Here is an 85,771-nt window from a genome sequence, read left to right as displayed (position 1 = left end):
GGGGGGGGCCCCCGCCCCCACGGGGGGGGGGGCCCGCGGGGGCGGGGGGGGGGCCGCCCCCCCCCCCCCGGGCCCCCCCCCACCGCCGTACCCGGCTGCCGTACCCACCGTCACGACGGCTGCCGGGACGGCCGTCCGGGGTGGTTCAGACGCCGTGCAGCCCGGTCTCCAGGCCGTCGAGGGCGTGCGCGCACACGCAGTCGCGGGTGGCAGGCAGGCTCTCCAGCGCCTTGAACAGCACGGTGCGCAGCCGTTCGACGTTGCGCCCGAACACCTCCAGCACCTCGGCGTGGGTCACGCCCTCACCGGTCTCCACCCCGGCGTCGAGGTCCGTCACCAGCGCCAGCGAGGTGTAGCAGACGCCGAGTTCGCGCGCGAGGACGGCCTCCGGATGCCCCGTCATGCCGACCACCGACCAGCCGTTCGCCGTGAACCACCGCGACTCCGCGCGGGTCGAGAACCGCGGCCCCTCCACCACCACCAGCGTGCCGCCGTCGACGGGCTCCCACGCGTGGTCGCGGGCCGCGCCCAGCGCCGCCGCCCGGCCGTCCGGGCAGTACGGGTCGGCCATCGAGACGTGCACGACCTCGGGCACGGAGCCGTCGGGCAGCGGCAGCCCGTCGTAGTAGGTCTGCACCCGGCCCGCGGTGCGGTCGACGAACTGGTCCGGCACCAGCAGGGTGCCCGGCCCGTACTCGGCCCGCAGCCCGCCCACCGCGCACGGGCCGAGCACCTGCCGCACCCCCAGCGCGTGCAGCGCCCACAGGTTGGCCCGGTAGTTGATGCGGTGCGGCGGCAGCGTGTGGCCGCGGCCGTGTCTCGGGAGGAAGGCGACGCTGCGCCCGGCGACCTCGCCGAGGAAGACGGAGTCGCTGGGCGGCCCGTACGGCGTCTCCACGGTGAGTTCGGTGACGTCGTCGAGCAGCGCGTACAGGCCGGAGCCGCCGATCACGCCGATCTCGGCCCGCGGCGGGGCGCCGGCGGTGCGGGGCGTCGAGGGGGCGTCAGGCATGGCCTCTCCTAGGGGTTTCGTGCGGTGCGGCGTCCTGAAGGCCGGTGCGCCGTCGCCACCCTACGAGAGCGGCGGCCGGGTGTACCGTCCGTGCGCGCTTACGGTCCGCGGACGTCGCCGCGTACAGTGACAGCCCCGACGGACAGGAGTGACGGCGATGGAGGCACAGGCGGTGCTGCGGCCGGCCGGCCACCGCGCGCTGGTGTGGCGCGAGCGGCCCGCGACGGCGGGTGCGGCGGTGCTGGTGCTGCACGGCGGCCAGGAGCACGGTCTGCGCGGCCCGGGCCCGCTGAACCTGCCCGGCCTGCGGATGCGGCCGTTCGCCCGGGCCGTGGAACGGGTCACCGCCGGACACGAGGTCGCCGTGGGCGTGGTCCGGTACCGCTGCCGCGGCTGGAACGGCGACCGGGCGGACGCCGCCCGCGACGCGGCCGCCGCGCTGCAGGAGCTCGCCGAGGAGCTCGGTCCGGTGCCGACCGTGCTGGTCGGCCACTCGATGGGCGGCCGGGCCGCGCTGGCCGCGGGCGGGCACCCGTGCGTGGCGGGCGTGGTGGCGCTGGCCCCCTGGTGCCCCGGCGGCGAACCGTACGCCCACCTCGCCGGCCGCCGGGTGCTGGTGCTGCACGGCGACGGCGACCGGGTGACCGCCCCGGACGACACCGTCCGCTTCGCCGCACTGGCCAGGTCGGCGGGCGCCCGCACCGCCGGGTACCTCGTCGCCGGGAGCGGCCACGCGATGCTGCGGCGCGCCGCCGCGTGGCACCGCGCGACGGCCGCGCTCACCGCGGGGCTGCTGGGCCTGCGCGGCCTGCCGCACGACGTGTCCGCGGCGCTCGCGCTCGACGGGCCGGACGCCGAGGGCCTGCGGCTCCCCCTCTGAACGCCCCCGCCCGGGGCCCGGGCCGACCCGCCGTCACCGGGCGTCCGGCGGGGCGGCCGCCGCTGTCGGCGGGCTGTGGTTGACTGCCGGCGTGGCTCAGGAGCTGGACATCATCGCTTTCGCATCGGCGGCCGACTTCGACGCGTGGCTCGGCGGGCATCACGCCGCCTCGCCGGGCATCTGGCTGAAGCTCCGCCGGAAGACCCCCGGGGTGGTCTCCCTCGACTACGCGCAGGCGCTCGACGTGGCCCTGTGCCACGGCTGGATCGACGGGCAGAAGGCCCGGTCCGAGGAGGACGGGTGGTGGCTGCAGCGCTTCACCCCGCGCTCCGCGCGGAGCCGGTGGTCCCGGATCAACCGGGACAAGGCGCTGGCCCTGATCGAGCAGGGCCGGATGCGGCCCGCCGGGCTCGCCGAGGTGGAGCGCGCCCGGGCGGACGGCCGGTGGGAGGCCGCGTACGACAGCGCGCGGACGGCCGCGGTGCCGGACGACCTCGCCGCGGCGCTGCAGGCCGAGCCCGCCGCGGCGGCGGCCTTCGCCACGATCGACCGGCAGAACCGCTACGCGATCCTGTACCGCGTGCAGGAGGCGAAGCGGCCGGAGACCCGGGCCCGCCGGATCGCGACGTACGTGGCCATGCTCGCCGAGGGCCGGACGATCCACCCGTAGGCCCGCACGGCGACGGCCCTCCCGGCGCCGCGCCGGAGGCGGACGGGCCGGGAGGGCCGCGGACGTCCGGGCCGGCCGGCGGGGGCCGGCCCGGACGTCGTGATCACCGGACGCCGTGATCAGACGAGGTCGAACCGGTCCAGGTCCGCCACCTTGGCCCACGCCGCGACGAAGTCCTGCACGAACTTCTCCTTCGCGTCGTCGCTCGCGTAGACCTCGGCGACCGCGCGCAGCTCGGAGTTCGAGCCGAACACCAGGTCGGCGCGGGTGCCGGTCCACCGGACCTCGCCGGTGGCGGCGTCGCGGGCCTCGAAGGTGTTCGCGTCGCCGGACGTCGCCGTCCACACCGTGCCCAGGTCGAGCAGGTTGACGAAGAAGTCGTTGGACAGCACGCCGGGGGTCTCGGTGAGGACGCCGAGCGAGGACTGCTGGTGGTTCGCGCCGAGGACCCGGAGGCCGCCGACGAGCACCGTCAGTTCGGGGGCGCTCAGGTTCAGCAGGTTCGCCCGGTCGATCAGCAGGTACTCGGCCGGCAGCCGGCTGCCCTTCCCGAGGTAGTTGCGGAACCCGTCCGCGGTCGGCTCCAGCGCGGCGAACGACTCCACGTCGGTCTGCTCCTGCGAGGCGTCGACGCGGCCCGGCGTGAACGGGACCTCGACGACGGAGCCGCCGTCCTTCGCGGCCTTCTCCACCGCCGCGGCACCGGCGAGCACGATCAGGTCGGCGAGCGAGACCTGCACGCCGCCGGCGTGGGCGGTGTTGAAGGACTCCTGGATGCCCTCCAGGGTGCTCAGCACCGTGGCGAGCCGGTCGGGGTCGTTGGCCGCCCACCCGCTCTGCGGCTGGAGGCGGATGCGCGCGCCGTTGGCGCCGCCGCGCTTGTCGCTGCCGCGGAAGGACGAGGCCGACGCCCACGCGGTGGAGACGAGGTCGGAGACCGACAGGCCCGAGGCGAGCACCTGCTCCTTGAGGGCGGCGACGTCGGCGGCGCCGACGAGCGCGTGCGTGACCTCGGGCAGCGGGTCCTGCCAGAGCAGGGTCTCGGACGGGACCTCCGGGCCGAGGTAGCGCACGACCGGGCCCATGTCACGGTGCGTCAGCTTGAACCAGGCGCGGGCGAAGGCGTCCGCGAACGCGGCCTGGTCCTCGTGGAAGCGCCGCGAGATCTGCTCGTAGGCCGGGTCGAACCGGAGCGAGAGGTCGGTCGTGAGCATGGTCGGGGCGTGGCTCTTCGACGCGTCGTGGGCGTCGGGCACGGTGCCGGCGCCTGCGCCGTCCTTCGGCCGCCACTGGTGGGCGCCCGCGGGGCTCCTGAACAGCTCCCACTCGTAGCCGAAGAGGATGTCGAAGAAGGTGTTGTCCCAGGTGGTCGGGGTGTTCGTCCAGATGCCCTCAAGGCCGCTGGTGATCGTGTCGCCGCCCTTGCCGGTGCCGAAGGAGCTGGCCCAGCCGAAGCCCTGCTGCTCGATCGGCGCGGCCTCCGGGTCGGCACCGACGCTCTCCGCGGGGCCCGCGCCGTGGGTCTTGCCGAAGGTGTGGCCGCCGGCGATCAGGGCGACGGTCTCCTCGTCGTTCATCGCCATCCGGCGGAACGTCTCACGGATGTCGCGGGCCGCGGAGATCGGGTCCGGGTTGCCGTTGGGGCCCTCGGGGTTGACGTAGATGAGGCCCATCTGGACGGCGCCGAGGGGCTCCTCCAGCTCGCGGTCGCCGGTGTAGCGCCGGTCGTCGAGCCAGGTGGTCTCGGGGCCCCAGTAGACGTCCTCGTCGGGCTCCCACACGTCCGCGCGGCCGCCGCCGAAGCCGAAGGTCTCGAAGCCCATCGACTCCAGGGCGACGTTGCCGGCGAGGATCATGAGGTCGGCCCAGGAGATGTTCCGGCCGTACTTCTTCTTCACCGGCCAGAGCAGGCGGCGGGCCTTGTCGAGGTTGCCGTTGTCCGGCCAGCTGTTGAGGGGGGCGAAGCGCTGCTGGCCCGCGCCGGCGCCGCCACGGCCGTCGCTGATCCGGTAGGTGCCGGCGCTGTGCCAGGCCATCCGGACCATGAACGGGCCGTAGTGCCCGAAGTCGGCCGGCCACCAGTCCTGCGAGGTCGTCAGCACCTCGGCGATGTCCTGCTTCACGGCCGGCAGGTCGAGGCCGAGGAACGCCTCGGCGTAGTCGAACTCCTCGCCGAGGGGGTTGGCCACGGCGGGGTTCTTGGCCAGGATCTTCAGGTTGAGCCGCTCCGGCCACCACTGGCGGTTCCCGCCGCCCTGGGTCGGGTGCGAGGCACGTCCGTGCGCGACCGGGCAGCCACCCCCGCCCTCCGTCTTCGCGTCGACGACGATTGCGTCATGGTTGTCAGACATGGGAATCCCTCCGGACCTGGCGGACGACGGTACTGAAAATCTGCGGGCGGTGGACGAGCGGGGGAAGCCGACCGGACCGGCGGCCTCGACCCCGCCCGTCCGGGAGCCGCGGCCACGGCCGTGACTGTGGCCGTGACTGTCGGGGACGGTCGGGCAGGGGATCCGCGGGCGGCGCGGCCGACACGGACGGCGGCACGGCACGCGGCACGGGCCGGGCCGACGGCCCGCCCGGTTTCCCCGCGGTGGCCGTCACGTCACCCACTCCTGCCGTACCGGGCTCTTCTGCCCCTTGCCATCACTGGAACCGATCCTACAATGGACAGAGTCCAAGTCAAGAAGCGCATCAGCCCCGTAGCAGGTCGGATCGAGAAAACCGCTGGTAAAGTCCGGACATCCCCCATCAGCCTGAATAGGTGAACCGATATGAGTGACCTGCTGGAGCGACTGCGCGGACGCGGCTGGCGGATGACCTCCCAGCGGCGTGTCGTTGCGGAGGTCCTCGACGGCGACCACGTGCACTTCACCGCCGACGAGGTGCACGCCCGAGCGGCCCGGCGGCTGCCCGAGATCTCCCGGGCGACCGTCTACAACACGCTCGGCGAGCTGGTCTCCCTCGGCGAGGTCATAGAGGTCTCCACCGACGGCCGCGCCAAGCGCTACGACCCCAACGCGCACCACCCGCACCAGCACCTGGTGTGCTCCCGCTGCGGCACCATCCGCGACGTCCACCCGACCGGCGACCCGCTGGCCGACCTCCCCCCGGAGGAGCGGTTCGGGTTCACGGTGGCGAACGTCGAGGTCACCTACCGCGGGCTCTGTCCGTCCTGCGCCTAGCCCCCGACGCCCGGACGGCCGCGCACGGAGCCCCGGAACGCACCCGCCCCGCACGGAGGAACGGAAGAGAGCCGCGGCCGGTGCTACTTCGCCGCCTGCGAGATCCGGACCATGTTGCCCGAGGGGTCGCGGAACGCGCAGTCCCGAGGCCCCCAGGCCTGGTCGATCGGCTCCTGGAGCACCTCGGCGCCGGAGGCCCGGACCTTCTCGAAGGTGCCGTCGAGGTCGTCCGTACGGAAGACCATCGTCGGCAGGACCCCCTTGGTCAGCAGCGCCTGGAGGGCGTCGCCGTCGGCCTGCGACCGGCCGGCGTGCGGCTCGGAGATCACGATCTCCAGGCCCGGCTGGACCGCACTGCCGAGGGTGACCCAGCGGTACTCGCCCGAGGCCACGTCGTTGCGGACCTCCAGGCCGAGCGCGTCGCGGTAGAAGGCGAGCGAGTCGTCGACGTCGTTGACGGTGATGTTGCAGTACTGAAGAGCGATGTCCATGGGAGCAACGCTAGGCGGTGGCCGGGCCGCCTGCTTCTCCGTTCCTGCTCGCCGGCGAACCGGCCCTGCTCGGCCGGGTGCGCAGCTTCGCCACGCACGCCGGCATCGCCAGCACGGCGGAGTGCTCGCGGGCCCGGTAGGCGCTCGGCGTCTCGCCCACCACCTCGCTGAAGCGCGAGCTGAACGAGCCGAGCGAGGTGCAGCCGACCGTCATGCAGGCGTCGGTCACGCTCATCCCGGCCCGCAGCAGGGCCATCGCCCGCTCGATCCGACGCGTCATGAGGTAGCTGTACGGCGTCTCGCCGTAGGCCGCGCGGAACTGCCGCGAGAAGTGCGCGGGGGACATCAGCGCGTGGCGGGCCATGGTCGGCACGTCGAGCGGGCGGGCGTACTCACGGTCGATGAGGTCACGCGCCCGTCGCAGGTGGCCGAGGTTGGCGAGGTCCTCCGGAGTCATGCGTCCAGCCTACGGTCCCCCTCCGACAGCCGGCCCCGGCCCGCCGCGCCGGCCGCGCCGCCGGGCGGCGGGGGCCGTCCTGCGGTGCGGCCGGCGGGCCCGCCGGGGGTGTCAGTCCGCGGCGTGCACCAGCGCGCCGCCGGTGTACGTCCGGAGCACCCGGGCCTCGCAGATCTCCTCCGGCGGGGCGGCGAAGATGTCGCGGTCGAGCACCACCAGGTCGGCGAGGTGCCCGGGGCGCAGACTGCCGGTGTCGTCCTGGCCGCCGACGTGCGCCGAGCCCGCCGTGTACGCGGCGACGGCGCTGGCCAGGTCGAGGCGCTGCTCGGGCAGGAAGATCCGGCCGTCGGTGGCCCCGGGGCCCGTCCGGTTGACGGCGACGTGCAGGCCGGCGATCGGGTCGGGGCTGCTGACGGGCCAGTCGCTGCCCGCCGCGAGCGTGGCACCGGCCCGCAGCAGCGAGCCGAACGGGTACTGCCAGGCGGCCCGTTCGGGACCGAGGAAGGGGATGGTCAGCTCGTCCATCTGCGGCTCGTGGGCGGCCCACAGCGGCTGGATGTTGGCGATCGCCCCGAGGGCGGCGAAGCGCCGCACGTCGTCGGGGTGGACCAGCTGGAGGTGCGCCAGGTGGTGCCGGGTGGCGCGGCGGCCGTTGGCGGTGCGGGCGGCCTCGACGGCGTCCAGCGCCTCGCGCACCGCGCGGTCGCCCAGGGCGTGGAAGTGCACCTGGAAGTCGAGCGCGTCCAGCGCGGTGACGTGGGACCGCAGCGCGACCGGATCGACGAAGCTCAGGCCGGAGTTGGCGGTGGCGCAGCCGCAGCCGTCCAGGTACGGGCTGCCGAGGGCCGCGGTGAAGTTCTCGGCGATGCCGTCCTGCATGATCTTGACGGAGTCCGCGCGGAAGCGGCCGTGCCGCAGCGCCGCCCGCCGGGCGGCCAGCTCCGGGATCTGCTCCGCACCCCGCTCGCGGTCCCACCAGAGCGCGCCGGTGACCCGGGCGGTGAGGGAGCCGTCCCGGGCGGCGGTGAGGTAGGCGTCCGAGGGGTCCGGCTGGCCGTTGAACACGCCGAGCAGGGCGTCCTGCCAGCCGGTGATGCCGAGCGAGTGGAGCAGCGCCTGGGCCCGCAGCAGCCCGGCCAGCCGTTCGGCCGGGCCGGTCGGCGGGACGAGCCGGGCGACGAGTCCGGTGGCGCCCTCCTGGAGGACGCCGCTGGGGGTGCCGTCGGGCTCGCGTTCGATCCGGCCGTCGGCCGGGTCCGGGCTGTGCCGGGTGAGGCCGGCGAGTTCGAGCGCGCGGGTGTTGGTCCAGGCGCCGTGGTGGTCGCGGTTCAGCAGGTGGACGGGCCGGTCCGGCACCACGGAGTCGAGCAGCTGCCGGGTCGGCAGGCCGCCGTCGAAGCTCTCCATCGACCAGCCGCCGCCGGTGATCCACTCCCGCTCGGGGTGGGCGTCCGCGTACTCGCGGATGCGCCGGAGGTATTCGTCGACGCCGGTGGTGCCGGTGAGGTCGCACTGGGCGAGCTCCACGCCGCCGTAGACGGCGTGGATGTGCGAGTCCTGGAAGCCCGGGAGCAGCAACTTGCCGCTCAGGTCGACCACTTCGGTCCGGGGGCCGATCAACTCCCTGACCTCGTCGTGGCCGACGGCGGTGATCCGCTCCCCCGTCACGGCGAGACTGCTCGCCCGGGTGCGGGCGGCATCCGTGGTGTGGACGGGGCCGCGGGTGAAGACGAGATCGGCCTGATGCATGGACATGCTCCAACAGGGTCGGCGGTCCCCGGGGACCGCGGGAAAGGGAAGGGAGGTGCCAACTGGCCTTGGGGGCCTGGCGGTTCGGACTGCCCGCGAGGATGGCCCGTACGTGCTGCGCGCGGGCCGTGGAGCGCCGCGTCAGACGGCGTCGGCCGGCAGGCCCTCACCGGCCGGGAGGTCGCCGCCGGCCCGGGCGGTGCCGCCGCCGGCCGTTCCGGACCCGGTGGTGAAGTACGGGGAGCGGCGGTGCCAGCGGGCCCAGGCGGCGGCCAGCAGACCGGAGCCGATCATCAGCACCGGGACGAGGAGTTCGAACCATCCGTTGTCCGCCGCGAGTTCGAAGTGGTCGGCCGATTCGTAGAAGGCCCGGACGAGGTACCCGCCGACGGCGAGCAGGACGAGCGCGCCGAGCAGCGGGGCGACGACCGCCCGCAGCGCCTCGACGGGCGAGGTGCGCAGCAGGTGGCGGAAGCGGACGGCGGCGGCGACGGCGGTGAGCGCGTAGTAGAGGGCGACGACGATGCCGATCGAGTTGACCGTGGCGGAGATGAGGGAGGTGACGGTGGGGATGACCAGCGAGAGCAGGGCGAGGGCGACGGCGGCACCGGTGATCAGCAGCGTGCCCGCGGCGGGGGTGCGGTGGCGGGGGTGCAGGCGGGTCCAGACGGGTCCGAGGGTGCCGTCGCGGCCCATCGCGTACGTGCCGCGCGCGGTGGGCACGACGGAGGCCTGCAGCGAGGCCGCGGCGGAGAACGTCAGCGCGACCAGCGGCAGTGCGGCGAGCGGCTGGTCGGCGAGCCGGTCGCCGAAGTACGTCAGGCCCTGCGCGCCGTTGCCGACCAGCTCGTCGAGGGGGAGCACGCGCTGGAAGGCCGTGCCGGCGAGGACGAAGAGCAGCATCATCACGGTGAGGGCGATGAAACCGCCGCGCGAGGCGTCACGCGGGTCGCGGACCTCCTCGCCCACGCTGAAGACCGACTCGAATCCCCAGTAGCAGAACACCGCGAGCACCATGCCCTGGGCGAAGGCGTGGAACGAGGGGATCGCGAACGGGTCGAACCAGCCGGCCGAGAAGGGCTGGTCGCCGGCGACGAGGCCGTACCCGCAGAAGCCGAGCAGCACGGCGTACTCGAAGATCAGCAGGTACTTCTGCAGCCGGGCGGCGAGGTCGATCCCGCGCACCGCGACCAGCGCCGAGACGATCAGCACGACCATGCCGACGGCAGTGCACTGGAGCGTGGAGTCCGGGCTCAGGGACACCCCCGCGACCCGGTGCACGGAGGCGGAGCCGAACAGCTGGATCACCGCCGATCCGGTCACCGCCGTGGTGTAGGCCATGAACACGATCGTGCCGAGGATGCCGACCCAGCCGGAGAGGAAGCCCAGCCAGGGGCTGAGGGCCGCACCCACCCACCGGTAGCTGCTGCCGGCGTCGGGGTCGACGCGGTTGAGCCGGCCGTAGCCGCCCGCGATGGCGAGGACGGGCAGGAAGGCCAGCATCATGATCGCGGGCAGGTGGAGGCCGACGACGCCCGCCATCAGGCCGAGCCCGATGCCGATGCTGCTGGTGGCCGCCGTGCTCGACGCGGCGAGCGCCACGGCGCCGCCGATGCCGAGCGACCTCCGCATCGCGGGCGCGGCGCTGCCGGTGGTCCGGGATCCCGGGGCCGGGTCCGTGTCCTTGTGCATGGTTGCCAATGGGTCACCGCCGTGTTCGCGTGGGGGGGATCGGCCGGAAGGCCGGGTGGCGAGCCATGCAACCGGGAAGCCCTTCACACGTCAATGGCGTTGTCATAAGGTGCCCCCATGGCCGAGCGAGTGATTCCCGAGCCGCAGCGACGGCGGAGACGACCGACCAAACAGGGCACGGTCCTCTCCGAACAGGTCATCGTCGACACCGCCCTGCGGCTGGTCGGCCTGCACGGCGCGGAGGCGCTCACGGTACGGCGGCTGGGCGCCGCACTCGGCGCCGATCCGAGCGCGGTCTACCGGTACTTCCGCAACACCGACGACCTGCTGCTCGCCCTCACCGACGAACTGGTCGGCCACGCCCAGCGCGGCTGGCGGCCGACCGGCGACTGGCGGGCCGACCTGCGCGACATCGGCCTGCGCATCCACGCCGCCTACCAGGCACACCCCCAGGCCGCCATGCTGGCGGCCCACCGGACCACCGGACGCGACCACGAGACCCGGGCCGTCGAGGCGATCCTCGGCGTGCTGCGCACCGCCGGCTTCCCGGACCCCGAGGCGGTGCGGATCTACCACGCCCTGGTCGACCAGGGCCTCGCCTTCGCGGCCCTCGACGCGGCCGCCGCAGCCATGCCCGCGCCCGCCCGGGCCGCCGACCGGGACGTCTGGCGGGCCCGCTACGCCCACCTCGACCCGCAGACCCACCCCAACATCGCGGCCACCGCCCCCCTCCTCGCCGCCGACATGCGGCGGAGCGGCTACCCGTTCGCCCTGGACCTGCTGCTGGAGGCGATCGCCGCCCGCCTTCCCGACCGGGGTGCGGAGCAGGAGCACCCGCAGGGGTGAGCCCGGCGCGGCCGGGCGGAGCCCGCGGGTGAACACGCGGCGGCGGCACACAACAGCGGCGCGCACAACGGCGGCACGGGACCGGAACCCCCGGGGACGGGCTGCGCCGGTCCCGCGCCGCGGCAGGCGGTGCGGTGTGCTCAGCCCTCGGCGGGGAGCTCGTAGACGTGGTCCGGGGTGATGATCGAGGTGATCGCCCGGGCGAAGAGGGTGCTCGGCTCGAAGCCGTCGTGCAGGATGTCGGTGTTGATCAGGATCACCATGGTGGCGTCCTGCTCCGGCAGGTACACCGTCACGCTCTCGTAGCCCGGCAGCGAGCCGTTGTGCCCGATCCAGCCGTGGGTTTCGAAGAGGCCCAGGCCGTACCCGGCGCCGTCGTAGCCGGGTACGGTGATGAACTTCTCCCGCTCCGCCTGGGTCTCCGGGGTGAGCAGGGTGCCGGTGGCCACCACCTTCGCCCAGCGGTGCAGGTCGCGCAGGTCGGAGATCACCGCCCCGGCCGCCCAGCCCCAGCTCGGGTTCCAGTCCGTGGTGTCGGCGACCGCGCCGGACAGCGTCTGGTTCGTGTACCCGTGCGCGTGCGGCTCCGGGAACTCCGCGCCCTTCGGGAGGAAGGTCCGGTGCAGGTGCGCCGGCCCGGTGACCCGCTCGCGGAGGAAGTCGGCGAGCGGCACACCGCTCAGCTTCTCCACGAGCAGACCGAGCAGGATGTAGTTGGTGTTGGAGTACTGGAACTGCGCGCCCGGGGCGAAGACGTTCGGGTGGCGGAAGGCGTACGCCAGCAGCTCCTGCGGCGTGAACGGCCGGGTCGGGTCGCTCAGCAGGGCCTGCACGAAGTCCGGGTCGGCGCTGTACGAGAACAGACCGCTCCGCATCTCGGCGAGCTGCCGGACGGTGATGTGCTCGCCGTCGGGCACACCGTCGAGGTAGTCGGAGATCGGGTCGTCCAGCCCGACCAGGCCGTCGTCGACCAGCTCCAGGACGGCGGTGGCGGTGAAGGTCTTGGTCTCGCTGCCGATCCGCATGTTGAGGCCGGGCGTCATCGGCGCGCCCGTCGCCGTGTCGGCCACCCCGGTCGCCCGGATGTAGCTGCCCCGGCCGGGCATCCACAGGCCGACGATCACCCCCGGGGTGCCGGTCTCCTGACGGGTGCCCTCGATCGCCTCGTCGAGGCGGGCCACGAGCGCGGGGTCCAGGCCGTGGGGCGGACAGTCGTCGGCGTACGGGTCGGCCGAGGCGGCGGCCGCCGGACGCGGCGGGACGGCCTGCGCCGGGGGCGCGATCAGGGTGAGCGGCACCAGGGTCGAGATGGCGAGCAGGGCGGTGGCGAGTCGGCGGGCAGGCGCACGGCGCATGACGGGATGTCTCCTCCAGCAGTGGGCGGACCTCGGGAGGCCCAGATCACCACCCGCCACCGCCCCTGGCCCCGCGCACCCGGCGCACGCACCGCGAGTCCATCCGTACGGACCACCGCGGTCAGCCCTTCCCGTCGGCGTCCGTGGCCGGGGCCGGCACGTCAGCCCTTCCCGTCGGCCGTGTCGGCGCCGCCCGTCGTCGGCACCGGCGGCGCTGCCGCGCGGCGCTCCCGGCGCAGCCAGAGGGTCAGGAGCAGGCACGGCAGCAGGAGTCCGCAGGCGGTGAGGACGATGAACTCCGGGAAGCCGGTGATGTGGGCGACCAGCCATTCGAAGTTCTGCCCGAAGAAGCCGACCACGAAGGACAGCGGGAGGAACACGGTCGCGATGATCGTCAGCCGCTCCATCGTGGCGGTCTGCCGGAGGTTGATCCTGCTCTGCTCGACGGAGATGACCGCGATGTTCGCCTCCAGCACGGTGGTCAGGAGGTCGCGCTGGGCGGCGACCTCCTCGTCGACCAGCAGGAGGTGGTCGTGCACGTCGCGGAAGTACGGCAGGAGCCCGTTCGGTGCCCTGCCGGGCTGGAGCCGCCGCCCGAGCACTCCCAGCAACGGGTGCACGGCGCGGTAGAAGTCGGTGGCCTCGCGGCGGAGGAAGTAGATCCGCTCGGTCGGGGCGACCGCCCCGGAGAACACCGTGGCCTCGATCTGCTCGATGTCGCGTTCGAGTTCGGCGACGACGGGCGCGTACCCGTCGACGACCTGGTCGAGGATCGCCCAGAGTGTCGAGGTGCTGCCGGTGCGCAGCAGTTCGGGCCGGTGTTCGAGTCGGCTGCGGGCGTCGGCCAGTTCGCTGGCGACACCCTGGCGGACGGTGATCACGAAGTGTTCGGCGAGGAAGATGCTGATCTCGCCGGTGTCGACCTCCTCGCGCTCGTCGTCGTAACGCGCGGTGCGCAGGATGACCAGCTCCGTGCCGTCCTCGTACTGCTCGGCCTTCGGCCGCAGGTGGAAGGCCTGGGCGTCCTCGACGGCGAGTTCGTGGAGACCGAAGCTCTCGCGCACCTTGTCGAGCTCCCCGGCACTCGGTTCGAACATGCCCAGCCACACGAATCCGTCCTGGGTGCAGCGTGCGGCCGCCTCCTCCAGCGGCATCGTGCCCTGGTGCTGCCGGTGCCCGTCGCGGTAGTGCGCGCAGTCGACGATCATGGCCTTCCTCCTCGCGTCCACCCCCGCTGCCGTCCGTCGCCCTTCGGCGGTGCGTGACGCCGTGCACGCCCCCCAGCACCACATGCTCCTCCGGTTCGGCCCGGACCGCGCAGGCCCGGCCGGCACCGTCCTCGCGCCCGGTGGAGAAGTCGCCGCCGTCGCGTCCGGGAGCCGCACCGCTCGTCGCGGCGGGGCCGTATCCCCGGTCGGCCGGTTCGGCGACACCGTCCGCCGACCGGCGGCACCCACCGTTGCGCCGTCGTTGCGCCGCCGGCCGTCGCCCCGTCCGGGGCCGCCGGCGGACCGGCCTGACGCGGACCGGCCTGACGCGGACCGGCCTGACGGGGTGTCGCACCGCGGGCGCCACGCCACCGGCCCGGTCAGGCGTCGCACCGTGCCCGTGCGGTGCCGGCCGGCCGGCTGCCGGGGTCGCCGGGGTCGCCGGAAGGAGTGACCCGCCGCCCGCCCGCACGGGCCGCACCCGCTCACGCAGTGAGGCTAATCACTGGCTCACGGTATCGGTCCGCACCACCGGGTAGGTGTACGTTCCTGCGACCAGCGGGTGAAGCACTCCCGCCGCTTTCGCAGATGCCCGGTCAGCAGCGCCTCCGACGAGAGAGACACCAGACATGTCTGCACAGGTCCCGACCCACCACCCACCTCAGCGCATCGGCGTGGTCGCCGAGTCGACCGCCGGGGAGACCCGCGTCGCGGCGACGCCCGCGACGGTGCGGCAGCTGCTCGGCCTCGGTTACGAGGTCGTCGTCGAGCCGGAGGCCGGCACGGCCTCCGGATTCACCGACGGGGCCTACACCGAGGCCGGTGCGAGCATCGGCGACGCCTGGGCGGCCGAGGTGGTCCTCAAGGTCAACGCACCGTCGGACGACGAGATCGCCCGGCTGCGCGCGGACGCCACCGTCGTCGGCCTGCTCGCGCCGGCGCAGCGGCCCGAGCTGGTGCAGGCGCTGGCCTCGCGCGGTGTCACGGCGCTCGCGCTGGACGCCGTGCCGCGGATCTCGCGGGCCCAGTCGATGGACGTGCTCAGCTCGATGGCGAACATCGCGGGGTACCGGGCGGTGATCGAGGCGGCCCACGTGTTCGGGCGATTCTTCACCGGCCAGGTCACCGCCGCGGGCAAGGTGCCGCCGGCGAAGGTCTTCGTGGCGGGCGTCGGCGTGGCCGGACTCGCCGCCATCGGCGCGGCGTCCAGCCTGGGCGCGATCGTCCGTGCCACCGACCCGCGGCCGGAGGTCGCGGACCAGGTGCGTTCGCTGGGCGGCGAGTACCTGGCCGTGGACGTCGCGCAGGAGGCGAGCACCGACGGTTACGCCAAGGCGACCTCCGCCGACTACGACCGCGCCGCGGCCGCGCTCTACCACGAGCAGGCCAAGGACGTGGACATCATCGTGACGACCGCGCTGATCCCCGGCCGGCCCGCCCCGCGGCTGGTCACGGCGGAGGACGTGGCGGCGATGAAGCCGGGCAGCGTCATCGTCGACATGGCCGCCGCCCAGGGCGGCAACGTCGAGGGCACCGTGCCCGGCCGGGCGGTGGTCACCGACAACGGCGTCACCATCATCGGCTACACCGACCTGGCCGGCCGGCTGGCCACCCAGGCGTCGCAGCTGTTCGGCACCAACCTGGTGAACCTGCTGAAGCTGCTGACGCCCGGCAAGGACGGCCGGCTGGCCGTCGACTTCGACGACGTGGTGCAGCGGGCCGTGACGGTGGTCCGGGCCGGCGAGGTCACCTGGCCGCCGCCGCCCGTCGCCGTGTCGGCCGCCCCCGGGGCCGCGCCCGCGGTCCCGGCCGTGCCGGTGGCGCCGAAGCCGTCCCGGAGCACCCCTGCGGTGCGGTTCGGCCTGATCGGTCTGGGGATGCTGGCGGTCTTCCTGCTGATCGCCTTCGCCCCGGCCCAACTCGCCGAGAACTTCACGGTGTTCGCGCTCGCCGTGGTCATCGGCTACTACGTCATCGGCAAGGTGCACCATGCACTGCACACCCCGCTGATGTCGGTGACCAATGCGATCTCCGGGATCGTCGTGATCGGCGCCCTGCTGCAGATCGGGCACGAGAGCTGGGTCGTGACCGCGCTGTCGTTCGTGGCGGTGCTGCTGACGAGCGTGAACATCTTCGGAGGCTTCGCCGTCACCCGCCGCATGCTGAGCATGTTCTCGACTGCCCCCGAAAGGCGCTGAGCCCGATGACTTCCACGACGGCCTCCCACGCCGCGGACCTGGTCGCCGCCCTGCTGTTCATTCTCAGCCTCGCCGGGCTGTCCCAGCACCGGACCTCACGCGCCGGCGTCGTCTACGGCATCGCCGGCATGGCCCTCGCCCTGGTCGCCACCGTCGTCCTGGCGGCGCAGAGCATCACCGCCGGAGCGGTCGCCCTGATCGTCCTCGCGATGGTGCTCGGCGGCGCGGCGGGCCTGTGGCGGGCGCGGCGGGTCGAGATGACGCAGATGCCCGAACTCATCGCCGTCCTGCACAGTTTCGTCGGCCTCGCCGCCGTCCTGGTCGGCTGGAACAGCTACCTGGAGGTCGAGGCCCACGGCCCGGCACAGGCGGTGGTCGCCGGCGGCCTGCTGGGCATCCACCACGCCGAGGTCGTCATCGGCATCTTCATCGGCGGGGTCACCTTCACCGGTTCCGTCGTGGCCTTCCTCAAGCTGTCCGGCCGGATCGCCTCGCGCCCGCTGACGCTGCCCGGCAAGAACGCCCTCAACCTGGGCGCGCTGGCCGCGTTCGCGGGGCTGACGGTCTGGTTCACGGTGAGCCCGGGCCCGGGCCTGATGATCGCGGTGACCGTCCTGGCGCTGGCCCTCGGCTGGCACCTGGTCGCCTCGATCGGCGGCGGCGACATGCCCGTCGTCGTCTCCATGCTGAACAGCTACTCGGGCTGGGCCGCGGCCGCCGCCGGGTTCCTCCTCGACAACAACCTGCTCATCGTCACCGGGGCGCTGGTCGGCTCCTCCGGCGCCTACCTGTCGTACGTCATGTGCCGGGCGATGAACCGCTCCTTCGTCTCGGTCATCGCGGGCGGCTTCGGCATCGAGGCCCCGTCGGGCGGGGACGAGGAGCAGGGCGAGCACCACGAGATCCGCGCCGAGGAGACCGCGGAACTGCTCGCCCGGGCCCGGTCCGTGGTCATCACCCCCGGCTACGGGATGGCGGTGGCCCAGGCCCAGCACCCCGTGGCGGAGCTGACCCGGCGGCTGCGCGAACGCGGCGTCGACGTCCGCTTCGGCGTGCACCCGGTGGCCGGGCGCCTGCCGGGGCACATGAACGTGCTGCTGGCCGAGGCGAAGGTGCCGTACGACATCGTCCTGGAGATGGACGAGATCAACGACGACTTCGCGGAGAGCTCCGTCGTCCTCGTCATCGGCGCCAACGACACCGTCAACCCGGCGGCCATGGACGACCCGTCCAGCCCCATCGCCGGGATGCCGGTCCTGCGGGTGTGGGAGGCGGAGCACGTGATCGTCTTCAAGCGCTCGATGGCGTCCGGCTACGCGGGAGTGCAGAACCCGCTGTTCTTCCGCGAGAACAGCAGCATGCTCTTCGGGGACGCCAAGCAGAGCGTGGATGCGATCCTCCAGGCCCTCACCGGCCAGGCCCAGGACGCCCCCGCCCCCGCCCCCGCCCCCGCCGTCCGCCAGCCGACCGCGGCCGGCTAGACCGGGCACCGCCCGGCAGCGGCCCGGCCCTGTCAGCGGCCTGCGCATCAGCGGTCATCGCGTCAGCGGTCATCGCGTCAGCGCGTCATCCGCAGGTTCCAGATGGTGACTTCGGTGTCCAGCTCGCCATAGCTGCCCTGGTCGTAGTGGGTCTCGGTGATCTTGATCACGGCGATCGGCGAGTTCTCGTTGACGACGCAGACGCTGTCGCCCTCGACCACGTCGACCTGGTCGTGCGGCTGGGTCAGCAGGAGGTCCCGGCAGCCCTGCGCAGTGGGCTCTCCGGGCCCGGTCCACCGTGCGACCGTGCCCTTGACCATCATCCCGCTGCTGCCGCTGCGCCCAGCGGCCGGCCGGAAGAACACGAAGGAGGTGCTTCGTGCCGGCGGCACCTTCGTCAGGTCGATGCCCTCCAGGCCGAGCACCCACTTGCCCGTCCAACGCACCGGCGAGGCCCCCGCGGGAGACGGAGCCGGTGCCACGGCGGGACTCGTCCCGGCGAAACCCGTACCGGGCGGCGGCGCCACGTCGACGGCCGCCGAGGCGACAGGGGCGGCGGAGGGGTGTGCCGTACCGCCCGTGAACGCGGCGATCGCGCTGGCGACCCCGGCGCACGCGCTGACCACTGCGGCCACCACTCCCCAGAGCTTCACGTTCGATCTCCCGCCGGCCCCCGCCGGAACGGGTGCGTGCGGCGGCCAGGGCTGGTGGCCGGGCTGATGACCGGGCTGCTGGTCGGGCTGGTGGCTGGGCTGCGGCGGGTGATTCATGGATTCCCCCGAGTCTGCCGACGGACCGCAGCAAGCTCCGCGACCGCCGGACCAATGGACCATTGGACCAACGGCACGATAGCAACGACCGGGCCACCGGCGTGGCCTCCGCCCGGCCCCTGCTGACGGAGCGTCACCGGTCGGACGCGGGGTCAGCGGGACCGTACGGTCCGGGTGAAGGCGCTGCGGTAGGCCCTCGGCGGGACACCGCGGCGACGGACGAACTGCTCGCGCAGGACCGCCGCGCTGCCGTAGCCGACCCGGCGGGCCACCTCCTCGACCGGCAGATCGGTGGTCTCCAGCAGTTCCTCGGCGCGGCCGAGGCGCTGGTTCAGCAGCCAGGCGTGCGGGGTGCTGCCGGTCGCCGCGGTGAAGCGGCGGGCGAAGGAACGGCGGCTCATCAGCGCGCGTTCGGCCAGTTCGGCCACCGGCAGCGGCCGGTCGAGGTGCTCGCGCGCCCAGGCCAGGACGTCGGCGAGCCGTTCGTCCCGGCAGTCCTCGGCGACGGGGGCCGCGGCGTACTGGGCCTGCCCGCCGTCCCGGTGCGGTGGCAGCACCAGGTCGCGGGCGATCGCGTTGGCGACCGCCGCGCCGAACTCGCGGCGCAGCAGGTGGAGACAGAGGTCGAAGCCGGCCGCCGCACCGGCGCCCGTGACGATGTCGCCCTCGTCGACGTAGAGGGCGTCCGCCTCGACCGTGACGTCCGGGTGGCGGCCGGCGAGCAGTTCGGCGAACCGCCAGTGGGTCGTCACCCGGCGGCCGGCCAGGAGTCCGGTCCGGGCCAGGGCGAAGACGCCGACGCAGTGCGCGCCCAGCACGGCGCCGCGCGCGTGAGCGGTCGCCAGGGCGTCCAGCACCTGCCCGGGCACCGGGTCGCGGAAGCCCGCCCACGGCAGGGCGAGCACCAGGTCGGCCTCGGCCAGCCGTTCCGGGCCGTGCGCGACGGCGACGGGGACGCCGACGTCGGTGACGACCGGCCCCGGGCGGTCGCTGCACAGCGCGAACTCGAAACGCGGCAGGTCACCGCCGCGTTCGGCGAACACCTCGGCGACCACGCCGACGGCGAGCATGCCCACCCCGGGCGGGGCGTAGGCGGCGACGGTGGCGAACTTCGGCATCCCCGGAGTTTGGCACAGAACCTGCGATCAGTGGCATGTCTGCCACTCGTCGGCCCTCCCGGCCTCGGGCAGGATCCTCCGTGTGAGCAGCACGACGACCACGAACGGGGCCAGCATGAACAGCACCGCGACGACGACCGACGCGCCGGCCGGCCGCAGCGCCCGGTACCACGTCCTGACCACCGGCTACACGCTCTCGACCGGGCCCGGCGTGGCCGCGACCGTCTCCTACGTCGCGGACGGCGACCGGCGGGTGATCGTCGACCCGGGCATGGTCGCCGGACGCGACCGGATCCTCGGCCCGCTCGCCGGACTGGGGGTCTGCGCCGACGACATCACCGACGTCGTGCTCAGTCACCACCATCCGGACAACACCATGAACGTCGGCCTGTTCCAGCGGGCCCGGGTGCACGACCACAAGGCCGAGTACCTCGACGACCAGTGGCTCGACCGGGATGCCGAAGGGCTCCTGCTCACCCCGTCGCTGAGGCTCATCCGCACGCCCGGGCACAGCGCCGAGGACATCACCCTGCTCGCCGGGACGGCCGAGGGCGTGGTCGCGTTCGTCGGCGACCTCTGGTGGCGGCCGAACGGCCCGGTGCTCGACCCGGTCGCGCCCGATCCCGCACAACTGCGCGCCTCCCGGCTGCGGGTGCTGGCCGGTGCGGACGTCGTCGTTCCCGGTCACGGCGCGCCGTTCCCCGCCGAGTCGGCCCTCTACTGACGACCGGGGACGAGCCGGGGAGCAGGCAGGGACCGGACGGGGACCGGACAGGGACCGGACAGGGACGAGCCGAAAACAAGGCGGGAACGAGGCCGGGAACGAGGCCGGGACCAGGCCCGGGTTTTTCGGCCGACCTCCCGGACCGAATCCTCGGAATATACGGTCAGCCGCGGTTCCGCGGATATCACCGCGGCCCGTGACCGATGTCACTTGCCGGAGCGCGCGAAAAGGCCTCACCGACCGAAAGGTCATTCAGGTACGGTCAGCCATCGCGCTTTTTCGAAAGCGGCCGTCGAGGCAATCGGAGAATATTCCATGATCGATGACAGCGGAATGCCGACCGGCAACGGCATCGGGCGGAGAATGGTCCTGGCGTCGGCGGCCGGCGCCGCATCCGCTTTCCTGCTGCCGGGCGGAGTCGCACAGGCGGGGCAGGAAAAGCCGCGGATCATCAGATACTCCGACCATGAACCACTGGGCGGCATGCGCACCAGGTTCCTGAAGGAGGTCGTCTTCCCGGCCGTCGAGAGGGAGTCGAACGGCCGCCTGGTGATCGAGGCCCACTGGAACGGTGACATCGCCGGCTCGTTCGACGCCCTGCGCGCGGTGGGCACCCCCGGCGGCGTGGACATGGCCACCGTCGTACCGGAGTACACACCCGGCCAGCTGCCGCTGCACCAGCTCTTCAAGAGCTTCCCGCTGGGCCCGACCGGTGACACGCAGATCGACTTCTTCCGCCGCGCCTACGCGGAGGTGCCGGCCTTCCCGGCGGAACTGGAGAAGAACAACGCCGTTCACCTGTTCTTCGGGACCGGGTATCCCGTGGCGTTCTTCAGCGCCCCGCCCCTGCCCGGCCTGGACGGCCTGCGGGGCGGCACGTGGCGGTCCGCCAGCTTCTGGCACCACGACTTCCTGGTCAACTCCGGTGCGACCCCCGTGGCCGTGCCGTGGGGGCCGGGAGTCCTCGACGCCCTGAGAGCGGGGACGCTGGACGGCGTCATGGTGAACCTCGACGCCGGACACCTGCTGAACGTCCAGGACGCCGCCCCCGACGTGCTGGTCTCGAAGGAGCTGTGGCTGGGGCACGCCTACCTCCTCGCGATGAACAGGGAGGTCTGGAACGGGCTCCCGCAGAACGACCGGCAGGCCGTCCGGCGGGCCGTCCAGAAGTCCTACCGGACCGCGGGCCAGGTGATGGACAGCAGCTTCGACACCGAGGTGGAGGACCTGAGGCGAGCCGGCGCGAACGTGCGGATCCTCGGCCCTGACGAGCTGAGGCGATGGCGGACCGCCACCCGGTACCGCGAGGTGCAGGCCGCCCGGGTGGAAGATCAGCGGGCCCGGGGGATCGTGGACGCCCGCGCCGCCCTTGCGGCCGTCACATCGATCATGGACTGCTTCGCGGACTGACCGCCACGCGGCTGCCGGACGACCGGACAACCGGACGACCGGCAGCCGGTGCAGAACGGACAGGACGCCCCGGACGCCTGCACGCCCCCCCGCCCGCGTCACGCGCCCGCCGGTCACCGGGCGGGCCCGCCCAGCACGGGCCGGGCGCCGATGGCGGCGAGCAGCGCGAGCTTGCCGCCCGAGTCACTGCCGGGTTCGGCCGTGTACATGACGATGCGCAGGTCGCCTCGCTGGGTGGTCAGGATGTCGCAGTCCAGGTCGAGGCGCCCGACCTCGGGGTGGGCGATCGTCTTGAGAGCCGGCCCGTGCTCCGCGATCTCGTGGCGCTGCCACAGTTCGCGGAACACCTCGCTCTCCGCGTTCAGCCGGACGATCAGGTGGTGCAGCTGACGGTCGTCCGGGTAACGGCCGGCGCTGCGCCGCAGATCGGCGACCATGGAGGCGTCGAACGCCATGGTGCTGGTGGATCTGCGGACACGACACTCGGAGAGACCGGCGAAGTGCATCCACAGGACGTTGCGCTCCGACTCCCGCAGCGAGGACGGGTCTCCCATCAGCGCCACCCACATCGCGTTCCACAGCAGGAGGCTCCACCCGGCGTCGAAGACCGCGACGGGCCGGTCCGTGGTGCGCTCCACCAGGCGGCGGATGCTCATCGGCACCAGCCGGCTGACACGCCCGCCGCCGGAGGCATGACCGGCGAGGCGGAACAGGTGCTCCTGCTCGGCGTCGGACAGCTGGAACGCACGGGCGAGCGCGGCGCACACCTGAGCCGAGGGCGCGGAAGCCCTCCCCTGCTCCAGGCGCACGACGTAGTCCACCGACACCCCCGCCAGCACGGCCAGCTCCTCGCGCCGCAGCCCCCTGGTGCGCCGCACGGTGTTCGCCGGCAGGCCCGCCGCCTGCGGCGTCAGGCGCTCACGCCACACCCGCAGGACCGCCGCCAGCTGACCGGATGCACTCATGCCCCCATGCTCGCAGCCCCGGGCGCGCACAGCCTGGGACTCCCGTTACCAGGAAGCGTGACAGCCACCCGCGGAACGGCTTCCGCGTCACAGCCTTTTCAGGACGATCGCGGCACCGAAAAGACTCGCCGCCACCGGAACACAGATGTGCGCGAGAACGAGAATCAGATAATGGGCGGTCGAGTACACCCCGTACGGAACCGCGTACCCGGAACCCGCGTCGATCGCCCTCAGGGTGTTCTCGCCGAAGACGGAACTGAAGACACCGACAACAGCCAGGACGTACGACGCGATGCGCGCGCGCCTGACGAAAGCCGCGTTCGCATTCGGGTTCGGATCCGTTTCCAAGATTTTCCAGGCCCTTCCGTGACGGTTATCGCCGCCCGCCCGCCCGTCGGTTCGGAAAACGGCGCCGGGAGGCAGGTCATTCGATGATCTCGGAATTCTTGAGAATCAGCACGCCGTTCCGGTCGGCGAAGACGTCACAGGTCGCGGTCGCAACGATCTCCCGGCCGATCCCGACGCTCTCCAACCGGCGGAACGACGCTGCGCGACGGTCGTCGTACGGCAGGACGATGCTGACGAGATGGGCACCGTTCTCCACGTCCGACGCCTCGATCGTGGGCGTCCCGTACTCGCTCGCACCCGTCTTCAGCACCACGGCCCTGACCGTCACGGAACGGCCGTAGCACTGCTGCTCCGCGCGGGACCGATCAGCCACGAACAGGTCGTGGAGGTCCCGGATCGGAACGGTGCCCGTCAGGCCCGCCCCTGCACGAGGAGCCCCGGCGCTGCCGGGTGCGGATGCCGCTGCGCGCGCGGGTGCGGATCCGCCGACGGCCCGGGTGCCGGCACCCGCCGCCGAGCAACCCGTCAGGCCGACGAGAAGCGCCAGCGCGCCCGTGAGCATCGTGCCGTTCCTCATCGCGTCGTCCTCCGGTCGATACGGTGCAGCCGCATGCCGGCCCGGAACCGGGCCAGCCGTCCGCACGGCGGGAGCATCGCGTGCGGTCACGCCGCCACGCTGCCCGCATGCCGGATGATCGACAAGAGACTCCGCTTCCTGGTACCGCCGGTACCAGCGTGATGCGGATGAACCGCTGCGCGGCGACGGCCGCGGGAACAGCCCGGCGACGACTCCGGCACCGTCACCGGCCGACCGGCCGACCGGCCGACGGACCCGACGGACCCGACGGACCGTTTCACGATGCAGGGGAAGAGCCTGGTAACGGGGTTACCAGGAAGGAGCGTCCCTGGTCCCTGCCGACGGCGCACCCCAGACTCACAGCTCCGGACACGTCACGCGCCCGTCCTCCCGGGCCGATCGCGCGTGTCACGCGGTGTACGGCCCGCGCGCCACAGGACCGCGGACCAAGTCGACGGAGGGCTGGAGCTCGTGCTGGTCGTGCTGCTGATCACGGTGGTGGTCGTCCTGTTCGCCGGAGTGCACGGGTTCGTATGGCGCCGGCTGGTGCGGGACGTGACCACCGCCGGAAGCGCGGCACGGCGCGCGGGCTCGATCGCCGCGGTCGTCCTGCCCCTGGTCTCGCTCGGTGCACTGGGCGCGGGCCAGGCGGGCGCCCCGTTCTGGCTCCAGCGCGTGCTGGCCTGGCCCGGTTTCCTCTGGCTGGCGCTGCTGCTGTACCTGGTGCTCGCACTCGTGGTCGGCGAGGCGGTCAGGCCGCTGCTGCTGCGCGCCCGCACCCCGAGGAGGACGCCGGCCGACGCACCGGCCGAGACCGTGGCCGTGGCCGTGACCGCCGGGACGCCCTCTCCTCCCCCGCAGGACGGGCCGGGGGACGACGGCCGGGAGCGAACGGCACCGCAGACCGCCGGAGTGACCCGCCGGCTCTTCGTCTCCCGGATCGTGGGCGGAGCCGCCACCGCGGCCGCCGCCGGAACCGTCGGGTACGGCATGGCCGACGTGTTCTCCGGGCCGGGTGTCAAGCGGATCACCGTACCGCTCGCCAAGCTGCCGCGCTCCGCGCACGGTTACCGGATCGCCATCGTCAGCGACATCCACCTGGGGCCCGTCCTGGGCCGGTCGCACACCCGACGCATCGTCGACGCCGTCAACGCCACCCAGCCCGATCTGGTGGCCGTCGTCGGCGACCTGGTCGACGGGACGGTCGCCGACCTCGGCATCGCGGCGGACCCGCTCGCACGACTGCAGGCCCGGCACGGCTCGTACTTCGTGACCGGCAACCACGAGTACTACTCGGGAGTCGAGGAATGGGTGCACCGGGTGAGCGAGTTGGGCGTGCACCCGCTGCGCAACGCACGCGTGGAGATGCCCGGCTTCGACCTCGCCGGCGTCAACGACATCTCCGGCGGGGACCACGGCGACGCCCCGGACTACGACCGCGCGCTCGGTGACCGCGACACCACCCGCGCGGCGGTCCTGATGGCGCACCAGCCGGTGATGATCCACCAGGCGGTCCGGCACGGCGTGGACCTCCAGTTGTCCGGGCACACCCACGGCGGCCAGCTCTGGCCCGGAAACCTCCTCGCAGCACTCGGCAATCCGACCGTCGCCGGACTGGACCGTTACGGCGACACCCAGTTGTACGTCACCCGCGGCGCAGGCGCCTGGGGACCACCCGTCCGGGTCGGCGCACCCTCGGACATCACCGTCGTCGAGCTCGCCTCACGACAGGCGTAGACGTCGCCGGGGACGAGACCGGTACGCCGCGACAGGGCTGCCACCCGGCCCGGCCCGGTGGCACGATTCTCCCAACTGGCGGAGGAAGAAAGGGGCATGAGCCTCTGCGTAGAGGTCCTGGCCGCTACGATCGCGGCGTGACGGATCCCTCGGACTACGAACTCTCGGCATGGCGCGACCTCCAGCGGTTCAAGGGTCGCCCACTGTCGCGAGCGATGAGAAACGCCGGCGAGCACGTGGCCACCGGCGCCGCGGAACTCGGCAGGCGCGCCTCGAAGCGCCTGGAGAACCATCCCCGGGCCCGGTCGGCGGTTTCGCGGGGGCAGGACATGGTCGCGAAGGGCGCTCACAAGGTCGGCGCCGGGGCCCGCGGAGCTGCCGACGCCCTACCGGACTGGAGCGGCACTGCTTTTCAGTCCGTACGGCAGACCGTGGGACGGGTCTCGCGAGCGGGACTCTCCTCCAAGCGCGTGGTGGCGCTCCACAAGAAGCGCGGGCACGACATCGCGTCGCTGTCCGACCTGCGCCACCTCGACCTCCAGCAGATCGACGCCGTGCGTGGACGAGCGGCGAGCTGGTACTACCCGGCCGGCGCGGCGCTCTCGGGCGCGGGTGCAGGGCTGGTGATCTCCGGAGGACAGCTCGCCACCGCCGCCTCCGCCGGTGCCGCGGCAGCGCCTTCGGGAGGTGCGATCGTCGGCGCTTTCGCTGTCGATGCCGCAGTCGTCCTCGGACTCGCCTCCCGCTCCGTCGGCCAGGTCTCGCTGCTCTACGGCTACGACCCCGAAGAGCCTGCCGAGAAGCTCTTCGTGATGTCCGTCGTCAACGCCGGCACGGCGACGTCGGCCACCGCCAAGACCGCTGCGATGGCCGACATGTCGCGGCTCACCCAGGCACTCGTCCGCGGCAAGTCGTGGGACATCCTGAACGAGGCGGTGGTCGCCAAGGTCTCCGCGCAGTTCGCGAAGGCCTTCGGTTTTCGCCTCACCAAGAAGGGCCTCGGCAAGGCCGTACCCGCATTCGGGATCCTCGTCGGAGGCGCGCTCAACTGGACCACCCTGGAGGCGATCGTCGACGCCGCCGACGTGGCGTACCGGCGGCGGTTCCTCCTTGAGAAGTACCCGCACCTCGGTGACGAGGAAGCAGGCGGATCGTTTCCCGACACCGACCCGGACGACCCGGACGTCCCGGACGACGCCGACGAGGCGATCAGCCTGCTCGGCGAACTCGCCGAGGCCGGCGGCCCCGACCTCCACTGAACCGGCGCGCACCACCCGCCCGGCTCCCCGTCCCGTTCCCACCACGGCGCGCCGATCGGACGGCGGTCACCGGCCCCTGAACACAGGCCCCGGGCAGCCCGGTTCGCACCGCCGTGGAGAAGTCCGCACCCGACGGGCAGGACGGCACCGATGACGCGCCAGCTTCCGCACAGCCTCGTCGACAGCCCGAAGCGCCGGCTGAACCCCTCGGCCCGCCGGACACCTTGTCACCGTACGGACCGGCCGGTCGACGGAAGGTCACCGAGTGCGGTGGCCCGCGATCCACTCCGCCAGGGAGAGCAGGGTGGCCTCCGCACTGTTCGCCATGTGGTCCCGCAGGGCATGGAGAGCCTCGGGTGTGTCGCCCAGGACCGGGTCGGTGCGCAGCAGTCGCCAGGTCTGCTGGACGATGCTGCCGGTGCCCTGCTCGTAGAGGTGCCAGTTCCAGCGGACGATGCCCTGCGCGGCCCCGCCGACGACGAAAGCGAACGCGGAACCCGGGTCGGCCTGCACCACCTCGGAGCGGGTGAACCATTCGCGCCCGTCACGGCGGTTGCGGCCGCTGAACCATGCGCCGACCCATGGGCCGTCTCCCGGCTCGTACCGCACGGCGCTGGCGCTCGGGCTCCACGTCTCGATCAGAGACACGTCGCTGATCAGGGGATACACGGAGTCCGGCGTCAAGTCGACCCAGCACCGCCTGGTGAAGGTGAAGGGCGTCAGATCGAGGCCGGCCAGCGGACTCCGCGGGCCGGCAGCGGTGCTCCGGGACGTCGTGGTGCTCCGGGACGTCGTGGTGCTCATGGTTCTCCCGAGGGTGAGGACGGCACAGGGGTGATACGGCTCATCGTGGGGGCCGGTACGGGGAGCAGCCAGACCCTGCGGATCCGCACCCCGGCAGGGTGCGGCGCGGCTCGGTGGTGCTGCGCATACTCGGTGCCATGAACAAGCACGGGCAGCTCGCCGACTTCCTCCAGGCACGCCGGAGTCTTCTGCGTCCCGAGGACGTCGGGTTGCGGACCTACGGCGAGCGGCGCCGGGTGCCGGGGTTGCGGCGGGAGGAGCTGGCGATGCTCGCGGGCATCAGCGCGCCCTACTACGCCCGGCTTGAGCAGGGCCGGTCGCGCAACGCCTCGCGCGAGGTGCTCGATGCCATCGCGACCGCCCTGTGCCTGGACGAGTCCGAGCGGACCCATCTGCACGAGCTCGCCCGTGCACCGGAGCGGGGCAGAGCCGCACCCCGTCCCCGGCCCGAGCGCGTCACCCCGGCCACCGGCGCGTTGCTGACGGCTCTCGAAGGCACACCCGCGATCGTCATGGGCCGCCGTGGTGACGTTCTGGCCTGGAACACGCAGGGTCACGCGTTGTTCGCCGGCCACTTCGACCGGGGCAGCCCCGCCGAACCGAGCCGCCGGCCGAACATGGCGAAGCTGGTGTTCCTCGACGCCCACACCCGGGACCTCTACACCGACTGGCCCGCCAAGGCCAGGGCCGTGGTCGGCAACCTGCGCCTCACCGCCGGCCGGTATCCGGAAGATCCTCTGCTGGCCGGACTCGTCGGTGAACTGACCATGCGCAGCCCGGAGTTCGCGGCCATGTGGGCCGATCACCGGATCCTGGCCTGCGATGTCGCCGACTACGAGATGCACCACCCCACGGTCGGGATCCTGACCGTCACCCAGCAGACGCTCCAGAGTCCGCAAGGAACCGGACCGGCCGTGGTGATCGCCACGGCCGCCCCCGGATCCCCCTCCGCGACAGCCCTCAGCCTCCTTGCCCAGGCCGGCGGGCCGAGCGAGGCAGTCCAGTCCTGCAGGGGCGCCGAATCCCGTCCCGCCTGACCTGAGAAGGCCCCTCTCCTGGCCCCTTCTGCGGCCGAGGACGCCCGGGGAGCGTACGTCAACAGCCCTCGTGTCCACCTCCGTCCGCCGGGCTTCACACACCCCGGCACCCCCCTGGCTGCGGCATGCCCGCATGCCGGACAACAGAGAAGGAACCCATGCTCAAGCGAAGCAGCCTTGTCGCAACAGCCGCGGCGACGGCCGCAGCGGCCATCGCCGCGGCCCTCCCGGCCGACGCCGCCCCGGCGGCCCCGAAGCCCCTGGTCCACGTTCGGATCACCCATCACTTCGACCTGGCCGCGGGCCAGATGCCGGAGAACATCGCCCTGCTGCCCGACGGTGCGGCCGACGTGACCTTCGCCGGCAGCCGCCAGATCGCCCGGATCACCCCCGGGGGCGGCACCCGCATCCTGGCGACCCTGCCCGCGCCCGCCGACGGCGGAGTCAGGACCCCTGTCCTCGGATTCCCCCTGACCACCGGCATCGTCCAGGCTGCGGACGGAAGCACGTACGCGCTGTACGCGACCGGCACCGCCGACCTGACGGGCCTGTGGCGGCTGGCCCCCGGCAAGGCACCGGAGCGCATCGCCGCGCTGCCCCCGAACGGCCTGCCCAACGGCCTGGCGCTGGACCCGCACAGCGAGCAGCTCTACATCACCGACTCGGTGCTCGGCACCGTATGGACCGTCCCCCTTTCCGGGGGCCGGCCCACCGCCTGGTCGGCTGCGCCCGAGCTTGCTTCGACCGGCTTCCTCGGAGCCAACGGCGCGAAGGTGCACGACGGCGCGCTCTGGGTGACCAACCTCGACAAGGGCACCCTCGTGCGCATCCCGATCCGTCACGGAAACCGGGCGGGAGCGCCGCAGGTGAGGGCGTCCGGTCTGGCCGGTATCGACGACTTCGCCTTCACCGGCCGCGGCAACGAGGTGCTCGCCACCCTCAACGCCCCCAACAAGGTCGTGCTCATCCGGCCCGACGGCACCAGCACCACCGTTCTGGACACCGACGACGGACTCCAGAACCCCACCTCCGTCGCGCTGCGCGGCAAGGAGGTGTACGTCCTCAACGCCGCCTACACCACGGCCGAGGACCCCAACCTCCTGCTCGCCCGCCTGCCCGGCCAGCACCGCCAGGACCTGTCCGCGGACAGGGAGTTCACACCTGACGAGTAGGGCCGTACTGATGATGCGCCAGGTTCCGCCACCGGCCGGCGGGCCCGCGCAGCGGTGCAGCAGCAGCTGGACGGGGCGACGGCAGCGTTGCCCGGCGGACGCTCGGCGACGCGGCCGCGGACCGCTGCCTGCGTGACGGTCCGGTCGAAGGCGCAGAGTCCGGGCTGCTGCAGTGCCGGTGGGAGCTCGCCGGTACTCGGGTTCATGGCAGTGATCGCCCGCAAGGGCGTGCCGGCCCCGATCCCGGCCGGAAGCGCTGCGCGGTCGGGCGCACGCACGCACGCGTGGACGAACCACTACGGCAAGCTGCGGCGCCGCACGGAGAGCGGCGGCGAGGCCGTGGACTCCTGTCCCTGCCTCGCCGCCGCTCTCGTCACGCCCCGCATGCCCGTTCGGCGTCCGAGGAGCCGATACCGCGGGATGGCCGTGGCGTGCCGCCCGGGTCACCCGGCGTTGTGCGCCGTCCGCGGTTCGGCGTGCTCCGCGACGCCAAGTGCAGCGAGCAGTTGCTCCCGGAACTCGGCGAGGCGCGGATCCCGGTACGACCGCGGGTGATCGAGGTCGATGGTCAGGTCCAGGCTGAAGCGGCCTTCGTCGAGCACCAGAACCCTGTCGGCCAGCACGATCGCCTCGTCCACGTCGTGGGTGACGAGAAGCACCGAGGGCCGATGGCGTTCCCACAGCTCACGGAGCAGGGTGTGCATCTTGATCCTGGTCAGCGCGTCGAGGGCGCCGAACGGCTCGTCGGCCAGGAGCAGTTCGGGTTCCCGGACCAGTGAACGGGCGAGTGCTGCCCGCTGCTGCTCGCCGCCGGACAGCTCGCTGGGCCAGGCCTGCTCACGGCCGGCCAGGCCGACCTCGGCCAGGGCTGCACGACCGCGTTCGGCGGGGTCCTTGCCCTGGACACCGAGCAGGACGTTGTCGAGCACCCGGCGCCAGGGCAGCAGTCGGGAGTCCTGGAAGACGACCGAGACACGCTGCGGCGCCTGCAGTTCGCCGGAGCCGGTGATCTCGTGGTCCAGGTCGGCGATGGCCCGCAGCAGGGTGCTCTTGCCCGAGCCGCTGTGTCCGAGCAGTGCGACGAACTGCCCCGGGGGGATGTCCAGATCGATCCCGTCCAGGACGACGCGCTCACCGAAGCCCCGCGTCAGCCCGCTGATCCGGACGGCGGGTGGGGTCAGTTGTTCAACGAGTGCCGCCATGACAGCACCCTCCGTTCCAGGATGCGGACGATGGAGTCCGAGACGAAGCCGAAGATCCCGTAGATCAGCAGGCCGAGCACGATCACGTCGGTCTGGCCGTAGTTCTGCGCCTGGAACATCATGTAGCCCAGGCCGCTGGTGGAGTTGATCTGCTCCAGCACGACCAGCGAGAGCCACGAGCCGGTCACGCCCAGCCGCAGCCCGACGAAGAATCCGGGCAGTGCGCCGGGGATGACGATCTGCCGGATGAACTGCAGCCTGCTCAGTCCGAGCACCTCGGCGAGCTGGACGAAGCGCTGGTCGATGCCGGACAGCGCCGAGTACAGGTTGAGGTAGATCGGGATGTAGACCACGATCGTGATGATCGCGACCTTGAAGGTCTCCCCGATGCCGAGCCAGAGGATGAACAGCGGGATCAGACCGAGCGTCGGTATCGCCCGGTTGATCTGGACCGAGCCGTCGACGAGGGCTTCGCCGGTCCGGCTGAGCCCGGCCAGCAGTGCCAGCACGACCCCGAGGGTCAGGCCGATGGCGAATCCCTGCGTGGCGCGCCACAGCGAGTCCGCGATGTCGGTGGCCAGTGGCCCGTCCGTCCAGCGGTGGACACCGGTCTGCACAACGGTCCAGGGCGCGGGCAGGACCCGTGGGTCGAGCGCGCCGGTCAAGCTGGCGACCGACCAGACCAGCACCAGTACTGCGGGCCCCAGCAGGCGGGTGTAGGGGAGGCGCCGGCCCGGACCGAGCCGCCTGAGCCGTCGGGGGCCGGGTCCGGTCGGGGTGCTGACGGCGGCGGCCTCCGGAGAAAAGGACGGTGAAGCCGAGGCGGGCGGTGCGAGTGCCGCGGAAGCCGTGTCGGTCATGGAACTCACCTCCGGTACTCTGCCGCCACGGCGTTGGCCGCGATGGACTCGAAACGGCGGTCGAACAGCACGTCGGCCTTGAACGGCTTGACGAAACCACCCTCCGCGAGCAGGTCGGCCGTCTCCTGCTCCCAGGCGAGAGCCTCGTCCCAGGTCGGCGGGAACAGCGGCTTGTTGGTCAGCGCGGTGATGCCCTTGGCCTGCTCCAGCGTGATGTTCTGGGTCTTGACGTAGTACTCCTGGTCCCAGGTGTCCGGGTTCTCGTACACCCAGACCAGACCCTTCGCCCAGAGCGGGATGTACGCGGCGATGGCCGCCGCCTTCTTGGGGTCGGCCAGCACCGAGGACGGTGCCCACAAGAGGTTGAGCAGGTCCACGACGTCGGTGGTGATGGTGTGCGCGCCGTCCGAGCCGTACCGGGACAGGTAGGCGGGCACCTGGGAGATGCCGAGCGGGGCGATGTCCACCTGGCCGGCCTGGAGCGCGGTGAGGAACTGGTTGCTGGTCAGCGGGACGAGGGTGACCTCGGAGGTCTTCAGGCCTGCCTTCTTCAGGGCGCGCAGCAGCACGACGCCCTGGGCCTGGCCCTGGGAGAACGCCAGCTTCCTGCCCCGGAAGTCGGCGACCGACCGGATGTCGCTGTGCGGCTTGGTCGCGAACACGTAGGTGGGCTTGCGCGTCAGGGCCACGGCCACGACCCGGGCGTCGAAGCCCTGGTAGTGGGCCTGGATCGGCGGGATCCCCGCATTGTTGGCCACGTCGAGGGAGTGGGCGCGGAAGGCGTTGATCACGTCCGGGCCGGCCCCGATGTTCGGCCACGCGGAGACGGTGAAGGGGAGGTGGTCCAGGAGACCGGCAAGCTTGAGCTGGAGCTGCTGGGCGCCGGTGGACGAGGCGACGCTCAGTGCGGTGCCGGACGGCACCGCACTCGGCAGTGGTGCGGAGGCCGACAGCGCGGGCCCGTCGGCGACAGCGCTCGCGCAGGCGCTCAGCCCGAGGGCGGCGCCCGTCCCGAGCAGGGTCTGCAGGAAGAGCCGACGGTTCAGGCCAGGAGTGGGTGTCGATCTGTAGCTCGGCACGTGAGGATCCTTAGGTACGGTCGGCACACGTGACCACCGCGCGGCGGCGCGGCGGGACGCGTGCTGTGCTCGGGAGGTCGCCGACGGCCATGCATGCCCCTCGGCCTGAAGGGCGCATGACGGCAGCAGGATGTGAATGCAGGAGAAAGGCGTCGGATTTCACGGGGAAACGCCCCACAGGTGAGTCGACGCCCTGTCGGAAACTCCGGACGGCAGAGCCGGATCCGAACCTGGCTGAGCCAGGTCAGGCGGAAATACGCCGACAGCGGCGGTTACATCGCACGGCACCGATGCCGGCGCGTCGCGCCCGCTCTCCGAGATGCCGAATCGATTCCATGCCCGGACTCTAACCAGCTCGGCTTCGGCCCTGCAATGTTTGTTCCAGGCGTGAAATCAATTCCCCCCACCGGCTTCCGGGACCACGGCAGGGTCACTGCTAGCATCGCCGCATGGTCCGCCTGTCACCCAGCCTCGTCGCGCGCCGGTACGTGGACTTCCGGTACCAGGCCACGTCGATCTGTCCCGCCTCCCTGTGAAGTGCGCCCGCTGACGCGGGCGTCGTCCTGTGCACGTCGTGCCGGACTCCCACTGACACCCCGAATCCGGGAAGGCGACCACATGGACGGCCTGTTGACGCCCGCACACCATGTTCCGCGGCTGCGGCGGACCGACATTCCGGCGGCCGGTTCACGGCGTGCGTCGAGCGCGGGCACCGTGCTCAGGGCGGTACTCGATCACGGCCCGGTGGCCCGCAGCACGGTGGCCAGGCTGACCGGACTGTCCCCGGCGTCCGTCACCGTCCAGTGCACGCAGCTGATCGCCGGCGGTCTGGTCCGCGAGGCGCCGGAGGCCGCCGGCCCCAAGAGTGTGGGTCGTCCGCACGTCCCGGTCGACATCGACACCGGCCGCCACCTGGTGTGCGGGGTGCACATCGCGGTGTCGCACACCACGCTGGCGCTGCTGGACCTGCGCGGCCGGATCATCGCCGAGGACCGGCAGCCGCTTGCCGGTTCGCGCCCGTCCGAGGCCCTGCGCCGGATGGCCGACCGGCTGCCCGGTCTGCTGGCCGGGCACGGCGGCGGCCGGCCCCTTCTCGGGCTGGGTGTGGCCACCGGCGGCCGGGTGGACTCCGACTCGGGGGTGATCACCGAACATCCTCTGCTCGGCTGGCGGGACGTACCGGCACGTGAGCTGCTCGCCACCGCCACCGGGCTGCCGGTGTACGTCGACGGGCACGCCAGAGCGCTGGTACGGGCCGAGCAGCTGTTCGGGGAGGCCCGTTCGAGGGCGAGCGTGGTGCAGCTGTTCGTCGGCAATGTCGTGGACGCCGCCTTCGCCACGTCCGGAGCCGTGCACCACGGCCCGAGGTTCGCCGCCGGCACGGTCGCGCACCTGCCGGTCGAGGAGAGCCGGGAACGCTGCTCATGCGGCCGGATCGGCTGCCTGCAGGCGGCGGTGTCCGAGCAGACGATCGTCCGGCGGGCCGTGGAGCAGGGCGTCATCACGACGCCCAGCATGGCCGACCTGCTCACGGCCGCGCAGGGCGGAAATGCCGGGGCGGTGGAGATGTTCCGGGAGCGGGCGAGGCTGGTGGGACGGGCGGCAGCACTGTTGCTGGACGTCCTCGATCCGGAGGTGCTGGTGGTCGTCGAGCCGGGGGCCAGCCGGCTGCCACAGTGCCTGGCGGAACTCAGGGCGGAGGTCAAGGCGCGCTCCTGGGTGTGCGAGGACCCGGAACGGACGGTACTGACGAGCAGTTTCGCGTCAGGAGTGCTGCCGACGGCCGGGGGCGCGGTGGTGCTCGACCCTCTGTACGCCGACCCGACGGGCATGTCGCCGAGGCTCTCCGAAGTGTCGTGACGGCGGAACCGAGTTAATTCAGAGAGTTGCATTGTTGACGGGCGCCGAACACAGTGACGAGGATGGATTCATGACCGACCGGCGGCACAGAATCCAGGAAGCGCCCGCAGAGCGCTCCTGTCGAATCAGCTGTCAGGCGTGACCGGCCGCCGCCTCCGGGCCAATTCTCTGTGAATTCCATGTGATCGCGCATTGCGCGTCCGCGCGCCTCGGCGTGCCGTCTTCCGGCCTTTCCATCCCCTTCGGTCACAGGAGTCGTGATGACTGCTGATCTTTCGACGTACACACAACCGGGCGCCGCCCCGGACCGTTTCAGGCAGGTGTTCCGGCACTACCCGGCAGGCGTCGTGGTGCTCACGCTCGACGCCGGCCGGGGACCGGCCGGCTTCACCGCCACCTCGCTCACCTCACTGTCGCTCGATCCTCCGCTTGTCTCCTTCTCGGTCTCCGAGACCTCGTCCAGCTGGCCGCACGTCAGGGACTCCGACACCCTCGTGGTGAACTTCCTCGGGGCCGAACAGGAAGCGCTGGCAAGGCGGTTCGCCACCAGCGGCATCGACCGCTTCGCCGAGCCGACCCGCTGGCGGCGGCTGCCCGACGGCGACCCGGTGCTCGACGACGTGCCGGGATGGCTGCGGATCCGGGTCAAGAATGTGGTCCCCGCCGGTGACCACCGCATCGTGATCGGCCGGGTCGAGGACTCCTGGCTCTCCCCCGCTCCCAGCCCGCTGGTCTACCACGACGGCCGTTACCACTCGCTGCAGAACTCGGCAGACGGAGAGACACCATGACCGACAACAACGACCGCTCGCTCCACCTCAACGCGTTCCTGATGAACGTCGGCCATCACGAGGCGGCCTGGCGGCTGCCCGAGAGCAACGTGCTGGCTACCACGGACATCGAGCACTGGAAGAACCTGGCCAGGATCGCCGAACGCGGCAAGCTGGACTCGCTGTTCCTCGCGGACTCCCCCGTCCAGTGGGGCGACCCCGGCCGGCGGCCGAGCGGGCAGCTGGAACCGACCGTGCTGCTGACCGCCCTCGCCGGGGCGACCAGTCGTATCGGACTCATCGCCACCGCGTCGACCAGCTACAACGAGCCGTACAACCTGGCCCGCCGGTTCGCCTCCCTGGACCATGTCAGCGGCGGCCGGGCCGGCTGGAACATCGTCACCACGGCAGGTGCCGAGGCGGCCCGCAACTTCGGCCTCGACGACACTCCGCTGCACCGGGACCGCTACGAGCGGGCCGCGGAGTTCGTCGAGGTGTCCACCCGCCTCTGGGACAGCTGGGCCGACGACGCGATCGTCGGAGACCGGGAGCGCGGCGTCCACGCCGAGGCCGACCGGGTGTTCGCCGCCGACCACGTCGGCAAGTACTTCAAGGTGGCCGGAGCACTGAACGTGCCCCGCTCACCGCAGGGTTACCCGCTGCTGGTGCAGGCCGGCTCCAGCGAGAACGGCAAGGACTTCGCCGCCCGGTACGCCGAGGCGGTGTTCACCGCGCAGCAGACCTTCGAGGAGGGCCTGGCCTTCTACCAGGACCTCAAGGCGCGCGTGCGGAGTGCCGGCCGCGACCCGGGCGGGGTGCTGATCCTGCCCGGCATCGTGCCGGTGATCGGTGACACCGAGGCCGAGGCGCTGGAGCTGGAGGCCGGACTGGAGCGGCTGATCCTCCCCGAGTACGCCAAGCAGCAGCTCGCCCGGTTCCTCCGTCTCGATCCCGAACAGCTCGACCTGGACTCCGAGTTGCCGCCGAACCTGCCCGGTGAGGACGAGATCGAGGACTCCAAGAGCCGTTTCACCCTGATCGTGGAGCTGGCACGGCGCGAGAAGCTGACCGTCCGCCGGCTGATCGGGCGGCTCGGCGGCGGACGCGGACACCGGACCTTCGCCGGTACGGCGGTCCAGGTCGCGGACACCATCGAGCAGTGGTTCACCAGCGGCGCGGCGGACGGCTTCAACATCATGCCGGCGGTGCTGCCGTCCGGCCTCGAAGTGTTCGTCGACCGGGTGGTGCCGATCCTGCAGGAGCGCGGGCTGTTCCGCACCGAGTACACCGGCCGCACCCTGCGCGAGCACTACGGCCTGCCCCGGCCGGAGAACCGGCGCACTGCCGCCGCACGGGAGTTGGCGACCGCCCGGTGACAACTCCCCTGCTGCCGGCAGGGGATGCCGACACGGCCGGGCAGTCGGCCGGACCGCCCCCGACAGGGTGGGTCCGCCGACTGCTCGGCTACTGTCTGCGCCACCGCGCCGACCTGCTGACGGCATACGGCTCCGCACTGGTCGCAGCGGTCACCTCCGCCGCACTGCCGCTGATCCTGCGGCACGTCGTCGACGGCGTGGCCACCGGTCCGCCGGTCGCCCTCACCTCGTGGATCGTCCTGCTGTCCGCCCTCGGCGTGATCCGCTTCACCGCGACCTTCTTCCGCCGTTCCCGCTCGGGCCGGCTCTCCCTCGGGGTGCAGTACGACCTGCGCAACGACGCCTTCTCGGCACTGCTGCGGCTCGACGGCGGCCGCCAGGACGACCTGCGGACCGGGCAGGTGGTGAGCAGATCCGTCTCGGACCTCACGCTGATCCAGAACCTGCTGCAGTTCCTGCCCAACATCACCGGCAGCGCACTGACGTTCCTGGCGTCGCTGGTGTTCATGGCCGTACTGTCGCCTCTGCTGACACTGGTGGCACTGGCCGTCGGCCCCGCCTTGTGGCTGATCGCGCAGCGCAGTCGCAACCGGCTCTTCCCCGCCAACTGGCACGCCCAACAGGAGGCCGCAGAAGTGGCCTCCGGCGTCGAGGCGGCGGTCACCGGCGTACGGGTGGTGAAGGGCTTCGGTCAGGAGGAGCGCGAACTGGGCGAGCTGGAGCATCGGGCCCGCAGCCTCTTCGCCTCCCGGGTCCGGGTCGCCAGACTGAGCAGTCGGTACAACCCCGCACTGCAGTCGGTACCCGTGCTCGGCCAGGTGACCGTCCTCGCGGCCGGCGGCTGGCTGGCCCTGGACGGCCGCATCTCCCTGGGCACCTTCCTGGCGTTCACCACATACCTCGGCTCCCTCGTCGCACCGGTGCGGCAACTGGCGATGCTGCTCACGGTGTGGCAGCAGGCCCGGGCCGGGGCGGCCCGGGTCATCGAGATCATCGATGCGGACCCCGGCATCGCCGACGCACCACAGGCACGCGAACTGCCGGACGGACCGCTGTCGCTGGAGTGGGACGACGTGACCTTCAGCCATCCGGGAGCCGGGCCCGACGTACCGCCCCTGCTGCGGAACCTCGCCCTGCGGATCGAACCCGGGGAGACCCTGGCCCTGATCGGCGCGGCCGGATCGGGCAAGTCGATGCTGGCGCAGCTGCTGCCGCGCTTCTACGACGTACGGTCGGGTTCCGTCCGGGTGGGCGGTGTCGACGTCCGGGACGCCTCCCTGGCCTCGCTGCGTTCCCGGATCGGTGTGGTGTTCGAGGACAGCTCCATGGTCTCCGGCACGGTCCGGGCCAACATCGCGTACGGCGTCCCCGACGCCACCGATGAGCAGGTGCACGCCGCCGTCCGGCTTGCGCAGGCGGACGGCTTCATCAGCCGCCTGCCGGAGGGCTACGACACGGTGGTCGGCGAGCAGGGGCTCACCCTGTCCGGCGGTCAGCGGCAACGGATCGCGCTGGCCCGCGCGCTGCTCCACGACCCCGCCGTACTGGTGCTGGACGACGCCACCTCGGCGGTCGACGCCCGGGTGGAGGCCGGGATCCACTCCGCCCTGCACGAGGTGGCGCGGCAGCGCACCACGCTGGTCATCGCCCACCGCGCGTCCACGCTGGCCCTTGCGGACCGCATCGCAGTGCTCGACGCCGGCCGGATCGCGGACATCGGCACCCATGCGGAACTCGAGGCCCGCTCACCACTGTTCCGCGCCCTGCTGGCGACGGGGGATGCCTCCGACCCCGACAGGACCGCGACCGCCGGACCCCCCGGGCCACAGGAAGTCACCCCTGCACTGTGGCAACGGCCGGCGCCGACCGGACCGGCGCGCGAAGGGGACCCGATGCGCGCGGCGCAGGCCTACGCCACTGCCGCCGTCACCGGCGGTGCAGGCCACACCGGGCTGGTCGGCTCCTCACCGCCGAGCGCGGAACTGCTGGCGCAACTCGCCGCGCTCGCCGAACTTCCCGCGCGCCAGGCCGACCCCGCGGTGCCGGCCGGACAGGCACGCGCCGCGGACCCGTCCTTCGGTCTCACCTCGCTGGTCCGGCCCTTCCGGACGGCGCTGCTGCTGGGCCTGCTGCTGGTCGCGCTGGACGCGGCCGCACAGATCGCGGTCCCGGTCCTGGTCCGGCTGGGCGTCGACCACGGCGTGGCGCGGCATGCCCCGGGCGTGCTGCTCTCGGCTGCCGTGGCCGCCGGAGCCGTCGTGGCGGCCGGCTGGCTCGTCGGCATCGCCCAGATCCGGGTCACCGGCCGAACCGGCGAACGCCTGCTGTACACGCTGCGCGTCAAAACCTTCGCCCAGTTGCAGCGGCTCGGTCTCGACTACTACGAGCGCGAGCTCGGCGGCCGGATCATGACCCGGATGACGACGGACGTGGACGCCCTGTCGAACTTCCTGCAGACCGGCCTGGTCACCGCCGTGGTGAGCGTGCTGACCATCGTCGGCGTGCTGGTGGCACTGCTGGTGATCGACGCCGGTCTGGCCGTGGTGCTGCTGGTCGTGCTACCGGTGCTGGTCTGCGCGACCGCGCTGTTCCGGGCCCGGTCCGTACCCGCCTACCACGATGCCCGCGAACGGGTCAGCGCCGTCAACGCCCACCTCCAGGAGCAGGTCGCGGCGCTCCGGGTGACGCAGGCGTTCCGCCGCGAGCGGCACAGTGCCGAGGAGTTCGCGAGGCGTGGCCGGGCCTTCCGGGACGCACGGCTGCGCGCACAGTACTGCATCGCGGTGTTCTTCCCGTTCGTGGAACTCCTCAGCACCCTCTCCACCGCCGCGGTGCTGGCGGCCGGGGCCGGCCAGGTCCGTGCCGGTGCGCTCACCACAGGGACACTGATCGCGTTCCTGCTCTACGTCGACCTGTTCTTCTCGCCGGTACAGCAGCTGTCCCAGGTGTTCGACGGCTACCAGCAGGCCGCCGTCGGGCTGAGCCGCCTGCGGGGCCTGATGCGTATCCCGAGCGGAACCCCGCAGGCCGGGAACCCGCAACCGGTCGAGGGCCTCCGCGGCGCGATCGAGTTCGAGGACGTCCACTTCGCCTACGCCGGCGCCGACCACGCCGTGCTGCGCGGAATCGACCTGCGGATCACCGCCGGGGAGACGGTGGCGCTGGTCGGCACGACCGGCGCGGGCAAGTCGACGATCGTCAAGCTGGTGGCCCGGTTCTACGACCCGACGTCCGGCTCGGTCCGCGTGGACGGCCAGGATCTGCGCGACCTCGACCTGCCGGGCTACCGTCGCAGGCTCGGCGTGGTACCGCAGGAGGCATACCTGTCCAACGGAACGGTCCGGGACGCCATCGCCTACGGCAGACCCGAGGCCACGGACGCGGAGGTGGAGGCCGCGGCCCGTGCGGTCGGCGCGCACGCCATGATCGCCGACCTGCCGTCCGGATACCTGCAGCCGGTCGGCGAGCGCGGACGGAACCTCTCGGCAGGCCAACGGCAGCTGATCGCGCTGGCCCGGGCCGAGCTGGTCGACCCGGACGTGCTGCTGCTGGACGAGGCCACCGCCTCGCTGGACCTGGCCACCGAACGGCGCGTCGGCTCCGCGACAGCGGCACTGGCCCGGAGCCGCACCACCCTGGTGGTCGCCCATCGGCTGACCACAGCGGCCCGTGCGGACCGGGTCGTGGTGCTCGAAGCAGGACGGATCGCCGAAGTCGGCACCCACGGTGAGCTGCTGGCCGCGGACGGCCCCTACCGCCGCCTGTGGGAGGCGTCCGACCAGCACGCGCGACGGGCCGTCGCACTCGACCCGGCTGCGGTGGGCGCATGACGACAGGGCGGTGCGGCGGGCATCCATCACCACCGGCCAGGGACAAATAGCCTTCTCCGTACGGGAGATCACGTGGCCGGGTGGTCGCCGCCCCCTTCAGGCGGGACGCGAGGACCCCACGCACCGGGCAAGCCCTGGCCGAGGCATCAACCGTGGCCAGTCGGCACGCCGGACCCGGCCGGTCCCGGCACGGTGACGACAGGGCATCGCGCGTGATGCAGGACGCCCTGGCCGACGGACCCGAGCAGCTGGCCGCTGAAACCGCCGGTACCCCGTGTGCCGACGACCAGCGCCAGGGCATGCCTGGAGGCCTCGGCCAGGACGGCCACCGGATGGCCGCGCACCACCTCGTGCATCAACTGCACCTCCGGGTAGGACTCCCGTCGCCCGGCGGCCGTCTCCGCGAGCACCCGCCGGGACTCCTGCTCCAGCCGGTGCTCATCGGCCTCCGAGAGTCGCGAAGGGTTCCAGGCGTACAGAGCGCGCAGTTCGGCGCCCCGCAGCGCTGCGGCTTCGAACGCGTAGTCCACGGCGTCCTGTGATGTCCGGCTGCCGTCCACGCCGACGACGACGTACGCGGGCTGCTGGGTGATGTGCTCCGGATCCCGGACGACCGCCACCGGGCAGCTCGCGTGCGCGATGAGCGGCAGAGTCACCGCCCCGGAGTGGAACTGTTCCCGGACGCCGGAGAGCGGTCGTGAGCCGAGGACCAGCACCACGGCCCGCTGGGCCTGCGCGTCGAGCACCTCGGCCGGATCCCCGTCGACGAGCCGGGCTGACACCTCCAGGGCGGGGTGGCGTTCACCGATGAAGCGGGCCGCCTCGTCGAGCGCGTACCGACCGGCGGTACGGAGCAGTCGGGCACGTTCGTGAAGTGCGGGCCAGAGCTGGGGCCAGGTGCCCTCACGGGCCACGGAGTTCCACGCCTGTACGACGTGCACCGGCAGGTGGCGCCGATTCGCCTCGTCAGCGGCCCAGGCGAGCACCATGCGGCTGGGGTGTTCGGGATCGACGCCGACCACTACGGGACACTGCCCGTCGGGCCTCGCCATGTCTCCTCCCGTTGTCAGGGAACGGACCTGTCGGCACGCCGCTTGCGCGCCGCATCGCGGTCTTCGCGAGCGAGCCTCTCGGGCACCTGCCACCCGGCGCGGGATCAGCCGACAAAAAGGCCGTCCCCGCATCTCTGCGGAAACGACCCACGCCCTGAATAAACGCTGATTCGGACAACAGGGATTTGTACCCGCGCCCCCGACGCCTGCGTGGTCCCGTTATCTCCCGGCCGGAAGGGCATGTTGGGATTTCGCGACCACGAGCCGCAGAATCAGGGCTCCTGCTTCTCTGATCTGCACATGTACCTCCTCGCGATCGTCCTGCCGGTAAGTGCTCCGGCACCGTCCAGGTTACTCCGGCAAAGCGCGTGTTCGGGCCCGCCGGACGCACGAATACCGTCCGGGTGCCGCAGGATGGGAGCCGGTGCGATGCCGAGACGGAGATGACGCCGGTGAGGCTCGCGCCCCCACGGCGGAATTCACGCGGGAGAACCGCAGGGCTGCGGTGGACCGGTCGGAAGGCTTCGGTGAACCGCTGCCGGGCCAGCTGCTGGACCGGGCTCACAGGATGCCGCCACAGCTCATCGCTCCGCTGGTGGCGGAGGAGGTACGCGCGATCGGTGGCCGGGGCGTGTCGATCCTCCTGCAGGACCACGGCCAGCTCATTCCGGTACCGCCTCCGGGGAGGCCGACGGGGCACGGATGTTCCCGCCGCTGCTGGACGGCAGCGACGAGGCCGGGGTGCTCGGGGTCGCCCTCGGTGCGGTCCATGACGACGACCGCCGGTTGCTGCGGTGCCCCGCAGGGCTCACGGCCGACATGCTGGTCACCAAGAACAGCTGCGCGGACCAGTTCTTCAGGCGCGGCGCCACGAGCCGGTGAACGGGACAGTTCGGCGAGGAACGCCTGATCGCCACCATCGAGCGCGTCGGACCCGCCGGTGGAGGAGTGCAGCAGGTGGCGCGAAGCCTCCCCCACTCCCTGATGCGGGAGCGGGGCGGAACCACAACCCGGCCCCGACCCCGGCAGTCGTCCTTCCGGAGATCGCCGTACGGCACCGGCGCCACCGTCTCCTGCACGATCGACTCGCGGCCCGGCTGCGGAGGGCGCTGCGCGCTCTGCCGAGGGCCGTCGTCGCGGCCGTCCCGTTCCGCGTGCGGCGCGGCAGACGAGAGCAACCCGACGTGTCCGACCGGGTAAGGCTCCCGCGTGCGCTGGTGCCCGTGGAGAGGCAGGAGCAGGCTGAGAGGTGCACACCCGGCGACGGACGGCCGTTCGGGGTTCCACCGCCGTACGTACCGCGACGGCCCTGCAGGTCTCCACGCCCGCCGAAGTCCTCGGAGGTCTCCCATGACCGATCCTCCTGTCCCCCATCCGCACGGCCCGATCGTGGTCGGCACGGACGGTTCGGCCGCAGCCCGGCAGGCTGTGACCTTCGCGCTCCGCGAGGCACAACTGCGCGGTACCGGCCTGCGGGCCGTCTGCGCGTACGAGTACACCTCCACCCGGCACTCCGGCTTCGAACGGACGGCCGGCCCCGGCAGCGGCCCCATCCCGCAGCAGCTCGATCTCGTCACACAGGCCGTGGCCGACTCCGTCGGGGAACTGCAGCAACAGCTCGGTGGACCGTCCGTGGACGTGGAGATCGTCTGCGAACCAGGTCGTCCGGCGCAGGTCGTCCTCGAAGCGAGCAAGGACGCCTGCCTGCTCGTGGTCGGCTCCCGAGGATCGGGCGCCTGGGGACGGCTCGCCCTCGGGTCGACCAGTACCGAGGTCGTCCACCACGCCCGTCTCCCGGTCGTTGTCGTCCCGGCGGAACACGACACCGCATCTTCCTGAGCGTCGACGGCCACTCGACGGGGTCGCGCCGGCAGGACCGATCAGTACTCGGAACCGCTTCGCAGATAGGTGCCCGTGGCCTCGAGCCGCACCCCTGGACCGAAGCACGCTTCGGCCGCGTGCGGAGTGTCCTCGAAAACACGCAGGATCCGTAGTGCTCCGCTCGGGTGCAGGTCGTACTCGTAGGTGAGGCCGCCTGGGACGTCCTGGTGCTGCATGTCCAACGGCCCCCGGGAGGACTCGGACGGCGATCGGGCCTCGACCGAGAGCTTCACATGGACGGACATGTCTCCACGCGCCAGGCCGCCGGCAGCTCCCACCAGACGTAGTACGAGCACGGGTCGGACCGTAGCGTCTGACCGGCCAGGAACCGAGGGGCAGCAGTTGACGTTCCGTCGCGCCGGCACGCCTGGCGGCCTCCACCGTACCGGCCGTGGCGTCGGTGACGGAGGTACACAGCGCGGCGGGCACCACCGCGAATCCGGCGGTCAGGCCGGGAGCGGGACGCCTGGAGAGGCCGTCGACGAGGATGGACCGTTCCGGCGCGAGCGCCGCCGGCGGCGGGATGCCGGGCCGCAGGAAGGACCAGATCGCCGTCCTCGACGACCGGGAGGTCGAGGCGGCGCAGTTCGGCGGCCAGCGCCTCGCGGCGCTCTGGCGCGAGGGTGGCTCCGGGGGAGTTCTGCATGCGCGGCTGAAGGCAGAGGGCACGGAGGGGGTGGCCCGGTGGACGGCCGCGAGAGCGTCGGGGAGCAGAAAGGCGCTGCCGCACCTGCATCGGGCCCTATGGGTGCAACGTTGAGTTGATAGGCCAACTACCTGGGAATCTGGCTCCGGTGAGTAGCGATCAGGTCGCGGTACCACCCGTACGACGCCTTCGGCGTCCGCTTCTGCGTCGCGAAGTCGACGTGCACCAGCCCGAAGCGCTGGCTGAACCCCTCGGCCCATTCGTAGTTGTCGAGGAGTGACCAGGTGCAGTACCCGCGGACGTCGACGCCTTCGGCGGCGGCTGCGGCGAGGGCGTCGAGGTGGCCGGCGAGGTAGGTGATGCGGTCGGGGTCGGGGACGGTGCCGTCGGGGTGGACCTCGTCGGCGACGGAGCAGCCGTTCTCGGTGATGGTGATCGGGGGGAGGGTGGCGCCGTAGCGGTCGCGGAGGCCGACGAGGAGTTCGCGGAGGCCGTCGGGAACGACCGGCCAGCCGAAGGCCGTTCGGGGGACGTCCTCGATCTCGGCCTCGGTGAAGGGGAGGCCGGGTTCGGTGGGGGCGGCAATGCGGGTGGGGTTGTAGTAGTTGACGCCGAGGGCGTCGAGGCCGGGGCCGGCGATGAGTGCGAGGTCTCCGGGGCGCACGCAGCCGCCGAGGTCCTCGGTCATCCCGTAGGCCGACAGGTCGGGGTAGCGGCCGAGGAGGATCGAGTCGGTGAACAGCCGGTTGTGCAGGGCGTCGTACGCGGTGGCGGCCGCCGCGTCGGCGGGGTCGTCGGTGGCCGGCCGGACGGGGGTGAGGTTGTTCGCGATCATCACGTCCAGGCCGCGTTCGCGCAGTACGGCTGCCGCCAGCCCGTGGCCGAGCAGTTGGTGGTGGGCTGCGGGCAGGGCGTCGAGCATCAGGGTGCGGCCGGGGGCGTGGATGCCGAGGGCGTAGCCGTACACCATGTGCACGAACGGCTCGTTGAGGGTGATCCAGGCGGGCACGCGGTCGCCGAGCCGGTCGGCGACGGCGGCGGTGTACTCGGCGAACCGGTACGCGGTGTCGCGGTTCAGCCAGCCGCCGTCGTCTTCGAGGGCCTGCGGGAGGTCCCAGTGGAAGAGGGTGGGCAGCGGGGTGATGCCGGCGGCGAGGAGGGCGTCCACCAGCCGGTCGTAGAAGGCGAGGCCGGCCGGGTTGGCGGGGCCCGTGCCGTGGGGCTGGATGCGCGGCCAGGCCACGGAGAGGCGGTAGGTGTCGATGCCGAGGTCCTGCATGAGGGCGACGTCCTCGGGCCAGCGGTGGTAGTGGTCGCAGGTGACGGCGCCGGTGTCGCCGTCGCGGACGGTGCCGGGGCGGGCGGCGAAGACGTCCCAGATCGACGGTCCGCGGCCGTCCTCGTCCACCGCGCCCTCGATCTGGTAGGCGGCGGTGGAGACACCCCAGCGGAATCCCGCCGGAAGGTCGAGTCGGTTCGGCATGGTCTGACTCCCTGCTCGCGAAAACCCGAGAAGGGCTCATGTTAGTGCGCTGCCGTCGAAACGCCAGGTGCGACGCCGCACCCCCTCATGGCCGCTGAAGGACGATCACTACTGAGACGGGTGGGGCAGGGAGGACGGCCACCCGGGGCGGCGGGCCGAGCACCGGACCCGCCCCAGGCCAGTTATTGAAGAGGCGTCGAAAGCCGCACGGCGCCGGATCGGACTTCCGGGCCGGATGCAGACATGGACGACCGGATCGTAGACGTCCCAGGTTCGGCAACGGCCGCGGGCCTGCCGCAGTACCCTTTCCACAGGCCCGACAGCCTTGGGCCACTGCGGAGTTCAGGTGATCACGATTCGGCCGCCGCGATTTCCGGTCCGCACCCGGCTGCCGGATTCGGCGCGCACTTCGGCACACCCCGATGATCCGTGGACGATTCGTCGCGGCCCGGGCGGCAGCGGTACGCGCCGGGCGGCGGGCCCCTGCCGGAGGACGGTGCCCGGGGCGGCCCCGGGCGTCGTACCGCCCTGGCATGTCCGGGCCGGAACCGCGGCGCAGCGGCCCGGCAAACCATTGACGCTCCCGGTGACACGCCGTAGGGTCGCGGCCCAGTGGACGCCGGTCGGTGATCCCGGACGGGGCGGAACGCCGCCGAACTCCGGGCCGCCGTCCCTCGCCGGGCAGTCCACAGGGGTGTCATCTGCCGTGTCCTTGTGCCGGGTTCACCGGTCCATGACGGCTGCCGCGCCTCCTTCCACGCCGTCCGCCATCCCGCGGGTCACATCGGCGCAGTCCGGCGTCCCATGAGCAAACCCACTCAGCAAGGGATGTACCGGTGACCCGTTTCTCGCGGCCCACGGCTGTTGCCATGGGCGTGGCCTGTGCAGTGCTGCTCTCCGGTTGCGGGTCGGGCTTCCTGGGGTCCGGATCGACCCTCACGGTCGTCATCGGCGTGGACGGGCCGCTGACCGGCAAGCTCGCCGACCTGGGCCTCGGCATCCGGAACTCCGCCGAGCTCGCGGTCGCCCGGGCCAACGCCAAGAAGACCGTGCCGGGCGTGACGTTCGTGCTGGACGCGAAGGACGATCAGGCCGACGAGGCGACCGCGCTCGCCAACGGCCAGGCCTTCGTCGCCGATGACAGGGTGATGGGCGTCGTCGGCCCGCTGACCTCGTCCGGCGCCCTCGCGATGGCCCCGGTGCTCTCCGGAGCCGGCCTCGCCGTGATCTCCCCGTCCAACACCTCGCCCGCGCTGACCTGGGGCGCCGACTACCGTGCCAACGGGAAGAAGCGCCAGTACGCCACCTACTTCCGCACGGTCACCACCGACGCCGTCCAGGGCCCGCTGCTCGCCCGGTACGCGTACAAACGGCTGGAGGCCCGGCGCGCGGCCGTCATCAGCGACAAGAAGGCCTACGGCAGCAACCTCGCCGCCGAGTTCGCGACGGCCTTCGAGACGGTCGGCGGCAAGGTGGCGTTCCGGGCCACGGTGCAGTCCGGCACCACGGACTTCACCAAGCTCGCCACGCAGGTCGCGGCGAGCGACCCCGACATCGTGTACTACGGCGGCGAGCACCCCGAGGGAGGCCCGCTGTCCGCGGCGCTCAAGGCGGCCGGTGTGAAGGTGCCGCTGGCGGGCGGGGACGGCCTGCACACCGACGGGTACATCAAGGCCGCCGGTGCGTCGTCCGACGGCGACATCGCCAGTCAGCCGGGCATCTCGGTCGAGGGCCTCGCCTCCGCCTTCGCGTACCTCGACGCCTACGGCCAGGCCGGCCTCAAGGAGGAGCCGGGCCCGTTCGGCCCGTACGCCTACGACTCCACCTGGGCGCTGATCCAGGCGGTCGGCCACGTCAGGCAGGCGCAGCCGGACCTGTCGGGGCCGGGGCTGCGCACCGCCGTGGCGGACGCCCTCCAGCAGGTGTCCTTCTTCGGGGTCACCGGAGACGTCGCCTTCGACGAGTACGGCGACACCCGCAACCAGGTCGCCTCGATCTACCAGGTCAAGAAGGGCGCCTGGTCGGCTGTCGTCCCGTTCGGCCGCCTCCGCGACTTCTGACCGGGCGGACCGCGGACGGGCACCGGTGATCCGGGCGACGGCTCCGGCGACGGCGGTCCGCCGGGTGATTCGCGCCGCGAACACCGGATGCGGCAGAGTGAGGTCATGAACGCGCAGACGGGGAGCGGTGATCGGCGCCCGCCCGGCGCGGCCCGCCGCATGCCCGTGCAGCAGCGGAGCCAGGAGCGGTACGAGCGGCTGCTGGACGCGTGCGCGGGTCTGCTCGACGAGGTCGGGCCGGCCGCGCTCACGACGAAGGAGGTCGCGCAGCGCGCGCACGTGCCGATCGGCACCCTCTACCAGTTCTTCTCCGGCAAGGAGAGCCTCTTCTCGGCGCTCGCCGAGCGGAACCTCACGCACTACCTCGACCGGCTCGCCGCGCACCTCGACGCGGCGGCGCCGGTCGGCGTGCCGGCCTTCGTCGAGCTGGCGGTGGAGGAGTTCGTCGCCATGAAGCGCGGCGTGCCCGGCTTCGGGCAGATCGACTTCGGCCTGGTGACGGCATCCCCTGCCGCCCTGGGCGACGGTCCGGGCGCGCCGCCCGGCGAGGGGCCCGACGGCCTGCACCTGCTCGACCGGGGGCTCGACAACAACGCGGCCGTGGCCGTGCGGATCAGCGCCCTCGGCGGCGACCTCTTCGCCCGGCCCGGGTGGGGCCTCGCCCTGCGGGTGGCGCTGGAGTCGGCGGACGCCGTGCTGAAGCTGGCTTTCCGGGCCGACCCGGCGGGAGACCCGGCGCTGATCGCGGAGTGCAAGCGCCTGCTGTGCGGCTACCTCTCCGAGCACCCGGCACCCTGACCTTCCCCGGGCACCACCGGCCCGCACCTCCGACCGGCACCACCGGGCCGCAGGCCGCGCGACGTCCGCCGCACGCACCTCGCCGGGCACGCCTCGCCGCACGCACCTCGCCGGACGCACAAAAGGCGGATGCCCACCCCGCGGCTGCGGGGCGGGCATCCTTCCGGGTCCTCGGTGTCAGGAGGCGAAGACCTGGAACTCGGAGAGCTGACCGGCAGGCCAGCCCGTGTTACCGGTGAAGCTCAGCCGCACGAAGCGGGTGGGGGTCGCCGGCAGGGTGACGGTCACCGTGTTGCCGGTGGCCGGGTTGAAGGTGTAGCCGGCCGAGCCGACCAGGGTGGAGAAGGTGGTGCCGTCCGTGGAGCCCTGCACCGAGAGGGTCTCGGTGCGGGTGGCCCAGGAGCTCGCCGGGGGGAGCTTCAGGGTGACCTTGGAGAGCGGCAGCGCGCAGCCGAGGTCGACCTGCAGGGTCTGCGGGAAGGCGTTGTTGGCGCTCTCCCAGTAGGTGTCGGCGTTGCCGTCGACCACGTTGCCCGCGCCGTAGTTCTGGGTGGAGCTGGAGGCGGTGGCCGGCTTGCCCTGGGCGATGTTGCCGGTGCCCGGGTTGCAGGTGGGGGTGGTGGTCGGGGAGGGGCTCGGGGTCGGCGAGCTGGTGCTGCCTGCGCCGAGGAAGACCTGCAGCTCGGAGAACTGCGCGGCGGGCCAGGCGGTGTTGCCGGTCACGCTGATCCGCAGGTAGCGGGTCGTGTTGGTCGGCAGGGTGATGGTGGCGGTGTTGCCGGAGGCCGGGTCGAAGGTGTAGCCGGCCGAGCCGACCAGGGTGGAGAAGGTGGTGCCGTCCGTGGAGCCCTGCACCGAGAGGGTCTCGGTGCGGCTGTTCCAGGCGGTGGCCGGGGGGAGCTTCAGGGTGACCCTGGAGAGGCTCACCGCGCAGCCGAGGTCGACCTGCGCCCACTGCGGGAAGGCGTTGTTGGCGCTCTCCCAGTAGGTGTCGGCGTTGCCGTCGACGAGGTTGGCCGCGGTGTAGCTCTGGTTGGAGCTGGAGGAGGTCGCCGTACGGCCCTGCGCGACGTTGCCGGTGCCGGTGGGGCAGGTCGGCGTGGGCGAGCCGGACGGGGAGGGCGACGGGGAGGGCGAGGAGGGCTGCGACGGGCTCGGCGAGGGGCTGGAGGTGCCCGGGTTCGACGGCACGCCGTTGTAGGTCCAGATCGGGTTCGGCCAGGTGCCGGAGCAGGTCGAGCCGGTGAGGCCGGAGTTGCCGCCGCCGTCGGTGATGACGAAGCCGCTGCCCACGCAGTTGTGGATCGGGGTGGCGGACTGGCCGATGTTGGTGGCCTTCACGTTGGTGAACTTCATGGTCGCGGCGGCCTGGGCCTGGACGGCGTAGGTGCCGGCGCCGTTGATGTTCACGTTGGTGAAGTTGATGCCGCTCGCCGGGCCCTCGATCGTCTGGATGGCCTCGTAGGAGGAGTCCAGGATGTCGGTGTCGGTGATGTTGATCGTGGCGCCGGAGATGGCCTCGTTCAGACCGGAGAACCAGACGGCGCCGACGCCGAACTGCCAGTTGAAGTCGGAGTTGCCGGTGCGGATCAGGGTGTTGCGGGCGGCGGTGATGGTGCCGGCGACGGCGGTGCCGCTGCCGGAGTTGACGCCCGGGTAGCGGTTGGCGATGTGCAGGCCGCCGCCGTTGGAGATGGTGTCCGACATGACGTTGTCGGAGATCGTGAAGTCGCGGCCGCCGTAGGTGACGATGTTGTTCGCCAGGATGGGCAGGACGACGGTGTTGTGGGTGAAGCTGTCGTTGGTGTTCGGCTTGTTCTCGGGCCAGGACGCGAGGCCGTCGTCACCGGTGTTGCGGACGAAGGTGTTGGTGACCGTCGAGTTGGTGACGCCGGTGTGGAAGTTCACACCGTCCGCGGTCTGGTCGAGGATGCGGCTGTTCTTGATGGTGAGGCGGTCCATCGGACCGTCCATCCAGGCGCCGACCTTGGTGTGCTGCAGCCACAGGTTGTCGATGGTGGAGTTGGACATGGCGCCGCCGATGGCGTTGACCTGGTCCTCGTCGACCCGCTCGCGGATGTCGCCGATGATGGCGAAGTCCTTGAGGTTGACGTTGGTGCTGCCGCCGTTGTTGACGTACTTGCCGTAGATGCCGGCCGCGTTGGCGCGGTTGATCGGGTCCCGGCCGCCGAGCACGGAGTACCAGGGGCCGGCGCCGACGAGGGTGACCTTGTCGACGACGACGTGGCTGTACAGCGTGAAGTTGCCCTGCGGGATGTAGACGGTCTTGCCCTGCGCCGCACCGGCGTTGACGGCCGCCTGGAACTTCGAGGTGGAGTCGGTGGCACCGGTGGGGTCGGCGCCGAAGTCGGCGACCACGTCGAGGGCGCCGGACGGCTTGGCGATCGGCGCGGCGACGTTCTCGAAGTCGGCCAGGTCGATGGTGAAGGTCGGCGACTGCGAGGTCGAGGAGACCTGGAGGCGGATCTTGGTGCCGATCGGGTAGGTCTGGCCGAGCAGCGTGCGGGTCTCGTCGTAGAAGTGGTGCGGGTTGGTGTCGCCCGGGTTGTTGTTGAACGGGTAACCACCGTAGTACCAGCTGTACTTCGAGGTGACCGGGACGCTCTTCACCGTGCTGCCGTTGACCTGCAGGTCGATCGACGCGTCGCGGCCCCTGCCGTCCGCCGAGTCCGGCAGGCTGTACCGGAAGTCGACGGAGTTGGCGGGCTGCGTCAGCGTGAACTCGACGTACTGGCCCGTGCCGCTGAGAGTGACGGCCTGGCGGCCGGACGCCTCGGAGGGCAGGTTGCCGTACTTCCGGTCCGGCCCGATGACCGTGCCGTTGGTGGCGGCGTACTCCGCCTCCTGCTCCACGAACGGCACGGTGGCACCGCGGCCGGGAACGCTGAGCGGGGAGAGCGCGGGGACGCCCGCGGCGTGCGCGGCGCCGGCGTTGGCGAGCACGGCGGTCAGCAGGCCGACGGTGCCCAGGGCGGTCGCGGTCAGGGCCGCGACGGTACGGGTACCACGCGTGGTGGGGGGTCGTTGCATCTGCGGATGCACATCCTTGCCGGGTCGTGGGGGTGGCCTCGGGGTGGGAGAAGTGCCCGGCAGGGGTGTTGCGCTGACGCTTCGCCAGAGTGACGCGCAGGTTTCCGTCGGGCGTGGTGAGACTACGAGGACCGGCCGCACGAAGTCCATACCCATGCGCAAAATCCGTATTGAAACCTGCAAGTTATCGTCGGCATCGAAGTAACAAGACGATCACTGGTCCCCCATTGCGCTCGTCCCGGGCACGCCGCAGAGTGGAAGCACAGCTCAGCACCGGACTCCCCCGAGGAGCGTGATCATGCAGGCCACCGTAGGCGACCAGCTCCACATCCACGGCAGGACCGTCGGCATGGTGGACCGCAAGGGCGAGATCGTCGAGGTGCGGGGCACCGACGGCCAGCCGCCCTACCTGGTCCACTTCGAGGACGGCCACGACGGGCTGGTCTATCCCGGCCCGGACTGCATCGTCGAGCACCAGCAGGAACGCCGCTGAGGTAATTGCCACCGCTGCCGGGCCCCCTGGCCCACCTGGCCCCACTGCTGGACGAGTACGGCTACATGGCCGTGGGTCTGCTCGTGCTGCTCGACAGCGGTGGCATCCCCGTCCCCGGCCAGACCATCCTGGTGCTGGCCGCCGTCTACGCGGGCACCGGCCGGATGTCCGTCGCGGGCGTCGTCGCCGTGGCGGTCGTCGCGGCCGTCGTCGGCGACTGCCTGGGCTACCTCGTGGGCCGCACCGGCGGCCGCGCCTTCGTCGACCGCTGGGGCCGCTACGTGGGCCTCACGCCCGCCCGCGCGGAACGCGCCGAGGGCTTCTTCACCCGCAACGGCGGCAGGGTCGTCACCGTCGCCCGCTTCGTCGACGGGCTCCGCCAGACCAACGGCATCATCGCCGGCACCACCGGCATGGCGTGGCGGCGCTTCATGCCCGCCAACATCGCGGGGGCCGTGCTCTGGGTGGGGGTCTGGGCGAGCCTCGGGTACGTCCTGGGCGACAACATCGGGCCGCTGTACGAGCGGGCGGTGCGCTACCAGGTCTACCTGCTGGCCGCGCTCGCCGTGCTGGTCGCGGCGCTGGTGGTGCGGGCCGTCGCGCGACGGCGCCGCACCCGCCGGGACGGTCAGCGCAGCGGCACGACCTCGAAGGAGGACGCGTAGCGCGTGCCGAGGCGCTCGCCGGACATCCGGCCGAAGGTGTCCAGGAAGCCCGCGGCGTCCGCCATGTCGCCGCCGAGCCCGTCGAGGTAGGCGCGGTGCGCCTTCAGGGAGGCCACCCCGGTGTCGAAGAAGTCCGTGGTGTCGACCGCGTGGGCGGCGTCCGGCGAGCCCGCCGCCCAGACCGCGCGGACGCCGTCCCACGGCTCGTGGCCCTCCTCGGTGAGTTCCCGGAAGACCCAGCGGTTGCCCGCGTCGCGGACGGCGTCCAGGGTGGCCCGGCCGACCGCGATGTGATCGGCCTGGTTGGGCCACCTCCCGCCGTACGTCTCACGGAAGTTGGTCGTGATCACGATCTCCGGCCGGTGCCGGCGGACGGCCCTGGCGATGTCGCGGCGCAGCGGCAGGCCGTACTCCACGACGCCGTCCGGGTGGCCGAGGAACTCGACGGTGTCGACACCGACCACGGCCGCGGAGGCGATCTGCTCCTCCTCGCGGACGCGCCGGCACGTCTCGGGGTCCATCCCGTCGATGCCGGCCTCGCCGCTGGTGGCCATCACGTAGACGATCCGCTTGCCCTGGGACGTCCAGCGGGCGACGGCCGCGGCGGCGCCGTACTCCATGTCGTCGGGGTGGGCCACGACGGCGAGGGCGGTCCGCCAGTCCTCGCCGAGCGGTTCGTACGGGGTCGGTGCCTGGTCCGCCATGATCAGTCAGCGCTCCGGATCGAGTAGTTGAAGTCGGTGTGGCCGTAGTGCCCCATCAGCTTCAACCAGAACGGCATCAGCATCTCGGTGCCACGCGCGGCGTCGATCCCGCCGAGGTCGAGGATGTCCGCGGACGCCCAGCCGAACTGCTCCAGCACGCCGCGTACCAGGGCCTTCGCCCCGGGGTCGTCACCGGCGACGAACAGCTGGTGCGGGCCGGGCACCCGGCCAGGGTCGACCATCAGCGGGGCGGAGAGGGTGTTGAGCGCCTTGACCACCCTGGCCCCGGGGAACTCCCGCTGGATCTGCTCGCCGATGCTGTCGGTGCCGACCGGGCTGAGGCTGACCTCGCCGGTCGCGGAGAACACCAGCGGGTTGGAGACGTCGACGACGACCTTGCCCGCCAGGTGCTCGGCGCCCGCCAGCCGCAGGGCGTGGAGGGAGACGGTGCCCCCGGTGGCGTTGACGATCACCTCGCCGAAGGCGGCGGCCTCGGCGAAGGTGCCGGCGTGGCCGTGCGGGCCGGCCTGCTCGGCCCAGGAGAGGGCCGCCGGGTTGTCCTTGGTGCGCGAGCCCAGGGTGACCTCGTGCCCCACGGCGACCAGCTTCGTCGCCAGGGTGCGGCCGACCGTGCCTGTGCCGATGATCCCGAATCGCATCGTTCGTCTCCCGTTCAGGAATCGCTGCCGGATGTGTCCGCGGTGGTGCGGGGGGCCTCGCCCGCGGCGCCGGGCCGGCCGAGCACGCAGAACTCGTTGCCCTCCGGGTCGGCCAGGACGACCCACCCGGCGGCACGCTGGCCGACGTCGGCCCGGCGGGCGCCGAGCGCCAGCAGGCGGTCGACCTCGGCCTGCTGGTCGTCGGGGCGGAAGTCCAGGTGGAGGCGGTTCTTCAGGTGCTTGCGCTCCGGCACGAGGACGAAGAGCAGGCCGGGGGTGCGGTCCGGGGCGGGACGGATCTCGACCTCGTCGACGTCCACGTCGACCACCGTCCAGTCCAGCGCCGCGGCCCACCAGCGGGCCAGTGCCTCCGGATCGGCGGCGTCCACGACGACCTGCTCCCATTCCAGTGCCATGATCGCACCCTACCTCCGGGGAGCTGACGGGACATCACCCCGGACATCACCCCGGGGCGGCCTCCCGGGGGCGGCCTCCCGGGGCGGTCCGGGCCCGCGGTCACGGAACAGGTCCGCCCCGCCGTCCGGCACCGCCGGCGGAGGACGGCGGTGCCGGGCGACAGGGCGGCGGCGGGGCGGGGCGATGCCGGGCTGCGGGGCTGCGGGGCGGCGACGGGTGTGCCGCCGCCCGGCCCGGCTACTCGACGGTGACGCTCTTGGCGAGGTTGCGCGGCTTGTCGACGTCGCGGCCGAGGGCGACCGCGGCGTGGTAGGCGAGCAGCTGCAGCGGGATGTTGAGGAGCAGCGGGTCGAGCTCGGGCTCGCTCTTCGGCACGAGGATGCAGTGGTCGGCGAGCCTGGCGTCGGGTGCCCGGTGGGCGACGGCGAGGACGCGGCCGGAGCGGGCCTTGATCTCGCCGAGGGTGGTGAGGTTCTTGTCGAGGAGTTCGTCGTCGGGCACGAGGGCGACGGTCGGCAGCTCGGGGCTGATCAGTGCGAGCGGGCCGTGCTTGAGCTCGCTGGCCGGGTACGCCTCGGCGTGGACGTAGCTGATCTCCTTGAGCTTCTGGGCGCCCTCGCGGGCGACCGGGTAGCCGCGGACGCGCCCGATGAACATCATGCCGGTGTTGTCGGCGTACTCGGCGGCGAGCTTCGCGATCTCGTCCTGCTGTTCGAGGATCTGCCGGATGTGGCCGGGCAGGGCCTTGAGGGCGGCGACGATGCGGCGGCCGTCGGCGGGCGAGAGGTCGTGGATGCGGCCGAAGTGCAGGGCCAGCAGGGCGAAGGCGATCACGGTGGAGGTGAAGGCCTTGGTGGAGGCGACCGAGATCTCCGGGCCGGCGTGCAGGTAGATGCCGCCGTCGCACTCGCGGGCGATGGCGCTGCCGACGGTGTTGACGACGCCGAGGACGCGGCCGCCCTTGCGCTTGATCTCCTGGACGGCGGCCAGGGTGTCGTACGTCTCGCCGGACTGGCTGACCGCGACGTAGAGGGTGTCGGCCTCGATGACCGGGTTGCGGTAGCGGAACTCGGAGGCGGGCTCGCTGTGCGCGGGGATGCGGGCGAGCTCCTCGATCAGCTGGGCGCCCATCTCGCCGGCGTAGTAGGCGGAGCCGCAGCCGAGGATCTTGACGCGGCGGATCTCGCGGAGCTCGCGGGCGTCGAGGTTGAGGCCGCCGAGGTGGGCGGTGGCGAAGCGCTCGTCGAGCCGGCCGGAGAGGGTGCGCTCGACGGCGGCGGGCTGCTCGTGGATCTCCTTGAGCAGGTAGTGCTCGTAGCCGCCGGTGTCGTACGCGCCGACCTCCCAGTCGACGGTGGACGGCTGGCGGGTGACGGTGCGGGCGTCCTCGGTGAAGGTGCGGAAGCCGTCGGCGCGGACGACGGCGAGCTCGCCGTCCTCCAGGTGGACGACCTGGCGGGTGTAGCGCACCAGGGCGGAGACGTCGGAGGCGGCGAACATCTCCTTCTCGCCGAGGCCGAGGACGATCGGGCTGCCGTTGCGGGCGACGACGATGCGGTCGGGCTGGCGGGCGTCGACGACGGCGATGCCGTAGGTGCCGACGATGTGCTTGAGGGCGGCGCGGACGGCGTCCTCCAGCTCGACGCCGTCGGCGGCGTGCGCGGAGACGAGGTGGGCGAGCACCTCGGTGTCGGTCTCGGAGGTGAAGACGGCGCCCTCGGCGGTGAGCTTGGCGCGCAGCTCGTCGGCGTTCTCGATGATGCCGTTGTGGACGACGGCGATGCCGCCCGCGTTGTCCGTGTGCGGGTGGGCGTTGGCGTCGCTGGGCTCGCCGTGGGTCGCCCAGCGGGTGTGGCCGATGCCGGTGGTGCCCTTGAAGCGGGCGGGCACGGCGGCCGCGAGGTCGGCCACGCGGCCCTTGACCTTGCAGACCTTCAGTGCGCCCGGCTTGCCGGTGACGGCGACGCCGGCCGAGTCGTAGCCGCGGTACTCCAGTCGCTGCAGGCCTTCCAGGAGGAAGGCGGTGGCGTCCTTGGGGCCGATGTAGGCCACGATTCCGCACATAGGGGTGGGACTCCTTCGGTTGCGCGCTGCGGTGGGCCGCCTCAGCCGTACACGATGCGGCGCAGCTGCCGGGTGGACAGCTCGGGTGCCGCGACGCGCCGGGACGCCAGTTCGGCGCCGAGGCGGGCGAAGATCCGCTCGTTGGTCAGGCCACGTGCCTGCAGCTCGCCGTGGCGGCGGCGGACGTACTCCTCGGTGGTCTCCGAGAAGTACGCGAGCACCTCCGCCACGACCCGCGCGGCCTCGCCCGGCCCGAGCGGGCTGGTGCGGGTGAGGTGCGCGAGGAGGTCTTCGTGAGGGTGGGGTGAGGCAGGCACGAGTGGGGAGCCTATGCGCGGGTCGGCCGGAAACCCAAGATTCCTGCCCGAAATCGGGCAGGTGATCCGGCATTCGGCGCACCGGAGGCCCCGGGGGCGCGGACGGACGGCGCGGTGCGGCGGCGGTACGGCGGCCCGCGGGCGGGCGGCGGACCCGGTGTGAGACGGTGGGGCCGGCGTGTCGGCGCGGGGGGCCGTTCCGCCGTCCGGGTGCCGTGTGCGTCCGACGGCGCCGACACATCACCGTTCGGCGGCAGCCGGTCCGTGCATTCGGCCGTGCCGCCGTCAGGATGGGTGGAGCCACCCGTCCGTCGCCGACCACCGGGGGATTCACGCATGCAACCGCGGCTCTTCGCGATCGTCACCGCCGTCCTGCTCGCCGTGCTCGGCCTGGGAGCGGTCTCGGTGACCGAGTGGACGCCCCCGGGGGCGTCCTCCGCGGTCGGCGCCCCGGCGACGACCCAGGCCGCACCCGGCGCGGCGGCCGCCGTCTCCGCCTCCCCCACCGGCGACCCCGCGGTCTGGACGCGCTCCACGCTGCGCAACAAGCTGATGGCCGAGATGGACGCCACCGACCCCGGCATCGCCCTCGCCGACCTGGACAGGATCAGCAAGGACAAGCCGTACACCGTGCGGTTCTGCCACCCGATCGCGCACGAGCTGGGCCACGCCGCGGTCAAGCGCTACCACGAGGACTTCCAGAAGGTCATCTCGTTCCCGCACGAGACCTGCGCCGCGGGCTACCTGCACGGCGCGGTCGAGGAGATGCTCGCGGCGTCGAAGAACCCGAAGGAGGACATCCTCACGCTGTGCGCCCCGGCCAACCGGGGCCCGTGCATCCACGGCGTCGGCCACGGCATCATGTTCGTGACCAAGCAGGACATCCCGGCCGCCCGTGACCTGTGCAGCAAGTTCCCCACCACCAGCCGCCGGATCACCTGCTCCGAGGGCGTCTTCATGCAGCTCTTCGCCCCGGACGAGGAGGACGAGAAGGCCAAGGCGAACCTGCCCGCCGACAAGCTCGCCGCCGACCCCCTCTACCCGTGCCCCGAGCAGCCCGCGCTCTTCCAGTCCGCCTGCTTCTTCTACGCGCCGACCTTCTACCTGAGCTCGCACGACTACGCCAAGCACCCCGAGGCCTTCGCGGGCGCCCTCAAGTGGTGCCTCAACGCCCAGGCGAGCGGCGGCGGACCGGACTGCAGCCGCGGGGCGGGCTCGCGCATCATGAAGTACAACCTCGACCGCCCCGACTGGGCCGCCCAGCAGTGCGCCACCGCCGCCGACACCTGGCAGCGCAAGGCCTGCGCCCAGGGCCTGGTCAGCTACTGGACGGTCAACTACACCGAGTCCGGTGCCGCCGCGAAGCTCTGCAAGCAGATCACCGACTCCGAGATCGCCGGATACTGCCGGTCGGCCGGGGGCCTCTCCGCCACCCTGGACTAGACCGGGCCCACGGACCGGGCGGTCGGTCGGCAGGCGTACGATCTGCACGCAGGTGCGCCGAGGACGTCGCGCCGGGCCACCCCCCGTCACTCCGCTGGAGCGCACCACCATGACGTCCGACGACTTCCGTACCGCCGCCCGTGCCGCCGCCGACCTGGTGGCCGACTACCTCGACGAGCTGCCCGGCCGGCCCGTCTGGCAGCCGATGCCGGTCGCCGACCGGCAGGCCCTGCTCGACCTGCCGCTGCCCGAGCACGGCGCCCCGCTGGACACCCTGCTGAAGACCATCGGCGAGCAGGTCATGCCCGCCCCGATGGGCAACGGCAACCCGCGCTTCTTCGGCTGGGTCAACTCCGCCCCGCAGCCCGCCGGGGTGCTCGCCACCCTCGCCGCCGCCGCGATGAACCCCAGCTCGGCCGGCGGCGACCACGCCGACGTGCACCTGGAGCGGGCCGTGGTCCGCTGGATCGCCGAACTCGTCGGCTTCCCCCACCCGGCCGGCGGCGGCCTGCTCACCTCCGGCACGTCGATGGCCACCATCGTCTGCGTGGCCGCCGCCCGGAACCGCGCGGCCCGCCGGGCCGGCGTCGACGTGCGCGCGGAGGGCGTCGCCGCGCTGCCGCCGATGGTCGGCTACGTCACCGGCGAGACCCACTCCTGCGTCCGCAAGGCCTGGGAGCTGCTCGGCCTGGGCAGCCGGCACCTGCGCACCGTCGCCGCCGACGGCGAGGGCCGCCTCGACCTCGGCGCCCTGGCGGAGGCCGTCGCCGAGGACCGCGCCGCCGGACGGCTGCCGTTCCTCGTCGTCGCCTCCGCCGGCACCGTCGGCACCGGCGCCGTCGACCCGTTCGACCCGATCGCCGACCTCGCCGGGCGCGAGGGCCTGTGGCTGCACGTCGACGGCGCGTACGGCGCCTTCGGCGTGCTCGACCCGGCCGTCGCCCACCGCTACGCGGGCATGGACCGCGCCGACTCGCTCGCCCTCGACCCGCACAAGTGGCTCGGCGTGCCGGTCGACTGCGGCTGCGCGCTCGTCCGCGACACCGAGGAGCTGCGCGGCACCTTCAGCCTCGTCCCCTCCTACCTGCGCGACGAGGCGGCCGGGTCGCTCGGCTGGTTCTCCGAGTACGGCACCGAGCAGACCCGGCCCTTCCGCTCGCTGAAGGTGTGGGCGTCGATCGCGCACCGCGGCCGGGCCGGGGTCGCCGCCGACGTCGCGCACACCACGGCGCTCGCCCGCCGGCTCGGCGAGCTCGTCGACGCCGCCCCCGACCTGGAGCTGCTCGCCCCGGTGGAGACCTCCATCGTGGCGTTCCGCTACCGCCCGGCCGGGCTGGACGCGGCCGGGGTCGACCGCGTCAACCGCGAGCTGCCGGTCGCCGTGCAGCTGCGCGGGCGGGTGTTCGTCACCGGCGCGGTGCTCCGCGGCCACGAGATGCTCCGCGCCTGCCTCCTGAACGCCACCACCACCGAGGACGACGTGCGCCTGCTGCTGGACGAAGTGCGCGCGGCCGGCGAGGAACTGACGGGCCCTCCGGGTACCGACCGCCGGGACTGACGTGCACCGATCATGTCAGGTCCCGGAATGCGGAGACATTTACCGACAGGTCACGGGAGATTCGTGATCGTGAAACACCGGCACGACACGATGTGTGCATGGACGATCTCACAGTCACCACGACCACCGGCCCCTCCCGCGCCCAGCGGCGGGCCGTCCGCACCCACCGCTGGCGCCGGGAGACCGTCGAACTCGCGGCGGTCTTCCTCGCCGTCGCCACCGCCGACCTCGTCGCCAACGTCGTCGTGCACGGCCACGACGGTCCGGTGGTGCTCGTCGTGTCCGCCGTCGCCCTGCTCGCCACGGCGGTGTTCCACGGATGGTGGGCACACCGGCGGCCGCACGGCCCTCCCGCCCCCGGCACGCACGCCCCACCCGGCGAGGAGGCCGTGAGCGGCCCGCTCGACGGGCTGGAGGCGACCGTCCTGTGGCGGGTGCGCACCACCGTCGAGGACTCCCCCGGCAGCCTGGCCCGGGTGTGCACGGCGCTGGCCGGGCTGCGGGTCAACATCGTCTCGATGCAGTCGCACCCGCTGCCGTCCGGCGCCGTCGACGAGTTCTTCGTCCGCGCACCGGAGGCCCTCGACCGCGCCGAGCTGACCCGCGCGGTCGCCGCCGCCGGCGGCCACGACATCTGGACCGACCGGGCCGACGCCCACGAGCTCGTCGACGCGCCCACGCACGTCCTCGCCCTCGCCACCCGCACCGCCCTGGACGCCGCCGAGCTGCCCGTCGCCCTGCGGCAGCTCTTCGGCCGCTGCACGATCCGGCAGTACCCGGACCGCGGCCGGTCCACCCCGGCCGGCGTCGACGGCCACGTCATGCGCCTGCCCGTCCCCGGCGGGGACCTCGTCGAACTGACCCGGCCGCACCTGCCCTTCACCCCGACCGAGTTCGCCCGCGGCCAGGCCCTCGTCGAACTCGACAGCCTGCTCGGCCCCCGGGTGCCCAAGGTCGAGGCCCGGCTGGCCCGGCCCGCCGGCGCCGACCTGACCGTCCGCCGCGCCGAGCCCGCCGACCGGCAGGCCGCCCTGGAGATGCACCACCGCTGCTCCCCCGAGACCCTGCGCAAGCGCTACCACGGCCCCGTCGGCGACGCCGACCGCTACCTCCACCACCTGCTCGACCCCCGGCACGGCCAGACCCTCGCCGTCGAGGCCGCCGACGGGCGGATCGTCGCCCTCGCCCACCTCATGTGGGACGACGAGGGCGCCGAGGTGGCGCTGCTCGTCGAGGACGCCTGGCAGCGCCAGGGTCTCGGCGTCGACCTGCTGCGCCGGATGGCCGCGCTCGCCCTGGAGTCCCGGGTGCAGACGGTGTACGCCGTCACGCACTCCTCCAACACCGGACTGATCTCGACCATGCGCAAGCTCTCCGCCCCCCTCGACTACCAGGTCGAGGACGGCACCCTGGTGATCACCGCGCACCTCGCGGAGGCGGCCGACAAGCTGCCGACCCCCTGGACCACCCGCCCCGGCCGCTGACCGCACCCGACCCCCACCCGCGCCCCCACCCCCCCCCCCCCCCCACCCCCCCCCCCGCCCCCCCCCCCCCCCCCCCCCGCCCCCCCGCCGGCCCCCGGCCCGCCCCCCCCCCGCGCGCCCGGGCCGGTGGCGTGCGTCACGAACGGGCCGTCACCACCCCCGCCGACGGCCCGCCCCGGAGCCGGGCGGGGCCCCGAACGTCCCCCGTGCGGCGGGTTCCGGCAGGCGGCGCGGGGGTCCGGCGCTCAAAGCGTGCACAAGGAGTGGGTAGGCTGGCCCACGTCCCCACCGTCCGACGGTCACCACAACCCGGGCGGTGCCGCAGCAAGGAGGAACCACTGAGCATGGCAGGCACCGATTCGGAAGCCACGGCCGCACGCGACGCCTCGCTGCCCGCCCGCGCCAAGATCGCCGTGACGGCCGGAAAGATGGCCGCCGCGCTCTCCCAGAAGGCCGGCCGGGGCAGCGGCTCGGTGATCGGCGGCAAGATCGCGCTCAAGCTCGACCCCGATCTGCTCGCCACGCTCTCCGAGCACCTCGACGTCGTGCTCGTCAGCGCCACCAACGGCAAGACCACCACGACCCGCCTGATCGCCGAGGCGCTGCGCGCCGTCGGCCCGGTCGTGTCGAACGCGCTGGGCGCCAACATGCCGGCCGGCATCACCGCCGCCCTGGCCGGCGGCTCCGACGCCCGTTTCGGCGTCATCGAGGTCGACGAGAAGTACCTCGCCATGGTCGCCCGGGACACCCACCCGAAGGCCATAGCGCTGCTGAACCTCTCCCGCGACCAGCTGGACCGCGCCGCCGAGACCCGCATGATGGCCGAGAAGTGGCGCGAGGGCCTGAAGGACAGCGACGCCGTGATCGTCGCCAACGCCGACGACCCGCTGGTGACCTGGGCCGCCTCCTCCTGCAAGAAGGTGGTCTGGGTGGCCGCCGGGCAGGCGTGGAAGGAGGACGCCTGGTCGTGCCCGTCCTGCGGCGGCGTGATGCAGCGGCCCGGCGACGACTGGTTCTGCTCGCAGTGCGGCTTCCGCCGCCCGAACCCGCACTGGGCGCTCCAGGGCACCCACGTCATCGACCCGCACCGCGGCGCCTGGCCCATCCAGCTCCAGCTGCCCGGCCGCGCCAACCTCGCCAACGCCACCAGCTCGGCCGCGGTCGCCGCGGTCTTCGGGGTCGCCCCGCAGGTCGCCCTGCAGCGGATGCAGACCGTCGCCGCCGTCGCGGGCCGCTACGACGTGGTGCAGTACCGCGGCCGGGACGTCCGCCTGCTGCTCGCCAAGAACCCCGCGGGCTGGCTGGAGACCTTCACCCTCATCGACGGCCCGCCCGCCCCGGTGATCCTCTCCGTCAACGCGCTCGACGCGGACGGCACCGACACCTCCTGGCTGTGGGACGTCGACTACGAGCGCCTCGCCGGCCACCCGATCTTCGTGATGGGCCAGCGCAAGCTCGACCTCGCGGTGCGCCTGGAGGTCGCCGGGCTGCAGTTCCAGGTGGTCGACACGCTGGAACAGGCCGTCCTGGCCGCGCCCGAGGGCCGGATCGAGGCCATCGCGAACTACACCGCGTTCCAGCAGCTGCGCAAGGCGGTGACCGTCTGATGGCGCAGCCCACCGAGCCGCAGCCCCCGCAGCAGCAGTCGTACGGAAGGCCTTCGAGGATGAGTGAGAGCAGCCTGCGCCTGGTGTGGGTCTACCCCGACCTGCTGAGCACCTACGGCGACCGCGGCAACGCGCTCGTCGTGGAGCGCCGGGCCCGCCAGCGCGGCCTCGGGGTCACCCGGATCGACGTCCGCTCCGACCAGGCGGTGCCCACCAGCGGCGACATCTACCTGATCGGCGGCGGCGAGGACCGCCCGCAGCGCCTGGCCGCGGAGCGGCTGCGCACCGACGGCGGGCTCGTCCGGGCCGCCGAGAACGGCGCGATCATCTTCTCGGTCTGCGCCGGCTACCAGATCCTCGGGCACGAGTTCATCAACGACCTCGGCGAGCGCGAGGCGGGCCTCGGCCTGCTCGACGTCCGGACGGTCCGCGGCGAGGGCGCCCGCTGCGTCGGCGACGTGCTCGCCGACGTCAACCCGCAGCTCGGCCTGCCGCAGCTGACCGGGTTCGAGAACCACCAGGGCGTGACGGAGCTCGGCGCGGGCGTGAAGCCGTTCGCGAGCGTGAAGGTCGGGCGCGGCAACGGCACCGGTGACGGCACCGAGGGCGCGTACCGCGACACCGTCTTCGGCACCTACCTGCACGGCCCCGTGATGGCCCGCAACCCCGCGGTCGCCGACATGCTGCTCAAGCTGGCGCTCGACGTGAACGCGCTGCCGCCGGCCGACACCACGTGGTACGACGCGCTCCGTTCGGAGCGGATCGCCGCCACCAGCCAGCCCGCCTGACCACTGCGAGGGTGCCCGGCTGACCGCATGGCGGTCAGCCGGTGCCCCGCGGGCGGATTGCATAAGAGAATAGGAACGCTGGACGCACCACCCTCCTCGGCGTCCGGCTGCAGTTTTGCGCGGACGCGTCGACGATGCCGCTCCCGCTCGGCTCCTGCCCGGCCGGACGCAGGGACCGTATGCTGTGCCTCAGGTCGCCCCAGGTCGATGACGTCCGACGGCGACCGGCCCGCGGTGGCGACACCGCGGTGATAGTCCGGCCTCCGGTTCTTCCCCCCAGCCTGGCGGCTGGGAGGTGCCCCCAGGGGAGTTGCAAAGCAATGCGTATTGGTGTCCTGACCAGCGGCGGTGACTGCCCCGGCCTGAACGCGGTGATCCGTTCCGTGGTCCACCGGGGGGTGGTCGACCACGGCGACGAGATCATCGGTTTCCAGGACGGCTGGCGCGGCCTCCTCGAAGGCGTGCACCGCCCGCTCACCCTCGACTCGGTGAGCGGCATCCTCGCCCAGGGCGGCACGATCCTCGGTTCCTCGCGCGTGCAGCCGAGCCACCTGCGGGACGGCGTGGAGCGCGCCAAGCAGCACTGCAAGGACCTCGGCATCGACGCGATCATCCCGATCGGCGGCGAGGGCACGCTCAAGGCGGCCAAGCTCATGAGCGACGGCGGCCTGCCGGTCGTCGGCGTGCCGAAGACGATCGACAACGACATCGCGTGCACCGACGTCACCTTCGGCTTCGACACCGCCGTCTCGGTGGCCACCGACGCGCTCGACCGCCTGAAGACGACCGCCGAGTCGCACCAGCGGGTCATGGTCGTCGAGGTCATGGGCCGCCACACCGGCTGGATCGCGCTGAACGCGGGCATGGCCGCCGGCGCCCACGCCATCGTGGTGCCGGAGCGCCCGTTCCACATCGACAAGCTGACCGAGGTCGTGCGCGAGCGCTTCGACCGCCACAAGAAGTTCGCCATCGTCGTCTGCGCCGAAGGTGCCAAGCCCGAGCCCGGCAGCATGCCGTGGGAGGAGGGCACCAAGGACATGTACGGCCACGAGCGGTTCACCGGCATCGCCACCCAGCTCTCCCGCGAGCTGGAGCACCGCCTCGGCAAGGAGGCGCGTCCGGTGATCCTCGGCCACACCCAGCGCGGCGGCACGCCGACCGCGTACGACCGGGTGCTGGCCACCCGCTTCGGCTGGCACGCGGTGGAGGCGGCGCACAAGGGTGCGTTCGGGCACATCACCGCCCTGCAGGGCACGGACATCAAGCTGGTGCCGCTGGCCGAGGCCGTCGCCGAGCTGAAGACGGTGCCGCAGGAGCGCTACGTCGAGGCCGAGACGGTCATCTGAGCACCGCCGTAGGACAGGACCCCGTTCGCGCTGCCGCGGACGGGGTTCTTTCTCGCCGCCTTTCTTGACCGATCGATCCAGATAGAGGTACGGTCTTCCCATGGCAAGGACCAAGGAGTTCGATCCGGACGCGGCGCTGCAGGCAGCCGTCGAGCTGTTCTGGGAGCGCGGCTACGAGGCGACCTCGATGGCCGACCTCACGCAGCGCCTCGGCCTCGGGCGCGCCAGCCTCTACGCCACCTTCGGCAGCAAGCACGAACTGTTCCTGCGGTCGCTCGACCGCTACCGCGAGAACACCGACGCCACCCTGCTCACCGAGCTGTCGCAGCCCGGCCCGGCCCTGGCCGCCGTACGGGGCGTGGTGCAGCGCTTCGCCGACGAGGCGCTGCGCGAGCAGCGGCTGCGCGGCTGCCTGGTCACCAACACCGCCACCGAGCTGGCCGCGCACGACAGGGACGCCGCCCGGCGGGTCCGCGCCAGCTGGGACCACCTGGAGACGCTCACCGCCGGCGCGCTCACCCGGGCCCAGGCCCAGGGCGAACTGGCCCCCGGGAAGGAGCCGCAGGCCCTCGCCCGGCTGCTGCTCACCGTGATGCAGGGCATCCGGGTGGTCGGCAAGGCCGGCGACGACCCGCGGAGGATCACCGACGCCACCCGGCTCGCCCTGTCCCTGCTGGACTGACCGCCACCGCCGCACCGCCCCGCGACCGCCCCGGCGGTCTTCGCGAAAATCCCTGCGCGGATCCTCGCACGATCCTATAATGGAACGAACGGTACAGAAAGAGGGGGAAACCATGGCCACCAGCGCCATCGCACCGACGTCCACCGCCCGCCCGCCGCGCACCACCGCCGGATTCGCCCTGCTGGGCACCGTCCAGGCCACGCTGATCTTCACACTGATGGCAATCTCCGTACCGCTGCCCGACATCGGCCGCGAGTTCGGCCTCGACCACAGTGACCTCGTCCTGCTCAACGCCGCCTACGGCCTCTCCTTCGCCGCCCTCCTCCTGCTCGGCGGCCGCCTCACCGACCGCTACGGCGGCCGCCGCGTGCTCACCGGCGGACTCCTCCTGCTCGGCCTCGCCTCCGCCGCCGCCCCCCTCGCCCCCGGCTTCACCGCCCTGCTGCTCCTGCGCTTCCTGCAGGGCGTCGGCGCGGCCCTCGTCGCCCCGGCCGGCATGGCCGTGCTGCGGGCCCTGCTGCCTGGCGCCGCCGAGTACGGCCGGGCCATGGCCACCTGGGGCGGGCTCTCCGTGCTCGGCGCCACCACCGGCAACCTCGCCTCCGGCGCCGTCGCCGACTGGCTCTCCTGGCGGTGGATGTTCGCCGTGCCGGTCGTCGTCAGCGCCGTCACCCTCGTCCTCGCCCCGCGCCTGCTGCCCGCCGACCCGCCCCGCGAGCGGCGCCCCGCCCTCGACCTGCCCGGCGCCGTGCTCGCCACCGCCGGCACCGTGCTCGTCAGCTACGGCCTGGTGCTGACCGAGACCGGCGGCTGGGTGCCGCCGTTCGCCGCCGGCCTCCTGCTGCTCGTCGCCTTCGTCCTGCGGGAGCGCCGCGCCGCCGAACCGCTGCTGCCCCTCGGCTTCCTGCGCGGCGGCCGCCGCCTCCTCGGCCTCGGCGCCACCCTGCTCAGCGCCGGCGGCACCGCCACCGTCTTCCTGCTCATGACCCTGCACCTCCAGCAGGACCTCGCCTGGACCCCCCTCGCCACCTCCGGCGCCTTCCTCCCGTACGCCGCCGCCCTGCTCGCCGGCGGCCGGCTCGCCGGGCCGCTCGTCGGCCGGTTCGGCCCGCGGACCGTCACCGTCGCCGGACTCGCCACCGGCGCGGCCGGCCTGCTCGCCCTCGCCGGCCTCGACACCCACACCGCCTACCTGCCGGGCCTGCTGCCCGGGCTGCTCCTGCTGCCCTTCGGCGCCGCCCTCGCCTTCGCCGGTGCGGCCGTGCTCGCCACCGACGGCGTGCCCGAGGCGCAGATCGGCCTGGCCGGCGGCGTCCTCAACACCGCGATGGAACTCGGCCCGACCGTGCTCCTCACCGCCCTGCTCACGGTCGGCTCCGGCGGCGCCGCCCTCGGCGCAGCCGCGGCCCTCTTCGCCCTCACCGCCCTGGCCGGCGGCCTCACCGCCCGCCGCGGCTGACCGCCCCGGGCGGGGGGGGGGGGGGGGCCCCCCCCCCCCCCCCCCCCCCCCCCCCCCCCCCCCCCCCCCCCCCCCCCCCCCCCCCCCCCCCCCCCCCCCCCCCCCCCCCCCCCCCCCCCCCCCCCCCCCCCCCCGCCGGGCCCCCCCGCGGGGGGGGGGGGGCGCCCCCCCCCCCCCCCCCCCCCCCCCGCCCGATCCCGCACCCCGCGTCCCTCCGCCCGCCGCCCGCCGCAACAACAACAGACAGCCACAGCCCAGACGTACACGGCACCACCAGCACCGAGCACAGGAGCACCACCATGACGTCCCAGCGCTTCGCCGGCCGCACCGCCCTCGTCACCGGGGGCGGCAGCGGCCTCGGCCGTGCCATCGCCCTGGCCTTCGCCGCCGAAGGGGCCGCGGTCGCCGTGGCCGGCCGCACCCCGGCCACCCTCGCCGAGACCGCCGCGGCGATCCGGGCGGCCGGGGGCACCGCGGAGCCGATCGCCACGGACACCACGGACCCCGTGCGCACCACCGCGCTCGTCGCCGAGACGGTCCGCCGGCTCGGCGGCCTGGACGTCGCCGTCAACAACGCCGGCATCCTGCGCGGCGGCCGCCCGTTCGCCGACCAGGACGCCGACGACTGGCGGGCCCTGCTGGAGACCAACGTGCTCGGCACCGTCCTCGCCATGCAGGCGCAGATCGCCCACATGCGGGCGCACGGCGGCGGCGCGATCGTCAACGTCTCGTCCAACATCGGCGCGCACACCCGCCTCCCCGGTCTGGCGGGCTACGCGGCGAGCAAGGCCGCCGTCTCCGCCCTCACCCGGGCCGCCGCACTCGACCACATCCGCGACGGCGTGCGGATCAACGCCGTCAGCCCCGGCGCCTCCGACACCACGATGTCGCTGCGGCCCGGCGAGGGCCCCGCCGATCGCGCCGCCCGCATGAAGGAGCAGTCGCCGCTCGGCCGGGTCTCCAGCACCGCCGAGGTCGCCGCCGCCGTGCTCTACCTCGCCTCCGCCGACGCGGCATCGGTGGTGGGCACCGACCTCGTCGTCGACGGCGGCGTCTCCGCCTGACACGCCGTCGGCCACCGCCCTGCGCGGCGGGCCCCGGGCATACCGTACGGAGGTGGCCCGGGGCCCGCCCGGACCGGTGAACGTGCGAGCAGGAGGGACCACCCGATGGAGATCCTCGCCTACGGCGTGCAGGCCGACGAGCGACCGATGCTGAGCGAGGCCTTCGAGGGCCGGCACGGCCTCCGCATGCTCGACGTCTTCCTCACCGAGGACACCGCCCCGCTCGCGGAGGGCGTGCCGGTGGTGAGCAGCAGCGTCAACGCGGTGCTCGACCGGGCCGCGCTGACCCGGCTCGCCGAGGGCGGCACCCGGCTCGTCACCCAGCGGTCCACCGGCTTCAACAACATCGACCTGGACGCCGCCCGCGAACTCGGCCTCACCGTCGCCCGGGTCTCGTACTACTCGCCCTACGCGGTGGCCGAGCACGCCTGGGCGCTGGCGCTCGCCGTGAACCGCCGGATCACCCGGGCCGCGAGCCGGGCCCGCGAGTTCGACTTCCGGCTGGACGGCCTGCTCGGCCGGGACGTGCACGGCATGACCGTCGGCGTCATCGGCACCGGCAAGATCGGCGAGTGCTTCGCCCGGATCGCGCACGGCTTCGGCACCGAGCTGCTGGGCTGGGACATCGCGCAGAACCAGGACTGCCTCGACCTCGGCATGACGTACGTCGACCGTGACGAGCTGCTCGCCCGCAGCGACCTCGTCAGCCTGCACGTGCCGCTGCTGCCCGCCACCGAGCACCTCATCGACGGCCCCGCCCTCGCCCGGATGAAGCCCGACGCCCTGCTGGTGAACTCCAGCCGGGGCGGGCTCGTCGACAGCGCCGCCCTGGTCGAGGCGCTCCGCGCCGGCCGGCTCTCCGGGGTCGGGCTCGACGTGTACGAGGAGGAGACCGGCGTGTTCTTCACCGACCGGTCGGTGCGCGGCATCACCGACGACGTGCTGGCCCGGCTGATGAGCTTCCCGCAGGTGCTCGTGACCTCGCACCAGGCGTACTTCACCCGCACCGCGGTCGGGCAGATCATCGACGCGACCGTCCGCAACGTCGACGACTTCGCGGCGGGACGCAGCAACGAGAACACCCTGGTGGCCGGCTCCGGCGACAGGCCCTGACGGCGGGCACCGCCGCCGCCGGCCGGGGGCGGCCGGGGGCGGCTGCCGGCGGGCTGTAGGTGCCGCCTAGTCTGGGCGAAGCAAAACGGACGAAACCGGACCGGCCCGCGGCGGGCGCGGGCGGTGCCAGGGAAAGCGGGACGCGCCGATGGGCGACGGCATGACAGGGATGCACCACCACGGGGGGACGCTGGGCCCGTACACCCCCTCCGCGGCCCTGCAGTGGTCGCCCGACTGGCCCTTCCTGATCGGCGCGGTGCTCGCCCTGGCCCTGTACACGGCCGCCGCGGTGCGGCTGTGGCGGCGCGGCGACCGGTGGCCGGTGGGCCGGCTCGTCGCCTGGACGCTCGGCACCGGCACCCTCGTGCTGGTCACCTGCACCGGCCTGAACGACTACGGCATGGTGCTGTTCAGCGCCCACATGATCCAGCACATGGTGCTGTCGATGTTCACGCCGATCCTGCTGCTGCTCGGCGCCCCGATCACCCTGGCGCTGCGTGCCCTGCGGCCCGCCGGCCGGGGCAACGGCAGGGGCCCGCGCGAGCTGCTGGTGGCGCTGCTGCACAGCCGGTACGTGCGGGTGGTCTCGCACCCGGGGTTCACGATCCCGCTGTTCATCGCGAGCCTGTACGCGCTGTACTTCTCGCCGCTGTTCGACTTCCTCATGCAGTACCGGCTCGGGCACCTCGCGATGATGGTGCACTTCCTGGCGGTCGGCCTGCTGTTCTTCTGGCCGATCATGGGCGTCGACCCGGGTCCGCACCGGCCGGGCTTCGTGATGCGCATCCTGGAGCTGTTCATGGGGATGCCCTTCCACGCGTTCTTCGGCGTGGCGGTCATGATGGCGACCGGTCCGCTGGTCACGTCGTTCGGCGCCGCGACCGCACCGCCCGGCACCCACCTGCTCGACGACCAGAAGATCGCCGGCGGCATCACCTGGGCGTTCGGCGAGATCCCGACCGCCATCGTGCTCATCGCCCTGACCCTGCAGTGGGCGCGCTCCGAGGAACGGCAGGCCCGCCGTGCCGACCGGGCCGCCGACCGCGACGGCGACGCCGAGCTCGTCGCGTACAACGCGTACCTGGCCTCGCTCGACCGGCGCGGCCGTGCCGCGGACGCCGGCTGACACCGCCCGCGGACGACCCGTGCGAGCCCCGGCCGGAGCACCGGCCGGGGCTCGCGGCGTTCCGTCAGCCGCCCAGCAGGACGGGGCCGAGGCCCGCGAGGCGGTCGGGGTCGGCGATGACGTCGATGCCGGCCACCCGGCCCCCCGCCACGGTGAACGCCAGCAGCGACACCGGGCGGCCGTCGACCATCGTGACCAGCCCGGGGCCGCCGTTGACGAGCACGTGCCGGCGCTCCGACCGCGCCGCCTGCCGGAAGCGGAGCGCCTGCGAGGCCACCGCGGCCGCACCCCGCACCACCCGCAGCCCGCCGGGCGCCGTGCCGTCGTCCGCGCGCAGCACGACGTCCGGGTCGAGCACCGCCAGCAGCGCGTCGAAGTCGCCGCCGCGCGCCGCCGCCAGGAACGCGTCGACGACCTCCCGGCGGCGCACCGGGTCGGGCTCCGGCGCGGGGCCCGAGCCGCGCACCCGGCGCCGGGCCCGGCTGGCCAGCTGCCGGGAGGCCGTCGGGGTGCGGCCCACGATCGGCGCGATCTCCTCGAACGGCACGGCGAACATGTCGTGCAGCACGAAGGCCAGCCGCTCCGCGGGGGCGAGGGTCTCCAGCACCACGAGCAGGGCCAGGCCGACCGAGTCGGCCAGCAGGGCCTGCTGCTCGGGGTCGGCTGCGCCGTCGGCAGGGCCGACGACCGGATCGGGCAGGTGCTCCCCCGCCGGGTCCTCCCGGCGCGAGCGGCGGGAGCGCAGCATGTCCAGGCAGACCCGGCCGACGACGGTGGTGAGCCAGCCGCCCAGGTTGTCCACGGCGGCGGCGTCCGAGCGGCTGAGCCTCAGCCACGTCTCCTGCACCGCGTCGTCGGCCTCGCCGAGCGAGCCGAGCATCCGGTAGGCCACCGCGCGCAGGTGTCCGCGGTGGGCCTCGAAGTCCTCCGCCAGCAGGTCGTCGTCCATCGGTCCCGTCCTCCGTCGTGTCCGTCCGTCGTCACCCTGACGCACGGGGCACCGGCGATGTGACGGCGGCCGCGGCTCAGCCGATGCCCTGGCGGTCGGGTTCGAGTGCGAACGCCCGCCCGGCGGGATCGGTGACGTGCTCCTCCACGGCCCGCTGCAGCAGGGCCCGCTGGACGAGCAGCGGGGCGCACCGCGCCTCCGGCGCGATCCGCAGCAGGTCACCGAGCGCGGCGGCGAGGCGCCGGGTCACCTGCGGCTGGTCCGCACCGCAGAGCCGGATCTCGGTGAAGGCCAGCTCGACCGTCCGCGGCCACTCGGGCACCGGCTGCACCAGCCGGACGTCACCCGCGGCGTCGCGGTGCCGCAGCTCGCCGATCTCGTACGGGGCGAGCAGCGCGAGCAGCTGGTGGATGCGGTCGACGGCCTGGACGGCGGTCGTCGGGTCGTTGGTCGCCGGGGAGAGCGCCCGGATCGCGATGTCGACGAGCTGGCGGAAGCCGAAGCTGAGGTCCTGGTGCATCGTGCGGTCTACACCGATGCTGAGCGCCGCGGCGACCCGGCGCGGCCGCGGCGCGGTGCCGCCCGCCACCAGGACGGTGGGCGTGCCCGGCGCGATGAAGTCGCCGATCCGTGGCACCAGGTGGAGCACCGCGCCGTTCCGGCGGGCCAGCCGGACGAGCCGGGTGATGTCGATGCCGCGGAGCACCCCGGGGTGGCCCTCGTGCAGCAGCTGGACGGCCGCCCCGTCCGGCGGGAGCAGCCCCGCCGCCGGGCCCGTCGCCGGGCCGAGCAGGCGGTAGCCCGCGAGCACCGACAGCGACTCGCGGGTGACCCGGTCGATCACGTGCGGCACCCGCAGCAGCCGCAGCGTCGCCTGCACGTACAGCACGAAGAGGCCGAGGCTGAGGAACACCAGCAGCAGCGCGACCAGCGTGGACGCGACCGGCACGGAGATCACCAGGGCCGGATCGTCGGTGTCCTCGTAGCCGAGCTGCACCAGCAGGGTGAAGACGAACGTGGCCAGGCAGGAGGCGAACGTCGCCTTGGTGAGCCGGCTGCGCACGTACAGGCGCAGCACCCGGGGGCTGAACTGGCTGGCCGCCATCTGCAGGGACACCAGCGAGATCGAGAAGACCACGCCGATGAAGGTGAGCATCGCCGAACTGACGGTGGAGACGATGCTCTGCGCGGCGGTGGTGAAGTTGACCAGGTCGTCGGCGGTCCCCGTCTCCCGGACGGTCACCCGGACGGCCTGCTCGTCGAGCCACAGGGTGACACCGGCGAGCAGGACCGCGCCGGCGCAGCCCAGCAGCGGCGCGAACCAGAACGCCTCCCGCAGGTGCTCCCGCAGCGGTGACAGCGGCCGCAGCCGGCCTCGGTGGCGGGCGGGTGCGGGCCGGCTGTCCGTCATCCCCTCAGGCTAGGAGCGCCGCCCGCGGGTGTCGTCCGGGCTGCGCCGATCCGGTGCCGGACCCGCGCCGGGGCCGGGCGCGCCGTCCAGCAGCCGGCGCAGCACGAGCGCGTCGGGGGCGAGGGCGGCGAGCAGGGTGGCGTCCGGGCCGGGCAGGGAGAGCAGCGCGGCGTCGGCGCCGTCCGGCGGCGGGGGCGGTGCGGGGCGGCCGACCGTCAGGAGCTGGCCGGTGCTGCGGTGCGGGCCGAGCACGGCGGCACCGTCCCAGCCGGGGGCGCCGTGGCCGAGGTCGGTCTGCTGGTCGAGCAGCGTACGGCCGGCCCGGCGGACGGTGAGGCGGGAGGTGAGGCGTCCGGGCGGGGTGCCGCGCGTCCAGTCGTGGCGGCGGCCGAGCACCTGCTCCTCGCGGTACCGCAGGCGGGCCCCGGCGGCGAGCGTGATCACGGTGGTGAGGATCAGGTGGCTGCCGGACGCGGCGACGACCGGCTCGGGCCGCCAGTCGAGTTCGGCGTCCTCGCCGACGTCCAGGTGCACGTCGTAGCGGGCCGGGCCGGGGTCGGCGCCGGGCAGGCTGACGGTGGCGGCGGCGCTGGTGACGGTGAGGACGGCACCGGGCAGCACCTCGGCGTGCAGGGCCAGCCGGTCGCCGCCGAGCGGCGCGGCCATCGAGCCGATCACGCAGACGTGCGCGGAGCGGGCGTCGCCGCGGGTACGGCGCAGGGCGAGCGGGCCGGCGCCCCGGAGGACGGGGAGCGCAGTGCCCCCGCGTCCGTCCGGGGCGGCGGTGATGCGGGCGGCCGCCTGCAGGGCGGCGGTGTGCAGGGCGGCGGTGTGCGGGGCGGCGGTGTGCGGGGTGGCGGTGTGCGGGGTGCTCTCCCGCGGGGCGGCCGCGGGTGCGGGCGGGGCGGCGGTCACCGGGCGGCGAGCCGTTCGGGGGCCCAGGCGGCGAGGCACTCCCGCACCCACGCCGTGACGGGGGCGATGCCGTCGGGCGCGGTGAGGGCGGTGAAGACGGTCGGCAGGTCGCCGCGCTGTGCCTTGGCGTCGCGGGCCATCACCGCCAGGTCGGCGCCGACGAGCGGCGCGAGGTCGGTCTTGTTGACCACCAGGAGGTCGGAGGTGGAGACGCCGGGCCCGCCCTTGCGGGGGATCTTGTCGCCGCCCGAGACGTCGATGACGAAGATCTGGTGGTCGACCAGGCCGCGGCTGAACGTCGCGGTGAGGTTGTCGCCGCCGGACTCGACGAGCACGAGGTCGAGCGGGCCCACCGCCTCCTCCAGTTCCTCGACGGCCTCCAGGTTGGCGGAGATGTCGTCGCGGATCGCGGTGTGCGGGCAGCAGCCGGTCTCGACGGCGGTGATCCGCTCCGCCGGCAGGACGGCGTTGCGCAGCAGGAACTCGGCGTCCTCGGTGGTGTAGATGTCGTTGGTGACGACGGCGAGGGAGAGCTCCTCGCGCAGCGCGCGGCAGAGCGCGGCGACGGTGGCGGTCTTGCCGGAGCCGACGGGCCCGCCGAGGCCGATCCGCAGGGCGCGGCGCGGGCCGTGCGGGTCGGTGTGCGGGTGCGTGTGCGGGGCGGGCTCGGCGAAGGTGTGGCGGGCGGGGGCGTCGTACGGGTCGACGTGGTCACGATGCAAAGAGACGCACCTTCCAGGAGCTGTGCTGCTCGGCGTACACGTCGAGCAGGGGGGAGGAGGAGGCGGGCAGCTCGCCGCGGGCGGCCGCTTCCGCCGCGGCGCCGGCGACGGCGTCGAGCTGCGGGGCGATCCGGGCGAGCACGGCGGCCACCTGGTACGGGTCGAGGCCGAGCAGCCGGACGCAGGCGGTGGCCGGTCCGTTGACGCTCTCGTACGCGGCGACGGCGGCCGCCTCGGCCGGGGTGAGGCCGGCGGCCAGGGCGGTGGTGCCGAGGGCGACGGGCTGGTGGGCGCCGCGGGGGTGGGCGGCGCGCAGGCGGTCGAGGGCCGGGTGGGGCCAGGCCGCGAGGGCGGCGCGCAGCACCTGGCGGCCGAGGCGGCGGCTGGTGGCGCGCTGGGCGGGCGAGGGGGTGCGGGCGTCGGCGGCCTCGTCGAGGGCGGCGAGGTCGGCACCGTCGGCGGCGGCCGCGGCGGCGAGCGCCGCCGTGGTGAGGCCGGTGGTGTGGAGGCGTCCGGTCAGGAAGGCCGCCAGGGTGCCGGCGTCGTGCACCCGTCCGGCCCGGACGGCGGCCTCGGCCCCACCGGAGTGGGCGTGGCCGCCGGCCGGGAACCTCCCGTCGGCGAGGAGCAGCATCGCGGCGTTCATCAGAAGAGGAAGTACCGCTGGGCGAGCGGGAGTTCGGCGACGGGTGCCGGAGTGACGGTCTCTCCGTCGATGGTGACGGTGAAGGTGTCCGGGTCGACCCGGACGTCGGGGCGGGCGGTGTTGTTGACCATGTCGTCCTTGGTGACCCCGCGGGTCGACCGGATCGCCCTGAACTGCTTGCCGAGGCCGAGGCGTTCGGGCAGGCGGTCGTCGATGGCGGCCTGTGCGGTGAAGTTGAAGGAGTTGGCGGCGGGCGCGCGGCCGGTGGCGCCGAACATCGGCCGGGGCATGACGGGTTGGGGTGTGGGGATGGACGCGTTGGCGTCGCCCATCTGGCCCCAGGCGATCTGCCCGCCCTTGACGACGAGGTCCGGCTTGACGCCGAAGAAGGCCGGGGTCCACAGCACCAGGTCGGCGAGCTTGCCCGGCTCGACCGAGCCGATCTCGTGGTCGAGGCCCTGCGCGACGGCCGGGTTGAGGGTGTACTTCGCGACGTACCGGCGGGCGCGCACGTTGTCGGCGCGGCCGTCGCCGGGCAGGGTGCCGCGGCGGTTCTTCATGACGTGCGCGGTCTGCCAGGTGCGCATCACGACCTCGCCGATGCGGCCCATGGCCTGGGAGTCGGAGCTGATGATCGAGATGGCGCCGAGGTCGTGCAGGATGTCCTCGGCCGCGATGGTGGACGGGCGGATCCGGGACTCGGCGAAGGCGAGGTCCTCGGGCACGTGCGGGCTGAGGTGGTGGCAGACCATCAGCATGTCGAGGTGCTCGTCGACGGTGTTGACGGTGTGCGGGCGGGTCGGGTTGGTGGAGCTGGGCAGCACGTTGGGCTGCGAGACCACGGTGATGATGTCGGGCGCGTGCCCGCCGCCGGCCCCCTCCGTGTGGTACGCGTGGATGCCGCGGCCGGCGATGGCGGCGAGGGTGTCCGCGACGAACCCGGCCTCGTTCAGCGTGTCGGTGTGGATGGCGAGCTGGGCGCCGGTCTCGTCGCAGACCCGCAGGCAGGCGTCGATCGCGGCGGGCGTGGCGCCCCAGTCCTCGTGGATCTTGAAGCCGAGCGCACCGGCCCGCAACTGGTCGTGCATGGAAGCCGTGTTGACGGTGTTGCCCTTGCCGAGCAGGCCGATGTTGAGCGGCAGGTCGTCCATCGCGGCGAACATCCGGGCCAGGTGCCAGCTGCCGGGCGTGATGGTCGTCGCCTTCGTGCCCTCGGCCGGACCGGTGCCGCCGCCGATCAGTGTGGTGATGCCGGACGACAGTGCCTCGTCGGCGAGTTGGGGGCAGATGAAGTGCACGTGGGCGTCGATGGCCCCCGCGGTGAGGATCCGCCCGTTGCCCGAGATCACCTCGGTCTCGGGGCCGATGACCAGTTCGGGGTGCACGCCGTCCATGGTCTCCGGGTTGCCGGCCTTGCCGAGCGCGGTGATCCGGCCGTCGCGGATGCCGACGTCGGCCTTGACCACCCCCCAGTGGTCGAGCACGACGGCGCCCGTGATCACCGTGTCGGGCGCGCCCTCGGCGCGGCTCGTCCGGGCCTGGCCCATCGACTCGCGGATCACCTTGCCGCCGCCGAACACCGCCTCGTCACCGCCTCGGCTGCGGTCCTCCTCGACCTCGACGAGGAGGTTGGTGTCGGCGAGCCGGATCCGGTCGCCGGTGGTGGGGCCGTACAGGTCGGCGTAGCGCTCGCGGGTCAGCCGCAGGGCGTGGCGGTCAGGCATGAAGTGCTCCTCCGGTCTCCCCGCGCAGGCCGTGCACCTCGCGCAGGCCGCCGATCGGCACCAGTTCGACCTCCGCCGGGATGCCCGGCTCGAAGCGGACGGCGGTGCCTGCGGGGATGTTCAGGCGCAGGCCGTACGCGGCCGCGCGGTCGAACTCCAGGCCGGGGTTGGCCTCGGCGAAGTGGTAGTGCGAGCCGACCTGGATCGGGCGGTCCGCGCCGTTGACGGCCGTCAGCCGGGTCACCGGGAGGCCCTCGTTGAGGCCGATGTCGCCCTCCCCGTACAGGACTTCGCCGGGCACGATGCCGCCCGGCACGACGGCGCCGGGGGTCCGCGGGGCCGTCACAGGATCGGCCCGTGCACGGTGACGAGCTTGGTGCCGTCCGGGAAGGTGGCCTCCACCTGCACGTCCGGGATCATCTCGGGGATGCCGTCCATGACGTCCTCCCGGGTGAGCACCTTCCGTCCGGACTCCATGAGTTCGGCGACGGTGCGGCCGTCGCGGGCACCTTCCAGCACGTGCGAGGTGATCAGGGCGACCGCCTCGGGATGGTTGAGCCGCAGGCCGCGGGCCCGCCGCGAGCGGGCGACGTCGGCGGCGACGTGGATGAGCAGGCGTTCCTGCTCATGGGGGGTCAGCTTCATCGGTGCGCACCTCGGGGTGGGAGGTCGGACGGTGGCGAAGGGGCCATTCGATCCACACTTTGTTGTAGGCGGATTACGCCGGACTTTCGCAGCGGTAACCGTGCTGGCCGAGCCCTGGTTACGCGCGTCAACGCGGCAGCTGCGCACGGGCCGGGCTCACAGCCGGATGCGTGCCGCCACCGGCAGGTGGTCGCTGCCGGTCCGCGGGAGGGTCCACCCGGCCACGGGTGTGACGGCCCGGCCCAGCACCTGGTCGATCCGGGCCAGCGGCAGGGCCGCGGGCCAGCTGAGGCCGACGCCCTGACGGCCCGTGGTGAGCTGCGAGAACACCGGGGCGAGCCCGCGGTCGTCCCGGCCGCCGTTGAGATCGCCCAGCAGCAGGACGCGCCGCGCCGGTTCGGCGGCGAGCAGTGCACCGAGCTTCGCCGCGCTGCCGTCGCGCCGCGCCGTGGCGAACCCGCCCGTCGCCGTGATACGCACCGAGGGCAGGTGGGCGACGTACACGGCCAGTTCACCGCGGGGGGTGCGGGCGGTGGCCCGGACACCGCGCTGCCAGGACGCGGGTACGCCGGCGGGCCTGAGATCGAGCGGGCGGACGTCAGCCAGCGGGTACCGCGACCAGAGGCCGACCGTGCCGGACCGGGCCCGGTAGGGGTACGCCGTGCCGAGGATCCGCTCGTAGCGGGCGGCCGCGGGCTCCACCAGCTCCTCGACGGCCACGAGATCGGCACCGGACGCGACGAGCACGGCGGCCGTGCCCGCCGGATCGGTGTTCTCCTCGGCGACGTTGTGCTGCACGACCGTCAGATCGCCCGCCCGGCGGTCGCCTTCGGGCAGCCGGGAGCCGAACACGGCCGCCCACACGGCGGCCGGCAGCAGCACCGACACCGCCGCGAACCGCGAACGCCGGACGAGCGCCGCCACCGCGAGCACCGGCACCGCGAGGCCGAGCCACGGCAGGAACGCCTCCAGCAGACTGCCCGGACGCGGCCCCGCGTCGGGCACCATGTGGTGCCCGGCCAGCAGCAGCGCGACCGCGCAGGCCGTGCCCGTCACGCCGGGCGCGCGTACCCGCCAACGGCCGTCCGCCACACCGCCGTCGTCCGCCACACCGCCGCCCTCCTGTCGGTGCCGGTCCCGCTGCCGGTACCGGTACCGCTGCCTGCGGCGGCGCCCTCCGGCGGCCGGCCGGGTCCGTCCTGCGCCGTTCCGTCCAGGTGACGTCGCGACCGGGCCGGACAGTTCCCGCCTGGGGCGTGACCGTCCGCCGTCGTGAGCCGCCGCCATCGTGACCGGTCGCCGTCGTGACCCGCCCGGGTGTGGCCGTGCGGAGGGCCGGCCTGGCCCGAACCGCCCCTGACCGGTCATGATGGCGACCGGCGGACAACCGCCCGGGCAGGGGCCGCCGGCTGCGGCCCGTCCGGGCACGGACGGAGGGAGAGGCGTCGTGCTCTCCGCGATCGGCCTGGACGAGGGCGCCGAACGGCTCTACACCGACCTGGTGGTGCACGGGTCGGGCACGCCCGCCGAACTCGCCGCACGCTGCGCCACGGGCGAGGCCGAGACCCTGGCCGCGCTCGACGCCCTCCAGCGGCAGGCCCTGATCGCACCGCAGCACGACGGCAGCACGCGTTTCGCGGCGGCGCCTCCGACGGTCGCCCTGGAGGCCCTGCTCACCGGGCGCCGGCACGCCCTGCACCAGGCCGAACTCGCCGTGGCGGCCCTCGCGGAGGCGTACCGCACCAGCGGCGCGGACGGCGGCCACCGCGACCTGGTGGAGGTGGTCTCCGGCAGTGCCGCGATCAGCCATCGCGTCGCCCAGCTCCAGCTCGGCGCGGTGGACGAGCTGCTGGCCCTCGTCACGGGCCGCCACCAGGTGGTGCGGGCCGACGCCACCGGGGCGGAGACGGACGCGGTCACCCGCGGCGTCAGGTACCGCGTGGTGATGGAGCGGCAGACGCTCGACGAGCCGGGCGCGGCGGAGGCCCTCTTCGAGGCGATGGACCGGGAGCAGCAGGTGCGCGTCGCCGACCGCGTGCCGACGAAGCTGATCGTCGCCGACCGGTCCGCCGCGCTCGTCCCGCTGACCGACCCCGGCGACGGTGCCGAACCGGTCGCACTGGTCGTCCGGGCCCCGGCCCTGGTCGGGGTGCTGACGGTGCTGTTCGAGCACACCTGGGAGTGGGCGCACCCGCTCACGGCGGACGACGGCGCGCTCGCCGTGGGCGCGGCCCCGGCCGGCGAGCCGGACACCGTGGACCGCCGGATCCTCGCCCTGCTGCTGGCCGGCGCCACCGACCAGGCCGTCGCCAACCAGCTGCGGCTGGGCCTGCGCACGGTGCAGCGGCGGATCAGCCGTCTGATGGCGCTGGCCCGCGCCGAGACGCGCATCCAGCTCGGCTGGCAGGCCCACCGCCGGGGCTGGGTGACGGACCGGACGCCCGACGGCTGACGCCCCCGGGCACCGAAACCCCAGGCGCCGACGCCCCGCGCACCGACGCCGCGGGGCCGTGGGGCCACGAGGCCGTGGCGGACCTGGCCTCGGGAACCGGGCCGCGTCGCGCACTCGCGCGTTCGGCTGCGCTTGGCGGCTGCTTCGTCCGCGGTTCACCGTTCGGTCCGCCCCGGGCGCCTAGGGTGCCGTGCGGCAGTCACGGCATCCCGGTCAGGAGTCCACATGACACAGCGTCCGCTCGGTGACGGTTCCTCACGGCGTACCTTCCTGCGGGCGACCGGGGCCGTCGGCCTCGGCGCCTCCGCCCTCGCCGCGGCGGGAGCCGCGACTCCCGCGCACGCCGCGGACGCCGCGGACGCCGCCGACGCCCGGCGTGCCGCCAGCACCCGGTCGCCGGTCCGCACCGGCACCGCGCTCGACCGGCTGCCCCACCCGCTGGCGGTCGCCCACCGCGGCGCGAGCGGATACCGGCCCGAGCACACGATCGGCGCGTACGAACTGGCGCTGGAGCTGGGCGCGGACGTCATCGAGCAGGACCTCGTGCCCACCAGGGACGGCCACCTGGTCGTGCGCCACGAGAACAACATCGCCGAGACGACGGACGTCGCCGACCACTCCGAGTTCGCCGCCCGCCGCACCACGAAGACCATCGACGGCGTGGCGCTCACCGGCTGGTTCACCGAGGACTTCACCCTCGCCGAGCTGCGCACCCTGCGCGCAAAGGAGCGGCTGCCGCAGCAGCGCCAGCGCAACACCCTGTACGACGGGCGCTGGCCGGTGCCGACCTTCCGCGAGGTCGCGGAGTTCGCCCGCAAGCGGGCGCGCAGCCTCGGCCGCGACGTCTGGCTCTACCCGGAGACCAAGCACCCCAGCTACTTCCGGTCGATCGGGCTGCCCCTGGAGGAGCGCCTCGCGGACGAGCTGAAGCGCGCCGGGCTGGCGGGCCGCAACGGCCGGGCGATCCTGCAGTCGTTCGAACCGAGCAGCCTCCAGCGGCTCGCGAAGCTGGTCGACAACCCGCGCGTGCAGCTGCTGAGCGGCGCGACCAGCCGCCCGTACGACTTCGAACTCGCCGGTGACCGCCGCACGGTGGCCGATCTGGTGACCCCGGACGGGCTGCGCTGGATCTCCTCCTTCGCCCAGGGCCTCGGACCGACGACCGCGCTGATCCTGCCGACGGACGCCGCGGGCAAGCTGCTCGCCCCGACCACGCTGGTGGCGGACGCCCACCGGGCCGGGCTGGTGCTGCACCCGTACACCGTGCGCAACGAGAACGGCTTCCTGCCGCTCGACTTCCGCCGCGGCACCGACCCGAACGCCTACGGCGACGCGATCGGCTGGGCCCGCCGCCTGTACGACGAGGGCGTGGACGGCTTCTTCACCGACAACACCGACACCTCGGTGCTGGCCCGCGGCGACTTCTGGGCCGCGCACGGCGTGAGCTGACGCACGACCGGGTGCGGGCGGGCCCTCCGCCCGCCCGCCCGCACCCCCTGCCGCACTGCTGCCCTGCTGCCCTGCCGAGTACTGCCCTGCCGACTGCCGGCCTGTCGCCTGGACAGGATTATGTCGATCGGTCTACATTGGCGGCCATGGGAGCCAAGGGCGAGGAGACGCGGGCCCGGCTGGTGCAGGCGACCCGCGCACTGATCGAGGCGCAGGGCTACTACGGCACCGGCCTCAACCAGGTGCTGGCCGCCAGCGGCGCACCGCGCGGCTCGCTCTACTTCCACTTCCCGCTGGGGAAGGACGAGATGGTCGCCCTGGCCCTCGTCGAGGCGGGCGAGGACGTGGGCGCACTGATCGCCGGCATGACCGGCGGCGACCTCGGCCCGGCCGAGGTGGTGCGCGGCCTGCTGGACATCTTCGGCGACCGCATGGCGGAATCCGGCTACGCCACCGGCTGCCCCATCGCCACGGTCGCACTCGAAACGGCGGCCGGCCACGAGGACCTGCGCCTGGTCTGCGCGGCGGCGTACGACACCTGGCAGCAGGCCCTGGCCCGGATGCTGGTGCGGCACGGACACGACCGCGCGGACGCCGAGGCCACGGCGGGCGCGGTGCTGGCCCTCGTCGAGGGCGCCCTGCTGCTCGCCCGGGTGCGGCACAGCCGGACCCCGCTCGACCAGGCCGCCCGCGCGGCCGACATCCTGCTCCGGGCGACCGCACCGGCCCACTGACCGACCACCCCTCCTACCGCCCACCCCCGGCCCACTCACCCCGGATCACCCACCCCGGATCACCCACCCCGCGGACCTTCGGCAGCAAAAAATATGCAGACCGGTCCACACAATCACCGTACGGAGACCCCATGCCCACCCCCGCCCCGCTCCGGCCCCCCGTCCCGCCCCAGTCCGCTCCGCGGCCCACCACGCTGCTGCTCGGCGCCGACGGCTTCCTCGGCCGCTGGCTCGCCCTCGACCTCCTGCACGGCGGCCACCACGTCGCCGCCGGGCTCCGCGGCGGCAGCGCCCGCGACGCGGCGCTGCGCGCGTGGCTCACCGCGCACGGCGCCGACACCACCGCACTGACCACCGTCGACGCCGACGTCAGCCGCCCGGGCCTCGGCCTCTCCGCGGCCGACGAGGACCGCCTCGCCGAGGTGCGCGACGTCGTCAACCTCGCGGCCCGCTACGCCTTCGGCCTCTCCCGCACCGAGGCCCGCGCGGCCAACCTCGACGGCGCCGTCCATCCGCTGCGCTGGGCCGCGGGCCGTCCGGCGCTGCGCCGCGTGGTGCACCTGTCGGGCTACCGGGTGGGCCGTTCCGCCGGGCTCCGGCACCCCCTGCCGCCGTCCGACGCGGCTCGCCTCTACCGCGAACTCGGCGCGTACGAGGCCTCGAAGACCGAGGGCGACATCGCCGTACGCACCCTGGCGCCGGAGCTCGGGGTGCCACTGACCGTCGTCAACCCGGGCGCGGTGATCGGGCATTCACGCACCGGCGAGGCCGGCCAGTACCTCGGCCTGGCCACCCTGGTCGAGCAGTTGTGGACGGGCCGCCTCCCCGCACTCGCGGGCAGTCGGCGGACGGTCGTGCCGGTGGTCGCGGTGGACCATCTCGCCGCGTTCCTCGCCGCCGTGCCCGTGCACGACACCGCCGGCGTGCAGGTGCACACCGTGCTCGACCCGGCCACTCCCCCGCTGCCGGAGCTGGTGGCGATCGCGGCCCGGCGCCTGGGCGTCCGCGCGCCGCGGCTGCTGCTGCCGGTCGGGCTCGTCCGGAGGCTGCCGCGGGCGCTGACCGGGGTGGAGCCGGAGACGCTCTCCTTCCTGTCCGAGGACGTCTACGACACGGTGTCGGCCGAGGCGCTGGCCGGGGCCGCCGGCCTGGCGCACCCGCCGGTCGAGCGGCTCGTCGGTGACTGGGCGGCGCGGCTGGTCGCCGACCGGTTCCCGGGTGCGGCACCGGCACGCGGCCCGGAGCCGGCGTCCGCCGCCGGCTAGGAGTGTTCCGGCCGAGTTCACCCCGCGCTCGTCCGGCGTCTTGCAGGTCGCGCCGGCCACCGGGTTGACTGCACGACATCTCGTCACTCGACGCGTTCACGACATAGCTTCACACCCTCACGGAGCTTCCATGTCCCTGCCGTCCACCGCCGGCCTGCGCCGTCTGCTCACCGCCTGCGCCACCGCCGCCCTGCTCGGCCCGCTCGCCACCACCCCGGCGGGCGCGGCCGCGGCCGGCTCCACGACCACCGTCACCGCCACGGCCACGCCCGGCGCCACGACCACCGCCGCCGCCGTGCCGGCGCTCGACGTGCTGTCGTACAACGTCTTCCTGATGAGCACGTCCCTCTACCCCAACTGGGGCCAGAGCCACCGCGCCGAGGCCATCGCCGCGGCCGGCTTCTTCCAGGGCCACGACGTGGTGGTCCTCCAGGAAGCGTTCGACAACGCGGCCTCGGACGCGCTCGCCGCCCGGGCCTCCGCCGCGTACCCCTTCCGCACCCCGGTGGTCGGCCGCTCGACCTCCGGGTGGGACGCCACCTCGGGCAGCTACGGCTCCGCCACCCCGGAGGACGGCGGCGTGATGCTGCTCAGCCGGTGGCCGATCCTCCGCAAGGAGCAGTACGTCTTCCAGGACGCCTGCGGCGCCGACCGGTGGTCGAACAAGGGCTTCGTCCACGCCGTGCTCGACGTGAACGGCGTCCGCACCCACGTGGTCGGCACCCACCTGCAGTCCACCGACAGCGGATGCGGCAGCGGCGAGGCCGCCGCCGTCCGGGCGGCGCAGCTCACCGCGATGCGGGCCTTCCTCGACGCCGGGCACATCCCGGCGGACGAGCCGGTCGTGGTCGCGGGCGACCTCAACATCGACGCGCACGGCAGCGAGTACCCGGCGCTGCTCGCCAACGGCAACCTCGCCCCGGCCACCTCCCGCACCGGATGGCCGTACTCCTTCGACACCGCCGACAACTCCGTCGCGGCCTACCGGTACCCGGGCGAGCCGAAGGAGGACCTCGACCACGTGCTCTACCGGGCCGACCACGCCCGCCCGCAGCAGTACACCAACGAGGTCGTGCGCTCCCACAGCGCTCCCTGGACGGTGCGCAGCTGGGGACGCAGCTACACCTACACCGACCTCTCCGACCACTACCCGCTCGCCGCGCGCTGACGGTCCGGGGTGTGCGCCCGCGCGGGGCGGCCCGGGGTTCAGTTGCCCGGGCCGCCCGTGCGCGTGGCGGCAACACCCTGCGGGCGATCCGGGGCAGGGTGAGGGGGAGCCGATCCGATCAGAGGAGTGTGCAGCCATGGCCATCGCAACCGTCAACCCGGCCACCGGGGAGACCGTGGAGACCTTCACCGCGTACGACGGCGATGCGGTGGAGCAGCGGCTGGCCCTGGCCGAGTCGGCGTTCCGCACGTACCGGACGACGGGCTTCGCGGAGCGGGCCGTCCTGCTGCGCCGTGCCGCGGACGTGCTGGACGCCGAGCAGGAGGAGCTCGCGCGCACGATGACGGTCGAGATGGGCAAGCCCGTCGGGGCGGCGCGGGCGGAGGTCGCCAAGTGTGCGAAGGCGATGCGCTGGTACGCGGACCGCGCACCCGGGATGCTCGCCGACGAGCACCCGGCGGACGAGGACGTCGCGGACTCCGGCGCGGGCTCGGTGTACGTGCGCTACCGCCCGGTGGGCGTGGTGCTGGCCGTGATGCCGTGGAACTTCCCGCTGTGGCAGGTGGTGCGGTTCGCCGCGCCGGCGCTGATGGCGGGCAACGTCGGCCTGCTCAAGCATGCGTCGAACGTGCCGCGGACCGCGCTCGCGCTGGAGCGGGTCTTCCGGCACGCCGGGTTCCCCCCGGGCTGTTTCCAGACGCTGCTGGTCGGTTCGGGCGCCGTGGAGGACGTCGTCCGTGACGACCGGGTGGCCGCGGTGACGCTGACGGGCAGCGAGGGGGCCGGCCGGTCGGTGGGGGCGATCGCGGGCGACGCGATCAAGAAGTCGGTGCTGGAGCTGGGCGGCAGCGACCCGTTCCTCGTGCTGCCCTCGGCCGATCTGGAGGGCGCCGTGAAGTGGGCGGTGACGGCCCGTACGCAGAACAACGGGCAGTCGTGCATCGCGGCGAAGCGCTTCGTCGTGCACGCCGACGTGTACGCGGCGTTCACCTCGGCCTTCGCCGACCGGATGCGGGCGCTGCGCGTCGGTGACCCGCTGGCGGAGGAGACCGAGATCGGCCCGCTGGCGACGGCCCAGGGCCGGACGGACCTGGAGGAGCTCGTCGACGACGCGGTGGCGCACGGCGCGGTCGTGGAGTGCGGCGGTGCCCGGCCGAAGGACCTGCCGGAGCACCTCGACGGCGGCTGGTACTACCTGCCCACCGTGCTGAGCGGGATCACGCCGGCGATGCGCATCCACCGCGAGGAGGCGTTCGGCCCGGTCGCCACGGTGTACCGGGTGGAGAGCCTGGAGGAGGCCGTGGCGATCGCCAACGACACGCCGTTCGGCCTGAGTTCAAACGTCTGGACGACCGACCCGGAGGAGCAGGAGCGCTGCATCCGCGACATCGAGGCGGGCGGGGTCTTCTTCAACGGCATGACCGCCTCGCACCCGGCGTTCCCGTTCGGCGGCGTCAAGCGCTCCGGGTACGGCCGGGAGCTCTCCGCGCACGGCATCCGGGAGTTCTGCAACATCACGACCGTCTGGCGCGGGCGCTGACGACGCCGTGGCGGGGCGGGGGCGGGGGCCCCCCGCCCGCCCGCCGGGGGCGGGCGGCGGGGGGGGCGG

General features: G+C 73.3%; 75 protein-coding genes. 40 read left to right on the top strand and 35 right to left on the bottom strand.

The window, feature by feature from the left end; genetic code table 11:
• Positions 1–145 precede the first annotated feature (145 nt).
• Positions 146–1,012, bottom strand: coding sequence for an S-methyl-5'-thioadenosine phosphorylase (locus tag SNE206_RS21695; RefSeq protein WP_407915120.1), 867 nt, complete (start codon positions 1,010–1,012; stop codon positions 146–148).
• Positions 1,013–1,169: 157 nt separating this feature from the next.
• Between SNE206_RS21695 and SNE206_RS21690 the strand changes: the two genes are divergently transcribed.
• Together SNE206_RS21690 and SNE206_RS21685 are read left to right on the top strand one after the other, a co-directional pair.
• Positions 1,170–1,892 (top strand): serine aminopeptidase domain-containing protein, encoded by a 723-nt coding sequence (locus tag SNE206_RS21690; RefSeq protein ID WP_407915119.1) that lies wholly within the window; start codon positions 1,170–1,172, stop codon positions 1,890–1,892.
• A gap of 73 nt (positions 1,893–1,965) precedes the next feature.
• Positions 1,966–2,562 (top strand): YdeI/OmpD-associated family protein, encoded by a 597-nt coding sequence (locus tag SNE206_RS21685; protein WP_407915127.1) that lies wholly within the window; start codon positions 1,966–1,968, stop codon positions 2,560–2,562.
• A gap of 119 nt (positions 2,563–2,681) precedes the next feature.
• Here SNE206_RS21685 and katG read toward each other — a convergent pair whose 3' ends face one another.
• The gene (katG, locus tag SNE206_RS21680) at positions 2,682–4,913 is read right to left on the bottom strand and encodes a catalase/peroxidase HPI (protein WP_407915118.1); all 2,232 of its coding nucleotides are present in this window, start codon (positions 4,911–4,913) and stop codon (positions 2,682–2,684) included.
• A 423-nt stretch (positions 4,914–5,336) separates the two neighbouring features.
• Between katG and SNE206_RS21675 the strand changes: the two genes are divergently transcribed.
• Positions 5,337–5,747: a Fur family transcriptional regulator gene (locus tag SNE206_RS21675; protein ID WP_407915117.1), complete on the top strand. Its 411-nt coding sequence runs from the start codon at positions 5,337–5,339 to the stop codon at positions 5,745–5,747.
• A gap of 83 nt (positions 5,748–5,830) precedes the next feature.
• On the opposite strand, the gene SNE206_RS21670 is transcribed toward SNE206_RS21675, so the two are convergent.
• From SNE206_RS21670 to SNE206_RS21655, 4 genes are all read right to left on the bottom strand, one after another.
• Complete coding sequence (locus SNE206_RS21670; RefSeq protein ID WP_407915116.1) at positions 5,831–6,238, bottom strand: VOC family protein; 408 nt, start codon at positions 6,236–6,238, stop codon at positions 5,831–5,833.
• Between the two features lie 10 nt (positions 6,239–6,248).
• Positions 6,249–6,695, bottom strand: a complete 447-nt coding sequence (locus tag SNE206_RS21665) for a helix-turn-helix transcriptional regulator (RefSeq protein ID WP_407915115.1) — start codon at positions 6,693–6,695, stop codon at positions 6,249–6,251.
• 111 nt (positions 6,696–6,806) lie between these two features.
• Entirely contained in the window at positions 6,807–8,444 is a 1,638-nt protein-coding gene (locus tag SNE206_RS21660) for an amidohydrolase (RefSeq protein ID WP_407915126.1), read from the bottom strand.
• 141 nt (positions 8,445–8,585) lie between these two features.
• Positions 8,586–10,136: an APC family permease gene (locus SNE206_RS21655; protein ID WP_407915114.1), complete on the bottom strand. Its 1,551-nt coding sequence runs from the start codon at positions 10,134–10,136 to the stop codon at positions 8,586–8,588.
• Between the two features lie 117 nt (positions 10,137–10,253).
• Between SNE206_RS21655 and SNE206_RS21650 the strand changes: the two genes are divergently transcribed.
• Complete coding sequence (locus tag SNE206_RS21650; protein WP_407915113.1) at positions 10,254–10,982, top strand: TetR/AcrR family transcriptional regulator; 729 nt, start codon at positions 10,254–10,256, stop codon at positions 10,980–10,982.
• A gap of 140 nt (positions 10,983–11,122) precedes the next feature.
• Here SNE206_RS21650 and SNE206_RS21645 read toward each other — a convergent pair whose 3' ends face one another.
• Both SNE206_RS21645 and SNE206_RS21640 read right to left on the bottom strand, forming a co-directional pair.
• A complete protein-coding gene (locus SNE206_RS21645) occupies positions 11,123–12,337 on the bottom strand; it encodes a serine hydrolase domain-containing protein (protein WP_407915112.1) in 1,215 nt (404 codons plus the stop codon).
• A 161-nt stretch (positions 12,338–12,498) separates the two neighbouring features.
• Positions 12,499–13,545 carry a magnesium and cobalt transport protein CorA gene (locus tag SNE206_RS21640; RefSeq protein ID WP_407915111.1) on the bottom strand — a complete coding sequence of 349 codons (1,047 nt, stop codon included), beginning with the start codon at positions 13,543–13,545 and terminating at the stop codon, positions 12,499–12,501.
• 629 nt (positions 13,546–14,174) lie between these two features.
• On the opposite strand from SNE206_RS21640, the gene SNE206_RS21635 reads away from it, so the two are divergent.
• The gene (locus tag SNE206_RS21635; RefSeq protein ID WP_407915110.1) at positions 14,175–15,743 is read left to right on the top strand and encodes a Re/Si-specific NAD(P)(+) transhydrogenase subunit alpha; all 1,569 of its coding nucleotides are present in this window, start codon (positions 14,175–14,177) and stop codon (positions 15,741–15,743) included.
• Between the two features lie 5 nt (positions 15,744–15,748).
• The gene (gene pntB / locus SNE206_RS21630) at positions 15,749–17,224 is read left to right on the top strand and encodes a Re/Si-specific NAD(P)(+) transhydrogenase subunit beta (protein ID WP_407915109.1); all 1,476 of its coding nucleotides are present in this window, start codon (positions 15,749–15,751) and stop codon (positions 17,222–17,224) included.
• A gap of 77 nt (positions 17,225–17,301) precedes the next feature.
• On the opposite strand, the gene SNE206_RS21625 is transcribed toward pntB, so the two are convergent.
• Both SNE206_RS21625 and SNE206_RS21620 read right to left on the bottom strand, forming a co-directional pair.
• Complete coding sequence (locus tag SNE206_RS21625) at positions 17,302–17,877, bottom strand: hypothetical protein (protein ID WP_407915108.1); 576 nt, start codon at positions 17,875–17,877, stop codon at positions 17,302–17,304.
• Positions 17,878–18,146: 269 nt separating this feature from the next.
• On the bottom strand, positions 18,147–19,112 hold the full coding sequence (locus SNE206_RS21620; protein ID WP_407915107.1) for a GlxA family transcriptional regulator: 966 nt from the start codon (positions 19,110–19,112) through the stop codon (positions 18,147–18,149).
• A 115-nt stretch (positions 19,113–19,227) separates the two neighbouring features.
• On the opposite strand from SNE206_RS21620, the gene SNE206_RS21615 reads away from it, so the two are divergent.
• A complete protein-coding gene (locus tag SNE206_RS21615; protein ID WP_407915125.1) occupies positions 19,228–19,836 on the top strand; it encodes an MBL fold metallo-hydrolase in 609 nt (202 codons plus the stop codon).
• A 248-nt stretch (positions 19,837–20,084) separates the two neighbouring features.
• Here the strand turns inward: SNE206_RS21615 and SNE206_RS21610 are convergent, their stop codons facing one another.
• Positions 20,085–20,327: a hypothetical protein gene (locus tag SNE206_RS21610; protein WP_407915106.1), complete on the bottom strand. Its 243-nt coding sequence runs from the start codon at positions 20,325–20,327 to the stop codon at positions 20,085–20,087.
• Between SNE206_RS21610 and SNE206_RS21605 the strand changes: the two genes are divergently transcribed.
• Positions 20,320–21,246 (top strand): hypothetical protein, encoded by a 927-nt coding sequence (locus SNE206_RS21605; RefSeq protein WP_407915105.1) that lies wholly within the window; start codon positions 20,320–20,322, stop codon positions 21,244–21,246. The two genes, SNE206_RS21610 and SNE206_RS21605, sit on opposite strands and share 8 nt — an antisense overlap.
• Positions 21,247–21,359: 113 nt before the next feature.
• Here the strand turns inward: SNE206_RS21605 and SNE206_RS21600 are convergent, their stop codons facing one another.
• The 3 genes from SNE206_RS21600 to SNE206_RS21590 form a co-directional block, all read right to left on the bottom strand.
• Positions 21,360–22,211, bottom strand: a complete 852-nt coding sequence (locus SNE206_RS21600; protein WP_407915104.1) for a helix-turn-helix transcriptional regulator — start codon at positions 22,209–22,211, stop codon at positions 21,360–21,362.
• 87 nt (positions 22,212–22,298) lie between these two features.
• Positions 22,299–22,559: a hypothetical protein gene (locus tag SNE206_RS21595; RefSeq protein WP_407915103.1), complete on the bottom strand. Its 261-nt coding sequence runs from the start codon at positions 22,557–22,559 to the stop codon at positions 22,299–22,301.
• Between the two features lie 76 nt (positions 22,560–22,635).
• Positions 22,636–23,226, bottom strand: coding sequence for a hypothetical protein (locus SNE206_RS21590; protein ID WP_407915102.1), 591 nt, complete (start codon positions 23,224–23,226; stop codon positions 22,636–22,638).
• 372 nt (positions 23,227–23,598) lie between these two features.
• Here SNE206_RS21590 and SNE206_RS21585 point away from each other — a divergent pair, with 372 nt between their 5' ends.
• Positions 23,599–24,873 (top strand): metallophosphoesterase, encoded by a 1,275-nt coding sequence (locus SNE206_RS21585; protein ID WP_407915124.1) that lies wholly within the window; start codon positions 23,599–23,601, stop codon positions 24,871–24,873.
• 137 nt (positions 24,874–25,010) lie between these two features.
• Positions 25,011–26,132: an EcsC family protein gene (locus SNE206_RS21580; protein WP_407915101.1), complete on the top strand. Its 1,122-nt coding sequence runs from the start codon at positions 25,011–25,013 to the stop codon at positions 26,130–26,132.
• 258 nt (positions 26,133–26,390) lie between these two features.
• Here the strand turns inward: SNE206_RS21580 and SNE206_RS21575 are convergent, their stop codons facing one another.
• Positions 26,391–26,936 (bottom strand): SRPBCC family protein, encoded by a 546-nt coding sequence (locus SNE206_RS21575; protein WP_407915100.1) that lies wholly within the window; start codon positions 26,934–26,936, stop codon positions 26,391–26,393.
• Between the two features lie 137 nt (positions 26,937–27,073).
• Between SNE206_RS21575 and SNE206_RS21570 the strand changes: the two genes are divergently transcribed.
• Together SNE206_RS21570 and SNE206_RS21565 are read left to right on the top strand one after the other, a co-directional pair.
• Entirely contained in the window at positions 27,074–27,973 is a 900-nt protein-coding gene (locus tag SNE206_RS21570) for a helix-turn-helix domain-containing protein (protein ID WP_407915099.1), read from the top strand.
• Between the two features lie 158 nt (positions 27,974–28,131).
• A complete protein-coding gene (locus tag SNE206_RS21565) occupies positions 28,132–29,145 on the top strand; it encodes a hypothetical protein (protein ID WP_407915098.1) in 1,014 nt (337 codons plus the stop codon).
• 443 nt (positions 29,146–29,588) lie between these two features.
• Here SNE206_RS21565 and SNE206_RS21560 read toward each other — a convergent pair whose 3' ends face one another.
• The 3 genes from SNE206_RS21560 to SNE206_RS21550 are packed head-to-tail and all read right to left on the bottom strand — an operon-like array spanning position 29,589 to position 32,286.
• Positions 29,589–30,347 carry an ABC transporter ATP-binding protein gene (locus tag SNE206_RS21560; RefSeq protein WP_407915097.1) on the bottom strand — a complete coding sequence of 253 codons (759 nt, stop codon included), beginning with the start codon at positions 30,345–30,347 and terminating at the stop codon, positions 29,589–29,591.
• Positions 30,323–31,207, bottom strand: coding sequence for an ABC transporter permease (locus tag SNE206_RS21555; RefSeq protein WP_407915096.1), 885 nt, complete (start codon positions 31,205–31,207; stop codon positions 30,323–30,325). Before SNE206_RS21555 ends, SNE206_RS21560 begins: the two co-directional genes overlap by 25 nt.
• A gap of 5 nt (positions 31,208–31,212) precedes the next feature.
• Positions 31,213–32,286, bottom strand: coding sequence for an ABC transporter substrate-binding protein (locus SNE206_RS21550; RefSeq protein WP_407915095.1), 1,074 nt, complete (start codon positions 32,284–32,286; stop codon positions 31,213–31,215).
• A 618-nt stretch (positions 32,287–32,904) separates the two neighbouring features.
• Here SNE206_RS21550 and SNE206_RS21545 point away from each other — a divergent pair.
• The 4 genes from SNE206_RS21545 (at position 32,905) to SNE206_RS21530 (ending at position 40,122) form a co-directional block, all read left to right on the top strand.
• The gene (locus tag SNE206_RS21545) at positions 32,905–34,146 is read left to right on the top strand and encodes an ROK family protein (protein WP_407915094.1); all 1,242 of its coding nucleotides are present in this window, start codon (positions 32,905–32,907) and stop codon (positions 34,144–34,146) included.
• Between the two features lie 260 nt (positions 34,147–34,406).
• Positions 34,407–34,937, top strand: a complete 531-nt coding sequence (locus SNE206_RS21540) for a flavin reductase family protein (protein ID WP_407915093.1) — start codon at positions 34,407–34,409, stop codon at positions 34,935–34,937.
• The gene (locus SNE206_RS21535; RefSeq protein WP_407915092.1) at positions 34,934–36,292 is read left to right on the top strand and encodes an LLM class flavin-dependent oxidoreductase; all 1,359 of its coding nucleotides are present in this window, start codon (positions 34,934–34,936) and stop codon (positions 36,290–36,292) included. The genes SNE206_RS21540 and SNE206_RS21535 overlap by 4 nt, the downstream gene beginning before the upstream one ends.
• The gene (locus SNE206_RS21530) at positions 36,289–40,122 is read left to right on the top strand and encodes an ABC transporter ATP-binding protein (protein ID WP_407915091.1); all 3,834 of its coding nucleotides are present in this window, start codon (positions 36,289–36,291) and stop codon (positions 40,120–40,122) included. Before SNE206_RS21535 ends, SNE206_RS21530 begins: the two co-directional genes overlap by 4 nt.
• 146 nt (positions 40,123–40,268) lie before the next feature.
• Here the strand turns inward: SNE206_RS21530 and SNE206_RS21525 are convergent, their stop codons facing one another.
• Complete coding sequence (locus tag SNE206_RS21525) at positions 40,269–41,174, bottom strand: universal stress protein (RefSeq protein WP_407915090.1); 906 nt, start codon at positions 41,172–41,174, stop codon at positions 40,269–40,271.
• A 702-nt stretch (positions 41,175–41,876) separates the two neighbouring features.
• On the opposite strand from SNE206_RS21525, the gene SNE206_RS21520 reads away from it, so the two are divergent.
• The 3 genes from SNE206_RS21520 to SNE206_RS21510 all read left to right on the top strand — a co-directional run bounded on the left by SNE206_RS21520 (position 41,877) and on the right by SNE206_RS21510 (position 43,815).
• Positions 41,877–42,056, top strand: coding sequence for a hypothetical protein (locus tag SNE206_RS21520; RefSeq protein ID WP_407915089.1), 180 nt, complete (start codon positions 41,877–41,879; stop codon positions 42,054–42,056).
• Between the two features lie 468 nt (positions 42,057–42,524).
• On the top strand, positions 42,525–43,013 hold the full coding sequence (locus SNE206_RS21515; protein ID WP_407915088.1) for a universal stress protein: 489 nt from the start codon (positions 42,525–42,527) through the stop codon (positions 43,011–43,013).
• A 433-nt stretch (positions 43,014–43,446) separates the two neighbouring features.
• Positions 43,447–43,815 (top strand): hypothetical protein, encoded by a 369-nt coding sequence (locus SNE206_RS21510; protein WP_407915087.1) that lies wholly within the window; start codon positions 43,447–43,449, stop codon positions 43,813–43,815.
• 13 nt (positions 43,816–43,828) lie between these two features.
• On the opposite strand, the gene SNE206_RS21505 is transcribed toward SNE206_RS21510, so the two are convergent.
• Entirely contained in the window at positions 43,829–45,184 is a 1,356-nt protein-coding gene (locus SNE206_RS21505; protein ID WP_407915086.1) for a GH1 family beta-glucosidase, read from the bottom strand.
• Between the two features lie 836 nt (positions 45,185–46,020).
• Between SNE206_RS21505 and SNE206_RS21500 the strand changes: the two genes are divergently transcribed.
• Together SNE206_RS21500 and SNE206_RS21495 are read left to right on the top strand one after the other, a co-directional pair.
• Positions 46,021–47,244: a branched-chain amino acid ABC transporter substrate-binding protein gene (locus SNE206_RS21500; RefSeq protein ID WP_407915085.1), complete on the top strand. Its 1,224-nt coding sequence runs from the start codon at positions 46,021–46,023 to the stop codon at positions 47,242–47,244.
• A 105-nt stretch (positions 47,245–47,349) separates the two neighbouring features.
• Positions 47,350–48,042, top strand: coding sequence for a TetR/AcrR family transcriptional regulator (locus SNE206_RS21495; RefSeq protein WP_407915084.1), 693 nt, complete (start codon positions 47,350–47,352; stop codon positions 48,040–48,042).
• 177 nt (positions 48,043–48,219) lie between these two features.
• On the opposite strand, the gene SNE206_RS21490 is transcribed toward SNE206_RS21495, so the two are convergent.
• Positions 48,220–51,093 carry a discoidin domain-containing protein gene (locus tag SNE206_RS21490; RefSeq protein ID WP_407915083.1) on the bottom strand — a complete coding sequence of 958 codons (2,874 nt, stop codon included), beginning with the start codon at positions 51,091–51,093 and terminating at the stop codon, positions 48,220–48,222.
• A gap of 298 nt (positions 51,094–51,391) precedes the next feature.
• Between SNE206_RS21490 and SNE206_RS21485 the strand changes: the two genes are divergently transcribed.
• Both SNE206_RS21485 and SNE206_RS21480 read left to right on the top strand, forming a co-directional pair.
• Entirely contained in the window at positions 51,392–51,586 is a 195-nt protein-coding gene (locus SNE206_RS21485; protein WP_407915082.1) for a DUF1918 domain-containing protein, read from the top strand.
• Between the two features lie 5 nt (positions 51,587–51,591).
• Positions 51,592–52,251: a DedA family protein gene (locus SNE206_RS21480; protein ID WP_407915081.1), complete on the top strand. Its 660-nt coding sequence runs from the start codon at positions 51,592–51,594 to the stop codon at positions 52,249–52,251.
• Here the strand turns inward: SNE206_RS21480 and SNE206_RS21475 are convergent.
• The 5 genes from SNE206_RS21475 to SNE206_RS21455 all read right to left on the bottom strand — a co-directional run bounded on the left by SNE206_RS21475 (position 52,215) and on the right by SNE206_RS21455 (position 56,412).
• Complete coding sequence (locus SNE206_RS21475) at positions 52,215–52,955, bottom strand: PIG-L deacetylase family protein (protein ID WP_407915080.1); 741 nt, start codon at positions 52,953–52,955, stop codon at positions 52,215–52,217. The two genes, SNE206_RS21480 and SNE206_RS21475, sit on opposite strands and share 37 nt — an antisense overlap.
• Positions 52,956–52,957: 2 nt before the next feature.
• Entirely contained in the window at positions 52,958–53,614 is a 657-nt protein-coding gene (locus SNE206_RS21470) for an NADPH-dependent F420 reductase (RefSeq protein ID WP_407915079.1), read from the bottom strand.
• 14 nt (positions 53,615–53,628) lie between these two features.
• Positions 53,629–54,030 carry a VOC family protein gene (locus SNE206_RS21465; RefSeq protein WP_407915078.1) on the bottom strand — a complete coding sequence of 134 codons (402 nt, stop codon included), beginning with the start codon at positions 54,028–54,030 and terminating at the stop codon, positions 53,629–53,631.
• A 238-nt stretch (positions 54,031–54,268) separates the two neighbouring features.
• A complete protein-coding gene (gene glmS / locus SNE206_RS21460; protein ID WP_407915077.1) occupies positions 54,269–56,095 on the bottom strand; it encodes a glutamine--fructose-6-phosphate transaminase (isomerizing) in 1,827 nt (608 codons plus the stop codon).
• A gap of 41 nt (positions 56,096–56,136) precedes the next feature.
• Positions 56,137–56,412 (bottom strand): hypothetical protein, encoded by a 276-nt coding sequence (locus SNE206_RS21455; RefSeq protein WP_405014389.1) that lies wholly within the window; start codon positions 56,410–56,412, stop codon positions 56,137–56,139.
• A 336-nt stretch (positions 56,413–56,748) separates the two neighbouring features.
• On the opposite strand from SNE206_RS21455, the gene SNE206_RS21450 reads away from it, so the two are divergent.
• From SNE206_RS21450 to SNE206_RS21400, 11 genes are all read left to right on the top strand, one after another.
• Entirely contained in the window at positions 56,749–57,855 is a 1,107-nt protein-coding gene (locus SNE206_RS21450) for a hypothetical protein (protein ID WP_407915076.1), read from the top strand.
• A 109-nt stretch (positions 57,856–57,964) separates the two neighbouring features.
• Positions 57,965–59,413 (top strand): pyridoxal phosphate-dependent decarboxylase family protein, encoded by a 1,449-nt coding sequence (locus SNE206_RS21445; protein ID WP_407915075.1) that lies wholly within the window; start codon positions 57,965–57,967, stop codon positions 59,411–59,413.
• A gap of 98 nt (positions 59,414–59,511) precedes the next feature.
• On the top strand, positions 59,512–60,897 hold the full coding sequence (locus SNE206_RS21440) for a GNAT family N-acetyltransferase (protein WP_407915074.1): 1,386 nt from the start codon (positions 59,512–59,514) through the stop codon (positions 60,895–60,897).
• 344 nt (positions 60,898–61,241) lie between these two features.
• Positions 61,242–62,504, top strand: coding sequence for a MurT ligase domain-containing protein (locus tag SNE206_RS21435; protein ID WP_407915073.1), 1,263 nt, complete (start codon positions 61,242–61,244; stop codon positions 62,502–62,504).
• A gap of 59 nt (positions 62,505–62,563) precedes the next feature.
• Positions 62,564–63,292 carry a type 1 glutamine amidotransferase gene (locus SNE206_RS21430; RefSeq protein WP_407915072.1) on the top strand — a complete coding sequence of 243 codons (729 nt, stop codon included), beginning with the start codon at positions 62,564–62,566 and terminating at the stop codon, positions 63,290–63,292.
• 320 nt (positions 63,293–63,612) lie between these two features.
• Positions 63,613–64,638: a 6-phosphofructokinase gene (locus tag SNE206_RS21425; protein WP_407915071.1), complete on the top strand. Its 1,026-nt coding sequence runs from the start codon at positions 63,613–63,615 to the stop codon at positions 64,636–64,638.
• Positions 64,639–64,738: 100 nt separating this feature from the next.
• Positions 64,739–65,320, top strand: coding sequence for a TetR/AcrR family transcriptional regulator (locus SNE206_RS21420; RefSeq protein ID WP_407915070.1), 582 nt, complete (start codon positions 64,739–64,741; stop codon positions 65,318–65,320).
• Between the two features lie 112 nt (positions 65,321–65,432).
• On the top strand, positions 65,433–66,779 hold the full coding sequence (locus SNE206_RS21415) for an MFS transporter (RefSeq protein WP_407915069.1): 1,347 nt from the start codon (positions 65,433–65,435) through the stop codon (positions 66,777–66,779).
• A 299-nt stretch (positions 66,780–67,078) separates the two neighbouring features.
• Entirely contained in the window at positions 67,079–67,843 is a 765-nt protein-coding gene (locus tag SNE206_RS21410) for an SDR family NAD(P)-dependent oxidoreductase (RefSeq protein WP_407915068.1), read from the top strand.
• A 105-nt stretch (positions 67,844–67,948) separates the two neighbouring features.
• Positions 67,949–68,956 (top strand): 2-hydroxyacid dehydrogenase, encoded by a 1,008-nt coding sequence (locus SNE206_RS21405; RefSeq protein ID WP_407915067.1) that lies wholly within the window; start codon positions 67,949–67,951, stop codon positions 68,954–68,956.
• Between the two features lie 169 nt (positions 68,957–69,125).
• Entirely contained in the window at positions 69,126–70,082 is a 957-nt protein-coding gene (locus tag SNE206_RS21400; RefSeq protein WP_407915123.1) for a cytochrome c oxidase assembly protein, read from the top strand.
• A 64-nt stretch (positions 70,083–70,146) separates the two neighbouring features.
• On the opposite strand, the gene sigJ is transcribed toward SNE206_RS21400, so the two are convergent.
• The 9 genes from sigJ to SNE206_RS21355 all read right to left on the bottom strand — a co-directional run bounded on the left by sigJ (position 70,147) and on the right by SNE206_RS21355 (position 78,204).
• On the bottom strand, positions 70,147–71,031 hold the full coding sequence (gene sigJ, locus SNE206_RS21395) for an RNA polymerase sigma factor SigJ (protein WP_407915066.1): 885 nt from the start codon (positions 71,029–71,031) through the stop codon (positions 70,147–70,149).
• Positions 71,032–71,107: 76 nt separating this feature from the next.
• Positions 71,108–72,442, bottom strand: coding sequence for a DUF2254 domain-containing protein (locus tag SNE206_RS21390; protein ID WP_407915065.1), 1,335 nt, complete (start codon positions 72,440–72,442; stop codon positions 71,108–71,110).
• A 9-nt stretch (positions 72,443–72,451) separates the two neighbouring features.
• Positions 72,452–73,357 (bottom strand): urease accessory protein UreD, encoded by a 906-nt coding sequence (locus SNE206_RS21385; RefSeq protein WP_407915064.1) that lies wholly within the window; start codon positions 73,355–73,357, stop codon positions 72,452–72,454.
• Positions 73,354–74,079 (bottom strand): urease accessory protein UreG, encoded by a 726-nt coding sequence (gene ureG / locus SNE206_RS21380; protein WP_407915063.1) that lies wholly within the window; start codon positions 74,077–74,079, stop codon positions 73,354–73,356. Before ureG ends, SNE206_RS21385 begins: the two co-directional genes overlap by 4 nt.
• Positions 74,069–74,728 carry an urease accessory protein UreF gene (locus SNE206_RS21375; protein ID WP_407915122.1) on the bottom strand — a complete coding sequence of 220 codons (660 nt, stop codon included), beginning with the start codon at positions 74,726–74,728 and terminating at the stop codon, positions 74,069–74,071. The genes ureG and SNE206_RS21375 overlap by 11 nt, the downstream gene beginning before the upstream one ends.
• Positions 74,725–76,449, bottom strand: coding sequence for an urease subunit alpha (locus SNE206_RS21370; RefSeq protein WP_407915062.1), 1,725 nt, complete (start codon positions 76,447–76,449; stop codon positions 74,725–74,727). The genes SNE206_RS21375 and SNE206_RS21370 overlap by 4 nt, the downstream gene beginning before the upstream one ends.
• A complete protein-coding gene (locus tag SNE206_RS21365) occupies positions 76,442–76,753 on the bottom strand; it encodes an urease subunit beta (protein ID WP_407915121.1) in 312 nt (103 codons plus the stop codon). Before SNE206_RS21365 ends, SNE206_RS21370 begins: the two co-directional genes overlap by 8 nt.
• Positions 76,754–76,791: 38 nt before the next feature.
• Entirely contained in the window at positions 76,792–77,094 is a 303-nt protein-coding gene (locus SNE206_RS21360) for an urease subunit gamma (protein ID WP_407915061.1), read from the bottom strand.
• Positions 77,095–77,250: 156 nt separating this feature from the next.
• Complete coding sequence (locus SNE206_RS21355) at positions 77,251–78,204, bottom strand: endonuclease/exonuclease/phosphatase family protein (RefSeq protein WP_407915060.1); 954 nt, start codon at positions 78,202–78,204, stop codon at positions 77,251–77,253.
• 337 nt (positions 78,205–78,541) lie between these two features.
• Between SNE206_RS21355 and SNE206_RS21350 the strand changes: the two genes are divergently transcribed.
• From SNE206_RS21350 to SNE206_RS21325, 6 genes are all read left to right on the top strand, one after another.
• On the top strand, positions 78,542–79,546 hold the full coding sequence (locus tag SNE206_RS21350) for a helix-turn-helix transcriptional regulator (protein WP_407915059.1): 1,005 nt from the start codon (positions 78,542–78,544) through the stop codon (positions 79,544–79,546).
• A 225-nt stretch (positions 79,547–79,771) separates the two neighbouring features.
• Positions 79,772–80,995, top strand: coding sequence for a glycerophosphodiester phosphodiesterase (locus tag SNE206_RS21345; RefSeq protein WP_407915058.1), 1,224 nt, complete (start codon positions 79,772–79,774; stop codon positions 80,993–80,995).
• A gap of 146 nt (positions 80,996–81,141) precedes the next feature.
• Complete coding sequence (locus SNE206_RS21340; RefSeq protein WP_407915057.1) at positions 81,142–81,729, top strand: TetR/AcrR family transcriptional regulator; 588 nt, start codon at positions 81,142–81,144, stop codon at positions 81,727–81,729.
• 131 nt (positions 81,730–81,860) lie between these two features.
• Entirely contained in the window at positions 81,861–82,994 is a 1,134-nt protein-coding gene (locus SNE206_RS21335) for an SDR family oxidoreductase (RefSeq protein WP_407915056.1), read from the top strand.
• A 130-nt stretch (positions 82,995–83,124) separates the two neighbouring features.
• A complete protein-coding gene (gene sph, locus SNE206_RS21330; protein ID WP_407915055.1) occupies positions 83,125–84,162 on the top strand; it encodes a sphingomyelin phosphodiesterase in 1,038 nt (345 codons plus the stop codon).
• A 136-nt stretch (positions 84,163–84,298) separates the two neighbouring features.
• On the top strand, positions 84,299–85,702 hold the full coding sequence (locus SNE206_RS21325; protein WP_407915054.1) for an NADP-dependent succinic semialdehyde dehydrogenase: 1,404 nt from the start codon (positions 84,299–84,301) through the stop codon (positions 85,700–85,702).
• Positions 85,703–85,771: the final 69 nt, after the last annotated feature.

It is taken from the genome of Kitasatospora sp. NE20-6, assembly GCF_045862635.1.
The sequence above is the reverse complement of the archived record's forward strand: the minus strand, read 5'-3'. Positions and strand labels throughout refer to the sequence as shown.

Bases quoted from the DNA above. Each gene is read 5' to 3' on its own strand.
- SNE206_RS21435 (WP_407915073.1), top strand. From the start codon at position 61,242: ATGGCAGGCACCGATTCGGAAGCCACGGCCGCACGCGACGCCTCGCTG.
- SNE206_RS21400 (WP_407915123.1), top strand. From the start codon at position 69,126: ATGCACCACCACGGGGGGACGCTGGGCCCGTACACCCCCTCCGCGGCC.
- SNE206_RS21620 (WP_407915107.1), bottom strand. From the start codon at position 19,112: ATGCCGAAGTTCGCCACCGTCGCCGCCTACGCCCCGCCCGGGGTGGGC.
- SNE206_RS21545 (WP_407915094.1), top strand. From the start codon at position 32,905: ATGGACGGCCTGTTGACGCCCGCACACCATGTTCCGCGGCTGCGGCGG.
- SNE206_RS21490 (WP_407915083.1), bottom strand. From the start codon at position 51,093: ATGCAACGACCCCCCACCACGCGTGGTACCCGTACCGTCGCGGCCCTG.
- SNE206_RS21575 (WP_407915100.1), bottom strand. From the start codon at position 26,936: ATGAGCACCACGACGTCCCGGAGCACCACGACGTCCCGGAGCACCGCT.
- SNE206_RS21430 (WP_407915072.1), top strand. From the start codon at position 62,564: ATGAGTGAGAGCAGCCTGCGCCTGGTGTGGGTCTACCCCGACCTGCTG.
- SNE206_RS21670 (WP_407915116.1), bottom strand. From the start codon at position 6,238: ATGGACATCGCTCTTCAGTACTGCAACATCACCGTCAACGACGTCGAC.
- SNE206_RS21520 (WP_407915089.1), top strand. From the start codon at position 41,877: ATGTTCCCGCCGCTGCTGGACGGCAGCGACGAGGCCGGGGTGCTCGGG.
- SNE206_RS21370 (WP_407915062.1), bottom strand. From the start codon at position 76,449: ATGCCTGACCGCCACGCCCTGCGGCTGACCCGCGAGCGCTACGCCGAC.
- SNE206_RS21410 (WP_407915068.1), top strand. From the start codon at position 67,079: ATGACGTCCCAGCGCTTCGCCGGCCGCACCGCCCTCGTCACCGGGGGC.
- SNE206_RS21650 (WP_407915113.1), top strand. From the start codon at position 10,254: ATGGCCGAGCGAGTGATTCCCGAGCCGCAGCGACGGCGGAGACGACCG.
- SNE206_RS21645 (WP_407915112.1), bottom strand. From the start codon at position 12,337: ATGCGCCGTGCGCCTGCCCGCCGACTCGCCACCGCCCTGCTCGCCATC.
- pntB (WP_407915109.1), top strand. From the start codon at position 15,749: ATGACTTCCACGACGGCCTCCCACGCCGCGGACCTGGTCGCCGCCCTG.
- SNE206_RS21415 (WP_407915069.1), top strand. From the start codon at position 65,433: ATGGCCACCAGCGCCATCGCACCGACGTCCACCGCCCGCCCGCCGCGC.
- SNE206_RS21505 (WP_407915086.1), bottom strand. From the start codon at position 45,184: ATGCCGAACCGACTCGACCTTCCGGCGGGATTCCGCTGGGGTGTCTCC.
- SNE206_RS21390 (WP_407915065.1), bottom strand. From the start codon at position 72,442: ATGACGGACAGCCGGCCCGCACCCGCCCGCCACCGAGGCCGGCTGCGG.
- SNE206_RS21360 (WP_407915061.1), bottom strand. From the start codon at position 77,094: ATGAAGCTGACCCCCCATGAGCAGGAACGCCTGCTCATCCACGTCGCC.
- SNE206_RS21495 (WP_407915084.1), top strand. From the start codon at position 47,350: ATGAACGCGCAGACGGGGAGCGGTGATCGGCGCCCGCCCGGCGCGGCC.
- SNE206_RS21335 (WP_407915056.1), top strand. From the start codon at position 81,861: ATGCCCACCCCCGCCCCGCTCCGGCCCCCCGTCCCGCCCCAGTCCGCT.
- SNE206_RS21340 (WP_407915057.1), top strand. From the start codon at position 81,142: ATGGGAGCCAAGGGCGAGGAGACGCGGGCCCGGCTGGTGCAGGCGACC.
- SNE206_RS21655 (WP_407915114.1), bottom strand. From the start codon at position 10,136: ATGCACAAGGACACGGACCCGGCCCCGGGATCCCGGACCACCGGCAGC.
- SNE206_RS21660 (WP_407915126.1), bottom strand. From the start codon at position 8,444: ATGCATCAGGCCGATCTCGTCTTCACCCGCGGCCCCGTCCACACCACG.
- SNE206_RS21600 (WP_407915104.1), bottom strand. From the start codon at position 22,211: ATGAGTGCATCCGGTCAGCTGGCGGCGGTCCTGCGGGTGTGGCGTGAG.
- SNE206_RS21470 (WP_407915079.1), bottom strand. From the start codon at position 53,614: ATGCGATTCGGGATCATCGGCACAGGCACGGTCGGCCGCACCCTGGCG.
- SNE206_RS21325 (WP_407915054.1), top strand. From the start codon at position 84,299: ATGGCCATCGCAACCGTCAACCCGGCCACCGGGGAGACCGTGGAGACC.
- SNE206_RS21565 (WP_407915098.1), top strand. From the start codon at position 28,132: ATGCTCAAGCGAAGCAGCCTTGTCGCAACAGCCGCGGCGACGGCCGCA.
- SNE206_RS21450 (WP_407915076.1), top strand. From the start codon at position 56,749: ATGCAACCGCGGCTCTTCGCGATCGTCACCGCCGTCCTGCTCGCCGTG.
- SNE206_RS21425 (WP_407915071.1), top strand. From the start codon at position 63,613: ATGCGTATTGGTGTCCTGACCAGCGGCGGTGACTGCCCCGGCCTGAAC.
- SNE206_RS21635 (WP_407915110.1), top strand. From the start codon at position 14,175: ATGTCTGCACAGGTCCCGACCCACCACCCACCTCAGCGCATCGGCGTG.
- SNE206_RS21690 (WP_407915119.1), top strand. From the start codon at position 1,170: ATGGAGGCACAGGCGGTGCTGCGGCCGGCCGGCCACCGCGCGCTGGTG.
- SNE206_RS21615 (WP_407915125.1), top strand. From the start codon at position 19,228: ATGAACAGCACCGCGACGACGACCGACGCGCCGGCCGGCCGCAGCGCC.
- SNE206_RS21465 (WP_407915078.1), bottom strand. From the start codon at position 54,030: ATGGCACTGGAATGGGAGCAGGTCGTCGTGGACGCCGCCGATCCGGAG.
- SNE206_RS21640 (WP_407915111.1), bottom strand. From the start codon at position 13,545: ATGATCGTCGACTGCGCGCACTACCGCGACGGGCACCGGCAGCACCAG.
- SNE206_RS21605 (WP_407915105.1), top strand. From the start codon at position 20,320: ATGCGCACCAGGTTCCTGAAGGAGGTCGTCTTCCCGGCCGTCGAGAGG.
- SNE206_RS21535 (WP_407915092.1), top strand. From the start codon at position 34,934: ATGACCGACAACAACGACCGCTCGCTCCACCTCAACGCGTTCCTGATG.
- SNE206_RS21560 (WP_407915097.1), bottom strand. From the start codon at position 30,347: ATGGCGGCACTCGTTGAACAACTGACCCCACCCGCCGTCCGGATCAGC.
- SNE206_RS21485 (WP_407915082.1), top strand. From the start codon at position 51,392: ATGCAGGCCACCGTAGGCGACCAGCTCCACATCCACGGCAGGACCGTC.
- SNE206_RS21665 (WP_407915115.1), bottom strand. From the start codon at position 6,695: ATGACTCCGGAGGACCTCGCCAACCTCGGCCACCTGCGACGGGCGCGT.
- SNE206_RS21475 (WP_407915080.1), bottom strand. From the start codon at position 52,955: ATGGCGGACCAGGCACCGACCCCGTACGAACCGCTCGGCGAGGACTGG.
- SNE206_RS21445 (WP_407915075.1), top strand. From the start codon at position 57,965: ATGACGTCCGACGACTTCCGTACCGCCGCCCGTGCCGCCGCCGACCTG.
- SNE206_RS21695 (WP_407915120.1), bottom strand. From the start codon at position 1,012: ATGCCTGACGCCCCCTCGACGCCCCGCACCGCCGGCGCCCCGCCGCGG.
- SNE206_RS21345 (WP_407915058.1), top strand. From the start codon at position 79,772: ATGACACAGCGTCCGCTCGGTGACGGTTCCTCACGGCGTACCTTCCTG.
- SNE206_RS21555 (WP_407915096.1), bottom strand. From the start codon at position 31,207: ATGACCGACACGGCTTCCGCGGCACTCGCACCGCCCGCCTCGGCTTCA.
- SNE206_RS21570 (WP_407915099.1), top strand. From the start codon at position 27,074: ATGAACAAGCACGGGCAGCTCGCCGACTTCCTCCAGGCACGCCGGAGT.
- sigJ (WP_407915066.1), bottom strand. From the start codon at position 71,031: ATGGACGACGACCTGCTGGCGGAGGACTTCGAGGCCCACCGCGGACAC.
- katG (WP_407915118.1), bottom strand. From the start codon at position 4,913: ATGTCTGACAACCATGACGCAATCGTCGTCGACGCGAAGACGGAGGGC.
- SNE206_RS21515 (WP_407915088.1), top strand. From the start codon at position 42,525: ATGACCGATCCTCCTGTCCCCCATCCGCACGGCCCGATCGTGGTCGGC.
- SNE206_RS21675 (WP_407915117.1), top strand. From the start codon at position 5,337: ATGAGTGACCTGCTGGAGCGACTGCGCGGACGCGGCTGGCGGATGACC.
- glmS (WP_407915077.1), bottom strand. From the start codon at position 56,095: ATGTGCGGAATCGTGGCCTACATCGGCCCCAAGGACGCCACCGCCTTC.
- SNE206_RS21525 (WP_407915090.1), bottom strand. From the start codon at position 41,174: ATGGCGAGGCCCGACGGGCAGTGTCCCGTAGTGGTCGGCGTCGATCCC.
- SNE206_RS21405 (WP_407915067.1), top strand. From the start codon at position 67,949: ATGGAGATCCTCGCCTACGGCGTGCAGGCCGACGAGCGACCGATGCTG.
- SNE206_RS21540 (WP_407915093.1), top strand. From the start codon at position 34,407: ATGACTGCTGATCTTTCGACGTACACACAACCGGGCGCCGCCCCGGAC.
- SNE206_RS21440 (WP_407915074.1), top strand. From the start codon at position 59,512: ATGGACGATCTCACAGTCACCACGACCACCGGCCCCTCCCGCGCCCAG.
- SNE206_RS21420 (WP_407915070.1), top strand. From the start codon at position 64,739: ATGGCAAGGACCAAGGAGTTCGATCCGGACGCGGCGCTGCAGGCAGCC.
- sph (WP_407915055.1), top strand. From the start codon at position 83,125: ATGTCCCTGCCGTCCACCGCCGGCCTGCGCCGTCTGCTCACCGCCTGC.